Origin of the sequence: Kutzneria sp. NPDC051319, assembly GCF_040682195.1 — a bacterium.
Classification (GTDB): domain Bacteria; phylum Actinomycetota; class Actinomycetes; order Mycobacteriales; family Pseudonocardiaceae; genus Kutzneria.
In genome coordinates this window covers 56,429-168,870 of sequence record NZ_JBFBAM010000016.1, presented here as the reverse complement: position 1 = coordinate 168,870, position 112,442 = coordinate 56,429, and the positions used below count along the sequence as shown (strand labels likewise).

Below are 112,442 nucleotides of genomic sequence, written 5' to 3'. Positions count from 1 at the left end.
TACCAGTGCAGATCACCGTTGGGGCTGATGGCGTACAGCACGCCGTTGCCGCCGGAGACGATCTGGCTGAACTGGTCCCAGCCGTGGCTGACCACAACGCCGGAGTTGGCCGCCCATGTCACGGCGCCGTTGGCGAAGCCGGTGTGGTCGTACCAGTGCAGATCACCGTTGGGGCTGATGGCGTACAGCACGCCGTTGCCGCCGGAGACGATCTGGCTGAACTGGTCCCAGCCGTGGCTGACCACTGCGCCGGAGCCCGCGGCCCAGGTCACCGCGCCGTTGGCCGCGCCGGTGTGCTTGTACCACGCCAGATCACCGTCGGACTGCACGCTGTAGAGCACGCCGTCGCCGGCCGCGATCATGTTGGTGCGTTCCGCGCCGCCGGACGCGAAGGCCCGGCCACTGGCAACGATCGACAGCACGGTGATGAGGGCGGCCAGCAGGAAGGCGCCGGCCGTGGTGAGGCCACGTCTGGTCAAGGCATTGGTAGTCATGATCGTTTCCTCGTCAGTTGTTCCAGCCGTGGCTGACCAAGGCGCTGGAGTTGCCGGTCCAGGCGGGGGCGCCGGCGTGGTAGCCGGTGTGGTCGTACCAGTGCAGGTCGCCGTTCTGGCTGACCGCGTAGAGAATTCCGTTGCCGCCGGAGAAGATGTGCGCGAACGCGTCCCAGCCCTGGCTGACCTGCGTCGCCGAGTTCGCGGTCCAGTCGGGCGTGCCGGACTTGTAGCCGGTGTGGTCGTACCAGAGCAGGTGGCCGTCGGCGTCGACGCCGTAGATGATGCCGTCGCTGCCGCCGACGACATGGCTGAACTCGTCCCAGCCCTGGCTCACCTGGGCGCCGGAGTTGCTTGTCCAGTCAGCGGTTCCGGTCAGGTAGCCGGTGTGGTGGTACCAGATCATCCGACCGTCCTGGGTGATGCCGTACAGGATGCCGTCGCCCTCGGAGAACACCTCGCGGAACTCGTTCCAGCCGTGGCTGACCACCGTGCCGGAGTTGGCCGCCCAGTCGGTCGTGCCGGACAGGTAGCCGGTGTTCTTGTACCAGTGGAGATCACCGTTCGAGCTGATCCCGTACACCACCCCGTTGCCGCCGGAGAAGACCGTGCTGTACTCGTTCCAACCCTGGCTCACCTGAGCACCGGAGTTACCGGCCCAATCCTGAGTGCCACTCAGATAACCGTTGTGGTCGTACCACAGCAGACGACCGTCGCCCTGCGGGTAGTACAGGATGCCGCGGCCCTCGGAGAAGGCGGAGCGGGTGGAGCCGGTGCCGACGCCGGGCGGCGGGATGTAGCCCTCCACGTACATCTTCATCGTCGACGAGTACGAGCCGACGCCGCCGGCGAACGCCGGCGTGTTGTGGATGACGTGCGAGGTGCTGGCGAAGTGTGCCTCGGTGCCGGACTGACCGCCCCAGTCACCGCTGATCGTCTCGATGGTGCCGTCGCCGTTGACCTTGCTGACCACGGCGACGTGGTGGATGCCGCCACCGCCGGCGCTGGTGTCCCCACGGTTGTTGGAGAACACCACCGCCGCGCCGACCGTCGGCGTGCCGGACAGGATGCCGCGGTTCGCGCCGTACACGTAGAAGCTGCGGGCGGCGGCGGTCAGGCCGTTGAGGTCGGTGACGCCGCTGTTGGCCCACAACCACTTCACGAAGTCGGCGCACCAGTACTCGGGCTGGCCGCCGTTGCCGGTGCAGCTGCCGTAGAAGCCATGGCCGCCACGGCTGTTGGTGCCACAGGCCATGCCGCCCACGTTGGCCAGCGCCAGGTTGACCACGTCGGTGGTGGTCGCCGCCTGGGCCGGCAGCGCGGCGACACCGGTCGCGCCGAGGGCGACGGCCACGGCCACCGCGGCCGCCCGCACCCATCTCGACAGTCGTCTGGATCCGCTCATACTTCCTCTCCCACGCCGCCCTCGTCGTACTGCGGTGGCCATAGCCTCGGCAGTGACCGGCCCGCGACGCACACGATTTCGGCCGGTGCCGAAACCGGCAGGTGCGGCGGTCCCGGAACCGCCGTGAGAGCAGTCACGAGTCAGCGCTTCCCCCTCCGAGCGATGTTGTTCTATCCTTTTCGAGGTTTTGGGGAGCTGAACCGCGGCCCGATGCTGGGGAGCGATCGCCGTGGCCGTCATAGGGGGCTGAATTGACGCTGCGTGTGTTCTTCACCGGCGCGGACCTGGCGCGGACCAGAGTGGCGGCGGGGCCGCTGGCGATGTGGGAACTGGTGCTCAGCCTGCATCAACTGCGCAGCCGGCACGTGGACAGCGACCTGGCCGACTGGCAGGCGGCGACCAGACAGGCGCTGCGGGCGACCGGGCGACTGCCCCGGCCATTGGCCCGGCTGGTGCCACCGCTCGGTTATTTCCCCGATTTCATGACGCCCGATTCGACCGATGTCGACGACGGCATCGAAACGGTGCTCGGCACGCCACGCAAACGACGTCGCGCCGATCTGGAAGCGCTCACGAAATTGGCCACTCTGCCCCCGTGGGCAATCGACATCGCCGATGGCCGTGACGGCGAACTGGATATGCTCGGCGACACCCTGCGCCAGTATCACCGCATGGCCATCGCACCCCGGTGGACCGAGGTCGGCCGGCAGGTGGAGGCCGACCGCGGGCTGCGGGCCCGCACCGTGCTGGACGGCGGCACCGAGGCGATGCTGGCCGGCTTCCAACCGTTCATGCGTTGGGACGGCGACGCGCTCGTCGCGCCCTACCCGGTGGACCGGGACCTGCACCTGGATGGCCGCGGTGTGCTGCTGGTGCCGTCCTACTTCTGCCGGCGCACGCCGCTGGCGCTGGTCGATCCGAGCCTGCCGCCGGTGCTGGTCTATCCGGCACGGCAGCCGGAGGTGAGCCGGCCGGCCGCGCCCGGGCGAGTGGTGGCGCTGCTGGGCCGCACCCGGGCCGGCGTGCTGCACGCGGTGAGCGCACCCAGCACTACCGGCGAGATCGCCCGACGCCTGCTGGTCTCCGCGGCCACCGCCAGCGAGCACATGACCGTGTTGCGCGACGCCGGACTCGTGACCAGTCAGCGGTACGCGAACTCCGTGCTGCACGCCCTGACGCCGCTCGGCGCCGCGCTCCTTGACGGCGGGTGACGGGAATTTCCTTGGAGCACCGCACTTCTGGCGGTATTCACGCCTCGCACCCGTAGCACGTCCGAGTGGACTTCCCCGTGTGCGGGCACGGGTTGTGGCTTACTGGCAGCATGTCCCTGATGTCTCGGCTTCTTGCCCCGAGTGTGTCCGGAGACCCGGCCGAGCTGGCTGCGGCGGTGTTGGCCGACATGCGATCCGCGCCGTCCGGGGAGCTGGCGACGCTGCTCACCGCCGACCGGACGGAAGCGCCGCCACTGAGCCTGGTTTTCCCCACCGAACAACCGTCCACGCTGGGCATGTCGGCGGCGCGGCTGCCGCTGCTGCTGGCGGACCGGCCGCGTGAGCCGGCGCCGCTGCCGCCCGAGCCGGCCGTGGACGACGACTCCGACGAGGTGCCGGAGCTGTTCTGCCCCGGACCGGTGCGCGACAACCCGGCGCTCGGCGAGGAGGTCAACGAGCGCATGGTGGAGTGGGCCGGGGAGGTCGGCATCTACGAGGGCCGGCTGGACCACCTGCGCTCCTGCGGCTTCGGCCGGCTGATCATGCTCACCCATCCCGGCACCGACGACCCGGATCGGTTGCTGGCGGCGGCCAAAGTGGTGGTCGCGGAGTGGGCCTCGGACGACTACTACCTGGACGAGGAGGAGATGGGCGCGGATCCGGCCATGGCCGCGGCCCGTTTCGGCGTCCTGTACGGCGTGGTCGACCCGGTGTCGATGCCGCGGCGCTACCGGCACGAGCTGGAGCGCTTCATCAAGGAGGAGCCGATCGCGCTGGCCTTCCGTACCGGCATGGAGCACCTGTCCCAGTACACGTCGGTCGCGCAGATGGCCCGTTTCCAGCACCAGATGGCCATCCTGTTCCAGGCGCTGGACCAGAACGCCAGCTGGCGGCACACGGGGCGGCGGCCCGCGGTGTGGGAGTACTACATGCACCGCTACCACAACAGCTATCTGCCGCCGATGATCCTGGTCGACGCGGTCGCCGGCTACGAGCTGCCCGCGCAGGAGTTCTACCACCCGCGCCTGCGCCGCGCGTTCTGCATGGCCGGCATGGCCTCGGTGCTGCTCAACGACCTGCATTCGATGGACAAGGAAGCCGACGACGACATCAGCCTGCCGATCGCGCTGATGGAGGAGGAAGGCCTGTCCCGGCAGCAGGCGGTCAAGCGCACGGTCGAGATCCACAACGAGCTGATGCACGGCTTCGTGACCGAGTCGGCTGCCCTGTACCTGGAGGGAACCCCGATGCTGCAACGGTTCCTGGCCGACACGTGGGCCTGGTGCGGCGGCAGCCGTGAGTGGCACGCCACCAGCCGGCGCTACCACAGCGAAGAGTCCCCGTAGGAATGTCTCAGTAGGAGTGTCTCAGTAGGACGGACGAGGCCCGTGCCCCCCAGGGCACGGGCCTCGATTCCCTTTCGGGTCAGGCGATGCGGTCCGCGGCGATCAGCAGGTAGTGGAAGCTGCCCTCCCGGTACGCCTTCAGGAACGGGGCCTCGACGCCGGTGGCCACCGAGGACCGCTCGCGCAGCTCCCAGTACGGAATGGTGTCCGCGGTCAGGTCGATGACGGAAATCGGCACGAGCTTGTTGGCCGCCATGGCCTTGAAGTACTCGCTGCGCGGGTGGATGTTGCACGTGTAGTGCTGGTCGATCTGGCTGACGGCCTTGGAGCGCCCGCCGGTCACGTCGTTGTAGCATCCGGTGATCGTCACGTAGCGGCCGCCGATCTCCAGCTGCCGCGAGTGTTCCGCGAACAGCTGGTGCAGGTCGACGTACATGGTGCTCTCGTTGTTCCAGATGGCCTTGCGGCTGGCGTCGGGGAAGCCGGTGTCGAGCATGTTGCGGAAGTGGTAGCGCACCTTGTCGGAGACGCCGCGGCGGCGGGTCTGCTCGTTGGCGAACTCCATCTGGGTCTCGGAGATCGTCACCCCGTCGGCGTAGCAGCCGAAGCGCTGGTTGGCCATGATGCTGCTGCCGCCGCGCCCGCAGCCGGCGTCCAGCACCGCGTCGTCCGGGCCGACGTCGCCGAGGTGGTCGAGCAGCACGGTGGCCTGCGCGGTCTCTAGTCGGTGCATCTCCGCGATCACGGCCTCGTCGGGCCCGTCGAGCACGGCCGGGTCGTAGGCCCCGAGCCCGTAGTGGTGGTGGTAGAGGCCGTCGACGTCACCGAGCCGCAGGTTGACCGGGTCCTTCTCGTTGTTCCAGTAGTCAGCGACGGAACGCTGGTAGTCGCTGCGGAGAACCGGGCGTGCGCGGTGGATTGTCGTCATGCGAGCTCCTTCAACCGTGCGGACGTGCGCCATCGATGAATCGGTGGCAGGAGGGGACATCCCGGCGTCGGGTCTGTGGTCGACGTCTGCGGGGCAGTGCGGTGGCCGGCCGGCCCAGCCGAGGCTAGCACCGGGTTTCCGGGCCCCCACAGTCCTCAACAGGGTGGTGTGCCGCCGTTCCGGAGCGGGCACGCGCTGGGTAGAACCCGTTGCTCCGTGCGGGTGATGGCGCGTAACCCAGACGTGCCGGCTGCCATGGCCCTTGCCCCGAAAGGGAAAACCCACGTCCATCGAGGACTGGTCCGATCAGTGTGTTGCCGGGCAACGGAAATTGCTCTGTCGCACCAATGGAGCAAGGGGCGCGGCAGGAATCTCCGATCATCCGACCAACGGCGTCAGTCCCGATCCTCGACGAAGCCGAGCACGACGTCGTCGAGCAGGGTGAGCTCCCGGTCGTGCAGCGGATGATGGCCCAGCAGCAACGCTTGCACGTACAACAACTCCACCGCGCGCCGGACCCGCATGATCAGACCCTGCCGCGCCTGCCGGGCGAGCTCCCGCACGGCCGCGTTGGCGAAGTTCAGGCACAGCTGGGAGGGCGGGCCGGCGGCCACCGGACCGTCCACTGTGGAAGCCGGGCCCAGGAACCGCCGGCGACCCCGGCAGTCGTCGCCGGCGACGAACGTGGCGTGCATCTGGGTCGGCGCGAACGCCCGCACCTGCACGCCGACGTCGTGCTGCCGGAGAACGCTCTCCGCCAGCCGGACCAGGTCGGCCACCTCGGCCCGCTCGCCGTCGGTCAGGTCGGCGAACGAGTCGACGACCTCGGTCGGGTCCAGCTCCGCGATCTTCCGCTCCGGCCGCAGCGCGGCCAACCGGTCCAGCAATGCCGAGACGTTGGCCGGGCCGCCGTTGACCACGCAGCGGCCCTGGGCGGCGGCGATCGGCGCCACCTGGCGGAAATCGTCGCAGCGGCGCACGAAACGCAGCTCCCCGAACCGGCGGGCGTGCTCCCCCAGCGTCATCCGCCCCAGCGAGGTGTCGACCGGCAGCCAGTCCGCGAACAGCAGCAGGCACTGCTCGTCGTGCACGGCCAGGGCCGAGATGCCGGCGTGGTGCATGGCGACGATGCCGGCCAGCCGCGACGGCCACATCCGGGCCAGGTCGGTGAGGTGGTCCCGAATGCACCGGCCCAGCTGCTCGCGGATCTCGTCCAGGCGGGCGTCCTCGGCGAACCCGTCCCGCGCGGCGTTGGGGCGCAGGTTGTCGGCGTCGATCACGCAGCGGACGAAGAACGCCCAGTCCGGCAGCAGGCGGTCGGCCGAGTCGGACAGGAGCATCCGCCGCAGGTAGACGCGGTGGTCCTGACGCGCGGCGGGACTCGGCTCGTAGGGCAGCACGAAGGCGAGACCGCGGACGCCGTCGGCGTGCAGCGGGATCGCGTCCAGGGGATCGAGATCCAGCACTCGACGGGCGTACGAGAGAGCGTTCTCCCGCTGCTGGTCCATGGTCAGCGCCGGCAGTTCCCACGGCGGCGGCTCGTCGTTGACGACGGTCGAGCCGAGCCGGATCGGCAGCGGCAGCAGGCCTCCGTAGCGATGGGTCAGCCGCAGCACGTGGCCGCGGGTGAGGCGGTGTTCGGAGCCCGGCCGGGCGCGGATATGAACCCGCGTTCCTCCCGTTGGGAGAGCGCTCTCCACGGGCGTGATGTCGTACGAGCCGTCGGCCCGCCCCTGCCAGCGCAGCGCCCGGGCGTCGGGGTCCTTGGCCGACCGCGTCACCACGGTGATCTCGTCGGCGACCAGGAAGCAGGCCAGCAGGCCGATGCCGAACTGGCCGATGTAGTCCCGGTGGGACGACAGGTCGCCCCGCTTGGAGCTGCGGCCGATGGTGGCCAGCAGCTCCACCAGTTCGGTGCCGGTCAGGCCGATGCCGTTGTCGGTGACGATCACCTCCGGCGGCCCGCCGGCCGGCTCCACCACCTCGATCTCGACGGCGCCGGTGACTCCCGGCTCGAACCGCCGCCGGGCGGCGACCGCGTCCGTCGCGTTCTGGAGCAGCTCGCGGACGTAGACGTCCGGGCTGCGGTAGAGGTGCCGGGACAGCAGGTCGACCAGGCCGCGCAGGTCGACCTGGAAGGTTCCGGGCATGGTGGGGTACGGGGAACGCACGCGGCGATTCTGGGGTGGCGGGCCACCCCCTAACATCGGTGAAACCCCTAACCTTCGACGAGACCCGGCGCCTGTGCCAGCCAGTCGGCGAGCCCGCCCGGGTTGTCGCGCAGTTCCGGCGACGTCGTCGTGCGGACGATGCCGACGAGCTGGATCGCCCGCAGCCGCATGGCCGGGGTCGCCGGGCCGCCGCCCTCGGCCGCGAGCTGCTCGACGATCCGGTCCTCGAACTCCGCCCACATCCGCAGCAGGCCGGAGCGCAGCGCCGGCGACTCGCCGTAGGCGCGGTGATAGCTCTCCAGGCCTCCCCCGGTCTCGGCCGCGGCCTCGGCCAGCACGTCGGCGACGGCCCGGGCGGGCGAGACGCCCTCGGCCCGGGCGGCGAGGCCGGCGACCAGGCGGTCCAGCAGCTCGGTGTCCGCGAAGACCAGGTCCTCCTTGGACCGGTAGTAGACGAACAGCGTCTTGACCGAGACGTTGGCCGCGTCGGCGATCTCGGCGACGGTGACCTCGTCGTAGCCGCGCTCGGCGAACAGCCGCTCGGCGGCCTCCCGGATGGCGCGCCGGGTGATCGCCTTCTTGCGTTCGCGCAGCGACTCCATGACCGACATCATATCTCTTGACTCACTAAGGTAAGTCACTTACGTTTTATAGCGAGTCACCTAAGGAGGACATCATGAGCGACATCGCCATCCTCGGCGCCGGCCCGGCCGGCCTGGCCGCCGCGCGGCTGCTGCACCTGAGGGGTATCGACTGCGCCGTCTACGAGCGGGACGCCGACCGGCACGCCCGCACCCAGGGCGGATCGCTGGATCTGGGCACGGAGAGCGGTCTCCGAACGATCACCGCGTGCGGGCTGGCCGAGCAGTTCGAGCGCTATGCGCGGCCGCAGGGTCAGCACACCAACTACTTCGACCGGCACGGCACGTTGCTGCTGGCGACCGACGCCGAGGACGACGACGAGGCGCGGCCGGAGATCGACCGGCTCGAACTGCGATCCATGCTGCTGGACTCGTTGCCCGCCGGCACCGTGCGGTGGGGTTGCGAGGTCGCTGACGTGTCACGGATCGGGGATCGCTGGCGGATAGCGCTCTCCGACGGCGAGCACGTCGACGCCGACCTGGTGATCGGCGCGGACGGCATCAACTCGCGGACCCGCCGGCTGGTCACCGACGTGGTCCCGGCCTACACCGGCGTCACGTTGATCGCCGGCGTGATCGCCGAGCCGAGGCCCGACTCGTACGCCGCTTCGCTGGTCGGCGAGGGCGCCGGCCTGGCCTTCGCCGCCGATCAGGCGTTTCTGTTGCAGCGCAACGGGGATGGCTCGATCCAGGTGTACTACACCCAGCGCCGGGCCGAGGACCCGCGCCGGGCGGTCGGCACCGTGCTGCACGATCCCGCGTTCATCCGGGCCGAACTGGACCGGGAACTGGCCGACTGGTCGCCGCGGATGCGAGGAGTCCTCGACGAGGTCGAGGCGCCGTTCGTCTGGTGGCCGCTCTACGTCATGCCGGCCCGGCAGACCTGGCGTGAGCACTCCGGCGTCACGTTGGTCGGCGACGCCGCCCACGTGATGCCGCCGTACTCCGGGCAGGGCGTCAACATGGGGCTGCTGGACGCGTTGGAGCTCGATGGAGCGCTCTCCGAGCACCCCGATGTGGACGCCGCCGTTGCCGCGTATGAGAAGTCCATGCTGGCGCGGATGGAACCGATGATCGGCGCCACGACGGCGTACGAGAACCTCGTGCTGAACCCCGACGGCCCGCAGGCCCTGCTGGACCTCGCCCAGACGGGAGGTCGCTGACATGCTCGCCGGGAAGACAGCGGTGATCACCGGCGGCTCCAGCGGCATCGGGCTGGCCACAGCGCGGCTGTTCGCCACGGAGGGCGCCACGGTCGTGGTCGTCGGCCGCGACGAGGAACGCTTGCGCCGCACCGGTTTCGCCTACGTCGTCGCCGACCTCTCCCATGGCGCGGCCGCACTGGCCGCCGGACTGAGCGGCCGCACGATCGATGTGCTGTTCTGCAACGCGGGTGCGTCGAACGCGCCGGAAGTGTTCGACACCAACGAGAAATCCTTCGACGCCGTCATCGACGTGAACCTGAAGAGCGTGTTCTTCACCGTCACCGAATGCTTCGACCTGCTGGCCGACGGCGCGTCGGTGATCCTCACGTCGTCGGTCGGCTTCCACCGCGGCTTCAACAGCGATCCCCTCTACAGCGCGGCCAAGGCCGGGGTCCGGACGCTCGGCCGGGGTTTCGCCGCGCAGCCGGAGTTCCTGCGCCGCCGCATCCGCGTCAACACCATCAGCTACGGGGCGGTCGCCACGCCCATGACCGACCATCCCCTGCTGCACGAATGGGCCGCGTCGACCGTGCCGATGGGGCGGGTGGCCGATCCCGCCGAGGCCGCCGCGCCGGCGCTGTTCCTGGCCGGCGCCGGATCGACGTACATGACGGGCGCGGAGATCGCGGTGGACGGCGGCCTCACCCAACTCTGAGGGCTGTGGCAGCCTGGGGGCATGGGCAAGGGGGCGATTCTCGGTTCGGCGGCCTTGGCCGCGGTGTCCGCGGTCCGTGCCGCGCGCACGATCGCGACCTGGCGGACGGTCGAGCCGCTGCCGGACATGGCAGTCGACGGCGGCAAGGTCAGTGTGGTCATCCCGGTGCGGGACGAAGAAAAGACCATCGACGGCTGTCTGGCGTCGCTTCGCACGCAGCGGCACGCCGACCTGGAGATCGTGGTGGTCGACGACGCCTCGACCGACCGGACCGTGGAGATCGTCCGGGAGCACGTGGACGCCGATCCGCGGGTGAGCCTGATCCGCACCGACGGGCCGCCGGCCGGCTGGGCCGGCAAAGTGCACGCGATGTTCCAGGGCGTGGCCGAGACCAGCGGCGACTGGCTGCTCTTCGTCGACTCCGACACGGAATCCGCCCCCGACCTCGTCGGCAAGCTGCTGGCCGCCGCCGCCCGCGACGACGCCGACCTGATCACCACCCCCGGCCGGCCCACCCTCGCCAACAGCAGCTGGTGGCTGCTGTTGGCCCCGACCAACGTGCTGCTGTTCGAGGGCGCCAGCCCCGACGGCAGCCGGGGAAAGGCCGTCGGCATCGGGCACTGCATCCTGGTGCGGCGGACCGCGTACGACAAGGCCGGGGGCTGGAGAGCGCTCTCCAGCGAGCGGGCCGACGACGTCGCCTTCGCCACCGCCGTGCGCGACGCCGGCGGCCGCACCCGGCTCGTCGACGGCATGGACTCCCTCACCTCGTCCGGCCTCGACTCCTTCGCCGACGTCTGGCGCTCCCAGCGCAAGAGCACCGTCGCCGGCGGCGCCATGCTCGGCGGCCCCGCCGTCGGCGCCGCTGTCCTGGGCCTCGCCGGCCTCGCGCACATCGGCTACGGCCTCGCCCCCGTGCTAATGTCGTTGCGTGGCCAGGGTTTCACCCGCCTCGCCGGCCTCGTCGCCTGGGCCGCCCAGTCCGCCGCCCACCGGTCGTACATGCGGGCGTGCCACATGTCCGCCGCCACCTCGGTGTTCGCCCCCGCCGCCAACGCCACCTTCGGCGCCCTACTGCTCGACGCCGCCTGGCGGTCGCTGCGCGGCGGCGACCTGTGGAAGGGCCGCGACATCCGCTAAGGATCGGCCGGTCAGCGGTCGATCTTCGCCAGGGCCACCTTGATGCCCGTGCCCTTGATCGCGGTCCCGTGCGTCTTGAGCGCCGCTCGGGCGAAGAAGTACATGATCCTCTTCAGGTCCCCGGGTTTGCCGGTGGCCAGCGCGTACACCACCGTCCACTCGCTCGGACTGCCGAACTCGCCGCCCGGCACGATCTGCCGGTAGGCAGCCATCAGCTTGGCCCGGTAGTCGTCGTTCGCCATGATCAGCTGGGCCGACACCGAACCCTGCTGAAAGAGGTGGCTCAACTTGTCCGACCCGTCCATCCGCTTGACGCAGATCAGCTTCTTGTCCGGCGTGAGCAAATCACAGATCTCGACCTTCTCGCCCGCGTTGCCACGATAGAGATCGCGGTCGAGCAACACGTGACCCTGTTCTCGGCTGACGTGCCGGTTGTACCGCTCCTCGCCATAATTACCCTCGACGTTCGCCGTCAGGTAGTCGTCATCCCAAGCCGGCAACCGCAAGGAGGCCGTGAGATCGTCGACCTCGTCACGGAGATAGCGGTCGACGATCTCGACGTACTCCGGATGGACCCGGAACCATGCGCCGGCCGTGACGGCGTAGTGCCGGACCCCCTCAGCGCCGGGCATCGTGGCCGAGCCGACGACGTAAGAACGCAGCGGCTCTCGTTCGCGGATCACATTGCCGGCCAGGTCGTACGACGCGATCTTGACCTTCAGGAGCGGGTCGTCCCATGCGTTCAGGTCGTCGACGGCGCGGTAGACATCGTCGGTTCGCAACTCGACAAGCCTGGTGCTCTTGCGGCGCGCGGCCAGCAGGTACTCATCGGAATGGAGGTCGAAATCATCCGGCGAGGCGAATCCGATCTCCGGATCACGTTTTTTCATGGCCGAGGCGATCTCCGCGTCCAACGCCGTGATCATCTCCTTGTCCGCCACCCGCCGGAAGTAGTCGAGGAACGGGAAGATCGCCTGGTAGTCATCGGACCGGTAGAGGTCGAGCACCTGCTTCAGCTTGGCTGGTAGGGCGAAGAGTGTGAAGTCCTCGATGTTCAGCTGCAGGGCGTCCGCGCCGCTGGCGGTCTTGGCGAAGCCCGTCACGCTCACCTCGCCGCCGAACTTTCGGATCCACTCCTCGTCGGTGAGCAGCCCGAGCGCGAACACCTCCCCTGGCAACGGCAGGCGGCTGGAGGCATTGCGTTTCCCCTTGCCGAGACCACGGGCGTCCGCCATCGTCAGCCCGTCCGCGCCGACGCAGTTGGCCGTGACACGCAGCCCGAAATCGGGCTCGATGATCGACCGGCTCAGCGCGTGAAACCCAGTCCCGAAAGTGACCGCAAAGATCCGGCCGTGGGCACTGATCAACAGCACCGCGCCGGCCGTTTTCGTCAACACGCGGTCATTCTGCCCATCGGCCAACAACAGGCTCACTTGTTTGAACCAGACGGCCTCGACGTCGACACCGGTCCGCACGTAGAGACGCCACGCCGCCTCGGGATCATTCGGCTCACGCAGAGCACGAGCCTGGTACTGCTCATGTTTGCGCAGGATCTCCTTGACCAGTTTCGCGTCCTCACGAAGGAGGTACAGCGTGACTCTCACAACCCACCTACCACCAGACCCGGGGCAAAGATGCCGTGTCGAGTGTGCCGTCAACACCGGCGCACGATTCGGAGAAGCATACGTTGCCATCAACGAAATTCCACCGAATGCCGGCTTATTGTCCATTCTGACGTCCGGTTCGGAATGCCGGCGATCGCCATTGCTGCGCGGCCGTCCGGACCCGGGTAAGACCCGGCACCGGGCGTCGGAGGCCCGCCCCGAGGCTTACCGAAGTGTGAAAGGAGGCTCACCGGCGGGTTCTCGGCCGGGCGCAGTGGTAAGCCTGGGGTATGTCCGAAGAGCGTGACGGCCGGACGGCCGCCGATCTGATCGTGGAGTGCCTGCTGGCCGAGGGCGTCGAGGTGGTGTTCGGCATACCGGGCGAGGAGAACATGCGGCTGACCAACGCGCTGGACGCCTCGCCGATCCGGTACGTGCTGACGAGGCACGAGCAGGCGGCGTCGTTCATGGCGGAGATGTACGGCCGCGTGACGGGCAAGGCCGGGGTGGTGTCGGCGACGCTGGGCCCGGGGGCGATCAACCTGCAGCTGGGCGTGGCCGACGCAACGACGAACTCGACGCCGCTGGTGGCGCTGTCGGCGCAGGTGGGGCAGTACCGCGAGTACAAGGAGTCGCACCAGTTCGTGGATCTGGTGAGCCTGTTCGCGCCGATCACGCAGTTCTCGGGCAGCGTGCCGTCGGCGGGGGCGGTGCCGGAAATGCTGCGGCGGGCGTTCAAGACGGCGCAGAGCGAGCGGCCGGGGGCGGTGTACCTGGCGGTGCCGGAGGACGTGGAGATCGAGACGGCGCCGGCGGGGCTGAAGCCGTTGCCGCGCAACGTGGTGTACCCGGAGGCTCCGTCGGCGAGCCAGGTGGAGCGGGCGGCGGCGATCCTGCGCGAGGCGCGGAATCCGGTGCTGCTGGCCGGCCACGGCGCGGCGCGCAACCACGCCGGCGCGGCGCTGGCCCGGTTCGCGGAGCACACGGGCGTGGCCGTCGCGACGACGTTCCACGGCAAGGGGGTGCTGGCCGACGACCACCCGAACTCCATGGGCGCCATCGGTTTCATGCGCCGCGACTACGCCAACTTCGGCTTCGACCAGGCCGACGTGATCGTGGCCGTCGGCTACGAGCTCCAGGAGTTCGACCCGGTCAAGATCAACCCGGACGGCGACAAGCAGATCATCCACATCCACCGGTTCCCGGCCGAGGTGGACGCCCACTACTCGGTGGCGGTGGGCATCGAGGGCGACATCAGCGGCTCCCTCGACGCCCTGCGCGAGGCCGTTCCGGCCCGTCCGCCGCACACGGGGGCGGCCAAGATCCGCGAGCTGGTGGCGGACGAGCTGTTCCGCGGACAGCAGGACGACCGGTTTCCCCTGTCGCCGCAACGGATCGTGGCCGACACCCGGGCCGCGCTCGGCCGTGACGACATCGTGCTGGTCGACACCGGCGCGGTGAAGATGTGGATGGCCCGGCTGTACCCGACCTACGCCGCCAACACCTGCCTGGTCTCCAACGGCCTGTCCACCATGGGTTTCTCGCTGCCGGGCGCGCTGGGCGTGAGCCTGGCCCGTCCCGACCGGCGGGTGCTGGCGGTGACCGGCGACGGCTCGTTCCTCATGCACTCGCAGGAGATCGAGACCGCCGTGCGGGAGCGCATCCCGCTGACCGTGCTGGTGTGGGAGGACAGCGGGTACGGCCTGATCGAGTGGAAGATGCGGCTGGAGACCGGCACGGTGTCCAACGTGCGGTTCACCAACCCGGAGATCACCCAGTACGCGGCCAGCTTCGGCGCCACCGGCTACCACATCACCCAGGCCGACGACCTGCTGCCCACGCTGCGCAAGGCCCTCGACGACGACGGCGTGTCCATCATCGTCGCGCCCGTCGACTACGCGGAGAACATCAACCTCACCGATCACCTGGGCGCGCTCACCGACCCGCTCTAGACCACCAGCCGCAACGGCTCCTCCAAGGCCGTGACCAGCGCCGCCATCCACTGGGCCGCAAGGGCTCCGTCGATGGCGGCGGGTCCGGGCTTGCCCGCGCCGACGGCGAGGACGGCCGACTGCGGCGGCCCGAACGCCTTGGCCAGGAACTGGTGGTGGCCGCGGTGCGAGCCGTTGACGTAGTCGTCGCTGCGCAGCGGCGCCACCGAGCCGACCGCGCCGCCCTCCTGCCCGATGCTGGAGTGCGCCGGCCCGTGCACGAGCCCCTGGCCGGCCAGCTCCAGCACGTGTTCCTCGAAGGATCGGATCCACTGCGCGTGCCCGAGCAGGTCGCCGTCGGCCTCGTCCCAGTCGTGCCCGGTGGCGCGCAGCTCCACCCAGGCGCGCCGGCGGCCAGGTCCTCATGAATGGGCATTCTCGCCTACACTGGATCCAATCGCCCCCACTTGCCGTTACACGATGCGAGGTCGACACGAGCGCTGCCGGCGGGATTGGATCCAATAGAGGTCGGAGTGATCATCCGGGAGTGACCGGCGTCGATCACATCGGCGTCACCGTGCCGGACCTCGACCAGGCCCACGAGTTCTTCGTCGGCGTGCTGGGCTGCGAGTACATGTACCGGCTCGGCCCGTACCGCGACGACGGCAGCTGGATGAGCGAGCACATGGCCGTCGACGACCGGACCGTGATGCGCCGGCTGCGACCGTGCTCGGCGAACCGACCACCAGCAGGGGCCGAGCGAGGGCCAGCGGTGGGTGTACTTCCTGTCGCCGTGGGGGATGCGGTGTGAGCTAGTGTCCTATCCCAACGGAAAGGCCTTCGAGCACCACCCGGAGGCCTTCGACTGAAGGGATCCCCAGCCGTGGCCGTACCCGCCGGCGTGGCCAGCCAGCGCGTCGCCGACGAGCTGCGCGAGTGGATCCTGGCCGGGCGGTTGGCCCCCGGCGCCCGGATCATCCAGGACGAGCTGGCCGACGAGCTCAACACCAGCCGGCTGCCGGTCCGGGAGGCGCTGCGCATCCTGGAGTCGCGCGGCCTGGTCACGCTGCGGGCCAACCAGGGCGCCTGGGTGGCGTCGATGGACGGGCGCGAGTGCGAGCTCAGCTACAAGGTCCGCGAACGGCTGGAGCCGTTGCTGCTGGCCGAGTCCGCGCCGCGACTGTCCGATGAGGACATCGACGCGATGACGGCGGTGCAGGAGCGGATCGAGGCGACCGAGGACGTCGAGGAGTTCCTGGTGCTCGACCGCCGGCTGCACTGGGCGGTGTACCGGCACCACGACGCCGGGGACCTGGCGGCCATCGTGAATCGGCTGTGGGACACCACCCAGCACTACCGGCGGGCGTTCACCCGGCTGGCCGGGCAGCGCAGGCGCTGGATCATCAACGGCGAGCACCGGCTGCTCATCCAGGCTCTGCGGGACCGCGACCACACCTCGGCCGAGCGCATTCTGGAGCTGCACATTCGTCGGACGCGGGTGGAGCTGGTCAAACATCCAGAACTGTTCGCACCCTGATGCGGGCGATTGCTCCAGCGACCAGGACGGCAATAGGCTGTCATCGAGCCAGATCGATTGTTATGAGGTGCGATCGGTGCGGGAGCTCAGGCTGGGCACGTTCAGTCCGTCGGTGCTGGTCGAGGTCGCGGCCAGGACCGGCGCGCTGGCCAACGCCGGTCTGCGGGTGGTGGAGGTCCCGGCCAGCTCGTCGCGGGAGCAGTTCGCCGCGCTGATCGACGGCGAGCTCGACGCCGTCATGACAAATCCGGACAACGTCGTCGCCTATCGGTGCGTGCCCGACAATCCGCTCGGCCGGCAGGAGGACGTGCGCATTCTCGCCGCGCTCGATCGCGGCCTCGGCCTGTCGCTGTTCGCCGCGCCCGGCATCACCGAGCTCCAGGGCGGCACGCTCGGCGTCGACGTGCCCGGCTCGGGCTTCGCCTTCGTCGGCTACGAGCTGTTGCAGCGCCTCGGCATCAGCTACGGCATCACCGCGCTGGGCTCCACGCCGCGCCGGGCCACCGCTCTCCTGACCGGCGCCTGCACCATGACCGTGCTCAACGCCGGCAACGAGCTGCGGGCCGAGCACCGCGGCGCCCGCCGGCTGGCCACCGTGGCCGATATCGGGCCCTACGTCGGCGCCGTGCTGGCCTCCACCGGAGATTCCCTGCAACGCAACGGTTTCGACCTGCGCAGCCTGGTCGGTGTGCTGTTGCGGACGGCCCGGGACATCGTCACCGGACGCCGCCGGCCCGAACTGCTGATGGCGGCCGTGCAGGACCGCCTGGAGTTCGACGAGTACCTGGCCCGACGGCACATCGCCGTGCTCACCAGCCCCGGCACCGGCCTGACGCCGACCGGCCGGTTCCGCGACGCCGAGCTGAAGACCGTGCTGGAGCTACGGAACCGCCACACCAAGGCCGATCTCGACGGGCGAGCGGTGCTGGCCCACGGCCTGATCGACACCTCGCTGCTGCCCGGACAGTAGAAATGGGGCCCGGCAACGCCGGGCCCCATTTCTACTAGGAGATCAGGAGATCGTGAACTTCGCGGCCAGCAGGTCACGCGGCCGCGAGGAGTGGCCGACCAGCAGCTCGAAGTCGCCGGGCTCGACGATGCGGCGGCCGTCGGCGGTCACGAGCGTGCAGTCGGCGGCCGGCAGCTCGACGGTCACCCGCACGGACTCCCCCGCCGGCACGTCAACCTGCGTGTACGCCTTGAGTTCCCGGTCGGCCCAGGTCACCGAGGTGATCAGGTCGCGCAGGTACACCTGCACGGTCTCCCGTGCCGGCCGTGAGCCCGTGTTGGTGACGGTGACCTCGGCCCGCACGACATCGGCAGGGCCGACGGTCGGCGCGGCGATCGTCAGATCCGAGTACTCCAGCGTGGTGTAGCTCAGGCCCTCGCCGAAGGCGAACAGCGGGTCCTGGGTCAGGTCGGCGTAGCGGTGGCCGTGCTGGCCACGGATCTGGTTGTAGAACACGGGCTGCTGGCCGACGTGCCGCGGCACGGTGATCGGCAGCCGACCGCTGGGCTCGACCAGACCGAGCAGCAGCTCGGCGATGGCCCGGCCGCCCTTCATGCCCGGGTTGAACGCCTGCACGACGGCGGCGGCGTTCTCCGCCGACGGCGGCAGCACCAGCGGCTTCGAGCTGATGACCACCACGACGACCGGCTTTCCGGTCTGCGCCAACGCGTCCAGCAGCGCGATCTGACCGCCGACCAGATCCAGCGTGGCCGTGGAGCGGGCCTCGCCGACCAGGCCGATGGTGTCACCGACGACCGCGACGACCACATCGGAGGCCTCGGCCGCGGCGACCGCCTCGGCGATCAGCGCCGGATCGGCCGGCTCGGGGCGCACGACCTCGGGCGCGGGCTGGCCGTCCGGCAGCACCGGGCCGTCCGGATCCGGGCCGAAGGAGGCGATCCGGGCGCCGAGGGCGTAGTCGACCGTCCACTCGGGAGGGACGACCGCCCGCAGACCGTCCACGACGGTCTCGGTCAGGTGCCGGGGGTGGCCGTCCGGCAGCCAGTCGACCTGGCCGGAGGCGCCGGCCCAGTCGCCCAGCTGCGCGTCGACGTCGTCCGCGTTCGGGCCGACCACGGCGACCCGGACCTTGGCGCCGGCCAACGGAAGCGTGCCGTCGTTGGTCAGCAGCACCAGGCTGCGGCGCGCCATCTCCAGGTTGACGGCCGTGTGCTCGGCGCTGCCCACGAACAGCTTCTGCCGCTCCTGGTCGGGCACCCGCGGGTTCTCGAACAGGCCCAGCTCGAACTTCAGCGTCAGGATCCGGCGCACCGCCGCGTCGATGTCCTCTTCGGACAGAATGCCGCGCTCGACGGCTTCCCGCGCACCCTCGAAGAACTGCGGCGTGGTCAGCACCAGGTCGTTGCCGGAGCGCACCGCCAGCGCGGCCGCCTCGGCGTGGTCGGCGCAGATCTGCTGCTCCCACACCATGCGGCCGACGTTGTCCCAGTCGGTCACCAGCGTGCCGGAGTACTTCCACTCGTCGCGCAGGACTTCTTTGAGCAGCCACTGGTTCGCGGTGATCGGCACGCCGTCGATGGACTGGTAGCCGATCATGAACGTGCGGCAGCCCTCGCGGGCCACCCGCTCGAACGGCGGCAGGAACCACGAGCGCAGCTTGCGCCGCGAGATGTCGGCCTCGGTGGCGTCCCGGCCGCCCTGCGTCTCCGAGTAGCCGGCGAAGTGCTTGGCGCAGGCCAGGATCGCGGTCGGGTCGGAAAGCCCGTCGCCCTGGTAGCCCTTGACCATCGCCGACGCGTACTCGCCGATCAGGAACGGGTCCTCGCCGAAGGTCTCGTCGACCCGGCCCCACCGCAGGTCCCGCGCGATGCACAGCACCGGGGAGAAGGTCCAGTGCACGCCGGTGGTCGACACCTCGACCGCCGTCACCCGCGCGACCCGCTCCACCAGCTCCGGGTCCCAGGAGCAGGCCATGCCCAGCTGCGTCGGGAAGATCGTGGCGCCGGGCCAGAACGAGTGGCCGTGGATGCAGTCCTCGCCGGTCAGCAACGGGATGCCCAGCCGGGTTTTGCCGGCCAGGTCCATCGCCAGCACCAGGTTCTCCGGCGAGGTGTGCAGGATCGCGCCGACATGGAAGTCGTCGATCAGCTCGCGGACGCCGCCCCGGGCGTCGAGGTGGAGCATCTGACCGATCTTCTCGGGCAGCGTCATCCGGGCCAGCAGGTCGTCGATGCGCTCGGCGACGGGGAGGGCCGGATCACGGTAAGGCTGGTCGACCACCTGCGTTGCTCCTGTCTTCACTGGTTGTCGAGTGCCCGGTGGCGGCCCGGGGCTACGGACGTGAGCGGACGGGTGGCCTGCGCCAGGCACAGCGCGACCACCTGTAGTGCGGCCACCGCGAGCAGGGCCCGCAGGATCGACACGTGATCACCCAGCAGGCCGAGCAGCGGCGGCCCGGCGAAGCTGGCGATCTTCGCGACGGAGGACGCCACGGTGACCCGGCCGGCGGCGTGCGCCGGATCGTCCGCGGCCGCGCTCATGCCCACCGGATAGCCGAACGCCACGCCGACGCCCCACAAGGCGGCTCCGACGAAGGCTAGCGGAACGGCCGGGGCGAATATGAAGAACAGGAGACCGAGCACGGCGACCGCGCCCTGGATTCTCAGCACGATCACGCGGCCGAAGGCGTCCAGCAGCCGCGACCCGAACCACCGGGTGGCGGTCATCGCGGTCAGGAAGGTCGCATAGGCCAGCGTGCCGAGCGCGGGCGAGACGTGGTAGCCGTCGATGAGGCTGACACCGGTCCAGTCGTTGCCGGCGCCCTCGCTGAAGCCGGCGGCCAGCACGAACACGCCGATCATCAGGGTGCGGGGCTCGCGCCAGTAACGCAGGGTGCTGTGCGGCCCGCGCGCGACGCCGGCACTGTCCGTTGTGGACGGACGCTCGTCGGGCAGGAATCCGCACACCCCATAGGGCAGCGCCGCCGCCACCGCGACGGCGATGATGATCAGGTGCAGGGCCACCGGCACGGCCAGCAGGATCATCGCGGCGCCGAGCAGGGCGCCGAACACGGTGCCGATGCTGTAGCCGGCGTGGAACCGGGGCATGATCGACCGGCCGAGGCGGCGCTCCACCACCGTGCCCTGGATGTTCATCGCGACGTCCCAGGACGAGCTGAAGAGCCCGAACAGCAGCAGGCCGGTGATCAGGAACGCGACGCCGCCCACGTCGGACAGGCCGATCAGGGCCAGCGCGACGCTGGAGCCGATGGACATCCAGGCGACGGTGCGGCGCTGTCCGAGTCGGGTCACGACCCGTCCGGAGAACGGGCGGGAGACCAGGGCGCCGGCCGCGGCGGCCAGCAGGATCGCACCCAGTTGGCCGGTGTTCAGGTGCAGGTCGTCGCGGATCTGCGGGATGCGAGCCAGTCCGCTCGACAGCAGCGCCCCGCAGCCGGCGAAGGCGAGGTAGGTGGCCGTGGTGGCGGCGCGCACATCCACCGGCCGCCGCGCGGTCGGTTCGGCTTCGGTCATGGCGGCGCGTCGCCCGGGCACGGAGCAATTTCTACCATATGGTCAAGATTCGTGGAAGCGCTCTCAAACGATGGTCGCGGCGGCGGTCCGCACAGTCTCCGACACGCGGGCGGGTTTTGTGGCGAACAGTGGCCGGAAGTCACTCCTTCCGCCCAGTGATCGTCCAGGAGACGGGAAGCTCCCCCGCGCGGCAGACTGGGGTACCGGCCGCGGGAGGGAGCAGGTCTCGTGATCGCGCTCAGCGAATTCACCCCGACCGTAGAACGGCGCGGCCAAATCGGACAACACGCGCGGGCGAATCGAGCAATGACGCTGCCCGAACACGCGCACGTGTGCCCGACCGGCTCCGAAACACCCGGTTTTCCGGTCAACCGGGCCGGTTACGGTCAGGCCAGTTGTCCGCGAATGTCCCGCAAATGGTGCCGCACCTCGTGCACGGTGTGCACGGCCACCCATCGCAGCGACGCCCGATGCGGCTCCGGCCAGGAATAGACCATCTCGTTGTCCCAGTCCTCGCCCAAGCGGTCGAGCGCATTGGTGAACAGCATCGCGGCATCGACCAGTTGGCGGGCCACGTCGGCCGGTTTCTGATCGGCATAGCCCTCGTGCTCGACCCGAATGTCGCGGCCCATGCTCACGCAGGTGAAGCCGTTGTCCCGGCGGGCCTGCAACACCCGCTCACGCTGCACCAGCAACATGTCCCTGAGATGGCTGCCGTACTCCAGCGGCGACCAGAGCTCCGGTTCGCGTCGCCGGGCCAGCTCGAAGGCCGGCGTCCTGAGCACCGCCGCGACCTCGCCGGCCAACCGCCGGATGTCGGTCGCGGCGGTCGGCGCGTCGGCGAGGTCGTAGCGGAAGCCGCAGTCGGCGCAGAGATCGTCCACGCCCGAATGCTATTTCAGGCGAATGCGTTGACGCCGGTCAATTCCGCGGACAGGGTCCACAGCCGGTCGGCCTGCTCCGGGTCGAGCGCGTAGGCCTTGACGCCACCCCAGGTCGTCGCTGGGTCCGCGTCGGAGGGAACCGACTCGGCGACGTCGCAGTCCTCCAGGTAGACGCCGCCCATGCCGTCCAGCTGCGGCGACGTCGCGGCGAACACCGCGGTCGCGGCGCCCTGCTCCGGCGTCTTGAACTTGACCAGCTGATTGCCGGCCTCGTCGATCCAGCCGCGCTGGACCATCTCGTCCTTGGACAGGTGGCGCTGTAGCGGCGTCCAGATGCCGCCGGGGTGCACCGCGAAGGCGTGCACGTTCTTCGCGGCCCCCAGCTCGTCGAGCTTCACCGCGAACAACACGTTCGCCGATTTGGCCTGGCCGTAGGCCTGCCACTTGTCGTAGCCCCGCTCGAACTGGAGGTCGTCCCAGCGGACCGGCGAGAAGAAGTGGCCACGGGAGGACAGGGCGACCACCCGCGCCCCCTCGGCGATCGCCGGCCACAGCCGGTTGACCAGCGCGAAGTGGCCCAGGTGGTTGGTGGCGAACTGCGCCTCCCAGCCGTCGCCGATCCGCGTCTCCGGGCAGGCCATGATGCCGGCGTTGTTGATCACCAGGTCGAGCCGGCGGCCGCCGGCCACGAAGCGCTCGGCGAAGGCCCGCACGCTGTCCAGGTCGCCCAGGTCCAGCTCGTCGATCTCGACGTTGTCGATGCCGGCCAGGGCCTGTTCCGCGGTGGCGCGCCGGCGGGCCGGCACGATCACCCGCGCGCCGGCGTCGACCAGCGCCCGCGTGGTCTCGATGCCGATGCCGGAGTAGCCGCCGGTGACCAGCGCCAGCTTGCCGGTCAGGTCGATGCCGGCCAGGACCTCGGCCGCGGTGCTGGTGGCTCCGAAGCCCGTGCCGATCTTGTGCTGTGAGGTCGTCGTCATACCTCGACGCTAAAAGCTGGAGCGCGCTCCAGCGCAAATCTAGGCGTAGTCGATCAGGTCGAAGCCGTGGTCGACGATGCAGTCGAAGTCCTGCCCCGGGTGCGCGCTGACCAGCCGCATGGCCGTCTCCAGCACGCTCACGGTCAGGTCGGCCAGCAGCGGCACGGTCAGGTCCGCCTCGGCCCGGTCGGCCAGGCGGGTCCGCAGGTGGGTCTCCACCAGCCGAAGCCACTCGATCCGGATCTCGTAGGCCTGCCCGAGCAGGGTCCGCGACCCCATCATGATCAGCTTCGCGTACTCGACGGTCCTGGCCTTCGTCGCCTCGTCCATGCCGTTGACGTGCGCCTTCACCGCCGCCCGCAACGCCGCCAGCACCGGCTCTCCCCCGCGCCGGCTCAGCTCCGCCGCGAAGGCCTCTCGCCGCTGCGCGTCGTCGAAGGTGAGCACGTCCTCCTTGGCGTTGAAGTACCGGAAGAAGCTGGCCCTCGACACCTCGGCCCGGGCGGCGATGTCGTCCACCGAGGTCTGCTCGAAGCCCTGGCGGCCGAACAGCTCGAACGCCGCCTCCCGCAGCGCGGCCATCGCCGCCCGCTTCTTGCGCTCGCGCAGGCCTATCGCGTCCGTCATGCCGGCAGCCTAACTGAGCCTCCAGTCTCCGTTTCGGCGTGGCCATAGTCGGCGCCACGCCGGCTGGTGATCTTGTCACCCTTAGGCCGATCGAACCCGAGGACATCGCGACGCCGGCCCGTTTCCTCAACGACCTGGAGGTTTCCCTCCTGGTCGGCGGGTCCGCCCCGGTGCCCATGCCGGTGGCCTCGGTGACCGCGCTGCCCTTCCAGGGGCTCATCGGATTCGCCGTGATCGCTCCCGTCGCGCCGGAGAAGTCGCGCCACCCCCGGTCTGTCCACAGTGGAGGGATACGGCCGACTTCGGGTCGGCGAGGCGAAAAAACGGGCGAAATGGGCGAACGTGGCGGGGCTATTGACAGCCGTCGACGATTGCCGGGAGGCTGTGCGGCTATAGGAAGGAAACTTTCCTAATACTGGTCCAAGCAGCGGAACGCCGCCACCGCCGCTCGCCCGTGTCACGTCGTCCGCAAGGAGCTGACCATGAAGCGAGTCATCGGCGCGGTGCTCGGCGCCGCGCTAGTGCTCGTGGGTCCCGTACCCACGAGCGCGGCCGCCGCACCGCCCGGCCTGACCACACTGGGGACCGCGGGCTGGACGGTGCTCAGCAGCGCGACCGCGACGCAAGGCGGCGCCAAGATCTCGACGCCGGGCTTCGACACCTCCAGCTGGCTGAAGGTTCAGCCGGACGACGGGGGCGCGCCGGGCACGGAGATCACGGCGCTGCTGCAGAACAACAAGTGCCCGGACGTGTTCGTCGCGGACAACATGAAGAAGTGCTTCGGCACGCAGAAGAAGAACTCGGGCCCGGTGACGACGGCCCAGTTCGCCACGCCCTGGTGGTTCCGCACCGACTTCTCCGCCGCGCTGACCTCGGGCCAGTCGGCCTCGCTGATCGTCAACGGCGTGGTGGGCAAGGCGGACGTCTGGGTGAACGGCAAGGAGGTCGCCACCTCCACGACCGTCACCGGCGCGTACACCAAGTTCACGTTCGACGTGACGGGCACGCTCAAGTCCGGCAACAACTCGCTGGCCGTCGAGATGTACCCGAACGACCCGTCCAAGATGCTGACGATGGACGACGTCGACTGGAGCCAGCTGCCGCCGGACAACAACACCGGCATCCAGTTCCCGATCCAGCTGCTGGTGCAGAACGCCCTGTCGGTCGGCAACGCGCACGTGGTGCAGAACAACAACGCCGACCTGAGCAGCTCCAAGCTGACGGTGAAGGCGGATGTCACCAACGGCGGATCCTCCAGCCAGACCGGCACCGCGACGGCGACGATCACTCCCCCGTCCGGCGGAACGCCGATCACGGTGACCCAGAACGTGACCGTGGCCGCGCATTCCAAGGCCACGGTGACGTTCCCGGTGCAGACGATCTCGCACCCGCAGGTCTGGTGGCCGTACCAGATGGGCGCGCAGCCCATGTACACAGTGGACACCACGGTCACCGGCGGCAACACCACGCACGAGCAGTTCGGCATCCGCACCATCACCACGGCCCTGATCGGCAAGGCGCCGGCGGCGCCGGACGGTGTGCGGCAGTACTCGGTCAACGGCGTGCCGTTCGTGGTGCGCGGCGGCGGTTTCGCGCCGGACCTGTTCCTGCGTTACGACTCGTCCGACGTGTCGAGGCAGGTCGCGCTGCTGAAGAACATGGGGCTCAACGTGATCCGGCTGGAGGGCCACCTTCCTCCGGACGACTTCTTCCAGCAGATGGACCGGGCCGGCATGCTGATCGACTCCGGCCAGCAGTGCTGCGACTTCTGGGAGACGCCGGGCACGGCCGCGGCGACGCTGAGCCTGCTCACGCTGTCGGCCCAGACGATCGGCGAGAACGAGCGCGACCACCCCAGCGTGTTCACCTACAGCTGGAGCGACAACGAGCCCAGCGCCAAGGTGGAGACGGCCGAGCTGAACGGCTTCAAGGCCGCCGACTTCAGCCAGCCGGTCATCTCCTCGGCCGAGTACAAGAGCAGCCCGCAGCTGGGCGCGTCCGGTGAGAAGGAAGGCCCGTACGACTACGTGCCGCCGAACTACTGGTACGACACCAGCCACTACGACAGCGGCGACGACCGCACCAACGCGGGCGGCTCGTGGGGCTTCGACAGCGAGGAGAGCGCCGGCGACACCGTGCCGACGCTGGACTCGATCAACCGCTTCCTGTCGGCGTCCGACCAGTCCAACCTGTGGCAGAACCCGAGCTTCAACCAGTACCACGCCAACTACGAGACCGGGCACGGCGGCTACAAGTTCGGCACGCTGTTCACCTTCGACACGGCGCTGACCAACCGCTACGGCCAGTGGAGCGACCTCGCCTCGTACGTGCAGGAGGCGCAGGTGCAGAACTACGAGAACACCCGGGCCCAGTTCGAGGCGTTCCTGGACCACTCGACCAACGCGGCGGCGCCGTCGACCGGCACGATCTACTGGCAGGCCAACAAGGGCTGGCCGACGCTGCTGTGGGACCTGTACAACTACGACGGCGACCAGGCCGGCAGCTTCTTCGGCGCGAAGAAGGCCAACCAGTCGCTGCACGCGCTGTTCGCCATCGACAACAACACGGTGACGCTGGACAACCTGTCCGGTAGCACGCAGTCGAACGTCTCGGTCGAGGCGAAGGTCTACGACACCAACGGAAAGGTGCTCGACGACCAGGGCGTCAACGGTCTTTCGCTGACGCCGCAGCAGGTTCGCAACGCGGTGATCAAGCCCAAGGTGCCGACCAGCACCCCGGGCAACGTGTACTTCGTCGAGCTGCTGGTCAAGCAGAACAACGCCGTCGTGGACCGCAACGTGTACTGGCAGCCCACCAAGCAGGACGCGGTGAACTGGTCGTCCACGCTGGGCAACCCGCAGGCCACGATGACCACCTACGGCGACCTGACCGGCCTGAAGTCGTTGAAGGCGGCCACCGTCTCGGCCACCGCCAGCACGACCACGGCGGCCGGGCCGGACGGGGCGGACCGCGAGACCAAGGTGACGATCACCAACACCTCCACCACGCCGACGGTCGGCTTCTTCCTGCGGGCCGACGTGCGGCGCGGCACGGCGGCCGGCGGCGAGCAGCCGGGTGACAACCAGGTGACCTCGACCCTGTGGGACGACAACGACATCACGTTGTGGCCCGGCGAGTCGCAGACCCTGACCGTCAGCTGGAAGTCGGCCGACCTCAAGGGCGCGAGCCCCGTGGTCAGCCTGAGCGGCTGGAACGTCGGCAAGATCGACGTGAAGGGCTGAGTTTCGGGCCCGGCGGCCGGCAGCAGCCGCCGGGCCTCACTCGGCGACGAGCAGGAAGGCCGGCGAGGACCAGTAGTCGTGCAGTGTGGCGACGGAAACGGTCCGGTAGCCGGCCTTTTGCGCTTGTGCCCGCCAGGCGGCGGCCGGCTGCTCCCAGGTGACCCGTCTCGCGCCCGGGGCCAGCTGGCCGACCAGCACCGGCATCAGGAACCCGCCGGCGACGAGGTCGCGATCCTCGGTGTACTCGGACAATCCGCGCTCGTAGGTCTCGGCCAGGAACCTCAGGTGCGCGGGGCTGCCGTGCTCGACGTCCGGCACGTCGAAGTCGACGATCACCAGCCGGTCGGTGCGATCGCGCAGTCGAGTCAGGACTTCCGTGCGCTCGTGGTGCGGGATGGTGTGCATGGCGAAGGTGGATTCGACCAGGTCGAAGTCGGAGTCCACTTCGGACAGGAAGGACTGCACCGTGCCGGCGTAGGCACGCGTCGGCGTCAGATCCCGGACGGCCTGCGCGAGCAGCGCCGCCGACGGCTCGATCAACGTCAGCGAATCGGGCAGATGTCCGCCGGCGGCAAGGGCATTGCGGATCACGCGCCCGTCGCCGCAGCCGATGTCGGCCAGCCGCAACGGGTTCAGCGACCGGTACTGGTCGGCCAAGGCGCCCTCGACCGCCGCGTACAGGCCGACGTTGCCGCCGCCGCTGATGAACGCCGCGAATGCCGCCGGCTGGTCGTACACCGAACCGACGTCCTCGTGGTCCAGGTACGTCGTCAGGGCTCGGGCCAGCAGCGATGTGCCGGCGGCGGCCACATCCCGGGCCCGTCGGCGGTCGCCCTCGGTGAGCGCGGTCAACGCGTCGACATCCGTCATGCGGCGATGATGTCAGACCAGCTCCAGCACGTCCCGGAGCTCGGCCCGCAGCGATGAGGGGTCGTCGTACACCCGCACCGCGTCGGCCTCCCGCAGCTCGGCCTCGCCGAAGCCGCCGGTGCGCAGCGCCACGGTGGGAATGCCCAGCTTGCCGGCGGCCTGACAGTCCCAGACGGAGTCGCCAAGGGCGAGCGCGCGCTCGGCCGGGACCTTGTTCAGCGCGACGCCCAACAGGTCCGGGGCCGGCTTGGTGGCCTCCACGTCCTCCGAGCTCGTCCAGCCGTCGGCGATGTTCCGCGCGCCGAGCAGGTCCAGGTAGTGCTCGACGTGCTCCGGCTTGCCGGAACTGGCCAGCACCAGCCCGCAGCCCAGGCGCTTCACCTCGACCAGCAGGTCCCTCGCGCCGGACAGCGGCGTGATCTCGGCCAGGAACGGCTTGACCTGTTCCGCCCACGCCGCTCGCACGTCGTCACCGTGCAGCAACTCGACGCGCTCGCCGGCAACGGCTTCGACGAGTTGGTCGCCGCCCATGCCGATCGCGCGGTGGATCCGCCAGATCGGGACTGTGACGCCGCAATCGCGGAACGCGCGGAACCACGCCACCGCGTGGTGATAGTTGCTGTCGACGAGCGTGCCGTCGACGTCAGCCAGCACAACCGTGTCCACACCAGGGGATTACCACGTGCGGCGGCGGCCGAAACTCCTGATGTTGGTCCGAATGGCCGGTTTTCGCCCGCGCCCGCCGGGCATCCGGTGGTCGACATCGAACTAAGGAGGTCGAGCCGTGATCACCCTCGGGGTCATCCTGTTGATCGTCGGCTTCATTTTCGGCATTCCCACGCTGTGGACCATCGGCATCATCCTGGCCGTGGTCGGAGCGATCCTGGCCATCGTGGGCGGCACCGGCCGTCGCATCGGCGGCCGCGCCCACTGGTACTGACGGTTTCGAATGACACCCAGGGTGGCACCCGGCCACCATGGGCAAACTCGGTTACAAGGCACTAGGAATGTTGCTGAGCGTGCTCGCCGGGGCCGCCGCCGGGGCCGTGTCGAAACGGCTCTGGCGGGTGGCCACCGGCGAGCACGAAACTCCGACGGCAACGGATCGTCAACAGGCCTGGGCCCGCGTCCTCACGGCCGCGGCCATCGAAGGCGCGGTGTTCGGCCTGGTCAAGGCGGCCACCGACCGCGCGGGCGCCAAGGCGTACGAGCGGGTCACCGGCGAGTGGCCGGACTAGAACCCGCCCCCTCAGATGCCCAGCGTGGAGCCGAGCCAAGCGCGGGTCGCGTCCCGGTAGGCGCCGGCATTGCGATGCAGCGCAAGGGAATGGCCCGCGCTGGGCAGCACATACACCGACAACTTCGCGGCCGACGAGTAGAACGGGGCCTCCTGGGCCCGTAGCGACGAGGCCGACGAGCAGTCGCGCAGCGCGAGCAGGCCGCAGAACAACACGTCCTGCGAGCCGACAGCTTGCAACACCGGCACGTTGATGCCCAAGGTCACCGGCACGACGATGCCGAACACCGCCACGGTTCCCATACCCGGCGCCGAAACCTGGTCCTTCGTCGCCTCGTCGGCGGCGATCACCTGCGGGTCGGCGTCGGCCGTGTTGTAGAACAACGGGGCGCGAGCGCCGGGCTTTGTGGTGAAGTACAGGGGATCGCCGGGATTCTGCACCGACGACAGGAACGCCGGGATCAGCCCGAGCGCCGCACCCAGCCCCAGCGCGGGAATTGACGGGATGTGCGTGACCCCGGTGAGGATCACGCCGTCGACGTCCTTGTAGGTGGATGCCTCCGAGGCGACGATGCCGGAGCCTACCGAGTGCCCGACGATCACCACCTTGCCGAAGCGAATCCCGCCCACGGCACCGTTTCGCAGCTGCCCGATGACCTCGTGCAGCGCCTCGGCCTCGGCCCACACCGTCAGCGGCAGGCTCAGCGGATGGCTGCTCTGCCCGGCCCCTAACACGTCCACCGCGAACGTGGCGTAGCCGTGCTTGGCCATGTCTCGTTGGTACGAGTACTGATCCGGCTGATAGGGCAGATCCCAGTAGGCGCTGTTGTAGGTGCCGCCGTGCACCAGCAACTGCACCGCCGACGGCGAGGCGCCGTCCGGCACGCACAACTGGCCGTGCACCTTGGCCGGGGAGGTCAACAGCGGCAGCAGGGCCGGCGCGCTCACCGGGAGCTCGGCCTGCGAGCAGTTCGCCGCCGAGGCGACGGCCGTCGGCGGCGCCACCGCCCCGCTCAGTCCCGCGACACAGGCAAGCGCCAGCACGGCGAGCTTGCGGACAAGCTTCACAACATCTCCTCAGTGACGTGGCAGAACTGTCATCGGCAGTCGGTTGGGCTGCATGGTGGCGGCCAGCCGGGGCTTCACCTTCGCGCCGGGCACGGGCACGAGCCGCCAGCGGGCGGCGATGGTGGCGGCGACGGCCGCGATCTCGGTCTGGGCGAACAGGTGGCCCGGGCACAGCCGCATGCCCGCGCCGAACGGGATGAAGGCGCCGCGCGGCAGCTTCTCCGCCCGTGCCGGCAGCCAGCGGTCCGGGTCGAAACGGTCGGGATCGGGGAACCAGCGGGGATCCCGGTGCAGCGTGTGCTGGCTGACCGCGACCTCCGTGCCGGCGGGGATCTCGACGCCGCCGAGCGTGACGTCGGCCCGGGCCCGGCGCATGAGGATCAGCGGCGGGTTGCGGCGCAGGATCTCGTTGACCAGACGCTGCGTGTACTCCAGTCGGGGCAGATCGGCGAAGGTGACCGTGCGGCCGGCGAGGACCTGGTCGATCTCGGCGTGCAACCGGTGCTCGATGTCCGGATCCTGCGCGATCTCGTGGAAGAACCAGGCCAGGGCGACGGACGTGGTCTCCGCGCCGGTGGTGAGGATGGTGACGACCTCGTCGTGCACCTGCTCGTCGGTCATGCCTTCGGCGGTGTCCTCGTCACGGGCCATGAGCAGCATCGACACCAGGTCACCGTGATCGGTCCCGCCCTCGCGCGCGGCCAGCACCACCCGTGGGATCACCTCACGCAGCCGGGCCGCCGCCGCGTCGAACCGGCGGTTGCCGGGGATGGGCAGGCGTTCGACCAACCGCGGCGAAAACGCCCGTACCAGCACGTTGTCCAGAAGATCGGGGACGCTGCGCTGGATCTCGTCGAGCACGTCCTGGCCGAGTTCGGTGGCGAACAGCGTGCGGCCGGCGATGCTCATCACCAGGTTCTGCAGGTGCTCGTCGAGGGCCACGACCTGGCCGGCCTTCCAGTCGGCGATCGACTCCTGGGCCAGCCGGGTCATGGTCGTCTCGGCGTACGAGGCGATACGCGTGCGATGGAAGGCCGGCAGCACCAGGCGGCGCTGGCGTTTGTTGAAGTCGCCGTTGGAGGTGGCCAGGCCGTTGCCGAACAGCGGCCGCATCTTGTCGAAGACGATGCCCTTGTCGTAGCTGTCGGCCGTCAGCAGCTTCATGGCCAGCTCGGGGCCGGTCACCATGTAGACGGGCAGCGGGCCCAGGTAGATCTTGACGACCTCGCCGTAGGCCGGCAGCGAGGACAGGAAACGCAGCGGTCGTCGCAGCATGGCGGCGGTGTGACCGATCACGGGCCACCGCCCGGGGACGACCGGCGCGTCTTCGGTGACGTTCTGCTTGGCGGACAAGCCTTCCCACCCCACGATCGGTTCGCGGCCGGTTCACGATAGGGGGGCATGACCGCTACGGCGAGTGGCCGCGCCCAGGACCACCCGATCGGGTTGCCGGTAGCTGCGCCGCGGCCGTCCGTCTAGGCTCCCTCTTTCGGGCTCGGACGTGAGGTGGGTTATGAACGGGGACCTGAGCTGGGTGCCGCCGGAGATCGATCCCACCATTCCGCACCCGGCGCGGGTGTACGACTACTGGCTGGACGGGGCCTCCAACTTCGCCGCCGACCGGGAGCTGGCCGAGAAGATCAACAAGATCATGCCCGGGGTGCGCGAGGCCGCCCGGTTCAACCGGGCCTTCCTCCGCCGGGCCGCCATCTTCATGGTCCGGTCCGGGGTGCGGCAGTTCCTGGACATCGGCTCCGGCCTGCCCACTGCCGGCAACCTGCATGAGATCGTCCAGCAGCTCGACCCGTCCTGTCGTGTCGTGTACGTCGATCGGGACCCCATCGCCGTCGCGCACAGTGAGCTCCTGCTCAGCAAGAACGACCGCGCCGCGGTGGTCCATGCCGACGCTCGCGACCGGTCGACCATCCTGGAGTCCGACGAGGTCAAGCGCCTGCTCGACTTCTCCGAGCCGGTCGGCCTGTTCATGTTGCTGCTCCTGCACTTCATGCCCGACGCCTGGGATCCCGCCGCCGTCGTCGCCGGCTACCGCGACGCGTTGCCCTCCGGCAGCTACATCGCCGTCTCCCACGTCGCCGCCGACGGCGACGCCCGCAACCTCGGCGACGCCGTCAAGGTGTACGACCAGAACACCCACAACCAGCCCTTTCCCCGCACCCACGCCGAGGTCCTGCGTTTCTTCGACGGTTTCGACCTGGTCGAGCCGGGCCTGGTCGGCTGCCCCATGTGGCGGCCCGACGGCATGGGCGGCATCTCCGACGACCCGGCCATCAACTCCCTGCCGTACGCCGGGGTCGGGCACAAGGCCTAGCGGTCTGCTCGAAACCGTATTTCGGTGTGCCGGAGAGCGGGACTCGCCGGGGTCGGAGGTAACCGCGAGTCCCGCTCTCGGGCAGGCGTGAACTCAACACATGGTTGCCCGAGAGCGGGACTCGCGGGGGTCAGAGGCGGCGGATGCCCCAGAGGCCGGCGGCGTAGGGGCCGTCGTCGTCCAGCACCGAGCGGCCGCTGGAGTCGCCGAAGCTGGGGCCGTCGGGGGTGCCGCGGGAGGCGATGAAGCGCTGCTGACCGGCGTCGTCCACCCCGAGGTAGATCCCCACGTGGTCGACGGCGCCCTTGGAGCCGTCGGTGCTGAACAGGAGCAGGTCCCCCGGCTGGGCCAGGAATCGGGTCTGGGGGGAACCGACGGCGTTGTCGGCGATGGCGGCGCCGAGGGGGGCCTTGGGCATCTCCTGGGGTGTGCGGGGCAGCCCACCGTCGCCGATGGGAAAGCCCAGGCGGTAGCCGTACACCAGCCGCACATAGCCGGCCGAGTCGACGTCGCCGAAGTGGTCCTTGCGGGGTTTGACGCCGCGCACCGTGATGCCGAGGAAGTCGCTGTAGTCGGCGCCGTCGGCGAAGTGGGCGAAGGTGACGTACTGCGTGGCGACGGCCAGGACGTCGGGGCTGCGGTCGGTGAGCTCCTGGTCGAGCCAGGGCCGGAACCAGGCCTCCTTCTCGGCCCCCGCCTTCCACGGCTGGGGCGCCAGCCGGACCCAGTTGGACGTCGTGACCACGGCGCTGGTGCGCTGCGGATCGGCGAAGGTCCGGCTCTGTCCACTGAGGACGGCGGTGCGGGCGCCGTCGGTGAACATGGCCACCAGCCGGGCGTGCTCGTCCAACACCGCGGTCCGGGCGGGACCGTCCAGGCGGACGAAGCTGTACTTGGTGCTGGCCGGATGGGCCTGCGCGAAGGCGACGACCGCGCCGTTGTCCCGGGCCCTCGTCGGCACGTCCTGGGCCTGCGCCAGATGCACCACCGCGGCGCCGGAGGTGACCAGCGTGGTCAGCAACACTGCTGCCCTGATGTGTTTCACGGCAATGCTCCTACGAGGTGGGGATGAGGCCGACCAGCACACCGCTGGCCAGAACTCCGTACGAGGCAAGGGCAACGGACCCCGTGGCCAGCACGGTCACGGCGGGCGGCTGGCGAACGAGCTGATAGGCGATCAGACCCGGCACCACGAAGCCCAGGGTCTCGTGCACGTACAGCAGCGGATAATGGTCCTGTATCAGCACGAAAACGGTTGTCTGCAACAGAACGCCGAGCAGCACCACCGCCGCGAACTGGCGTTTGCCGTACAGGATCACGATTTTGCTCAGGCCTAAGGTCGCCAGGTAGGTCAGCACGGTGGTGAGCACCACCAGCGCGGCTCGGCGGTAGTCCTCGACCAGGGTCAGCGCCAGCCAGCCGGGAGTGATCATGCCGCCCGGGGACAGGTTCGTCGTCAGATAACACAGCAGGGAGAACAACAAACCGATGGCCAGCCCGAGGGTGGCCACCTCCGGCGACAGCTCCTGGCTGATCATAACCGCTCCAGTGTTTCCAGTTGGGCGAGCAGCACTTCGCCCTGGCCGTGGATGTTGCCGATGGCCGCGAGCGAGGCCTGCCCGTCGATGCCGGCGACGAGCGCGTGCAGCAGTTCGGGCGCGCTGCGCCGGCCGCCGAGGTCGACGACGCGGGGCCGCCACGAGGACGGGATGGCGTTGAGGGCGCTGCGGGTGGGCTCGCCGATCAGCAGCACACGATCGGGCTGCAGGCGGGGAATCAACGCTCCCATCTGGCCGTTGCGCTCGATGCGGTCCGGCCGGCAGTTGATCACGATGTGCAGCGGCCGGCCGATGGCGCCGTGGTCGAGCAGGTGCTCGATGTTCATCACCGTCGACTCGGGATCGTTGGCCGCGAACACGTTCGCGAAGTGCAGGCGCTTGCCGTCGGCGGTGTAGCGGTCCACGCGCAGCACGCCGGGATCGGGCGGCGCGGCCCACATGCCGGCCATGGCGTCGGCGCGGCCGATGTCCAACAGCTCGGCCACCTTCAGCGCGATGGCCACGTTCTCCTTGAACGTGATCCAGTCGAACGCGGCCAACTCCTGGTCGGTGATCTCCTCGGGATCCACGGCGATCAGTCGGCACTGACGCTTGTCGGCCTCCTCCTGCAGGATGTGCAGCCGGTCGCGCTCGGCCGTCACGCACACGCCGCCGACCGGCATCGACCGGCACAGCGAGCGGGCCACGTCGTCCAGCGTCGGCCCCATCTCCGCGAGGTGGTCCTCCCGGACGTTGCACAGCACGCCGATGTCCGAGCGGATCAGCTTGGTCTGGTTGATCTCCTGCAACGCCGGCGCCACCGCCATGCACTCCATCACCAGGGCGTCAGGGTCGTAGCCGGCGGCCCGGCGCACGATGGCGATCTGCTCCACCACGTTGGCGATGTTGAACTTCCGGTGCACCGGCTCCTCTCGCGCATCGGGGTGGATGAAGCGCGCGGCGGTGCCGGTGGTCTTGGCCACGGTGACCATTCCCCCACCCCGCAACGCGCCCGCGCACAGCCGCGTGATCGACGACTTGCCCCGGATCCCGTTGACCAACACCCGATGCCTGATACGGCCCAGGTTCTTGTCGTGTCTTCGCTGTTCCACGATCCCGCACACCAGCAACACCAGGCAGGACAAGGCATAGACGGTGAAGAGGAAACGCATCCGTGCTCCTAGACCAGCAGGGGGACTGGGGCGGTCGTGGCGGTCCGCTGTCTGCGCGCGTCGTCGAGACACTGGCTGAGCGTCCCGATCTCGTTGAGCCGCTCCGGGTAGATCACGGTTTTCAGGTCGCCCTGCTCCAGGTTGACCGCGGCGGCGGCTAGCCGGCGCAGCGGCCGCACGAAGCACAGGTGGTACCAGCCGAGCAGCAACAGCCCGGCCGCGCCAACGGCCAGCGCGGCGAACAGCGCGTAGCGGCGAACCACGTTGTCCGGCAAGGGAAGCGTGGTCAACGGCTGTTCCAGCACCACGGTCCAGCGCAGCGGATCGGTGCTGGGCGAGCCGGTGACCGTGGCCGCCGCGACGACGTACCACTGGCCGTCGATCTGGTCGGTGCCCGGCCGGCCGACGCCGCCGAGCGCGTCGGTGACGCTCTGCCGCAAGGCCTGGTCGGACAACACATCGAAGGCACGGTAACCATCGGCCGAGGCCAGCGTGCGCAGTCCGGAGTCGACGAGTTTGCCGTTGCCGGCGCTGCGCCGCAGGATCGACGACAGCCTCGTCACATCCAGTTCGCCGATCAGCACGTGCGAGCGGTCCGGCAACGGGGTGCTGGCATAGAGCACGGGAATCCGGCCTGCGGTGTTCTGTTGGTGCAGACCGGATCCGCCCGGCGGGCGTTCGATGGTGCGCAGCGGCGCACGGCCGGCGTCGACCTGGACCGCGCCGTTGGCGTCGGTGACGTAGACGCTGCGGTAACGCTTGTTCTGCGTCATCAGGTTGGCCAGCGCCGGTTTCAGCGAGGCGACGTCGCCGGTCGCGCGGGTGGCGAAGGTGCGAAGATCGCTCAGGCTCGCCGACATCTGGTCACGCAGCGCGCCGGCGGTCACCTCGGCCAGCCCGCGCTCGCCCTGGACGACCAGGTCCGGCACGTTCGGCACCGCTTCTCCGGCGATGACCCCGATTGCCGCCGAACAGAGCAACAGCGGGGCCACCGCCAGGACAACGAACAGCCGGGCGGAAATCCAGCCACGCTTGACCGGAAGGATCTCGTCGCGCAGCGTCGCCGACACCACCGCGGCCTCACGCAGGCGGTACTTGCGACGACGGTGACCGCCGAGCGCCTCGGCCCGCAGCCGTCGCAGCGGCACCACGAAGCCGAAGCCCAGCAGCGCCAGCGAGGCCAGCACGGCCGCGGCCAGCACCGCCGTCACCCAGGCCGTTTCCACCGGCGTCTGCGCCGTGCCCTGGGACGGGGCGGAGCCGACGAGCACCAGGTTGAGCCCAAGTGGCCGAGCGGGATCACCCGTCAGAATCGGGGCATAGACGGCAATGGGCGTGGTTCGGGCGCCATCCACCACCGGTCCCTTGCCGGCGTCGCCGACAATGCTGCCGACGGCCGTCGAATTCGTGCTGGCCGCGGTCACCATCGGTTGGTATTTCGGATCGAACGCGCCGCGGGATTTCACCACCTGTCCGTCGACCGTGGTCAGCAGCAATGCCTCGGCCGGTTGACCGGACAGCGTGTGGGCCGGGATTTTCAGGCCGGTGGTGACCAGAATCAGCCAATCGGTGCCGGTCAGCGGGGCCGCGGTCAGCACGACCGTCGCCCCCGACTGGTCACGCACCAGCGCGACGGTGATGCGGTCGATGTCCTTGTTCGGCAACGACTCCACCGGCACCGGCTCGCCCGTGCCGGCCAGCAGGGTGCCGACGCCCCGTTGGACCAGGGCCAGGCCCAGGGCCTGCGGGGTGCCCCGGGTGATCGCCGCGAGGGTGCCGGCCGGCGTCGGGTCGGGGTGCACGGTGTACAGGGCGCTGGCCGTGCTGAGGTCGCCCGCGACGTCGCCGATCGAGTCGGCGGTGGCGCGAGCGAGGTCGTTCACGAGTAATTCTTGGGATTGGGCGACGGCCAATGCCCCGCCGCTGCGGGCGGCCGCCGGTAATTGGATCACGCACCAGGCCACGAGCAGGCACAATGCGGCTCCGACAACCGCGAGCGGTGCTCGCAGTCCGCCCGGAAATCCACTCTCCACCGGCTCGAGGCCGGCCTTGTTCGCCACCACGCGCGCTCTCCATGTTCAGGGTCCACAGAGGACGGTCAAACGCGGCGGCGGGGTGCAGCGTTCCACTCGTACTGTCTACTTCATTGCCTATTAGAGTATGATTCGAGTCACAAGGCAAGCACTATTCGCCACCGAACGACCGCGAGCGCCACCGCCGGGCAGCCCGAAACCTCGGAGAATTTTTTGTGTCTGCACGGAACTTGCTGGTCACCGCGCTCGGACTGGTCTGCGTCGCGGTGCTGGCTGTGATCAACATCCCGGACCGGACCCCCAAGATCGATCTTGTCGAGCGCGCCTCACAGTTCGCGGCCGCGCTCCGTTCGGACGCGTCCTATCGGCCGCCCACCGTGCGTGAGGGAGAAAGCGCCCTGGCCGGCCTGATTCCCCTGCTCACGGGCGGAAAGGACACTCAGAGTGAGGTGAAAACGCTTACACCATTGGGATTTGCGTTGACCACGGGGAAGGATTCCGCCACCGGCCGGCAGTTCGTCATGGCGGCCACCGAACCCGGTGACGAGCGGGGCTGGGGCATGTACATCGCCGACTACGGCGCGCAAGCGCGGCAGGTCATCGAGGTGCCGCACCCCAATTTCGATCTGGACACCGAACAGGTCGGTGTCCAGTTGTACCGGGCGCTGCCCGGATCGGCGGTCCTGATCGCCGGCGCGCACCGCAGGGCGGCCAACGGTCTGGCGGACGTAGCCCACAACGCGAACTCGCTGTTCAACCTCGTCGCCACCGCGCTGGCCCGCAAGGGCCTGCCCCAGATTCAGCTGCACGGCTTCGACAGCAGCAGCCTGCCCGGCACCGGCGTGGTCGTCTCCGGCGGCTCCACCCCGCACACGCGTCTGCACGAGCGGATCGCCGACCGCATCGAGGCCGACGGCACCGTGGTCTGCCGGGCCTGGCAGGCCAGCTGCGGCCACCTCGAAGGCACCACCAATGTGCAGGGACAGGCCGCCGACTCGATGGGCACGGTGTTCGCGCACATCGAGTCGGACGGCTCCGTCCGCGAGGACCCTCAGCAGCGGGACCAGCTGGTCAAGGCGCTGGCCGAGGCGATCAGCGCTGGCCCATAGCGCCGACGACCTTGCTGGTCAGCGTGGAGCCGCCCAGCACGGTGCCGGCCTTGATGCCGTGCCAGTCGTTCACCAGCACGGTGCGGGCGCCCAGGTACTCGCCGGTGGCGGTGTCGATGATCATCTCGTGCAGCTGGGAGTCCACGACGAGGCCGAACGCCTCGCCCTGCCGGCCGTCCAGGTCCGTCGCCGTGCCGACCACCTTCAGGGTCGGCAGGTAGGCCAGGGCCTGGAACACGGCCTTGCGCAGGTCGGCCGAGATCAGGCCGGTCTCCAGGCCCGCGCCGATCTCACCGAGCAGGATGTCGCCCTCGTTGCCGGCGGCCTCCGCGCGCAGCTTCACGTACAGCTGCTTCGGGTCGCGGGGCAGCGCCGCCAGGTAGGCCGGGGTCGGGTGCCAGAAGTTGACCGCCTGGTCGCCGAAGAAGTTGCCGCCGCGGGCCTTCCAGTCGCCGAGCACCTCGATCTGGATGCCCTTCGGCAGGTCCGCGGCCGAGCCCTTGAGGAACTTCTTGACGCCCGAACTGGTCCGCTTGTGCTCCCACAACTGGCCCTGGTCGGCCGGGATCCAGGTCTCGTAGGTCTCGTCGGTGGTGTAGTACCACTTGACCGGGTCAAGCCCGCCGTCGCCGGACGCGCCCGTGATCGTGCGGCTGCGCACGTAGAGAAACTGGCCCGGCTGGAGCACCACGTCGCCGGTCTTGCTGGCCGCCTGGCTCAGCGCCTCGGCCGCCACCGCGCTGCCGATCTTCGGCTCGGGTCCGTCGCCGCCTGGCATGACGGACGGGCCGACCAGGGCGACCACCATCACGCCGACCACCACCGCGGCCGCCGCCAGCCAGGCGATGTGGCGCCCCCGACGACGCTGCATCGGCACGACAGCGGCTGCCGCGGCCGGCCCGCCGGCGGCCTGAACACCACCATCCGGCTCGGCAGCGGCCTGTTCGGCAGCGCCCGGCTCGGCACCGGGCGGCTCGAACGCCCGCTCGGCAGCGCCCGGCTCGAACGCCCGCTCGGCGGCGGCCGGTTCAGCGGCCGTTCGGCCCATCCGGGCCAGCAGCTTCGCCCGGCCGGCGTCGAACGCCTCATCGGACATCTCGGGCAGTTCCGACACCGCCCGCTTGACCACGCCGTCCTCCGCGGGCCGCAGTCCGTCACGCATCGTCCTCACCCTCCTGTCCCTTGATCCGCGCACGAAGTTTGGCCCGGGCCCGGAACAGCCGGGTCCGCACGGTGGCCACCGGGGTGTCGGTCACCTCGGCCACCTCGGCCGGCGCCAGGTCGGCCCAGGCCACCAGGAGCAGCACGTCCCGCTCCTCGGGCCGCAGCCCGGCCAGCGTCTCGGCCAAGCCCCCGACGAGGCTCTCGGCGTCGAGGACGGCGGCGGTCCGCTCGTCCAGACGATCGCCGACGACACGACGCCCGTGTTCGCGGGCCAGGGCCCGGAGTCGGCGGCCCTCGGCGCGCACGTGCTGGCGCAGCATGTTCGTCGCGATGCCGTACAGCCATGCCCGCAGGCTGGCCCGGCTCGGGTCGAAGTCGGCCCGCCGCTCCCACACGGTCAGGAACGCCTCCGACACCAGGTCGTCGGCGACCTGCGGATCGACCCTCATGGCCAGGTACCGGTGCAACGTGCGGGCATGGTTGTCGTACAGCTCGACCAGCTCGTCGGCGTCGCGCAGCCCCGTCACCCCCGGCCCTCCTGTTCGCGCCAGCGGCGCCGTCTCACTGCTCACCGAACATATTGGTCAGTGGGCCGCCGCGCGTTCCCGTACCTTCGGACGGGTGACTACCTGGCAGGAGTTCACCGAGGTCGCGCCGAAGATCGCCGCGATCTTCACGCGGCGGCACACCGCCACCGGCAACCTGTGTTTCCTGGCCACGCTGCGGGCCGACGGCTCACCGCGGATCAGTCCGATGGAGCCTCGGATGTTCGAGGGCCAGCTGTGGATCGGCGGCATGCCTGGCACCACCAAGTTCCGGGACCTGGCCCGCGATCCCCGGTTCTGCCTGCACACGGCCACAGTGGACACTCACGTGGCGGACGGCGACGCCAAGCTCTGGGGCACCGCGCACGACGTGCAGGACCTGGAGCTGCACGCCCGCTACGCCGAGAACCTGTACCGGCAGACCGGCTTCGACCTGCGCGGGCAGCGGTTCAGCCCGTTCTACGCGGCCGACATCACCAGCGCCTCGGCGCTGGAGGTCGGCGACGGCCACCTGGACGTGACGATCTGGCAGCCGGGTCAGGCGGAACGGGTCGTGCGCAAGCACTGATCAGAGCGTGAGCTTGAACCCGAGGTGGCTTGCGGTGAAGCCGAGCTGCTCGTAGAACCGGTGGGCGTCGGTGCGGGCGGCGTCGGACGTCAGCTGCACGAGGCTGCATCCCCGCTGCCGCGCCTGGTCGACGGCCCACGCCATCAGCTTCGATCCGAGACCGGTGCCGCGTTCGGTGCCCCGCACCCGGACGGCCTCGATCTGGGAACGGGTGCTGCCCTTGCGGGACAGGCCGGGCAGGTAGGTCAGCTGCATCGTGCCGACCACCTCGCCGTCCCGCTCGGCCACCGCGAGGAACTGGTTCGGGTCGGCGTCGATGGCCTTGAACGCCGGCCAGTACGGGGTCATGTCATCCGGGGACTCCCTGGTGGCGCCCAGCATGTCGTCGGCCAGCAGGGCCACGATCGCCGGCACGTCGGCCTCGGTTGCCCGCCTGATCTGAACCTCGCTCACGACTTCAAGGCTAGCCGCACGCGGGTGACGTCGGCGTCACGACCCTGGGCGCGGTAGAGGTCCAGGGCCTCGGCCCAGGCCTCGCGGGCCTGCGTCGACTCGCCGAGGGCGGCGTAGGCGTGGCCGATGTGGTCGAGGGTGTCGGCGACCTGGTAGGCGTGGCCGAGCTTCCGCCGGATCTCCAACGCCTCACGGTAGTGGCCGACGGCCTCGGCGTGACGGTCGCTGTGGTCGGCAACGTAGCCAAGACTGTCCAAAGTGGCCGCTTCGCCCAAGTCGTTGTGGTGACGGCGGAACAGCGCCAGCGCGGCCTCGCAGTGCTCGCGGGCTCCGTCGTGGTCGCCGACCTGGGCTGCGCACCAGCCGACGGCGTTGAGGGCCATGGCTTCTCGACCGGGGTTGGCCATTTCTCGATACACGACAAGGGATTGCTTGGCACACTCCAACGCGAGTTCGTGCTGGCCGAGGGCGGCGTGGCCGGACGTGAGCGAGCTGAGGGTGACCGCCTCCTGGTGGCGGTCCCCGCTGCTGCGGGCGAGGTCCAGCGCGGCCTCCAGGTGGCCGATGGCCTCTTCCGCGCGGTGCAGGCGAATCAGGGCGTTGGCGATGTTGCGGCGAGCCACGACCGTCGCGTTCGGATCGTCGAGGTGCTCGGTGGCGGCCAGCGCGGTCTGCCAGAGCGACCGCGTGTCCTCCAGATGCCCCTGAACGTATTGGTACGTCGACAAAGCGGCGGCCAGCTGCCAGGCCGTCCGGTACCAGCCCCGGTCGAACGCCTCCTGCTGGGCGGCGAGCAGGCACGGGTCCTCGGCCTCGAACCACGCCAGCGTCGTCCGGTTCTCGGTCAGCTCCAACGGCTGCGCGCCCGGCGCGGGCTCGTCCATCGCGATCGGCGTCGCATGCGGGTCGAGCACGGCGTGGCCGCTGTGCGCGGTGTGCAGGTAGAAGTCGATCACCCGGCGCAGGGCCGGCGCGGCGTCCTCGACGTGGTCACGGGCGTGCAGACGGACCAGGTCGTGCATGCGGTAGCGGCCGGCGGCGTCCCGTTCGACCAGGGACACCTGCTCCAGCGTGCGCAGGACGGCGCTGGTCTCGGCGCCGGACAGGCCGGCCAGGCTGGCCGCGGCGGCGTGGCTGATGTCCGGGCCGGGGGCGACGCCGAGCAGCCCGAACATGGCGGTCTCCGTCGCGCTGAGGCCTCGCAGCGACCACGACAGCACCGCCGGCAGGCTGGTCGCCGGGTCCTCGTCGTCCAGCGCACCGATGCCGGCGCGGAGGTCGGTCGCCAGCTCGGCCAGCGTCACCTCCGGGTCGCTGTGGGCGCGGCCGGCGACGATGCCCAGCGCCAGCGGGAAGCCGCCGCAGCAGGCCAGGAGCTCGGCCACGGCCGCCGGCTCGGCCGCGACGCGTTCCTCGCCCAGCCAGCTGACCAGCAGGCGGCGGGCCTCGTCGTCGGTGAGGACGCCCAGCCGCAGGTGGCCGGCGCCGTGGCGGGTGGTCAGGCGGGTCAGGTGCCGACGGCTCGTGACGACGACAACGCTGGAGGAGGTGCCGGGCAGCAGCGGCACGACCTGGTCGGGGTCGGCGGCGTTGTCCAGCACGAGCAGCAGCCGCTTGGCGGCGATGGTGCTGCGGAACAGGGCCGACTGGGCGGCCAGGTCGGCCGGGATCTTGCTCGCCGCCACGCCCAGCGCGCCGAGGAAGCCCCGGATCGCCACCGTCGGCGGCACGGGCTCCTCCGTCGGCGAGAAGCCCTGGAGGTCGACGAACAGCTGGCCGTCGGGGAACTCGTCGACGTGCCGGTGGGCCCATTCCAGCGCCAGCCACGTCTTGCCGATCCCACCCGCGCCGGCGATCGCCGAGATCACCACGGTGTTGTTGGCGCCGGCCGTGGTCGTGATCCGGTCCAGCTCGGGGCTGCGGCCGGTGAACCACACCGGGGCCGCCGGCAGCTGCCTCGGCACGAGGTTCGGCCCCGGCGTGTCCAGTTCCGGGTCGCCGCTGAGGATGCGCTGGTGCAGGCCGCGCAGCGCCGGACCGGGGTCGGCGCCGAGGCGTTCGGCCAGCTGTTCGCGCAGGTTTTCGTAGCGCTGCAACGCCTCCGCCTGCCGGCCCGCCCGGTAGAGGGCGGTCAGCAGCTGGGCGGCGACGCGCTCGTCCAGCGGCTCGGCGTCGGCCAGGGCCGTGAGCTCGTCGAGGACGTCCGTGCCGGCATTGAGGGCGGCGTCGATCCGATCCAGCTGGACGGCTCTTCGCTCGGCGTCCAGCGCGGTTCGGACGTCGGCCAGCCACTCGCTGTCCGTGCCGGTGAAGGCGTCGCCCCGCCACAGGGCCAGGGCTTCGTCGAACAGCGCGAGGGCGTTCTGCCGGGCCGCCCGCGCCTGCGCGGCGAGACGTCGGAAGCGGTGCAGGTCGATGCGGTTCTCGTCGACCGTGAGCACGTAGCCGGCCGGGCGCTTCACGATGGCGACGTCGTCCGGGAGCAGGCCGCGCAGCCTCGACAGGTAGCCGTACAGCGCGTCACGGCCGCGTTGAGGCTGTTGCTCGCCCCAGACCCGGTGCAGCAACTGGTCGGCCGTCACCGGCCGATTGGCTGCTACCAGTAACACCGCAAGCACGCTACGTTGTCTCGCGTGGCCTAGGTCGAGCGTCGTGCCCTCGCTGACCGCCTCGACCGCGCCGAGCACCCGGAACTCCACGTGCACGGGAGTATCAGAGGTCGGCCCACGCATTCAAGGTTTCCCGAAGGTCCGTGTGACACGGTGGTCCCGGTGCCGTTCCCGAGCTTCCTCGGGGGAGGTGGCGTTCGGGAACGGCACCAGCCTCAGTGCGGGGCCGCCCAGGGCGGCCGTTACCGTGGGCGGATGCCCAACGAGGACACCGCGCCCATTCCCGTTCATTCCGTCGCGGCGCGGCCCGGCACCCGTGCCGTCGCGTTCCTGGCCGTCTCCGGGGTGCTGCTGATCGTCAGCACCTTCGTGAACCTGGTCTCGCTGCCCGGGGTCGGCGGCGAGTCGCTGGCGTCCATCACCGGCTGGGGCCTCGACCTCGGCATCGGGCACACCATCCAGCAGTACGTCGGCGTGATCACGCTGGTCTGCGGGGCCGCCCTGATCGTGATCGCCGCCGCCAGCCTCCGGGCCGAGTTCCGGTGGACCCGCAACGCCTCCCTCGTCGCCGGCGGCCTCGGCGTCGCCGCCGGGCTGTTCCTGTCCGCCGCCGGCTACAGCACCGGCGTCTTCCTGGCCGAGATCGCCGGCGTGTCCGGTCAGGACGTCGCCCCCCGCCTGGGCATCGGCATCTGGCTCGCCCTGCTCGGCTCCGCCTGCGCCCTGGTCGCCATCGCCTCCCCCGTGCGCCGCGACCCCATCGTCGTGGAGCTGCCGCCCATGCCGGACGAGGACGTGGAGGCGCCCGTCGTGTACCGGCTGGACGAGCCGGAGGAGCCGACGGCGTCGGAGGCGTCGGAGGCGTCGGAGGGTGAGACTCCCCAGCGCTGAGTCACCGGCGTCAGCTCACCGCCGATGTGCCGGAAACCGTGTTTCGGTGTGACGCTGGGCGGGACTCGCGGGGGGTGTCGAAAAGGCGGGGGCGGCTTCGATACTGGGGCATGCTGACTGAATTCACCGCAACGCTGGTCAAGAGCCCGGCCAAGGGCGGCTGGACCTATGTCGTGTGGCCGCGGTCCGCCGAGTTCTTCGGCACCCACGGCCTGGTCAAGGTGCGCGGCACCGTTGACGGCGTGCCGTTCGAGAGCTCCTTCATGGCGCTGGGCGACGGCACGCACAAGCTTCCCGTGAAATCCGCGGTCCGCAAGGCCATCGGCAAGGACGTCGGCGACGAGGTCCGGATCCGCCTCGACGAGCGCCTCTAGCCGCTGCGCTCGGCCAGCACGAGCAGGCGAATGTGCGCAGCGTGCCAGGCGGCCGGGGTGTGGGCCTCGGCCAGCAGGTCGCCGGTCCGGGCCAGGCCGACCTGGCGGAGGGTGGCGGCGGCGTGGTCGAGCCGGCGGCGGACGCCGTCGGTGAGGTGGCCGAGGCCCCGGTGCGCGGCCTCGGCGGCGACCTCCAGCGCGGTGGCGACGGCATGGGACACCGGGTCCGGCTCCGCCCACGCCATGGCGGCGAGCGCGGCGGGCTCCCCGTCGACGAGGTCCGGCACGACGACGCCGTCGGGCGTCAGCACGGCGTAGGGGTCCAGCACCACGGCGCCGTTGACGCGTCGGACCGCGCCGCTGATCATCCGGGGGTCTGCGGCCAAGGCCTGGGCCAGGACGTCGAGGGCGGCCGGGCGGAAGCGGCTGTACCGGGCGGAGACGGTGGCGGTGGTGCCGTCGGCGTCGGCGATCACGGCGTCGAGCCGTTGCGCGCCGGGGTCGTAGCCGACGCCCAGGACCTCGGCGACCGGGAGTACCCGGACCAGCTCGGCCTCGACCCGGGCCCGCACGAAGGCCGGCGGCAGCGCGGCCAATTCCCTTTCCAGCGCGGCGAAGTCCGCGGCGAGGACGGTGTCCGGCAGCTCCGTCCAGGCCTCCCCCACCGCCGTCACCGAGGTCTTGGACACCCGGCTCGTCGTCAGCCGCACGACCCGGCTGGCACTGCGCACGGCCGACTCCGACACGACGTTGCCCACGGCCAGCCGCCCCAGGGTGCTGCCGGCGACGCGGCGGGCGGCGTCGATCTTCTCCGAACGGTGCCGGAGCACAAAAACCGTGGTCTGGCCGGCGAAGTAGACCTCCGCGGTGTGCTCGTCCACCACTCGGCAGCCCAGCGCGGTCAGCCGCACCCGCTTCAGCTGCGTCTCGGCCTTCTCGTCGCTGCCCAGGACCTGCGACTTCGGGCCGGTCGACCGGTTCCGGGCGTGCAGCTCGCTGATCAACGCCGCGAACCGTCGCGTCTCGTACTCCGCGCTTCGGCCGCGGTACGCCCCGAGCTGGTCCACCAGCTCCGCCATCGCGGCCGCCGGCCAGTGCAGATTCCGGTCCGCCAGCTCCCTTTGCGCACGCCGCAGGCCCGCCTCCTGCACCGGACTGGCGTTGACCGCCCCGTCCAGGAGCAGCTGATCCACGAGCGCCACCGCCTCGGCGAAGCCCTCGCGGTCTCCCCCACCCCCGGCCTCGAAGGCCAGCTCCCCGCGTTCGTCGGCCTCGCGGAACGCCCACACCGCCAGCACCACGAACTCGTCCCGCTTGGCCGCCGTGACGTCGGTGTGCACGTAGCCGAGCTCCCCCGGCACAAGGAACCGGACGGTGCACAGCGGCAGTTCCGCGCTGGCCACCGGATCCTCGGCGGTCGGCCGCCGCAGCCGCACCGGATACCCCGACCGATGGGTCTTCCTGGCCGCCGCCATCGTCCGTGCACCGAACTCGGCGGTCAGGAGCTCGTCGCTCAGCTCCCCCGGCGACCACGGTTCGAAAGCCGCGGCCGTTGCGCCGTGATCCCGTTGGTACGCCAGCACAACCGCGATCCGGTGCCGGCAGACACCGGGCGCGCCACAGGAACAGCTGGCCGCCTCCAACCCGACGCCGGGCGGCAGCACGGCCGAGAGGCCGTCGGCGAACTGCGCCCGCACAGTGCCGTCGGCATCGGTCTCGATGACCACGCCGGTTTCCCTGGCCGCCCGTTTGACCAGGCCGCGGTTGGCCAGGGCGATGAGGGATTCCTCAGTGAGGGCAAGGAGATCAGCGCGGCTCATCCGACCTTCTCCGCCACGAACTCGGCCAGCTCCCCCGGCGTCATCGCGCCGACATGGGCGCCGACGTCGGCGAGGCGCTGGGCCAGATCGCGGTCATAGCTGGGGTTGGCGTCCTCGTCCAGGGCCGCCAGGCCGAGGACGTGGGTGCCCTGCTCGACCAGGCCGCGCACGGTCTGGATCAGGTGGTACGGGCTGCCGCCCTCGTAGAAGTCGGTGATGACGGCGAGGATGGCGCGGCGGGGGTTGTCGATGAGGCCGGCCCCGTACGCGACGGCGCGGGCGATGTCGGTGCCGCCGCCGAGCTGCACCTTCATCAGCAGCTCGACCGGGTCGACGACGTCCGAGGTGAGGTCGACGACGTTGGTGTCGAAGGCGATGAGGTGCGTGCGCAGGCCGGGCAGGCCCCAGAGGCAGGCGGCGGTGACCGCGGAGTGGATCACCGAGTCGACCATCGAGCCGGACTGGTCGACGATGAGCACGAGCTGCCACTGGTCGACGTGCCGGCGGGTGCGGCTGACGAACCGGGGCCGCTCGATCAGCACGCGCCGGTGCTCGGGCTGGTAGTGCGCGAGGTTGGCCCGGATGGTGGCGCGGAAGTCGAAGTTGCGGGAGTTCTTGACGTTGCTGGGCCGCCGGTTGCGGGTGCCGGTGAAGGGCTGCTGGACCTCACGGGCCAGCCGGCGCATGAGGTCCTCGACCACGGCCGCGACGATCCGCCGGGCCATCAGCAGCACCTCGGGGTTCATCAGGTGCTTGGTCCGCAGCACCGCTCGCAGCAGCGCGGCGTTGGGCTCGATGCGGGCCAGCACAGCGGGATCGGTGACCACATCGGTGATCCCGTACCGCTCGACCGCGTCCCGCTCCAGCCGCTCGATGGTGTCCTTGGGGAACAGCCGGTGGATGTCGTCGAGCCAGTCCACTGTCCGCAGCACCGATTCGCCCTGGCCCCCGGTCCGCACGCCTTGGCGCTGGAGCTCGGGATCCCTGCCGTAGAGCCATTCCAGCGCCGCGTCACGGCCGGAGTTGCCGCCGCGACCACCGGCGCCGCCGGCGCCGTCGCCGGAGTTGCCGGACAGGCCGCCGCAGTGACGCTCGGCCGGCTCGCCGAGGATGAGCCGCCATCGCTCCAGATCAGTCACAGTCCCACCTCGCCAGCGCTCGACCGGTCTGCGACCAGGGTCTCTGCATAGAATGGCGCCCTCGCAAGCTCGGTCACAGCCCCACCTCGCCAGCGCTCGACCGGTCTGCGACCCGAGTCTCTGCATAGAATGGTGCCCTCGCAAGCTCGGTCACAGCAACCCCTGTCCGGCCAGAACACTGTCCACAGTGGTCTCCAGGGCCATCGCCCTGGCCACGATCAGCGGATCGACGTCGGCCCGCAGCAACGCGCGCGACCCGCCGAGCATGCGGGCGATGGTCTCGCGTTCGGACGGCGGGAAGAAGGAGAAACCCTGACGCAGGGCGGGAAGCGCGATCAGGAAGTCCTCCTCGGTCATGGTGCTGACGATGTCGTCGAGCACGGTGACGATCCGCTCCTCGGACAGCACGCGGTCGCGGGCGACGGCAAAGAGCCCGGCCAGCCAGTCGCCGAGGGTGCGAGGGGTGGAGACGCCGGCGACGGCCCGGGCGGCGTCGACGTCGTCGCCGAGGGACCAGCCGAAGCCGCAGGCGGCGCCGCGAAGATCGGGCGGCGCATCGGCGTTGGCGGCCACGCGGGCAGCGACGGCCAAGGCGGACGGGCGGTCGAGGCCGAGGGCGGAACCGGCGTGCAGCACGGCATCCCGGCACGCGGCGACGGCACGGAGCCGCCGTGGCTCGGCCGGGGCGGGGCCGCCGCGAATGCCCTCCATGATCCACAGTGACCGCTGGACGGCGGTGACGATCATCGGGGCGAAGACGGGACTGCCGGCCGTGCCGAAAAGCCGGTCGTGCCGCCACAAACCCAGCACGGTGGCCAACACCTGGCCGAGGGCGTCCAGCTCGCCGGCCCGGGCGATGCCGGCGGCCAGCGAGGACGCGATCTCCGGCGTCCACGAGTCGATCCCGCACAAGGCCCCGTCGAACAGCAGCGCGGCCAGGTCGGCGATACCGGCGCCGGGTATCCGCTCCCGCATGGCCGCGGCGGCGCTGTCCGGCAACGTCGCGCCGTAGGCACCGGCCTCGATCAACGCCGGCAGCCGGTGGTCGGACGGCGTGAGCTGCCACCGCTCGTCCAACACCGGATCGGCCCCGCCCGACGGCCCCGACAGCCGCTCGAACCCGGGCACCCCGAGCACCCGCAGCCGGTGCAGGGTCCGGCTCCGCTCCAGATCCAGCGGCACCGTCAGGTCCAGGCCGACGCTGCCCTCGTGATCCAGCTTCAGCCGCTCCAGATCGCCGGTCACGGCCACGACCAACGGCGGCAGCGGCGTCGCCTCGTGCAGCCGGCCGACGCGGTCGCCGCTGAACGCCGCCACCATCTCCACGACGGCGGGATGCGTGCCGACGGCGATCGGCCCGCGCCGGCTCCACGGCGGCGGCTGCGGCAGGTCGTCGTGTACCAACGCGCTGACCAGGCCGTCCAGAACGTCGGTGCGCGAAGGGAATTCGTGCCCACGGAGCCGGGCCAGGCCGGTCGTCAACGTGCGGGCGGCGATCAGGTCGGCGGTCGACACCGGCTGCTTGCGCCCCCGCAGCCGAGCCACCACCGCCTCCACCATGGCATCCGCTGCGCCGGCCACGCCGTCGGTCCACAGCCGCTGGTAGTACTCCGGCGACGGCATTCCCGACTGGTACCCGGTGAACGAATCCAGCCGTTTGTGCGAGTACGGCACGAGATAGCTGTCGCCGACCGCATCCGGCGGCGGCGCCGGCACCTCGGGCCAATCCCCCGTGCCGACGGCCAGCGCGCGGATCGCCGGCGTGTGAAATCCGCCCGTGACAACAACAACGTCACCCTCGGCGGCCGCCGCCCGCACCCACGAGGCCATGTACTCCTCGCGCGCCTGATCATCCTCCCCGGCCGGCGATTCCCCTCGCACCACGTCGAAGTACGTGGTCAACCGCTCGGCCAGGTCGTCGTCCGGCACCGCCTCGACCAGGTGATCCCACAGCGTGTCGGCGTTGTCGACGGCGAAGTCGCGGCACAGCCGCTCGGTCACGGCCTCGTACCGGTGATCGGCATCGGCGTACCGGTTGCTGCGCGAAGCGAAGGCCGGATGCCACGCCGGCAGGTCGATGAACCGCACCTGGGCGCCGTGCTCGCGGCCGACAGTCAGCGCCACCCACTCCGGCGAGTAGTCGCAGAACGGCGTCCACGAGCCGTGCACCCGCTGGTCGTCCCGGTAGTAGGTGTAGACGGCGATCGGCAGCTCGTGGCCGAGCAGCAGCTCGTCGAGGCGGGGATTCAGATCGGACGGCCCCTCGATCAGCACGTGCGCCGGCCGGACCGCCTCGATGGTGGCGGCGACCAGCCGGCTGCACGCCGGGCTGTGGTGGCGGACCCCGATGTAGGTGACGGTCATCAGCCGGGCAACAGGTGTCGGGCCGCGTGCAGGGCCTGCCACTGCTGACCGTGCCGGCGCGGGGCCTGCTGCTCCAGGTAGCGCCGCAGCCGGGCCAGGTCGTCGGCGTTGTCCTTGGCCGCCGTGCCGGCCAGGCACTCCACGATGTCCGCCGCCGTCCCCGCATCCCCGCGCAGGTACCAGCCGCGCAGCCCGACCGCGTGCGCCACCGACACCGCCTCGGCCGTGCTCATCACCGTGGACAGGCGGTCGACCTGGCCGCCGTCGCCGCGCAGCTCCCGGAACGCCGTGACCAGCACCTCCAGCACGTCCCGCCGCGGCGCGATCTCGACCCCGGACTGCTCCAGCAGCCGGGCCGCCTCCTGCTCAACCAGCCCCAGCTCGGTGTCGAAGTCGGGGATGGGGAACACCGTCTCGAAGTTGAACCGGCGTTTCAGGGCCGCGCTCATCTCGTTCACGCCGCGGTCCCGCGTGTTGGCGGTGGCGATCACGTTGAAACCGGCCTGGGCGAACACCATGCCGTCGGCACCGGTCAGCTCGGGAATGGCCAGCACCCGCTCGGACAGCAGCGACAGCATGCAGTCCTGGACCTCCAGCGGGCAGCGCGTGATCTCCTCGAACCGCACCAGCTTGCCCTCGGCCATGCCCCGCAACATCGGCGCCGGCACCAGCGACCGCGGCGTCGGCCCCTCGGCCACCAGCAGGGCGTAGTTCCAGGAGTACTTGATCTGGTCCTCGGTGGTCGCCGCCCCGCCCTGCACGGTCAGCGTCGACTCGCCGGACACCGCCGCCGCGATCAGCTCGGACAGCAGGGACTTGGCCGTGCCGGGCTCGCCGACCAGCATCAGGCCGCGGCTGGTGGCCAGCGTGACCAGGGCCCGGTCGACCAGGGACGGATCGCCGACGAACTTCCGGCTGATCCCGTTGTCCCCCACGATGAAGCGCCGGGCCGCGGCCAGGCTCAGCGCCCAGCCCGGCGGGCGGGGATCGGTGTCCGTGGCCCGGAGCGTGGCCAGCTCGTCGGCGTAGCGGATCTCGGCGGGAGGCCGTTGCAGGTTCATCGTCGCCTCAGCTCGTCAGCGCGGTCAGCTCGGCCAGCAGCTCGGAGGCCGTGATCGGGTCCAGCTCGCCGAACGGGCGCAGCGGCGCCTGGTGGTTCCACCAGCCGTCGCCGCCCTCGACGTCCAGCTTGATCGCGCCCAGGACCTGCTCCGGGTCCATGTCGATCATGCCGACGGTGATGCCGGGATCGAGTGGCAGCACCGCCGTGACCCCGGGCGAGGGTCGTACGATGGTCCACTCGCAGCCGTTGTCCTGTGGCGGCGTCCGCTGCCAGGACCGCTTGGTCAGCCCCAGCAGCTTGCCGACCGGCACCTTGACGCCCTCGAACCGGTGCAGCCAGGTCGCGGCCCGCTCCTCGTCGGTCAGCGTGAACACGGGCCGCCCGAGCTGCGGGAACGGCTGGAGGATCTCGTAGTCGGCCAGCACCTCGGACCAGGCGGTCACGGCGTCGCCGAGGGTCAGCGGGTGGGCGAGCCGGACCCGGGCGTCCGTGCGCAGCTCGAAGGTGTTGTCGTCGACGTCGGCCGGCGTGCGGTCCTCGGCCAGCCGGAACCCGGTGCCGGCGTCGTCGATCCACACCAGCCGCCGCACGATGTGCCACAGCAGCGGATGCCCGGCCAGCAGGGTGGTGAACTCCTCGGCCGACCAGTCGCGCTGGTGGACCATGGCGTTCTCCAGCCGCAGGATCTGGTCGGCCGCCACCGTGCGGACGTCCTTGCGCAGCGCGGCGAACCTCGCGTGCTCGGCCGGCGCCAGCTCGGCGTCGTCCTTGCCCGCCGGCTTGGGCAGGTCCTTGCGGCGCTTGCCGTCGCCGTCGATCACGTACGGCTTGAGCTGCTCGTCGAAGCCCACGGTGAAGGACCGCGAGCCGTAGTCGACGCGCAGCGTGGCCGCGTCGTCCAGGCCGAAGGTGGGCACGAGCCGGTCGGCCAGCTGGTCGGCGGTCAGCCCGATCCCCTCGGCGACGGCGGCGATCTTCTCCTGGGCCCGCTGCTTGAGCGCCTTGAACTTCACCTTCTGGGCGATGGAGCTGAGGTGCGTCAACGCCACGTCGGTGCCGATCGCGGCCAGCACGTCCAGCCCCGACACGGCCTTGGCGTGGCCGCCCTCGCCCGGCCAGGCCCGGATGATCGGGGCCAGCCGCCGCACGCAGTCGTCGTCGCCGAGCAGGCCGACCGCGGTCAGCGCCCAGTTGTCCTTGGTGACCTCCCCGCCCGCACGCCACTCCGCGAACAGCGCCCAGGCGAACTCGGCCAGCGACTTCGGGTCGCAGAGCTCCCGCACCACGGCCACGCCCGCGTACGGCTCGTCGACACGGGAGATGGCCAGCATGGTCAGCAGGTGCCGGGTGGCCTCGCGCGGCAGGCCGTCGCCGCCGCGCAGCCGGATCTGCGGCAGCAGGTCGACGTCGGCCCAGTCGCCGATCGCCGGCATCTTGGCCGGCAGCTGCTGGAACGGGTCGGTGCCGACCAACGCTTCCACCGCCGCGCGCGCCTCCGGCCCGAACCGCTCGACCTCGGCCAGCACAGCGTCGGGGGAGGTCTGCGTGGCCATCAGCCGCAGCGCCGCCTCCGCGATCTTGCGCTCCGCGGCGGTCCGGTAGAACACCGCCGGCAGCAGGTACGGGACGACGGCCGTGCCGTGGCGGGCAAACCAGCCGGCGGCCAGGTCCCGCATGCTCCTCAGCTTCGAGTAGGCGTTCGCCATGACCCACGCGATGTCCGCGTTGACGAACGGCAGCAGCAGATGGCCGTAGGCGGGCATGGACTGCTGCACCCAGGTCAGCGTCATCGGCACCGCGTCGGCCTCGAACCGGGCCAGGATGTGCTCCAGGTACAGGGCTTCCTGCCACGGCAGCTTGCACCGGCCGTCGAGCAACGGACGGGCGAGGTCCGCCGGCCCGAGCAGGAGCAGGCCGGCGGAGACCTCGGGCTTGGCCCGGCGGTCCCGCATCAGGTCGGCGGCGTGCTGCCAGTCCGGCTCCCCGCCCGGCAGCACCGGCATCTGCTTGAACAGATAGCCGCGCCGCTCCTCCGGCGTGGAGCCGTAACCGGCGCGGATCTCCGCCCACTGCTCGCGTTCGCCCGGCAGCCAGCTGACGACGGTCCCCGTCGGCGCTTCGATCCCGGCCGGCGGCGTCGACTTGCCCTTGGCCCGCTTCACCGTCCACGGTGGACTGACCAGCAACGGCGGCAGCTTGTCGTTCTCCGCCTCCGGCACGCGTTCCATGGCGGCGAGCACACCGTCCAGCCCGGCCCGCACGCTGTCCGACCACGACTCGTTCAAGAGGTCCGGATCCGCCTGCAGCAGGCCGAAAAGCAGCCGCTGGGCCGTCTTGTCCCGTCCGGCCGCGACGGCCAGCATGCGCACGGCGCGGTGCGGGAACCGCCGCATCGCGGCGATCAGGCCGCCTTGGACGTGCTTCTGCCCGGCCCGGGACAGCAGCATCCCGAACGCCTCATCGGTCGGCAGCAACGCCAACGCGGCGACCAGCAGCTTTCGGGTGTCGCCACCGGCCGCGTCACCGTCCAGTGTGGTCGCGAGCAACGGGGCGGCGTCGGGGCCGAGGGTGTGCACCAGCGTGTAGACGTGGGTCTCCAGGGCCCACAGCGACACGCCAAGGGCCCGCCACTGCTGAGGAGTGCCGGGCACGCCGATGGTCAGCTCGGACAGGGCACGCGCCGGCCCGTGCTGGTCCCGATGGGCGATCAGGTCGTCCACCCAGGCCGTTTCGTTCGGCACGAGGAACGCCGCGAGCAGCCGGCCGAGCTCGTCGTGCCGGTGCTGGGCCAGCAGCGCGACCGCCGCCGCGTACTCGGCGTCGTCGGCGCAGGCCAACGCGTCCCGCACGGCCTCGGCGGCCCCGACGGCCCGCCAGGTCCACTCCAGGTTGTCGCCCGGGAGCACCCGTTCCCGCAGGTAGTGCCGGGACTCGTACTGGCCCGCGACCATGTTGGACGCCACCAGGCGGCTGTAGGCCAGCAGCGCCTCGGCGGCGAACACCGGCCCGTGCTGCTCGATCCAGTCGTGCCCGTCGGCCCGCCACACGTTGCGGGCGGCCATCACGGCCCCCGCCCCCAGGGGATTCCGCTCGCCGGCCAGATAGGCGTGGCCGGCCTCGGCCAACGCCGGCGCGGTGAGCTCGTGGTCCAGCGTTGCGACGATCTCGGCCCGGTACGTGGCCAGGTCCGCCCGACCCCGCTCGACCTTCCCGTGGTCCACTTCGAACGTCCGCAGCAGCTCCCGGTCCCGCCGCAGCCGGACGTACCGCCGCGCGTTGTCCGGGATGACCAGCGTGTTTTCCAGCTCCACCCTTGTTTTCCCCTCCTGAGCCCGCACTGGGACGAACCCTACGGGAGGGGTCTGACAATCTCCGGTTTGCGCCGAACGGGCGAGTTGACGTCACGTCCTGGCGGCAGCCGCGATAAGCCAGCCCGTGGGACGAACCTCGAACCGGGCGCGGTTGGCGGCGGCGCTCGCCGGTGGCGTGCCCGCGGCAGTCGGGCTGGCGGAGGGCCGACCGGCGCTCGCGTTCTGGCTGCTCGTGCTGTGCGAGGGCGCCGTCGCGGTGCTGGTGTACATCGGGGACATCCTCGGCGACGTGGCCGCGAAGTGGCGTGAGCGCGCGGTCAAGGGGCTGGACCAGGCGGTGGTGCGGTGGCTGAGCGGCTTCGGCCGCAAGTACCGGGACTTCATGCTGCCGCTGCTGCGGGCCTCGGAGGCGCAGGGACCGGCCAACACCGGCTTCTACCAGCCGGATCTGGAGGAGATCTTCGTCGACGTCAGCCTGGAGCCGCGGTCGCCGGACAAGGCGCAGGTGGGGCTGGTCGGCGACGAGAACGTCGGTGGGGAGGAGCGGCGGCGGCTGTGGGAGTTCCTCGACCGGCCGCAGCCGCAGGTGCTGGCGGTGCTCGGCGCGCCGGGCAGCGGCAAGACGACGCTGTTGCGGCAGACCGGCCGTGAGATCCTCAAGCAGCCCCGTGGCCGTCGCCGCAAGGTGCCGGTGCTGCTCTACCTCCGTGACCACGTGGCGTCCATTATGGCCAGTCCGCGGATCAGCGTCGCCGCGCTGCTGCGCCGCGAACTGGAGCGGTACAACATCGAAGACCCCGGCAACTGGTTCGAGCGGCGGCTGATGGCCGGCAGTTGCGTGGTGTTGTTGGACGGCCTGGACGAGGTGGCCCGTCAGCAGGACCGGGAGACGGTCGCGGCGTGGGTGGAGCACCAGGTTCGACAGTACCCACGCAACGATTTCGTTGTCACGTCAAGGCCTCACGGCTACCGCACCGCCCGCGTCACCGGCACGATCGTGCTGCAGGTGTGCAACTTCAACGACGGTCAGGTCACGGAGTTCGTGCACCGCTGGTATTCCGCCCTGGAACGAAAGATCACCGGCGGGGCCGACACCGCGCGGCAGCGGGCCGACAAGGCCGCCCACGACCTGCTGGACCGCCTGGCCCAGGCGCCGTCCTTGCATCAGCTGACCGTGAATCCCTTGCTGCTCACCATGATGGCCAACGTCCACCGGTATCGGGGCGTGCTGCCGGGCAGCCGAGCCGATCTGTACGGGGAGATCTGCGAGGTCATGCTGTGGCGACGGCAGGAGACCAAGAAGCTGCCGGTGGAGCTGCGGGGCGACCGGAAAGAGGCGCTGCTGCGCGGGTTGGCGTACCGGATGATGGAGCAGCAGACCCGCGACGTGCCGAAAGATGTTGTCACGACGGCGATCCGCGCCGGGCTGCGACGGATGTCCCGTGAGGTCGGCGTCGAGGACTTCCTGAGCGACGTCAGCTCCAACGGGCTGCTGATCGAACGGGAGAGCGGCATCTTCTCCTTCGCCCACCACACTTTCCAGGAGTACCTGGCCGCCTGTCACGTGCGGGACAAGCGGCTGGCGCACATGCTGGCCGAGAAGGTGGACGACGTGTGGTGGCGGGAGACGACGTTGCTCTACGTCGCCGGCGCCGACGCGGACCAGATCGTCGCCGCCTGCCTTGAGTCGGCCAGCATGACGGCGCTGCTGCTGGCTTTCGACTGCGCCGAGGAGGCCAGCGAGCTGGCCCCCGAGCTGCGGGATCGGATCGACGGGCTGCTGGATTCCGCGTACGCCCCAGGGGCTCCGGCCGATCGTCGGCGGCTGATGGCCGGCGTGCTGGTCACCCGACAGCTGCGGCATGTCGTGCGGACGGCCGGCGGCGGCCGGATCTGCGCGCGGCCGGTGACCAACGGCCTGTATTGGCTGTACCGCCAGGAAACCGGGTGGCCCGGACCGGATCGGAAGGACGTCCGATACAGCCGCGACCAGCCGGTGCTGGGTGTTCGCGGCACCGACGCGGTGGCGTTCACCAACTGGGTCAACAAGATCTCCGCCAGCCAGGCCTATCGGCTGCCGGACGCCGAGCAGCTGGCGGAGCTGTCGCTGCCGCCGTGCGCGGTGTGGATCGGGTCCGGCCAGGAGCTGTGGAGTCGGCAGCGCAATCCCCACCTGGTCAGCGATTCCGCGCTGACCAGGGCCGTCACCGACGACGTCGAGCGCTGGAACATCACGTTGGCCCGGCTGCTGCTGGTGCAGGCGTTGGTCGAGGCGCGGCTGCTGACGCTGCGACTGGAGTGGGCGCTGGAGAACGTGCGCACCAAGGCACAACGCCGTCACGTGCGGGGCATGGACCTTGACGTGGCGTTGGCCCGGGTTCGCCAACGCAGCAAGGATCGGCCGCTGGCCATCGCGGCGGCATTGGAGCGGGCCAAGGGTGTGTTCGGGGACGGCCGGCTGGACGAGGCGATCGACCAGACCCGCGAGGTGGTGCGGGCGGTCGCCCTGGCCCCGAAGGCCGAGCGTCGGCGGGTGTTGGAGCGGGGCGCGGCGCTGGCCCGTGAGCTGGTCGCCGAGCTGCCGCCGGTGCTGGCCGCGGTGTTCGCGTTGCCCAAGGCCCTGGACAACACCGCGACCCCGGATCGTCCGATGGGACGGATGTTGTCCAACCTCTTCGACTGGCTGTTCTCCGATGCCACGCCCCACAACTGGTCGGCGCGGTTCGCCGAATGGCTGTGCGCGGCCAGCCGGCTGCCGGAGCCGATCATCCCGTCGCCGGACCTGCTCATTCCGATGGCGACGGCCGCACGCAAGGACATGATCGCGCTGTATCACGCCACCGACGGGGACGACGAGGACGAGGAGCAGGACTCGGACTCGGGGCCGTCGGCCTGGTCATGCCTGGCGGCGGTGGCGTTGGAGCGGGTGGCCGGGCCGGTGTTCGAGCGCCGCGAGCCGCTGGCCGACGACACCGTCTCCGCGATCCGGCTGGCCGCGCTGTGCCTGGCCGGCGAGGTGACCGATCCGCGGGAGGTGGAGCTGGGCCGGCGTTTCCGGGCCCTCGCGGCCGGTGTCACCCTGCTGCAACACCGGTCGACCGGGCACTGGAAACCGACGGAAATGATCATCCTGGCCACTGCGTGACAGTGCTGTCATCTTCTTGCAGTTCTCAGTACAACTCTTGCGGCCAAGTGTCGTAATTCGTATAGTCCGCTGCACGTGGTCTCGCACCCTGCCTCGCGGGACCAGGAAGCGAGCAGTCGATGAAGCCTGCCAACCCTGCCTTTGGCATGCCCGTATTGCTGGCCGCGACGCTGATCGCCTCGGGCGCCGCCCTGCTCACCGGGGCCGTGCCGGCCGCCGCGGCCACCTGTCCGACCACCGCCTCCGGCGGCGCGTCCGTGCCGTTCCGCACGGTGGAGGCCGAGTGCTCGGCCACCAACGGCGCCGCCGTCGGGCCCGACTACACCCAGGCCAGCCTGGCCTCCGAGGCCTCCGGCCGGCAGGCCGTGCGCATCGGCCAGGGCCAGTACGTCGAGTTCACGCTGCCCACCGCGGCCAACTCGATCAACGTCCACTACAACCTGCCCGACGGCAGCTCCGGCCGGCTTTCCGTGTACGTCAACGGCTCCAAGCTGGCCAGCGGCCTGTCCGTGACCTCCCGGTACATGTACATCGACACCGGCTGGATCCCCGGGGCCAAGAATCACCATTTCTACGACGACTCCCGGCTGCTGCTGGGCCAGAACCTGAGCGCCGGGGCCAAGGTCCGGGTGCAGGCCGACGGCGGCGACGTCGGCCAGGCCACCATCGACCTCGCCGACTTCGAGCAGGTCGGCGGCGCGGCTGCGCAGCCCGGCGGCTCCTTGTCGGTGACCGACTACGGGGCCACGGCCAACGACTCGTCCGACGACTCGCAGGCCTTCCGCAACGCCATCTCGGCCGCGAAGTCGCAGGGCAAGACGGTGTGGATCCCCTCCGGCCGGTTCGAGATCTCGTCGGCCCTCCAGGTCGACCAGGTGACCATCCGTGGCGCCGGGCCGTGGTACACCACCTTGCACGGCAACAACATCTTCAACAACGGCGGCGCGTCCGGCAACATCAAGCTCTCCGACTTCGCGATCTTCGGCGACGTCACCGAGCGCAACGACGGCAGCCCCGACAACGGCTTCCACGGCGTGCTGGGCAACGGATCCGTGGTGCAGAACCTGTGGATCCAGGACACCAAGTGCGGGCTGTGGCTGATGAACGGGGCGTCCAGCAACCTGACCATCAGCAACAACCGGATCATCGACACCATGGCCGACGGCGTCAACTTCGACGGCGCGGTCACCAATTCCACACTCAGCAACAACTATCTGCGCAACAACGGCGACGACGGCCTGGCGCTGTGGTCCAACGGGCAGGCCGACTCCGGCAACTCGCTGACCGACAACACCGTCGTGCAGCCGAATCTGGCCAACGGGATCGCGCTGTACGGCGGTTCCGACAACACCGTCGGCGGCAACCTGGTCCAGGACACCAACGCGCTGGGCGGCGGCATCCTCGTCGCCAACCGGTTCAGCAGCGTTCCCCTCGGCGGCACGATCACGTTGTCCAACAACACGACCCTGCGGGCCGGGGCGCTGGATCCCAACTGGCAGTTCGGGGTCGGGGCGCTGTGGTTCGACGCCCGTGACCAGGCGATCACCGGCGTGACCATCAACGTCACCGGGTTCAAGGCGATCGACAGCCCCTACGAGGCGATCCAGTTCATCGACGGCAACGGCGCCGGCAAGACCATCCAGGGCATCACCGTCAACGGCGCGACCGTGCAGGGCGTCGGCACCTTCGTCGTGCAGTCGCAGACCCAGGGCTCGGTGTCCATCAGCAACGTCAGTGCCAGCGGGGTCGGCGTGGTCGGCACGTACAACTGCCCGTATCCGACCTCGGCGCCGAAGATGACCTTCAACGGCTCCGGCAACAGCGGCTACAGCGGCACGTGGGGCGACTGCGCCTCCTGGCCGCCGCCCAACTCGGGCCCGCCCGCGCCGCCGTCGTCCGGCACGAACCTCGCGCGTGGCAAGGCAATCTCGGCCAGCGGCTCGCAGGGCGGGTTTCCGCCGGGCAACGCCAACGACGGCAACGCCAGCACCTACTGGGAGAGCACCAACAACGCCTTCCCCCAGACGTTGACCGTGGACCTCGGCCAGGGGTACTCGATCAACAAGGTCGTGCTGAAGCTGCCGCCGTCCTCCGCGTGGGGCGCCCGCACGCAGACAATTGCCGTGCAGGGCAGCAATGACGGCAACTCGTGGTCCACGCTCGTGGCGTCACGGGGTTATGTGTTCGATCCGGCGTCCGGCAACACCGCGTCGGCGTCGTTCGGCGCATCGAGCCAGCGGTACGTGCGGCTGACCATCACCGGCAACACCGGGTGGCCGGCCGGGCAGATAGCGGAGTTCGAGGTCGACATGGCGTGATGTCGTTGACGGGGGCCGCTTTCGGGCGGCCCCCGTTCGCCTTCAGTGCTCTTCGGTCGACGGCAGGAAGCCGTGGCCCGACAGGTCGAACCAGTTGCCCTCGGGATCGATGGCCCGGTACTCGGCGAACGGCCGGGTGGTGTGCCGCGACGCCGGCTTGGGCAGGCCGGCCTCGACGAGGCTGGTCATCGCGCCCTCGACGTCGTCGACGTGGAAGCCGAAGTGGTTGAAGCCGGTCGGCACGTCGCCGTCGAGGGCCTGCTGGATGATCGCCAGGTTGATGTAGCCGTCGGTGAGGAACTGGCTGCCGTCCGGGTCGGTGTGGAAGATCCGCATGCCGAACTGGTCCCGGTAGAAGTGGGCCAGCTCGACCGCGTCGCGGGCGGTGAAGGCGAGGTGGCGCAGCTTGGCGGTGGGCATCTTCTGTCTGCTCCTAGCGTGCCGGGATCATGTTGTGGAAAGCCGTGATCAGCCATTCGCCGTCGCGGCGCTCGACCACCGCCTGGGCGTGCGTGTCGGTGGTGCCGCCGTTCGGCGTGTGCACTGTGGACGCCACGTGCACCACGGCCACGTCGTCGGTGATGAACCGGATGTTGTGCACCTCGGCCGTGAGTTTCGTGTCGCGGTACCGGGTCTGGAACAGGGCTCCATGGTTGGCCGCAACCGTTTGCCGGCCGTGCTGCTGTTCGCCCCGCACGTTCACGAACTCCGCGTCCGGCGCGAAGACGCCGGCGAACCGCTCGCCGTCGCCCGCCGCCCAGCCTTCGGCCATTCGTTGCCACAGAGCCTTGATCTCGTCGCTCATGCCGCCTCCGCCTTCACACTCATGCGTATCGGCAGCAGTTCGCCGCTCGGGTTCCACGCCTCGACGTTGTAGCTGGTCAGGCCGTTGACCTGTTCCAGGTAGCAGATGATGTTGACCGGCCAGCCCGCCTCCGCGAACACGTGCTCGTCCATCGCCGTCGGCCGCGAGGACAGCGCGCAGGCCCGTTCCTCTTCCTTGCGCGTGATGCGGTGCCAGTCCGGGTGCATGTGGATCGAGCCGAGGATGTCCATTCCCGTCCGCTCCGCCTCGCGGTTGATGCGCAGCAGGTCGGCCGGGTCCAGCCAGTAACCGCGATCGGTGTTCTCGTACGCGCTGCCGAACCTCGGCACGATGGTCGTCGCGAACTCCTCGATCGCCGCTCCGGCCGTCGTCCTCGCGTTCGCGCCGAAGGCCAGTCGGCGCACGTGCATCGCCGCGGGCGTGGACTTCCCCAGCAGCACGGCAAAACACGGCAGTGGATGTTCGGGCGTGAGCCTCTCGTACACCGGCAGGGCGGTGTCCAGGAACTGCTCGACGACCCGCGGGCAGACCACCACGGCAGGGGTGTGATGACTGGGCATGCGGATGTTTCTCTTCCTCCGGATTCCTGGGTGCACCGAGGATGCCGCATGTTCCGGCCGTATTACTTCAGAGTTCGGTCAGAATCGTTCGCGATCAAACGACTGGGCTCAAACGGTTGACATTTAAACAAGCTGCGTGCGGCCTTGATCCCCCGATCGGCCCAGTCGATGCCGTCGATCCGGGCAGTCGCTCGGCAAGCGCCTTCCACCCGGGCCCTCGCGCTCTTCCCTCCCGGCCGTCCGCTCAATCCATCCGCCGCACCGCCACCGCCGCCCTCAGCATCGGCAGATCCGTCGGCCGCGTCGGGTCCAGTCCCGTGAGCCGGCCGATCCTCCGCAACCGGTTGTCCACGGTGTTCGCGTGCACCCCCAACGCCTTCGCCGTCGCGTTGCGCCGCAGTCCGGCATCCAGGTAGGCGTCGAGGGTGTGCAGGAGATCCTCGTCCACCGGGTCGAGGGTCGCCCTGAGCCGAGCCGTCGCCTCCGTCGGCCTGGTCAGCTGATACTCCAGCAGCACGTCGGTGAGCCGGTAGATGCCCGGCTCCTGGCGGGTTTTCGTCGCCACCTCAAGCACTTCCCGCGCCAGCCGCACCGCCCTCGGCACCTCCGCCGGCGTTGCCTCCTCCATCGCCACGGTGACCTTCGCGCCGGCCGCCTTGGTGATCCGCGCGTGCAGCCGTTCGTCCCCGGCCGTTGCCAGCAGGGCGATGCCGCCGGTCGGGCTCAGCGCCGTCAGCACGTCGTGCCCCTGCCGCTCCAGCTCCTGCCTGACCCGGAGGACCTTCCGGCGGCCGGCCATCACGTGGTCGACGCCTTCATGCAGCTCATCCGGGTGCGGGTCGATGGCCAGCGCCGCCACCACGTACCGCTCCGGCAGCCTGATCCCCGCCCTCAGGGCCGCGTCCGTCGCGTCGCCTCCGTCGGTCAGCGCCGCCAGCAGGGCACCCCTCGCCGCCTGCGTCTCCCCCGCCGTGCTCGCCCGATGCTCCAGGAAACCGGCCGCGATCGCCTGGTGCACCACGTGTTGAAAGGTCAGCACCGCCCCGAAGAAATCGATCACCTCCGGCATAGCGGCCTTCTCCAGCTCCGGCCGCAGATGCGTGACGCACTCCTGGAGCCCGAGCAGATACGCGTCGAGGATCGCCTCCATCGGGATGCCCTCCTCCCCGCGGGCGATCGCCGACTCCCTCGCCTGCGCCACCAGCTCGGCCGCCGGCATTCCCCCTTCGGGCAGCGCCTCGACAAAGCCCCGCAGCACGCGCTCCGTCATCGGCCGGACGTCGCTCGTCAGCGCCTCCGCCGGCATCGACCCATACGTCGGCAGCCGCTCCACCAGCCGCGCCAGCACCCGATCCACCAGCGCCGGCACGTGCACACCGTCGAGCATCGCGCCTCCACAGTTGTGACCCGTCACAAGCATCATGCCGGCGAACTGGGTGGATTCGCAGTACGCTGCCGCCCTGACCTGGCGGAGGATTGTGACAACTGCCAACCGGGAGGGACATCGTGGCCTTCGGCGACTTCCAGTACGAGATCTACTTCGGCGGGCTGCGCGGGGTGCAGCCGTCATTGCCGATGGTCTTCGAGGAGCTGGAGGCTCGGGCCGCGAAGGCCCTGTCGCCGTCGCTGCTGTCGTACGTCGCCGGCGGGGCGGGGGACGAGCACACGCAGCGTTCGAACGTGTCGGCCTTCGCCAAGTGGGGCCTGATGCCCCGGATGTTCGTCGGCGCCACGGAACGCGACCTGTCCGTGTCGATGTTCGGGCTGACGCTGCCGTCCCCCCTGTTCATGGCGCCGATCGGCGTTCTCGGGCTGTGCGCGCAGGACAGCCACGGCGACCTGGCCGGCGCCGAGGCCGCCGCCAGGACCGGCGTGCCGCTGATCGTGTCCACGTTGACCGAGGACCCGCTGGAGGACATCGCCCCGCGGCTCGGCGACACCCCCGGCTTCTTCCAGCTCTACACCCCCACCGACCGCGAGCTGGCCGAAAGCCTCGTGCACCGGGCCGAGACCGCCGGGTACAAGGCCATCGTCGTCACACTGGACACGTGGATCCCCGGCTGGCGACCCCGGGACCTCTCCACCGGCAACTTCCCCCAGCTGCGGGGACGGTGCCTGGCCAACTACACCTCCGACCCCGTCTTCCGGGCTCGGCTCGGCAAGGACCCCGCCGAGGACGTCGCGGCGACCGTCGGCCTGTGGGCCCAGCTCTTCGGCAACCCTCTGACCTGGGACGACCTGCCGTGGCTGCGCTCCATCACGTCGCTGCCGCTGATCGTCAAGGGCATCCAGCACCCCGACGACGCCCGCCGGGCCCGCGACGGTGGCGTCGACGGCATCTACTGCTCCAACCACGGCGGCCGCCAGGCCAACGGCGGCATCCCCGCCTTGGACTGCCTGCCCGCCGTTGTCGCCGCGGCCGACGGCATCCCCGTGCTCTTCGACTCCGGCGTCCGCTCCGGCACCGACGTCGTCAAGGCCCTCGCCCTCGGCGCCACCGCGGTAGGCGTCGGCCGGCCGTACGCGTACGGCATGGCCTTGGCCGGCGCCGACGGCGTCGTCCACGTCCTACGCTCCCTGCTGGCCGAGGCCGACCTCCTCATGGCCGTCGACGGCTACCCCACCCTGGCCGACCTCACCCCCGACTCGCTCCGCCGCACTGCCTGAACCCGCATTTCGGTATGACGGTAGGCGGGACTCGCGGGGGACTACGCCAAGCAGAAATCCGCCGGCACACGTCTGCGCCCCTGGACGAAACCCCAGGCGCGCGCCTCCAGCTTTGCCAAAGCCGTTGGCGCGCGTCTGCTCAGTCCTTGGCGGAACCGTTGGTGGGCGGCTCGTCGGTCTTGCCGGAGCCATTGGCCGGAGGCTCGCCGGCGGTGGACTCGCCGGCCCGCGAGGAGCCATTGGCCGGCGGCTCCCCGGCCTTGGCCGAACCACCGGCGGACGGCGCGTCCGTCGAACCACCAGCGGGCGGCGCGTCCGTCGAAGCGTCCGGGCCATCCGGGGCGTCCTCGGAAGTCGAGGGGTTGGGCCGCGCGAACCGCGACCAGACCTTGCCGGCGGCCTCGGAGATCACGCCGCCGACCTCGTTGAGCACCTTGGCCAGCGGATCGGTGGTCTCCACGAAGGCGTCGCGGTAGGAGCGGGCCGCCGACTTCACGTCCTCGGTCCACTGGTTCTGCGGGTCGTCGCCCCGGTCGGGATAGGTGCCGCCGAGAATGTCCCGGTACTCCTCGCCGGCGGCCCACTTCTGCAGCTCGGCGGCCCGCACGACGGCGAGGGGGTGGCTCAGGTCGATCACGTTCATCAGCTTGAGCACGCTGTCCCGCACGTCACCCTCGGCCTCGTACTCCCGGGCCTGGGCGAGGAAGGCCTCGGTGTCCACAGCGGACGGATCGACGGCGCCGGCCATCATGATGTGGGTGCGCAGGGCGACGGTCGGGTCCTGCACGCACAGCAGCCCGGCGCGGTCGGCGGACAGCTCGGCCTTGCGGTACCACTCCTTGAGCGCGGCGATGATGGCCCGCAGGCCCCAGTAGCCGACAGGCATCCACGCCAAGCTGGTGAGCAGGCGGAGCAGCCGCTCAAGCATGGTCCGGTACAGCGCGTGACCGGACAGGGCGTGCCCGACCTCGTGCCCGATGACGAACCGCAACCCGTCGGTGTCCAACGCCTCGACCAGGCCCGTGGTCATGACGATGAACGGCTGGTCGAGACCGATCGTCATGGCGTTCTGGACGGGGCTGCGCGTGATGTAGAGCTCCGGCGCCGGGTCGACGTCGAGGATCTCGGCGCACTCGTTGCGGATCGCGTCCAGCTCCGGGTACTGGCGGGGGCCGACGCGAATGGAGGAGGACAGGGACATGAGCCGCTCGCCCCGCTCGGCGAACGCGCCGCTGACGGCGCGCAGCACCTGGGCGAAGCCCGGCACGGATCGCAGCGTGGTCAACGCGCCACGGTCCGCCGGGTGTTCGTACGCCCGCGGGCTGATGCCCGGGAACCGCACCCGACCCTCGCTGAGGGCAACACCACCGGTCGAATCGTCCGCAGAAGTCACTCCTCCACAGTAACCACGCCCACGGGCGGCCGCGGCCGAATCGGGGTGATCGTTAGGATCGGGGCATGCGGATTTGCGTTTTCTGTGGTTCCTCCGACGGCGGCGAGACCTACCTGGAGGCGGCCAGGACGGTCGGTCGCACGTTGGCCGAGCGCGGCATCGGCGTGGTGTACGGCGGCGCCAAGGTTGGCACGATGGGCGCAGTGGCCGACGGCGCGCTGGCGGCCGGCGGCGAGGTCATCGGCGTGATCCCGGAGAGCCTGGTCAACTGGGAGGTCGCCCACCAGGGCCTCACCGAGCAGCACATCGTCGACGGCCTGCACGCCCGCAAGGCGCTCATGGCCGAGCTGTCCGACGGCTTCATCGCCCTGCCCGGCGGCGTCGGCACGATGGAGGAGCTGTTCGAGGTGTGGACGTGGGCCCAGCTCGGTCTGCACTCGAAGCCCGTCGGCCTGCTCGACGTGAACGGCTTCTACGACCACCTGCTGCGCTTCACCGACACCATGGTGGAGGAGGGTTTCCTGCGCAAGCCGTACCGGGACGTGCTGCTCGTGGACGCCGACCTGCCGGCGCTGCTCGACCAGTTCGCCGCGTACCGGCCGCCGACCTACAAGCGGTCGAAGGAAAGCTGAGCAACCGGGTGACATGAGGTAATTCGCCGCCCGGCGGCTGCGACAATCGGTGACGGGAGGTGCGTCACCATGAACACCCCTGAACCGAACGCCGCCGCGCCGAACAACTCCGCGTCAACCAACGCCGCGCCAATCGAGACCGGGCCGAACAACGCCTGGCCCCACGACGCTGCGCTCCCGTTGACCTCCGTCCGTCCCTACTTCTCCGTCGTGGTTCTCGAGGGCGAGGATTTCGCGGCCCTCACCGACTTCCTGCTCACGTCCGGCCGCGGCGATGTCGTGGCCCGGCACCAGGCCGAGGATCTGCTGGCCTTCGTGCGCCGCCGCGAGGACCCACCGACCTGGGCGGGACCCGATGCGGGCTATGTCGACGTCACCCATCAGCTCACGATTGTGTTGCGGCGTGGCGGTTTTCTCGTCGTCTGCACGGACCGGCCCACCCAGGAGCGGCTGCAGACCTGGCTGGACCGCCAGCGTTCACTGCGGCGCTACCCGTCCGAGGTGTTGGAGAGCGCGCTCATCCGTGGCGAGGTGAAAAACCTGTGGTTACGGGGAATTCACCGGCGCAGCAGCGTCAAGGCCGACGGCAAGGTCCTCAGCGGCAGCAGCGTCGAGCAGACGCTCAGCCCGCACGAGGACGGCTCCTACGTCGCCGGCTCCGCTCGCGCCGCGCTGCCGTCACGGCCGGATCTCCTGCTGCTCAAGGGAAACGCCGGGACAACTCCGCGTAACGCCTTGGTGTGGCTGAGCACAAGGGCCGACTTCGAGACCTTCACGGCGATGGCCACCGAGCTGCTCGACCTCCTCGAGGAGGCGAGGGCCGACGGCGCCGAACGCCCGGACTTCCTCACCATGCTGGCCAGCCCCGCCGACATCGCCGACGTGCGCGACGCCTTCGAGGTGATCATCGAGGACCCCGACACCCTGCCGCCGGGCTCGCTCAGCGACGAGCTGCGCGACCTGGCACTGTCCGTACGGGACACTCCTCCTTCCGTCACGGGTTTCCCCGACTCCGCCTCGTTCGTGCTCGACGGCACCGTCGAGGTCACCCCCGAACTCGCCGGCGACAAGGTCCGCCTGGACGGCGACTCCCCCATCCTCGACACCGACCTGCTCACCGTGTACTACCAGTCGGGGCACTCCTACAGCCGCGGCCGGTTCTGGCAGGCACGCGCCCCCGAGTACCCCTTTCGCAACTGGCGCTTCGAGGACTTCCACGGCTGGGACATCCGCCGCGAGAAGCCCCGCGCCGACTCGCCGCAGAAGATCCACGACAACATCGGCAGCGACAACTCGCTGTTCGACTGGGTCGCCCGGCACTACGGCCACGGCTGGCTGATCTGTGACGACGGCCCCGGCGAGGTGGCCGACTTCCTGCACATCGACGCCGCCCGCACCCTCAGCCTGATCCACGTCAAGTCGGCCAACAGCCACTCCCGCCTCCGCGACGTCTCGGCCGCCGCGTACGAGGTGGTGGTCAGCCAGGCCGTCAAGAACCTCATCTATGTCAGTCGCGGCCACCTCCGTCCCCAGCTCTCCCGGCCACCCGTCCGCCGGCCCGCGTCCTGGATCGACGGCCAGCGCGTCCGCGGCCGCCGTGACTTCCTGCGCCAGCTCGACGCCCGCGTCGCCACCGACGACATGCGGGTCGTCATCCTGCAACCGCACGTCAGCCAGCGCACCTACGACTGCCTCCGCGGCCCGGCCGGGCGCGGCTCCCCCGAGCTCATGCGGCTGTACCTGCTGGAGTCCATGCTCAACTCCGCACGCCAGTCCGCCACCGGGCTCAACGCCGACCTGGAGGTCATCGCCAGCAAGGAGTGACCGGCTGGACCGAGGCCCCGCGGACAGCCCTGGACCTTCGCCCGCCGCCGATCTCGGCCAGGACCCTCAGGTCGTCGCGCTGGAGTTCGGCGACGCCTGGACGCACTGACCGGCCAGTCGCCACGTGCGTAGCCGGTCGGCGGCGGAGCGCATGCCGGACTGGATGAGGACGACGTCGGTGGCGCCGGCGTCGAAGTAGCGGCGGATCCCGGCGGCGACCTCGGCCTCGGAGCCGATGAGGGCGAGGTCGGCGGGATGATCGACGCCCTCGGCGTCGAGGATCTGGCGGTAGGAAGGAATGTCGCCGTAGTAGCCGAGGTTCGCGGCGGCGACGGCGCGGACGGCATCGACGTCGTCGGTGACGACGGCGGGCACGGCGGCGACGATGCGCGGCTCGAAGGAGCCGTCGAAGGCGGGCACGATGAGGCGTTCGATGGCGCGCGGCCCGGCCAGGAACGGAATGGTGCCGTCGGCGAACTCGGCTGTGGCGCGCAGGGTCTGCGGAGCCATGGCGGCGACCAACAGCTGCACGCCATCGCCGCCGGCCACGGCGGTGGGCAGCGGCGGCCGGGCGATGAGGGAGGAGCCGGCGAAGGAGACCTGCTCGCCGTCGAGGGCCTGGTTGAGCACCTCCAACGACTCCCGCAGCAGCCGAATGGGCGGCGGATACTCCAGCCCGTACGCGGGTTCGAGCAGGCCCCGCACCCCGAGCCCGACGCCCAGGGTGAAGCGACCGTCGGTGGCGGCCTGCGCGGTCTGCGCCAGGGAGGCGATCACCAACGGGTGCCGCGAGTAGAGCGGCACGACGGCGGTGCCGACTTCGATGCCGGGCACTTCCCGCCCGGCCAGGGCGGCGAGGCTGATGGCGTCGTGGTCGAACAGCTGGGTGAACCACACGGATGTCAGCCCGGCGGTCGAGGCCTCCCGCGTCTGTGCGATCAGCTCGTCGACAATGTTCTTGGCGTGCAGGGCATCCCCGGCCGGCAGCACGGCTCCGATGGTCATGGTATCCTCCTCAGCCGGCGAGTTCGGCGTGGCGCAGGTGCGGGGTGGTGGCCCAGTCGACGACGGCCAGAGAGCGCTCGGCCAGCTCCTGCCAGCCGATCTCGCCGAGCCGGTCGAACATGCCCAGGGCCAGCCCGATCCGGGCGGAAGCCTCGGCGTAGCGGTGTTCCCGCAGGTCGAGCTCGCCGAGCAGGTACTGCATGGCGGCCTCGCCGAGCCGGTCGCCGATGCGCAGCGCCGCCCGCAAAGCGCATTCGTTGCTGTCGCGCCAATCACCGAACATCCGTTGGGCCCCGGCCAGGTCCGCGATGGCGACGGCGAGATTCCAGCAGTGCTCCACGGCGTCAACCGAAGCGGCGTGGCGCACGGTGTCGAGCAGGGCGGCGCGTTCCTGCCCGTACCAGCCGGTCGGGTCAGCCAGCGCGGCCGTCTCCACCGGCCACCGGGAGGCATCGCCGCGCGTGCCGAAGCCCTGCCGTAACCGGGCCTCGTCGGCCAGTGCGAGCCATGCGCCGAACAGGCGGGACAGGTAACCGTCATTGTCCTGCACGGCAAGGAGTTCACGGGCATGGATCCGCGCCAGCTTGTGCAGACGATAGCGGGTGCCGACGCCGGAGCCAGTGACATCCACCAGCCGGGCGTCGACGAGACCCTCCAGAGCGTCGGCGGCGGTCACGGTGTCCAGGTCGAGCAGCGGGGCTGCCACCCAGGACGCGAAGCTGGCGGTTTCCAGAGAGCCCAACCGGGCGAACAACTTCCGCGAAGCCTCGGACAAGGCCGGAAACCCCCGCTGGAAACTGGCCCGCACCTGCGGGTCGAGGTCGTCGCGAAGCCGGGCGACCAGATGCGCGAAGGTCCAATGTGGACGGGCCGCGAGCATCGACGCCGCACGGCTCAAGGCGAGTTGCAGACCGCCGCAGAGGTCGACGACCTGGCCGGCCTCGGCCATCTCGGCCCACACGCGATCCCGACCGACCATGGCCGACAGCAGCTCGATGCCGTCCTGCCCGCGCAGCACATCCAGCTCGAACACCGAGGAACCCGGCAGCTGGGCGATCCGCGCCCGAGTGGTCATGATCAGGCGACTCGACTCGGCACAAGGCACCAGGGAACGGATCTGGGCCAGATCATCCACGTCCTCGACGATGGTCAGCACACGCCGGTCGGCGATGGCGCTGCGGTACAGGGCCGCCCGGCCCTCGACGTCGGCCGGAATGGCGGTGAAGCCCAGGGCCAGCAGGAACCGTTCGAGCACGTCGGCCAGGTTCTCGGTCATGCGGGCGTACAGCTGCCCGTCCGGGAACTGCTTGGCCAACGAGTGCGCGGCCTCAACGGCCACAGTGGACTTTCCGACGCCGCCACGCCCGGTGATCACGGCCACCAACGGGCCCTGATCATCGGTCAGCTGCGCCCGGAGGGCCATCAGCACCGCGCCGTTGCCGGTGAAGTACGGCACCCGCGCCGGCAGCATCCGCGGCACCGAACCCGTCGAAGCGGTGGGCTTCGACGGCGGCTCGGCGTGGCCGTTGAGGATGTCCTGGTGCAGTCGGCGCAGCTCATCGCCCGGTTCGAGGCCCAGTTCGTCCACAAAGGTCTGCCGCACGGCGCGGTACGCGGCCAGCGCCTCCACGCGGCGGCCGCAGCGGTGCAGGGCGGTCATCAGCTGGCCGACGAAGCGCTCCCGCAGCGGGAACTCCTCGACCATGGTCGAGATTTCGCCGACGATCTCGTTGTGCAGGCCCAGTTGCAGCTCGGCGTCGAAGCAGTCCTCGAACGCCTCCACCCGCCGCTCGGCAATGCGCACCTGGTTGGCTCGCACGGTGCCGCTGTCGACGCCCGTCAGCGGCTCCCCGCGCCACAACGCCAACGCGGATCGGAACGCCTCCCGCGCGGCGTCGGGCTTGGCCGCGGCCAGCTCGGCCCGGCCCCGGCTGACCAGGTCCTCGAAGACGTGCAGATCGAGCTCGGCAGGGGCCAGTTCGATCGTGTATCCCAGGCCGCGCACCCGGATCCGCTCGCCGACGCCTGCGGTCACGAACAGCCGGCGCAGCGCGGAGATGCTGGTCTGGATCTGCGCCCGGGCGGTGGCCGGCGGTGTGCCGCCCCACAGCGCGTCGAGCAGGCTTTCCAGCGGCACCACCCGATTGGCGTTGAGCAGCAGCATGGCCAGCACCACCTGCTGGCGGCGCGCGGTGACTCGGGCGGACCGGACCTGGAGCAGCCCGAGCATCCGGAAACTTGGCGTCATCGTCTCCACTTGGACTCCCCCAGAACGTGTGCCGTGCCGCCGACGAGCACCTCGCGCGGCGGCGGATGGCCGAGGAACGCGGTCGGGCTGGCGGTCAGCCCGTACGCCCCGGCCTGGAAGATCGCGATCAGGTCGCCGACCTCGGCTCGGGCCAGCTCGACCTTGTCCCCCAACAGGTCGAGCGGGGTGCAGAGGCAGCCGACGACGGTGACGGTCTCCACAGTGGACTCCGAGGTGGCGACCGTGAGCGGATAGTTGCGCCGGATCTTCTGCCCGAAGTTGCCGGACGCGGCGAGCTGGTGGTGCAGACCGCCGTCCACGACCAGGAAAGTGGTGCCCCGCGAGTGCTTGCGGTCCACCACCCGGGTCACGTAGACGCCGGCCTCGCCGACCAGGTAGCGGCCGAGCTCAATCACCACGCGCGCGTCCAGCTGGCGCAACGAGGTGTCGACCAGCTTGGCCAGGTTCTCCCCGATCGGCGCGAGGTCGAGGTCGCTGTCGCGGGCCGAGTACGGGATCCCGAAGCCACCGCCCAGGTTGACGTACCGAACGGGCGAAGGCGCGAGAGAGGCCAGCCGCAACACGAGGTCGACCGTCGCCCGCTGGGCCTCGCAGATGCTGTCGGCGCGCAGGTTCTGCGAGCCGGCGAACACGTGGAAGCCGTAGAAGTCCAGGTCACCGAGCTGCGCCAGCACGGCCGGCACCTGCTCGGCGTCGATGCCGAACTGCTGCGCGCCGCCGCCGAGCGTCATGCCGGCGCCGCGCACCGAGAAGTCGGGGTTCACGCGCAGCGCCACCCGGGCCCGAATGCCCAGCCGTGAGCTGACGTCCTGCACCCGGCGCAGCTCGGTGATCGACTCCAGCTCGACGGTCACGCCGGCCGCGACGGCCTGGTGCAGCTCATCGGTGGTCTTGCCGGGGCCCGCGAAGCTGATCCGGTCGGCCGGCATGGTGGTGTCCAGGGCCCGTTGCAGCTCGCCGGCGGAGGCGACGTCGAAGCCGTCCACCTCGCCGCTCATGTGGTGCAGCACGGCGGGCATCGGGTTGGCCTTCACCGCGTAGCTCAGCGCGATCTCCGCCGGCAGCGCGGCCCGCAGCGCGGCGACCCGGCCGCTGAGCAGGTCACGGTCGTACGCGAAGAAGGGCGTGCCGCCGACGCGGGCCGCCAGCCGGTCCACCGGCATGCCGCCCACGGTCAGCACACCGTCCACCCGGGGGAACGTGTTCGACATGGCACCCCTCGATCGCTTGCCGACTCAACTTCCGATCGAGACTGTGTCAAGCGGGGGCCTCCACCCACATGGGTAGCCCCTACCCATATTCGCCGGGCGGGTAGGGGCGCCCCCAGGGGACCCACCGGTGTCCACTAGTTGCCGGCCTTTTCCGGCCTCCGCCGCCGCCTTGTCCCGGCCGTTGCGGGCAACGCACGATCGGCAGCGAATTTCCCCTCTCGTGACGGCGGTGAGCGAATGACTGGCATGGCTGCGAACGAGCCGATCGCCGTGGTCGGAATCGCGTGCCGGCTGCCGGGGGCGGCCGACCCCGAGCAGTTCTGGCGGCTGCTGGACGCCGGCGTCGACGCGATCACCGAGCCACCGAACGGCCGTTGGCCTGGTGCGACCGAATTCCGACGCGGCGGTTTCGTCGCGGATGTGGACCGTTTCGACGCCGCCTTCTTCGGCATTTCGCCGAACGAGGCCGCGGCCATGGATCCGCAGCAGCGGCTGGTGCTGGAACTGTCGTGGGAGGCGTTGGAAAACGCCCGGATCGCGCCGGATTCGCTGCGCGGCGAGGCCGCCGGCGTGGTCATCGGGGCCATCAACGGGGACTACGCGCTCGTGCACTCGAAACTGGGGGCCGGCCCCCATTCGCTCACCGGCACCCATCGCAGCCTCATCGCCAACCGGGTGTCCTACCTGCTCGGGCTGACCGGGCCGAGCCTGGCCGTGGACAGCGGGCAGTCGTCGTCGCTGGTCGCCGTGCAGAGCGCGTGTGAGCAGCTGCGCCGCGGGTCGTGCACGGTGGCCCTGGCCGGCGGCGTCAACCTGAATCTGCTGGCCGAGACCACGGAGGCGATCGCCGAGTTCGGCGCGCTGTCCCCCGACGGCCGCTGCCACACCTTCGACGCCCGCGCCAATGGGTACGTGCGTGGCGAGGGTGGCGCCGTCATCGTGCTGAAGCCCCTGTCCGCCGTGTCTGACGGCGATCGGGTGCACGCCGTGATCCTCGGCGGCGCCGTCAACAACGATGGCGGCGGGGAGGGGCTCACCGTCCCCCACGGTGCAGCCCAGCAGGAGGTCATTCGTCTCGCCCACGCCGCCGCCGGGGTTTCGCCGGCCGAGGTCGGGTATGTGGAGCTGCACGGCACCGGCACCCGCGTCGGCGACCCGATCGAGGCTCACGCCCTGGGCACCGCGCTGCACGCCGATCGCACGCTGCTGGTCGGCTCCGTGAAGACCAACATCGGACATCTTGAGGGCGCGTCCGGGATTGCCGGGCTGCTCAAGGTGATCCTCAGCGTGCGGCACGGCGTGTTGCCAGCCAGCCTGAACTTCGAGACGCCGAATCCGGACATCCCGTTCGGGGAGCTGAACCTGGATGTGGTGCGGGAGAAGCTGTCCTGGCCGGACGGCCGCCGGGTCGCGGGTGTGAGCTCGTTCGGGGTGGGCGGGACCAACTGCCACCTGGTGGTGGCGGAGGGGCCTCGCGAGGAGGCGCCGGCCTTCGAGCTCGGCGGTCCCCTCGTCATCACCGCGCGCTCCCCGCAAGCCCTTCAGGCCCAGGCGCAAACGCTTCCGTCGACGATGGACGCCAACGTCGCCTACTCGCTCCTGCACACGCGGACCCAGTTCGAGCACCGCACGGTCGTCCTCAATCGAGAAGATGCCGTGACGGGCAAGGTTTCGCCGGGCTCGACCGCGTTCGTCTTCCCGGGCCAGGGCGGCCAGTGGGCGGCGATGGCACAGGGGCTGCTGGATGAGCCGGTGTTCGCCGACAAGCTCGCGGAGTGCTCGGAAGCGCTGAAGCCGTTCGTGGACTTCGATGTGCTGGAGGTTCTGCGGAACGGCGGCGATCTCAGCCGGGTGGACGTGGTGCAGCCGGCACTGTGGGCAGTGATGGTGTCGCTGGCCGAGGTGTGGCGGGCCAACGGCGTCACCCCGGCTGTGGTGCTCGGGCACTCCCAGGGCGAAGTGGCTGCGGCCACGGCGATCGGGGCGTTGTCGCTGGCCGACGGGGCACGGGTGATCGCCCTGCGGAGCAAGATCGCGGGACGGCTGACCGGTGGCGGGCTGATGTCCGTCGGGGCGTCGGCCGAGTCGCTGACGCTCCCGCCCGGTGTGACGATCGCGGCGGTGAACGGGCCGAGGTCCGTCGTCCTGGCCGGGCCGGCCGAGGAATTGGCCGGGTTGCAGGAGCGGCTGGTCGACGTCCGGATGAAGATCGTGCCGGCCGCCTACGCCTCCCACTCCCCCGCGGTCGACGAGCTCCGCGAGGAGCTGCTGCCCCTGCTCGCGGACGTCCGTCCACAAGCGACGGATGTCACGTTCATCTCCACCGTCACAGGCGAGCCCCTGGACACCCGCGAGCTGGACGCCGACTACTGGTTCGCCAACTTGCGGCAGCCTGTTCGATTCATCGACGCGACCAGAAGGGCACTCAACGACGGCGTCGGCCGGTTCATCGAGTGCAGCCCGCATCCGTTGCTGCTCACCAGCATCGACGAGACGGCGGACGAGGCCGGCCGCGAGGTGGCGGTGATCGGCACGCTGCGCCGTGATGAAGGCAGCGCCGACCGAATCCGCCATGCGCTGGCCGAGGCCTACGTCGCCGGCGCGCCGGTGGACTGGAAGATCACCGGCCGCAAGGTGGACCTGCCGACGTACCGGTTCCAGCGGGAACGCCACTGGTACGGCGAGACGGCCGCGGCGCAAACGGTTGCGCCGACCGGTGACGTGCGGGAGATGGTCCTCGCCGCCACCGCACAGGTTTTGGGACACAAGGACGCGACGGCGATCGACGCCACGCGCCCGTTCAAGGAACTCGGGTTCGACTCGAACTCGCTGATGCGACTGCGCGCCCTGCTCTCGGCACAGAGCGGGCGCAAGCTGCCGACCTCGCTGCTCTACGACTATCCGTCCCCTCAGCGGCTGGTCGAGGCACTGCGCACGAGCGGCGAGCCGGCACAGGTCGCACCTCAGCGGGTTCCGGCGCCGGCACAAGCGCCAGGGTCGGACCCGGTCGCCGTGATCGCGATGGGCTGCCGCTACCCCGGCGGGGCCAATTCGCCGGAGGAGTTCTGGCGGCTCATCGCATCCGGTGCCGATGCCGTCACGCCGCTGCCGTCCAACCGCGGCTGGGATCTGGACGCGTTGTTCGACGGCGCGTGCGTGACGCGCAACGGCGGTTTCCTGCACGAAGCCGACACTTTCGACGCCGCCTTCTTCGGACTGAGCCCCCGCGAGGCCCTGGCCATGGAGCCGCAGCAGCGGCTCATGCTGGAGGTCTCCTGGGAGGCGATCGAACGAGGCGGTCTGGACCCGGCCGACCTGCGCGGCTCGTCGACCGGGGTCTTCGTCGGCGCGATGGCCATGGACTACGGCCCGCGCCTGCACCAACCGACCGGTGTCGTCGACGGTCACCTGATGACCGGCACCGCGCTGAGCGTCGCCTCCGGCCGCATCGCCTACACCTTCGGTCTCACCGGGCCGGCGCTGACGATCGACACCGCCTGCTCGTCCTCGCTGGTGGCGATCCAGCTGGCCGTGGAGTCGTTGCGGCGCGGGGAATGCTCGCTGGCGCTGGCCGGCGGCGCGACGCTGATGGCCAACCCCGGCAACCTCGTCGAGTTCACCCGCCAGAACGGCCTCTCGGTCGACGGCCGGGCCAAGGCCTTCGCCGACAACGCCGACGGAACGTCCTTTTCGGAGGGTGCCGGCGTCCTGCTGCTGGAGCGGCTGTCCGACGCCGAGCGCAACGGGCACCAGGTGCTGGCCGTGATCCGCGGCATCGCCGTCAACCAGGACGGCGCCAGCAACGGCCTCACCGCGCCCAACGGCCTGGCCCAGCAGCAGGTGATCGGCAAGGCGCTGGCCGACGCCGATCTGTCCGCTGCGGACATTGACGCGGTCGAGGCCCACGGCACCGGCACGGCCCTCGGCGACCCGATCGAGGCCAACGCCATTCTCGCCACCTACGGCCAGAACCGGCCCGCCGACCGGCCGGTGTGGCTCGGCTCGGTGAAGTCCAACATCGGTCACGCCCAGGCCGCCGCCGGTGTCGCCGGCGTGATCAAGATGGTGATGGCCATGCGGCACGGCGTGTTGCCGCGGACCCTGCACGTCGACCGGCCGACGTCCAAAGTGGAGTGGGAATCGGGCAACGGCCGCGTGCTGACCGAGTCCGTGCCGTGGCCGGCCGGTCCCCGCCGCGCGGCGGTGTCCAGTTTCGGCATCTCCGGCACGAACGCGCACATCATCGTGGAAGGCGTCGACACAACCGAGCCCACGCCCGGCGACGGTCCGCTGCTCTGGGTCTTCTCCGCCCGCAGTGAGAAGTCGCTGCGTCGGCAGGGTGGTCGGCTGGCGGCATTCGCCGAGGCCGGCGACCTCCACGCGGCGGCCAAAGTGCTGGCCCGCAAGCCGTCCTTCGCTCATCGGGCGGTGGTTGTCGCCTCCTCCCGTGACGAGCTGCGCGAGGCCCTCCAGGCTCTTGCCGACGGCGAACCGCATCCGGCGCTCGTCACCGGCGAGGCGACCCGTGAAGTGACACCGGTGTTCGTCTTCCCTGGTCAGGGCGCGCAGTGGGTCGGTATGGCAGTGGAACTGCTCCGCGAGAACGAGACCTTCGCCGAGGAGCTGCGCCGCTGCGATGAGGCCCTGCGACCGCACACGGGCTGGTCGGTGATCGACGTCCTGACGCAGGGCGAGCCGACCCTCGACGGCACCGACGTGGTGCAGCCGGTGCTGTGGGCACTGATGGTGTCGCTGGCCAAGCTGTGGCGGTCGATCGGTGTCGAGCCGGCGGCGGTCGTCGGCCACTCGCAGGGGGAAATCGCCGGCGCAGCCGTGGCGGGGGCGTTGACGCTCAACGACGCCGCCAAGATCAGCGCCCTCCGCGGGCAGATCGTCGGGGCCCTGGACGGCACGGGCGGCGTGCTGGCGGTGGGACTGCCGGCGGACGACGTCCGCGAACGGATCGCGCCGTGGCCAGGGAAGTTGTGGGTGGCGGTGGACAACGGCCCGTCGGCCACGGTGATCGCCGGCGACCTGGAGGCCATCGACGAGTTCGTTGCCGCACAGGGCGAAGACGTGCAGCTCCGGCGCACGCCCGTCGCCTATGCGGCCCACACTCCGCATGTCGAGGCGGTCAAGGACGAGTTGCTGCGGCAGATCGGGGCCATCGAGCCCGCCGAGGCGACGATCAAGATCTGCTCCACCTGTCGCGGGGACTTCATCCCGGGCACGGCGATGACCCCCGACTACTGGTACCGCAACCTGTCCGAGCCGGTCAGCTTCGACACGGCCGTGCGGAAGTTCCGCGAGCGGCCGCTGTTCATCGAGGTCAGCCCGCATCCGATCCTGGCCGGCGCGGTGCGGGAGATCCTGACCGACGAAGGCGTGGACGGCACGGCCGTAGGCACGTTGCGGCGCAACGAGGGCGGCCAGCACCAGTTCCTGATCGCCGCCGCGACCGCGTACACGCAGGGCGCGCCGGTGGACTGGCCGAAGATCGTCGGGCCGGTGACGTCGCACGTCGACGTGCCCACCTACGCCTTCGACCGGCAGCGATTCTGGCTGCACACCACCGAAGGCGGTGGCCACCCGCTGCTCGGCGACGCCGTGCCGGTGGCCGACACCGGCGGCCGTCTGTTGACCGGCAAGATCTCGCGTCATAGCGCGCCCTGGGTTGCCGATCACGCCGTCAACGGCACGGTCCTGTTGCCCGGCACGGCCTTCGTCGACCTGGCGCTGACCGCGGCTGACGGCGACCAGATCGAGGACCTGACCCTGCACGCCCCGCTCATCCTGCCAGCCACCGGCGCCGTGCAGCTCCAGGTCACGGTCGGCGGTGAGGACCACGGCCGGCGCTCACTGGCCATCCACTCCCGCACCGACGACGACTGGATCAAGCACGCCTCCGGCTTCCTGAGCGACGCCCCCCGCATCGCCGGCCGCCTCGACGCATGGCCCGTCGGCACGCCGATCGACCTCACCGACGCCTACGACCGGCTCGCGACCAGCGGTTACGAGTACGGGCCGGCGTTCCAGGGCCTGCGGAACGCCTGGCGCCACGGCGATGACTACCTGGTCGAGGTGGCGGTCCCGGACGCCGGCGACTTCACCGTGCACCCAGCGTTGCTGGATGCCGCCCTGCACATCCTGGTGCTCGATGCCGACGAGTTGCAGCTGCCGTTCTCCTGGTCCGGGGTCTGGTTCGAGGGCCGCGGCGTCGACCGGATCCGCGTGCGGCTGAGCAACGGATCCCTGGCCATCTATGACGAAACCGGCGCGCAGATCGGTGGCGTCGAGTTGTTGACCCTGGCCCCGGCTCCGAAGGGTGGCGTCACCACGGCCGAGCTGTACCGGATCGACTGGGTGGACGCCGAACCTGCCGGTCAGGCCTCGCTGACCATCGCCCAGCCGGGCGACCTGAAGGGCGTGCTGGCGCAGGTGCAGCAGTGGGTGGAGAAGGACACCGACGAGCGACTGGTGTTCCTGGCCAATCCGTCCACCTTGGACGGTGGCCAGATCTGGGGACTGGTCCGTTCGGCGCAGTCGGAGCACCCGAACAGGTTTGTGCTGGCCGACTGCGCCGAGGACGAGATCCCGACCACCGACGAGCCGCAGTTCGCGGTCCGCGACGGCAAGTTCCTGGTGCCACGGGTCGTTCGGCACGTCAACACCGAGCCCACAATGGACCTCGGTGACGGCACCATTCTGATCACCGGCGGCAACAGCGGTCTCGGCGCTCTGGTCGCCCAGCACCTGGTCTCGAAGGGCATAACGGACCTGTTACGAGTGTCCCGAAGCGGCGGCCCCGACGGGGTGGCCTGCGACGTCTCGGACCGCGTCCAACTGACGGAGCTGATCAAGGGCCGTCGCATCACGGCGGTGATCCACGCGGCCGGCGTCCTCGATGACGCCACCGTCGCGGAGCTGACGCCGGAGAAGCTGGACGCGGTGCTCCGGCCCAAGGCCGAGGCGGCCTGGCTGCTGCACGAGTTGCTGCCGGACCTCAAGGCGTTCGTGCTGTTCTCCTCGGTCGCCGGCGTGCTCGGCAACCCCGGCCAGGGCAACTACGCCGCCGCGAACGGATATCTCGACGCGCTGGCCATGCACCGGCGGCGTCTGGGACTGCCGGCGACGTCGATCGCCTGGGGCCTGTGGTCGCTGCCGACCGCGATGACCGCACACGTCAACAAGGTCGCGTGGGTGGCGTCGCTGAGCGTGCGGCAGGGCATGGACATGTTCGACGCGGCGATCGGCTCTCCGCACGCCCAGCTCATCGCCGCCCGCTGGAACCGTGAAGGTGACGAGGTTCCGCCCGTGCTGCGCGCTCTGTTCAAGCCGCGTCGGGTCGTCACGGTTGAGGCCTCGCCCACGCGGTTCGACACCGAGTCGATCTTCCGGCTGGTCCGGGACAACGTCGCGGTGGCGCTGGGACACCGGTCCGGCGCGACCGTAGACCCGGACAAGCCGCTCAAGGAGCAGGGGCTCGATTCGCTGACGTCGGTCGAGCTGCGCAACAAGCTCGGCGCGGCAACGGGTCTGCGGCTGCCGGCGTCGCTGGTGTTCAACCATCCGACGGTGACCAGGCTGGCCGCGTACCTGGCCGGCGAGCTGGCCCCGGCCGAGCCGGCGCCCGAGGACCTGCTGCGCGAGGCGCTCGGCCGGATCGATCCGTCCACTCTGGACGACGAGCACCGCGACCGGCTGGCCGCCGTGCTCCAGGAGACGCTGCGCATCCTGTCCCCCGACGCTCCCGGCCTTGATCTGTCCTCCGACGAGGAGATCTTCGCCTTCATCGACACTCAGCTGTGAAAGGGAAACCCATGGCCGGCGAGGACAGGCTCCGCGAGTATCTCAAGCGGGCGACGGTCGACCTGGCGAACGCGCGCCGCCGGCTGGCGGAGGCCGACGCGAGGGAGCACGAGCCCGTCGCCGTGATCGGCATGTCATGCCGTTTCCCGGACGCGCCGGACGTGGCGTCGTACTGGGACATGCTGCGCGAGGGCCGGGCGGCGGAGATCACCGACTTCCCGCGCGGGCGGTTCGACCACGACCCGGCCGCCGAGGACAACACCCTGTACCAGCCCAAAACCGGGGCCTTCCTGCCCGATGTCGCCGGCTGGGACGCCGAGTTCTTCGGCTTCCCGCCGCGTGAGGCGCTGCGCATGGATCCGCAGCAGCGGCTGCTGATGGAGCTGGCGTGGGAGGCGATGGAGGACGCCGGCACGCCCCCGAAAACGCTTGCGGGCAGCCGAACCGGTGTGCTGCTGGGGTTCTCCGACGCGTTCCAATATGGACAGTTGGAGCACGACCGCGAGGGCATCGACGTCTACACCGACCCGTACATGGGCCAGGGCAGCCTCGGCAGCGTCGTCGCCGGCCGCATCGCCTACCACTTCGACCTGCACGGGCCCACGTTCTCCCTCGACACCGCCTGCTCGTCCTCGCTGGTCGCCGTGCACCTGGCGGTGCAGGCCCTGCGCAACAACGAGTGCGACTACGTGCTGGTCGGCGGCGGATATCTGGCCCTGCACGAGTTCCTGTACATCTACAGCTGCTCCAACGCCCTGCTGGCCGACCGTTGCAACACCTTCGACGCCGGCGCCAACGGCTACATGATGGGCGAGGGCGGCGGCATGGTGCTGCTGACCCGCCTGTCCGACGCCGAGCGCAAGGGTCATCGTGTCCGGGCGGTCATCCGCGGCACCGCCGTGAACCAGGACGGCCGCAGCAACGGCCTCACGGCCCCGAACCGCAGCGCCCAGGTCGACGTGATCCGCCGGGCCCACGCGGCGGCCCAGGTGAAGGCCGAGGACGTGGCTTTCGTCGAGGCGCACGGCTCGGGAACCTCGCTCGGGGATGAGATCGAACTCGGGGCGCTGAACGACGTGTTCGGGCGGCGCGGAACGCCGCAGACGGCGGGAGCAAGTGGCGCGACCGGGCTCGATGGCCGGGCCGGGGGCGATGGCATGACCGGGGCGGTGAAGCCGCTGCTGGTCGGGGCGGTCAAGACCAACGTCGGCCACACGCACACCGCCGCCGGCATCGCCGGCCTGATCAAGACGGTCCTCGTGCTGGAGAACGGGGTCGTCCCGCCCAACCTCAACATGTCCGAGCCGGCCGAGGCCGTGGTGGCCAGCAACACCGTGCGACCTGCGACGGCGCTGACCGAGCTGCCGGACGGCGCGATCGCCGGGGTCAGCTCCTTCGGCTGGTCGGGCACCAACGCCCACGTCATCCTCGAAACCACCCCGAAACCGGCCCCGACCGCCGCCGTCGGACCGGAGCTGCTGCCGGTTTCCGGCGGCTCGGAGAACGCTCTCCGAGACCAGTTCAAGGCGCTGAGCAGCGCAAATACCGAGCTCGGCGACCTGGCCCACACCCTTCAGGTCGGCCGCACGCATCACGAGTACCGCCGGGCCGTTGTGGCCACCGACACCGCCGACGCCCGGGCCCGGTTCGGCACGGCCGAGCCGGCAGTCAAGGCGGGACACGAGAAGCCGAAGGTGGCCTTCCTGCTGCCCGGTGTCGGAGACCAGTACCGAGGGCTCGGGAAAGCGCTCTACCAGCACGAACCGGTGTTCGCGGCGGCGGTGGACGAATGCCTGCAGATCGCCGCCGACCGCTGCGGCGTGGACCTCCGCGAGATGTTCTTCGCCGAGCCGCCGGCCGAGGTGCAGGTGCCCTCGCTGTTCGGCGGCGGCCCCTCCGACGACGTGATGGACCACGCGGAGATCGCGCACCCGTTCCTGTTCACCGTCGAGTACGCGCTGGCCAAGCTCCTGGACCACCGCGGCATCAAGCCCGACCTGCTGGTCGGCTACAGCCTGGGCGAGTACGTGGCGGCCTGCATCGCGGGCGTCTTCACGCTGTCGGACGCGCTCTGGGTCGTCACCGAACGGGCACGGCTGATCGAGTCGGCGCCGGCCGGGCGGATGCTCGCGGCGGCGGCCGGCCCGGAGCAGCTCGGCGACCTGCCGGTGGACATCGCGGCGTTGAACGGCCCGCAGATGACCGTCCTCAGTGGATCCCCGAGCGACATCGAGAAGGTCTCGCAGCAGTTGCGGGCCAACGGGATCGCCAACCGGACGCTGCGCAGCGCGCACCCCTTCCACTCCACGCTGCTGCAGCCGATGCAGGACAAGCTGGCGGCGCTGATCGCCACCGTCGAGCGCAACGCCCCCAGCATCACGATCATCTCGAACGCCACCGGCGTCGAGTTGACCGCGGGGCAGGCCACGGATCCCCAGTACTGGGCCGATCACCTGTGCCGGCCGGTCCGCTTCGCCGAGAGCGTCCAGAACTTCGCCGCCGACGCGTACGTGGAGCTCGGCCCCGGCCAAACCCTCGGCGGCCTGGTGCGTCAGAACATCACCACCCGCCCGACGATCCTCGGCACGCTGCCGGCACCGTGGCCGGCGGTGGACCGGCCGGAGGAGAACGTCAGCGTCCTGGAGACGTGCGGCCGGCTATGGGAGATCGGCGTCGACCTGAACTGGGCGGCGTTCGACGGGGGCGGCCGACTCGCCGAGCTGCCGCCCTACCCGTTCCAGCGCACGCGCTTCTGGCCGCAGGCCAAGGAAAAGACATCGACAACATCGAACGGCCTGCTCTACAGCCCGATCTGGCGCACCGATCTCACCCGTCCCGAGCCGGCCGAGCTCGCCGGCACGCTGATCGTGTTCGCCGACGACGCCGGCATCGGCGGCCGGCTCGCGGACATCGCCGAGGCGGCCGGCATGCGGGTCGTCGAGGTCGCGCCGGGCACCGGCCGTCGACGGGACGGCCGGCGCGTGGTGATCGACCCGACGGTTCCCGAGCTGTACCGGGAAATCCTCGCCGCCGACGGCCCGGTGCAGGTCGTGCACCTGTGGAGTCTGCTCGCCGGCTCCCCCGACACCGCCATCGCCCACGGCTTCGACACCCTGCTGCTGGCCGTGCAGGCGCTCGCCGGCACCGCTAAGGAGCACGGCGTCCGCCTGCTGACGGTCAGCGCCGGGTCGTCGGAGATCATCGGCGGCGACACCCCCACCCCGTTTCGGTCGATCGTGCACGGCCTCGGCCGCGGCGTCCGCGCCGAGTACCCGGGCCTGAGCTGGCGCGGCATCGACCTCGCCCCGGACGCGGATCCCTTGGCGGCAGCGAAGAACCTGGCCGAGGAACTCCGCCGTGGGCCGTGGACGTACGAGGACGCGGCCGCCGAGCCGGCCCTGATCGGTTGGCGCAACGGTCGCCGCTGGCTCAAGGGATACACCGAGATCACCCCGTCGGGCGAGCCCGGCTGGGCCGGCGCCTACCTGATCACCGGCGGCACGAAGGGCCTGGGGCTCCGTCTGGCCCGGCACCTCGCGGCCAGCGGCGTCCGCAAGCTGGCCCTGGTCAGCCGGACCGGCGGTGACGTCGAAGGCATCGACGCCGAGGTACTGGTGATCAAGGCCGACGTCGGTGACCCGGACCAGTTCCGCAGTGCCCTGCGGGAAGCCCAGGAGCACTTCGGTCCGCTGGACGGAATCGTGCACGCCGCTGGCGTTCCCGGCAGTGGCCTGGCCCAGCGGCAGACCCTGGACGAGGCGCATGCCGTGCTGGCCCCGAAGATCCGGGCCCTGGAACCGCTCCACGAACTGATCACCTCGGCCACGCCGCCGAAGAAGGTCATCCTCTATTCCTCGGTGTCCACTGTGCTTGGTGGCCTTGGTGAAGGTGACTACTGCGCGGCCAACACCGTGCTCGACGCCTACGGCACGGCACTGGGGTCCACTTCGGACACGCAGGTGATCACGGTGGTCTGGGGGCACTGGCAGTACGACGCCTGGCAGGACGGCAGCGAAGCTGTCGCCGACCGCGCCGCCTACCGCCGGCGCAACGGCTTCAGCGACGCCGCCGGCCTCGCGATGCTGGACAAGATCGTCGGCGGCACCAGCGGCACGGTCGTGGCGATGCGCCAGCAACTGCCGGCGGCGCAACGGGAATGGACGGCGCTGAGCAACCTCGCCGACCTCGTCGAGACGGCGGCTGTGCCGGAGTCGACCCGGTTCCCGAGGCCGCCGCTGCGCACCGACTACGCCCCGCCGCGCACGGACCTGGAGACCACGGTCGCCGAGATCTGGGGTGAGTTCCTCGGCATCGACCGGATCGGCGTGCACGACCCGTTCTTCGACCTCGGCGGCACGTCACTGGTCGGTATGGCCATGGTGGCGGCCATCGAGAAGGTCGTGGGCAAGGCGATCGCGCCGGCCGTGCTGTTCGCACATCCCACGGTGGCCGCGTTCGCCACCGAGCTGACCGCCGATGACCAGGCCAAACCGGCGGTCGGGGTGTCCCGGGGCGAGCGCAGAAGGCGGGCGAGGCAGCGGTGAGAACGGACATGGCGACAGTGAGCAAGAGCCCGGCGAGGCGGCAGCGTACAACCCGGGAGGGGACGGCATCGTGAGCGACGAGATCCAGAGCACCGACATCGCGCTGGTCGGCATGGCCGGTCGGTTCCCCGGCGCGGCCGACGTCGACGAGCTGTGGGCGGCCATTCGCGCCGGCCGATCCGGCATCCGCCGGTTCACCGACGACGAGCTGCGGGCCAACGGCGTCTCCCCCGACCTCATCGACGATCCCGCCTACGTCAAGGCGGGCGCGGTGATCGACGGCATCGCCGAGTTCGACGCCGACTTCTTCGGGATCAACCCGAAGGAGGCGCAGATCCTCGATCCGCAGCACCGCCTGCTGCTGGAGCACTGCTGGCACGCGCTGGAGGACGCCGGCTGCGACCCGGCCCGTTTCGACGGCGCGGTCGGGGTTTTCGCCGGCACGGCCTGGAGCACGTACCTGATCAACAACCTGATGCCGGCCGGGGCCGCCCGCGAGATGGGCGACATGGCGTTGGCCCTGGCCAACGAGAAGGACACCCTCGCGACCCGCGTGGCCCACCTGCTCGGGCTGTCCGGGCCGGCCTTCGCGATCCAGAGCGCGTGTTCGACGTCGCTGGTGGCGGTGTGCGTGGCGGCAAGCAGCCTGGCCAACTTCGAGTGCGACCTCGCGCTGGCCGGCGGCGTCTCGCTGGCCGTGCCGCACGAAGTCGGCTACCTGTATCAGGAAGGCGGCATCGCCCCACCGGACGCCGAGTGCCGCGCGTTCGACGCCTCCGGCCTCGGCGCCCCACTGGGTGGCGGTGTCGGTGTGGTTGCCTTGCGGCGCCTGGAAGACGCCCTCGCCGACGGTGACCGGGTGTACGCGGTGCTGCGCGGCTGGGCCGTCAACAACGACGCCGGCCGCAAGGTCGGCTTCACCGCCCCCGGCGTCGAAGGCCAGGCCGCGGTGATCGCCGAGGCGCTGGCCGCGGCCGGCCTTGAGCCGTCGGACATCGACTACGTGGAGGCGCACGGCACCGGCACCGCGCTAGGTGACGCCTCGGAAATCGCGGCCCTGCAACGGGTGTTCCACGGCGAGAGCCTCCGGATCGGGTCAATCAAGACCAACGTGGGCCACCTCGACCGGGCCGCCGGCGTGACAGGGCTGATCAAGACGGCGCTTTCCCTGCACCGCGAGGAGATCCCGCCGACGCTCAACCTGGAGACCCCGAACCCCCAGCTCGCGGCCGGCCGGGCCGACCTCGACGTGGTGACGACGGCGCACCCGTGGCCCCGCCAGGAGCGGAAGCGCCGGGCCGGCGTGAGTGCCTTCGGCATCGGCGGCACCAACGCCCACGTGATCGTCGAGGAGGCGCCGGTGGTCGTCCGCGAGCCCTCGCCGCGGCCGGAGCTCCTCGTCTGGTCGGCCCGAAACGCCCAGGCGGCCGACGAGATGGGCACGCGGCTGGCTGATCACCTCGCCGTGACGGAAGACTCCCTGGCCGATGTGGCGAACACGTTGCAGGGCGGGCGGTCCGTGTTTCGGCACCGCCGGATCGTCGTCGCCAACGACGCGCGGGAGGCGGCCGAGAAGATCCGTGACGGCGAATTCCTGACCCGCCACGACGGCCGCACCGACCGTAGTGTTGCCTTCCTCCTGGCCGGGGCCGGCGAGCAGTACCCCGGCATGGCCCGGCACCTGTACGAGTCCGAGCCGGCGTTCGCGATGGCCATGGACGCCTGCATCGAGATCATCGGCCTCGCTCCCGTGCAGGACATGCTCCAGCCGCGCCGGGCCACCTCCAACGGCCTCGCCCAGCTCATGGGCCGCGCCACCACGGCCCCGCAGGACGCCACGAATCGCCTCCACCCGGCCCTGTTCGCCGTCGAATACGCGCTGGCGCAGCTGATCCGGTCCTGGGGTGCGGAGCCGTCCTTGCTGGTCGGCTACAGCCTCGGCGAGTACGTCGCCGCCTGCCTGGCCGGCGTGTTGTCACTGGTAGACGCCCTGAAGCTGGTCGTCCACCGGGCCAAGCTGATCAACGCCCTCCCCGGCGGCGAAATGGCGGCGGTCCTCCGCTCGGCCGAGGAACTCCGGCACCGGCTGGACGGCGTGGACATCGCCGCGATCAACGGCCCGGACCTGACGGTCGTGTCCGGCGCGTCCTTGACGGAGTTGCAGCGGAAGCTGGCCGAGGACTCGATCCCCTGCCGCCCGCTGTCCACGACCCACGCGTTCCACTCCCGCATGCTGGCCCCGATCCGGGACGAGCTGACCGAGTGGATCAAGGCGAACATCACGCTGCACGACCCGACCATCCCGTACGTCTCCAACGTCACCGGCGAGTTGATCACGACCGCTCCCGCTCCGGAGTACTGGGCAGAGCACATGTGCGCCCCGGTGCAGTTCGACCGGGCCATCGAGACCGTGCTGGCCCACGGTGATCTGGCCCTGGTAGAGATCGGCCCCGGCCAGTCGCTGGGCGCCATGGTCCGCGGCCACCGCGACTGCCAGCCCGAGCGCTGGCCCCTGATCGTCGCCACGCTGCCGGCTTCCGACGACCGGCGCGACTCGGTGCTGGCCGAGGCCGCCGGACGGCTGTGGCTGACCGGCGTCGCCATCGACTGGGCCGGCTACCAGGGCGACCGCGAACTGGGCCGGGTCGGGCTGCCGACGTATCCGTTCCAGCGCCAGCGGTACTGGATCGACGCGCCGAAGCCGGTGATCAGGGACAACGTCGAACTGCTCACTCAGAGCTGGCAGCCGGCACACCCCGGTGACGCGGCCGAGCCGGCGCAGTTCGTGATCATCCCGGATGCCGGCGGAGTGGGTGAGACGCTGACGGAACTGCTGTGCCAGGCCGGTTTCGACGCCGAACTCAGCGGCGGCGACCTGTATGGCACGGTCGTCGATCTGTCCGCTTTGGACGCTGTCGACGAGGTTGCCGCGGTGACGGCCACGGCCCGGACGTTGAGCACCGGCGCGGACCTGACCGTGCTCGTCGTGACGCGCGGCGGCCAGGCCGTCGGCGAACCGGTGTCGCCGATCCAGGCGGCCATCGCAGCGCTGCCCGTGGTCGCCAACCAGGAATACCTCAACCTGGACGCCCGCAGCATCGACCTCGATCCCGCCTACACGGTTTCCGAGGCGGCGCAAGCGCTTGCCGCCGAGCTGATCCGGCCCACCGAGTCCGTGCTGGTCGCGCACCGCGGCGACCGCCGCTACTCCCCCGCCTACGAGCCTGTGACCGTCCACGCTGGACAGTCGGTCAAGCGGGGCGGGACGTATCTCATCACCGGTGGCCTCGGGACGGTCGGACGTCAACTGGCGCAACACTTCGTGGACGCCGGGGCGCGGGTCATCGTGACCGGCCGCAGCGGCGGCGAGATCGAGAAGGCCGAGGTGCGGTCCATCGACGTCACGGACGTGGACGCCATGCGCGCCCTGTTCGAGGAGGGCCGGATCGACGGTGTCGTGCACGCCGCCGCCTCGGCCGGCGTCGACCAGCTGCTCCCGTTGGCACAAAGCGGCGAATCCGTTGTGGCACAGCACTTCAGTGCTAAGGTCGAGGGCGCACGGGTGCTGGCGACGGTGATCGCGACGCTGCCCGAGGTGGACCGCCCCGACTGGTGCGTCCTGTTCTCCTCGACCTCGTCCGTGCTGGGCGGCATGACGCTCGGCCCGTACGCAGCGGCCAACGCGGCGCTGACCGCCTTGGCCCGCAACGAGAACTGGACCTGCGCCGCCTGGGACACCTGGCCCGGCACCCTCGACCGGCTGGACGGCCGGATCGGCGCCACCATGGCCAAGCACGCCATGACCCGTACCGAGGCGCTCAGCGCCTTCGACCGGGTCGTCACGAACGGCGGCCAGCTGGTGGTCGCCGCCGGCGGTCTCCAGGACCGGCTGCCGGTCAGGACCGCCACGCAGACGCTGCCCCGGCAGCAGACCACGAGCAAGCGATACCCGCGACCCGAGCTGCCGCAACCGTTTGTGGCGCCCGGCGACGACAACGAGCGCGCCCTGGCCGACATCTGGTCGTCCGTGCTCGGCGTGGAGCCGGTCGGGTCGCGCGACAACTTCTTCGACCTCGGGGGCAACTCGCTGATCGCGCTGCACATGCTGGCGCTGGTCAGGGAACGCCTCGGCGTCTCGGTCCCCACCGCGACGCTGTTCGAGCGGCCCACCGTGCGGGCGCTCGCCGCACAGGTCATGGACACCAACACGGAAACGGAGCAGTCATGGCAGTGATCGGTGTGGTGGGCGCGGGTGTGATGGGCATCGGCGTCGCGCAGAACGTGGCCACCGGCGGGCACGACGTTGTCCTCGTGGACACCAGCGAGCAGGTCCTGGCCGACGCGCGGACCGCGATCCACCGCAACTGCCGCCTGTCCCGCATGATGGGCGGCCCCACCCTCGACCCGGACGAGGTGCTCTCCCGCATCACCACCGCCGTCGGCCTGGACGCGCTGACCAAGGCCGAGCTGGTGATCGAGAACGTGACCGAGAACTGGGAGATCAAGCGCGATGTGCACGCCGAGCTGGACCGCGTGCTGCCGGCCGACACCGTGGTGGTGGCCAACACCTCGGCCATCCCGATCACCCGGATCGCCTCCGTGGGAACACATCCGGAGCGGGTCGTGGGCGTGCACTTCATGAACCCGGTGCCGGCCAAGCCCGTCGTCGAGCTGATCCCCGGCTTCCACACCACGCCGGAGACCCTCCAGCGAACCCGGGACCTGTTGGCCAGCATGGGCAAGCGCTGGGTGGACGTGAAGGACGCGTCCGGCTTCGTGTCCAACCGGGTGCTGATGCTGACCATCAACGAGGCGGCCTACCTGGTGCACGAGGGCGTGGCCACGGCCGAGTCGGTGGACGACGTGTTCCGCGGCTGCTTCGGGCACCCGATGGGGCCGCTGGAGACCGCCGACCTGATCGGCGTGGACACCATTCTCTACAGCGTCGAGGTGCTCTACGAGCACTACGCGGACAGCAAGTACCGGCCGTGCCCGCTGCTCAAGCAGATGACCGACGCCGGACTGCACGGCCGCAAGAGCGGCCGCGGCTTCTACACCTACAACAACTGAGGGGCAGCGACATGGACACCACGGCACGGATTCTCGCTTTCATCACCAACCGCTTCCCGCAGGCGGAGATCACCGACACCGAGGACATCTTCTCCCTGGGCTACATCAACTCCCTGTTCGCCATGGAGCTGGTCATGCACATCGAGAAGGAGTTCACGGTCACCATCCCCAACGACGAGCTGCGCATCGACAACTTCCGCACCGCCAAGGCGATGACCGAGCTGGTGGACGGCCTGCGGTCCGCGGTCGTCCGTTAAGGAGCGTGACATGACCCAGCAACTGGCCCCCACGCTCGACCGGGCCTACGCGCGGTCCTTCGTGGACTCCGAGATCAGGCCGAACGCGGACGCCTGGGACCGGGCCGGCGCGATCCCGGAGGAGCTGCTGGACCGGATCGCCGACGCCGGCCTGTGGGCCCCGTTCCTGCCGGTCGAGATCGGCGGCTCGGGCATCGACATGGTGACGCTCGGCGAGATCCACGAGGAGGTGGGCCGCGGCTGCTCGTCGGTGCGCAGCCTGCTCACCGTGCACACCATGCTGTCCTGGGCGCTGCAACGCTTCGGCACCGACGCCCAGATCCAGCAGTGGGGGCCGGCGCTGGCCACCGGCCGCACGCTCGGGGCGTTCTGCCTGTCCGAGCCGGGCGCCGGCAGCGACACCGCGGCGATCATCACGACCGCCGTGCCGCACAAGGGCGGCTGGCTGCTCAACGGCCTGAAGAAGTGGACCACCAACGGACAGCGAGCCGATCTGTTCCTGGTGTTCGCCAAGGGGCCGGCCAGCACCGTCGCGCTGCTGGTGCCCAGCACCGCGCCCGGCGTGCTGGTGAACCCGATCGACGACATGCTCGGCACCCGGTCGTCGATGCTGGCCGAGATCGCCTTCTCCGATGTCGAGCTGGGACCCGAGGCCCTGTTGGGGCCCAGCGGTTTCGCTTCGGGCATGGTGCTCACCGGCACGTTGGACCTCGGCCGTTACAGCGTGGCCGCCGGCTCGGTCGGCATCATCCAGGCCTGCATCGACGCGTGTTCGGCCTACGCCGCCGAGCGCCGCGTGGGCGGCACCGCGCTGCGGGACCTGCCGTTGATCCAGGCCAAGCTGTCGGACATGGTCACCGATGTGCGGGCAGCGCGGCTGCTGCTGGCCGAGGCCGGCCGGCTCAAGGACCGCGGCGACGCCGCCACCATCATGGCCACGTGGATCGCCAAGTACTTCGCCTCCACCGCCGCCGCCCGGCACGCGTCCGAGGCGGTGCAGGTGCACGGGGCCAACGGATGCAGCCCGGAGTTCCCGGTCGGGCGCTTCTACCGTGACGCCAAGGTCATGGAGATCATCGAGGGCAGCACCGAGATCCAGCGGATGACCATCGCCGCCGAGGCCTACCGGAAGTGGGAGCCGTGACCGCCGAGCTACTCGCCAAGCCCGTACAGGGCAAGATCAAGTGTGTGGTGTGGGACCTGGACAACACGCTGTGGGACGGCGTGCTGCTGGAGGACTCCGCCGTCACGGTCCGACAGTCCGTTGTGGACCATATCCGCCGGCTGGACTCGATGGGCGTGCTGAACTCCGTGGCCAGCAAGAACGACCACGCGGCGGCCATGGCCAAGCTGGCCGAGCTGGGCCTGGCCGACGTGTTCCTGTGGCCGCAGATCTCGTGGAACGCCAAGTCCTCGTCGGTCGAGCGCATCGCGGCCAAGCTCAATCTCGGGCTGGACGCGTTCGCCTTCGTCGATGACCAGGAGTTCGAGCTGGCCGAGGTCGGCCACGCGCTGCCCCAGGTGACCTGTGTGGACAGTGCCGTGATGGACGAGGTGTTGTCACGCCCGGAGTTCCGGCCGCGGTTCGTGACCGACGAGTCGGCCCAGCGCCGCGGCATGTACCGGAGCCAGCTGGCGCGGGACGAGATCGAGTCCGACTTCGTCGGCACCAGCGAGGAGTTCCTGGCCAGCCTGGGCATGACCTTCACCATCGCTCCGGCCCGACGGGAGGACCTCCAGCGGGCCGAGGAGCTGACCGTGCGCACCAACCAGCTCAACTCCACCGGCCGCACGTACTCCTACGACGAGCTGGACGCGTTGCGGGAGTCACCGGACCACTTGCTGCTGGTGGCCTCGCTGACCGACCGCTTCGGCTCGTACGGGAAGATCGGCCTGGCCCTGGTGGAGAAGGACTCTCCGGACTGGCGGCTGAACATGATGCTGATGTCGTGCCGGGTGATGTCCCGCGGCGTCGGCACTGTCCTGCTTGGACACATCATGGGCCTGGCCCGTGCGGCCGGCGCCGGGCTGCGGGCCGACTTCGTGGAGACCGGGCGGAACCGGATGATGCAGATCACCTACGCCTTCAGCGGCTTCCGCGAGGCCTCCCGCGACGGCAAGCACGTCGTGTTGGCCGCCGACCTGAGCCAGATCCAGCCGCCGCCCGGCTACGTCGTCATGGAGGTCGTGGAGTGACCGCCACCGTCGGTCACAGCCGTTGGCTGCCCTTTCCGGACACGGAGGGTGGCCTTCGGCTGTACTGCCTGCCGCACGCCGGCGGCTCCGCCTCGGCCTTCCGCCCGTGGATCGGCCGGATTCCCGGTGTCAGCGTGCTTCCCGTGCAGTATCCCGGCCGGGAGACCCGACTCCGGGAGAACCCGCACGTGGACATCCCTTCCCTGGCCTCGGAACTGGCCGAGGCGCTGCTCGCCGACGCCCAGGACGCGCCCTATGCGGTGTACGGCCACAGCTTCGGGGCGTTGACCGCTTTCGAGGTGCTGCACGTCATCCGGGGCCTGGGCGGGCCCATGCCGTCCCACCTCATCGTGTCCGGCTTCTCCGCCCCGCAGTCCGAGGACTTCGCCGACGACGCCGTGACCGACGAAGAGATCGTCGCCCTGCTGCGGGACCTCGGCGGCACCCCCGAGCAGTACCTCACCGACCGGAGGATACTCAAGATGATCATGCCCCCGCTGCGGGCCGACCTCACCGCCAAGGTCGCCTACCGCTACATGCCCCGCCCCGAGCTCGACGTCCCCATCCTGGCGCTGGGCGGCGTCGAGGACCAGCAGGCCACCTACGACTCCATGCGTGGCTGGGCCGACCAGACCACCGCCGGCTTCCGCCTGCACCCGTTGAACGGCGGCCACTTCGCCGTGCTGGAGCAGCAGGAGGAGACGCTGCGGGTGATCGCCGGCGTCCTGTGCCGATCAGGTGACTGAGTCCGATTCGCCCTCGACGCCCGGGTCGGCGTTGGCACCATTCGCCCTCGGAATGAGTTCCACTCGTCACGAGGAGGGAATGTCATGACCACCTGGGGAAAACGAGTCATCCGCACCACCCTCGCCGCCGGCGCGGCCACCGCGCTGGCGGTTTCGCTTGCCGGCACGGCCACCGCTGCCACGCCGACCCGCAACGGCGTGTGCGAGACCGGCGAGTTCTGCCTGTACTACGGCCCCGGCCTCACCGGATCGGTTTCAGACTTCACCACGTCCATCCCGACCTACGGCGACCACCAGCCGACCTGTTACGAGTTCAAGGGCCCGGGCCTCGGCCAGGGGAAATGCGTCTGGCGCAACGCCGTTTCGGCCCTGAACCTGACGTCCGGCATCGTGCGGCTGTACACCCACACGAGCTGCACCGGTGCCGAGCGGTGGGTCATCCGGCCCAACGACAGCGTCGGGAACCTGTCGCCGCTCGCCAACCAGAACGAGTCGCAGAGCCTGGACCCGTCGGGGAACTGCTGACGAACGGGTGAACGCGCGCTTCCCCTCAATACGAGGGAAAGCGCGCGTTCCTTTGTGGACGGTTCACACCAGGTGGCTGCGGCCCCAGCCGTGCGCGAGGCGGAACGTGGCCACGGCGCCGCAGATCAACCCGATGACCAAGCAGATCAGCCCGGGTTGCAGGGTGCCGGCGACGTCGCCCTGGACGGCAGAGCGGAGCATGGACAGGCCGTAGGTGCCGGGCGAGAAGGTGGTGATGGCCTGGGCCCACGGCGGCATCAGGTCGACGGGCAGGATGGCGCCGCCGATGGAGCTGATCAGCAGCGCGCCGACGTCGCAGGCGACGAACAGGTCGCCGCGGCTGCGGACGATGGTGGACAGCATGGCCCCCATGCCCAGCAGGGCGAAACCCCACACGCACATGGCCAACGTGAGCAGCCCCAGGGACTTCGGGAACGGCATGCCGACCACGGCCCAGCCGAAGACGATCAGCACGGCCTGCTGGATGAGCAGCACGAAGAACACCGGCAGGGCCTTGCCGATGAGCAGCTCGGCCCGGGCGGCACGGCTGGCGCGCAACCGGTCCCAGGTGAGCCACTCGCGTTCGACGAAGATCGAGTTGGCCACGATGGACATGGCGAACACCGAGAACATCATCAGCTGCCCGGTGACGGCCTGGATCGAGCCGTAGTCCAGCGCCTTGGTGTACAGGGGTTGGAACATCACCATGAACACCATGGGCGCGACCAGGTAGCTGATCAGCTGGGACGGGTCGCGCAGCCGCAGCAGCGAGTTGTACTTGATCAGCGCGCCCGCCCGGATCAGCGGCTCGGGAACGCGCAGGGTGTCAGTGGACATCGGAGACCGCCAGGGAACGGTAGAGGTCGTCAAGGTCGGGGTTGCGCAGTTCGACGGACTCGACGGTGCCGCGGGCCTCGGCGAGGACTGCCATCAGCGCGGCGGTCGGATCCGTTGTGGCGCGGTGGTATTCGTGGTCGGTCGTGCGCACGCGGACCTCGCCGGGCAGGCCGTCGAGCAGCTCGGCGCTGCTGCCGCGGGCGATCACCTTGCCGTGCGAGGCAACTGCGAGGCTGGCCTTGAGATCGGCGAGTTCGTTGAGGTAGTGCGTGGTGTAGACGATCGCCGCGCCTTCGGCGGCCCGCTGCTTGACGACGTCCAGCAGCGCCTGCCGGGTCTCGGGGTCGGCGCCGGCGGTCGGCTCGTCCATCAGCAGCAGCTTGGGCCGGTGGATCAGCGCGGTCGCGGCCTGGGTGCGCCGCTGCTGGCCGCCGGACAGCAGACCGGCACGGCGCTCCAGGAAGCTGGTGAGCTGCATGGCCGTGGCCAGTTCCTCGATCTCGGCCTTGAGGGCCTTGCGCCGCAGGCCGGCCAGCCGGCCGTACAGCTCAAGGTGCTCGCGCACGCTCAGCGGCCGGTACAGGGCGATGTGCTGCGGCGAGATGCCGATCTCGCCCCGGGTCTCGTGCGGCGGCACGCCGTCCACGAGCACGGCGCCGCTGTCTGGCTTGAGCAGCCCGGACACCATATCCACGAAGGTGGTCTTGCCAGCGCCGTTGTGGCCGACCAGCCCGCAGATCTCGCCGGCGGCCACGGACAGGCTGAACCCGTCCAGCGCCTGCACCTCGTCGTACTTCTTGGTCAGGTCGGTGGCTTCTAACACGACAGCTCCTTGGCCAGTAGGTGCCGGTCGAACTTGCCGTTGACCGACCTGGGCAGCTGGTCCCGCACGTCGACGCGGTGCGGAAGCATGTACGCCGGCAGCGCCTCGGAAAGGGCCTTCCCGAGATCCCCGGCGCCGCCGAGCAACGTCACGACGAGCACGATGTGCTGGCCGAGCCGCTCGTCGTCGACGCCGAGCGCGACCGCCTCGCCGACGAGGCCGGTCGCGTAGGCGGCCTCCTCGATCTCCGTGGGGCTGACCCGGTAGCCGGAGGTCTTGATCATGTCGTCGCCGCGGCCGACGAAGTACAGGAAGCCGTCCTCGTCCTGGTACACGGTGTCCCCGGACCAGACGGCGATCTCGCTGCCGTAACTCGTCGGCAGGGGACGGAATCGCTCGGCGGTGCGCACCGGATCGCGCCAATAGCCTTGCGCCACCAGGGCTCCGCGGTGCACGAGCTCGCCGGACTCACCGGGTTCGCACGGCGTGCCGTCCGGGTGGACGACGAGGATCTCGGCGTTGGGAATGGCTTTGCCGATGGAGTCCGGCCGGCGGTCGGCCTCGGCCGGGTCGAGGTAGGTGGAACGGAACGCTTCGGTGAGCCCGTACATGAGGTACGGCTCGGCGGCCGGGAAGATCTCGCGCAGCCGGGCGAGGGTGGCGCGGGGCATGCGTCCGCCGGTGTTGGCGAAGTAACGCAGGCTCGTGGTGGACTCCGCCGGCCAGGTCTGCGTGACGAGTTGCAGCCACAGCGGCGGCACGCAGGTCAGGCCGGTCACGCCGTGTTTGGCGCACAGCTTCACGATCTCGCGGGGCAGCAGGTAGTTCACCAGCACGACGTGCGCGCCGACCAGGAACGACGTGGTCAGCTGGCTGAAGCCGGCGTCGAAGCTGAGGGGCAGCGCTGCGAGCACGACGTCGTCGGCGCGCTGCTTGAGGTAGCTGGCCACGCTCTCCGCACCGGCGAGGATGTTGCGGTGCGACAGCACAACGCCTTTGGGGCCGCCGGTGCTGCCGCTGGTGTACATGATCGCGGCGACGTCCTGGTCGATGACAACAGGTGTTGTCGACGGCTCGGACTCACTCAACGCCCGCCACTGCTCGGAGCCGAACACCACCACCGGGATCTCCGCCGACGCGTCACGGACCGTGTCCAGGCGCTCGGCGGTGGTGATCACGAGCCGCGGCGTGCAGTCCTCGATGACGTGGGCCAGGTGCCGGGCCTTGAACAGCGGGTTCACCGGCACGAAGGCGGCCCCCGCGGCGGAGATCGCCATCAGGGCGACCACCGTGTCGATGCGCTTCTCCGCGTACACCGCGACCCGGTCGCCCCGGCGCACCCCGAGCCCGGCCAGGCCGGCGGCCAGCCGCCCGACCCGGTCGGCCAGTTCCCGATAGCTCAGCGTGGCGTCCTTGAAGGTCAGCGCCGGGCGGTCCGGGTCCCCATGGCCGAGGAGTTGATCGACCCGAACCTCACGCATCGCTGAACTGCCCCGCGGGCACGAGTTCGGCCACCGTGGCCCACAGCGAGCCGGCGGTCGCGAAGGTCTCCTCCGTGATCAGCTCGTCCGGCAGCTCCAGGCCGAAGGTCTCCTCCAGGTCGGTCAGCAGCTGCACCAGGCCCATCGAGTTCAGGCCGAGCGCGGCCAGGTCGTCGGCGGCGGTGAAGTCCTCGTTGACCGCGTAGGGCAGGTGGGCCAGCAGGGTCTTGCGGAAGGAGCGCGGTATGTCCATGGATTCCTCACTCGGCTGCGGGGTCGGGCTGGACGCTTCGCCGAGTCGACCATGTGCCTCGCTCACGCCACCATCACCGCGCCATCACCGGGGCAGTGGCGCGGCAGTAGTGGCGCGAGAAGATCGTTTGACACCGTGGATGTCGCTGAGCACAAGGACTGGGAGGCGACATGTCCGTGGTTACCCTGGGGCCACTGCCCGTTGTCGACGGTGTGCCCGACGACCGCGAGGCGGAGGTCTACCGCTACGCCGTGCGCGTCGGCGAGATCATCTCGCCGGAGCGGGCCGCCGCCGACCTCGCGCTGCCCATCGCCGAGGTGTTCGCGGCCGTGACCCGCCTGGTGGAGCTGCACCTGCTGCGCACCGACGGGTCGACCGGCCGGTACCTGCCGATGGATCCCGAGGTCGCGGCGACGCTGCTGATCTCCCCCATCGAGCGGGCCATGTACCAGCGGCGGGAGCTGGCCGACCGGCTGCGCGACCGCATCGACTCCATCACCCGGCCGTCGGTCGACGTGAGCGAGCCCGTCGGCGCGATCGACAGCCTGGAGGGCGTGGCCGAGATCCGTGGGCTGTTCAAGCTGGCCGCCGAGGTCTGCCGGGACGAGATGGTCGTGCTGCGGCCCGGCCATGACGACGATGAGCTGCTCGACGAGCTCCTCGCGCCGTGCTACTCGGTGTTGGAGCGGTCGGTGTCGGTACGGGTGGTGTGCCCGCACCGCAGCCGCGCCGGCTTCGCGTCCCGGGCCAAGGCCAAGCGTCTCATCGCCGACGGCGCGGAAATCCGTACGCTGAGCCAGGTTCCGCAGGCGGCCGTGGTCTTCGACCGCTCTCTGGCCGTCATGTTCAGCTTCGACGACGGCATGCCCACCGCGCGCCGGGTCCGCGACCGCAACGTCGTGCGGTTCCTGCTGGACATGTTCGGGCAGCTCTGGGACAACGCCACCCCGTTCGCCTCCGAGGACACCGGCTACGCCGACGCCATCGACGACCTCCAGCAGAGCGTGGCCCGCCTGATGGCCCAGGGCCTCACCGACGAGGTCGTCGCCCGCCGGCTCGGCATGTCGGTGCGGACCTGCCGCCGCCACATCGCCGCGCTGCTGCAGAACCTCGACGCCGTCAGCCGTTTCCAGGCCGGCGTGCTGGCGGCGTCACGGCTGACGATGAGCGCTTAGGTCCTTCTGTCCCGATAGGAGGGCAACACGTCCGGTCCCGCGGTGCGGGTCGGTCCCACCGCCAGACATCGTGAACCGGGCCGCCCAGTCGGGTGACCCGCGACACATCGTTCGCAACTTGATTGTGCACGATGTAATCGCCTACTGTTCTCGATGTCAGCGAGAGACCGAAGGAGACACCGAGATGAGCACCCAGCCGACCGTGATCCTCGTGCACGGCGCGTTCGCCGACTCCGCCAGCTGGAACGGCGTGATCGCCGACCTGACCGGCCGCGGCTTCCCGGTCATCGCCGCCGCCAACCCGCTGCGCGGCCTCGCCGCCGACGCCGCCTCCGTCAAGGCCCTGGCCCAGAGCGTCGACGGGCCCGTCGTCCTGGTCGGCCACTCCTACGGCGGCGCCGTCATCAGCAACGCCGCCGTCGACCAAGCCAACGTCAAGGCGCTGGTCTACATCGCCGGCTTCCTGCCCGAGCAGGGCGAGAGCGCCCTGGAGCTGTCCAACAAGTTCCCCGGCAGCACCCTCGGCGACACCCTGCGCACCGTCGCCCAGCCCGACGGCAACACCGACTTCTACGTGCGGCAAGAGCTGTTCCGCAACCAGTTCGCCGCCGACGTGCCCGCCGACCAGGCCGCCCTCATGGCCGCCACCCAGCGCCCCGTCACCGAGGCCGCCCTCACCGAGGGCTCCGGCGCCCCCGCCTGGCACACCGTCCCCGCGTGGTCGCTCATCCCCACCGGCGACAAGAACATCCCGCCGGCCGCCCAGCACTTCATGGCCCAGCGCGCCAACGCCACCGTCGTCGAGGTCCCCGACGCCTCCCACGCCGTCCTCGTCTCCCAGCCCGCCACGGTCGCCACCCTCATCGCCACCGCCGCCGCCTGAACCCCCGCGAGTCCCGCTCAGGGTCACACCGAAATGCGGTTTCCGGCACACGACACGTCTGCCCGAAACCGCATTTCGGTGTGTCGGAGAGCGGGACTCGCGGGGGTAACTCCGCCCACTCTGGGCGCCCGCCGGGAGAGCTGGTCCCGGCCGGGGATGGGTGGGCGGAGCCGCCGGCTGGCTCGTGTTACGGGGTGGGTGGAAGCCACCGGCCAACGGCGACGAGCCTGAGCCGCCGGCAGCACCGACCGGCGAGTCCCGCTCTCCAGCAACACGAACTCAACACATGCTTGCCCGAGAGCGGGACTCGCGGGGGTTGGCCGTCAGTCCGGCAGCACTTCGATGATCATGGACTGGAAGTAGGCGCCCTGGCCGATGGCGATCATCGCGCAGCGGTCGCCGGGGCGCAGCCGGCCGATGCGGTCGGCGTGCTCCATGGCCATCAGGGCGTCGGCCCCGAAGCTGTGCCCGGTCTCGGGCATCAGGTCCAGGCAGATCTTGTCCCGTGGGATGCCGGACTGGATGCTGAACGTCCGCCAGAACATCTTGTTGTTCAGGTGCGGCAGCACCCAGTCCAGCTGGTCCAGGGTCATGCCGGCGGACGCCACCGCCCGCTCGACGGTCTCGACGACCTGGGCGGAACACACCTTGGCGAACAAGGCATTCTCCTCCTTGGTCATCCGGATGTTCCGATGGAACCGGGCATCCCGACCCCCGGCCCCACCGAGATAGCGGTAACGGGCCGACTGTCCGCTGTGGACGATGACTCCGGCGGCGCAGTCCCCGCTGACGGTGGTGCCGGCGATGACCCGGGCGTCGTCGCCGACGCTGCCCTGGTCGCCGCCGAGCACCAGCACCCGCTCGGAGCCCGAAGCCCCGGGCCGGGCCAGGTACATACGGGCGTACTCCACACCGCGCAGCACCGAGGCGCAGTTGATGTGCGAGAGACCGTAGAACCGCGCATCGCTGAGGCCCAGGCGAGCCCGCAGCCGGTCCGGGAACTCCGCGCACAGGTCGGTCTCGGCCATCAGCATCGTGTGTCCATACAGGACGAGATCGGCGGTGCCGCCGGCCAGCGCGGCCCGACCAGCCTCGACGAGGACGTCCTCGTACGACTGGTCGGGCGCCAGCGACGGGATGTCCCGCAGGCCGTAGACCTTGGTGAACATCTTGCGCTCGGTCACCGGCCGCCCTGCCCGCACCATGATGTCGTCGACCGGCTCCACCCAGCTCGGCAGCCGCACCGCCACCCGGGACAGCCCGACGCTCACAACCCGCTCCTGATCCGCGCGGTGAGCACCGGACGGTCGGTCTTCCGGTTGCTGTTCAACGGGAACTCGGCCAGATGCTGGTAGTGCAGCGGAATGAGGTACCGGGGGAAGAACGTGCCCATCTCCTCCATGAGGTCGGCGGCCGGCCGCTCCTCGCCCAGATAGAAGGCGTACAGCTCGCCGTCCAGGGCGATCGCCACGGCATCGGTGACGCCGGCCAGCCGCCGCAGGCCACTCTCCACTTCGGACAGCTCGACCCGCACGCCATGGATCTTCACCTGGTGGTCACGGCGACCGAGAAAGGCCAGCTCCCCGTTGGGTTGCAGCCGTGCGATGTCGCCGGTGCGGTACCAGCGCCGGCCGTCGTGCTCCAGGAACCGGCCGGAGTCGTCACGCGGATCCAGATAACCGGGGAACATCTGTGGCCCGGTCACGCACAACTCGCCGGAAGAGACCCCGACGACCCCATCCGGGTCGACCAGAACGTAGTCCAGGCCCGGGTGCATGGTGCCGATCAACACGATGTCGTTGACGCACAGCGAAGGCGACGTCACGGGGTCCCACGTGTGCACGCTGCACGAGATCGTCAGCTCGGTGGGCCCGTACAGGTTCTCCACCAGCCCACCGGTCGCGGCCTGCCACTCGGCGGCGTCGTCCCGCAGCAGCGGCTCGCCGCAGAACACGGCCAGCCGCATGGACGGCATGCATCCCGGCGTCAGCTTTCCCATGCGCCGCACCAAGGAGATCACGCTCGGCGACGAGCACCACACGGTGATCCCGTGCTTGCGCACGAACTGCGGCACGGCCACGAAGGCCTGCGGCGGCATGCACACCAGCGTCCCGCCGCACCCCCAGGCGCTGAAGATGTCGAACATCGCCAGGTCGAAGGTCAGCTCGCCGGTCTGCGAGAACACGTCCGACGGACCGAAGCCATAGCGGTCGTGCACGAACCGCAGGTAGAACTCGACGTTGCGGTGCCGCACCGGCACGCCCTTGGGCCGCCCCGTCGAGCCGGACGTGAACAGGATGTAGGCGATGTCGTCGGGCTCGGCCGAGTGCGGGTGCTCCAGCGGCGGCGCGGCGGTCTCCAAGATCACGGGCGCGCCGCCGAGCGCAGAACCCAACTCCCCCAACAAGGGTCGGCCGTTGTCGTCGACCAGCAGCGCGTCGAGGCCGGCGGCGGTGATCATGCCCTGGGTCCGCTCGGCCGGGAAGTCCGGGTTCAGCGGCACCACCGCGGCGCCCGCGTACCCGGCGGCCAGGATGCCGGCGTAGGCGAGCTCGCTGCGGCTGGCCAGCAGGCCGACACGGCGCGGCTGCGTGCCCAGGCGGGCGACCAGCTCGCCGGCCAGCGCCAGCGCGTGGTCGTGGATCTGCTGGTACGTATACGATTCTCCGGCCACCCGCAGCGCGACCGCCGTCGGGTTCCGGCGCAGACTGCGCAGGAACCAGCCGTGCAGCACGCCCTCGGTGGCGATGCTCCTGGTCATGACGTTCCCTTCCGCACGGCGGCGGCCACCGCGACGACAAGATCCACTTGATGGGTGATGGAGACGGCGATGTCACCGAGCCGCGCCGCGTCGGCCAGCCGCTCGGCCCCGCCGTGCAGAGTCACCGCGGGCGCTCCCCACTCGTCCGCGATCACCTCGATGTCCCGCCAGCGCAGGCCCTGCCCGAAGCCGCGGCCCAGCAGCTTGCAGACGGCCTCCTTGACGCAGAACCGGCCGGCCAGCCGCTCGGCGTGCCGCGCCGTGCCGGGCTCCCCCGCCTGCGCCAGCTCGCCCTCGGTGAACACGAGCCCGCGGTAGCGGCGGTGTTCGGCGACCCGGCTGAAGCGGGACACCGACAGCAGGTCGACGGCGATCTTCATGCCAGTTCCACCGCCGCGGCGTCCACGACCTGGGCCAGCAGCCAGCCCTCACGCAGCGGTCCCTTGGTGTGCAACAGGATCCGGTCGCCGTCGGCGATGTCGCCGGCGCTCAACGCCGCGTGCACGTCCAGCCAGCCGTCGCACGCGCCGGCCCCGGTGAACCGCCACTCGACGTCCGAAAAGGACCTCGGGGCGCCCTCGCCCGCGTTGAGAACCCGCAGCGGACCGGGGCCCTGCTGCACGCGCAGGCCCACGGTGGCGAAGCGGCCGGTGCCGACGCGGGCGTCGGCGAACACCGGCTCGTCGCAGATCAACACCGTTGCCACGGAGGGAACCGCCCAGTCCAGCAGCTCGAATCCCACGGTGCCACCGAGTTCGTCCAGGTGCGTGATGCCGATGTCGTCGCCGCGCCAGCCGAACTTCAGCACCATGCGCGCCAGCAGCGTGACCATCGGGTCGCGCAGCGGGCCGGACCGGATCAGGAACAGCGGCTGGTCGTCGTCCGGCACGCCGACCGCGGCCAGCGCCAAGTCGCTCAGCTCAGGAAGATCCGAGTCGGCCGGGTTGACGACGATCAGGTGCTCCTGCGGGATGCCCTCCTGGATCGCCGCCTCCACCCGCTGTTTGGGCAGCAGGTCGTCCGGAAACGCCCTCAACGGAAGGTAGTCCGTGTGCGTCCGAACGGCCGCGCACAACCGAGTGATGCTCAGATCAGCCATCTGCGTCTCCCGACTGGTAGCCGCGGGCCACGTGCAGGCGCTGGATGTTGCTGGTGCCGTCCATGAACTCGAAGGCCCGCACGTCCCGGGTCCACTTCTCCAGCAGCGGATGCTCGATCAGGCCGGCCGGGCCGATGGACGCGATGGCCCACTGCGCGGTCTGCTGGGCCATCCGCACGGCGCTGAGCTTGGACGCGCTGGCGAAGTAGCCCCGCTCCGGGTCGGCGTCGAGGCGGGCCGCGGCCTGGAAGATCAGCTGCTTGCCGGCCTCGGCCCGGGCCAGCGCCAGGTCCACGCCGGGGGCGTTCTTCCGGTGCTCGGCCACGTATTCCGTGATGGCCATCGCGGTGCCCACGGCCGAGGCCGAGATCTGGATCCGCATGTTGTTCAACGTCTTGACCGCGCCCCAGATCCCGCGCCGGGTGACCGGCAGGTGTTCGCCCAGCAGCATGTCCGCGGCCACCGGCACGCCGTCGAACTGAAGCTCGGACAGGTAGGCGCCGCGCAGGCCGACCGTGTTCAGGCGCTGCGCCGTGAATCCCGAGGCCGGCACCTCGACCATGGCGGCCCGAATCGACAGCGCGGAACGGCCCGTGCGGCCGAAAACCAGGCCGATGCCACCGCGCGCGCCGTGGCCGATGTACCGCTTGGCGCCGTACATCAGGTAGCCGCCGTTGCCGTCCTTCTCCAGCCTGGTGGTCATGTTGGTGGCGTCACTGCCGGCTCCCGGCTCGCTCATCGCGAAGAACGTCCAGGTCCGGCCGCCGTGCAGGCGTGTGTAGAACTTCTCCTGCTGCGCCGGGTTGCCCAGCAGGCTGACGTACACGCCGGCCAGCGCCGGGCACGGGCAGGCGAACATGGTGGACATGTCGCCGCGGGCCAGCTCGACCATGCCGACGATGTCCTCCAGCACCGACTTCGCCCGCATCAGACGGAATCCGCCGGGGACGGACTCGCGGTACTCCGGCGGCGTGTTGGACAGCCGGATCATGGTGTACACGGGCGAGTTGAAGTGCGACTCCATGTCGTCCGGGTCGGCGTCGATGGACAGGGCCCGGGAGCGCATGTCCTCGACGGCATCCCGGCAGTCGTCGCGCACGGCCCGCAGCTTCTCGTCGAGCTCGATCATCACGCCGCTCCCTTCCGGTCGATCCAGGTGTTGGCCACCAGCGCCGACACGTACAGCGCCCGCACCGGGTGGTCGGCGATGTAGCCGGCCGCGCCGAACAGCTGCGTCACCTGCCAGCCCAGGTCGTCGAGCTTGGTGTGCAGGTCGGCCAGCGCGTCCGGGGCCAGCGGCACGCAGGCGTAGGCCCGGGCCATCTCCAGCTCGGCGGCGACGTCCCCGATCGTGCCGGTGATCAGCTGCTTGCGGATCAGGGGCTCGTCGCCGACGGTCCGCTCGGTCAGGTAGGCGACGGCCTCGTCCAGCAGGCGGCGCACGGTGCCGATACGCACCGCGGCCAGCAGCCGTCCGATCTCGGCCAGCGTGTAGTCCGCGGCCGGCCGCTCGCCCGGGCAGGCCAGGAACACGATGTCCTCGCGGTCGGCCAGGCTGTGCGTGCGGATCTCCGCCCCCTCGGGCACATCCGACGCGCGCACGGCGGCGTAGGTTCCTGGTGCGGCGGCGGTGACCTCGGTGCCCGACAGCGCGGCGGCCAGGCCGGCGGCCAGACCCTCGTCCCGGGCGATCCGCTCGCACTGCTCGAGAACAGTGCTCATGAGTCCTCCTCGACTTCGACGATCGCGGTGTGGAAGTACGCGCCCTGGGCCACCGAGACCAGAGCGCAGCGGTCACCGGGGCGCAGCCGGCCGGTGCGGTCGGCGTGGTCAAGAGCCATCAGCGCGTCCGCGCCGAAGTTGTGCCCGCACAACGGGATCAGGTCCAGCAGGACCTTCTCCCTGGGGATGCCGGCGCGGCGGCTCACGCTGCCCCAGAACATCCGGTTGGACAGGTGCGGCAGCACCCAGTCCAGCTCGTCCACGGTCATGCCGACCGCGGCGGCGGCCTTGTGCAGCGTGTTCACGGTCTCGTCGCAGCAGACCCGGCTGAACTCCTCGGCCTCCCGCGGCGACATCCGCATGTTCCGGTGGAACCGCAGGTCACGGCTGGTCACGCCGCCGAGGTAGCGATAGCGGCCGTGAGCCGAGACCGTGAGGCCGACGACCCCGTCGCCGCCGATGGCGATGCCGGGGATCACCCGGGCCACGTCGTGCACGCTGCCGTGGTCGCCGCCCAGCACCAGCACCCGGTCCTCGGGGTGGCGGGCCAGGTAGCGCCGGGCGAAGTCCAGGCTGCGCAGCACCGACGTGCAGTTCACGTGCGAGAGACCGAAGAACCGGCTGCCGGACAGCCCCAGCCGGGCCCGGACCCGGTCCGGGAATCCGCCGCGCAGCCCGAACTCCTGCGTGAGCATGGTGTGCCCGTAGAGCACCAGCCCGGCCGTGCCGCCGTCGAGGGCGGCCCGGCCGGCCGCCACGAACAGGTCCTCCATCTGCTCGTGGTCGGCCAGCGTCGGGCTCTCGCGCAGGCCGTGGATCTTGGCGAACATCTTGCGCTCCATGGCGTCCCGCCCGGCGCGCAGCAGGATGTCCGGCACCGGCTCGGACCGTCCCGGCAGCTGGACGGCCACTTTGGACAGTCCGATCGGCATCGTCAGACCGCGGCCTTGGCGAAGCCGTGCTGGATGTAGTCGGTCAGGCTGCCCACGGTCTGGAACACCTCGGGGCCCAGCTCGTCCGGGTCGATCTCCAGGCCGATGGTGTCCTCCAGCGACATCAGCAGCTCGATCACGCTGGTGGAGTCCAGCGCCAGGTCCTCGAACAGGCGGGACTCCGGCGACAGCTCGCCGACCTCCTTGTTCAGCACGGCCGACAGGGCGACACGCAGGTGGGCGACGATCTCTTCGCGGTTCATCAGGACTCCTTCTTGGTGTTGACGAGGATCTGGTGGCGGAGCAGGTCTTCCGCCTCGTCGCGGCGGCGCACCAGGTGCGCCTGCCCGCCGGTGACAAGGACCTCGGCCGGGTAGCCGTGGCTGAGGAACAGGCCGGGCGAGGCCGTCGGCCCGTACGCGCCGGAGTTGAGGATGCCGATCAGGTCGCCCGGCTTGAGCGCGGGCAGGTCGGCGTGCTTGAGGACCGAGTCGTTGGGCGTGCACAGCGGTCCGGTGACGTTCCACGGCTCCGGCTCGCCGACGTCCTCACGGCGGGACAGCAGGGCCGCCGGGAAGTTGCGCTTGACGAAGGAGCCGATGCCGACCGCCGCCATGTGGTGGTGGGTGCCGCCGTCGGCGATGGCGAAGCGCTCCCCCATCGACTCCTTCACGTACCGCACGCCCATCACGTACACGCCGGCGCGGCCGGCCAGGAAACGCCCGGACTCCATGACCAGCCGGGTCTCCGGGTGCGCGCCGACGAACTTGTCCAGCAGCGGGTTGATCTCGGTGGCCACGTCCACGGCGTCGATGTCCTGCTCGCCGTCGAAGTAGGCCACGCCGAGGCCGCCACCGATGTCCACGGTGTCCAGTCGGATGTGGCACGCCTCGGCCACCCGCTCGGCCAGGTCCAAGATGTAGCGGGTGTTCTTGCCGACCACGTCCGCGTCCAGGATGCGGGTGCCCATGTACACCTGGATGCCGGCCACGTCGGCGTGCAGGTACTTGGCGGTGAGGTCGCCGGCCGCCAGCACCTGCGCCTCGTCGATGCCGAACTGGCGGGGCTTGCCGCCCATGGTCAGCCGCGAGCCGCTGATCGCCAGGGCCGGGTTGATGCGCAGCAGAACCCGTTGGTACACGCCCCATTGCGCGGCGATGCGCTCGATGTGGTCGAGCTCGTCGAAGGACTCGCAGACGATGGCGTACACGCCGGTCTCGACGCAGGCCCGCAGCTCGCACTCGCTCTTGCCGGGGCCGAGGAAGATGATGTCCTCCGGGGCGGTGCCGGCCTGCAGCACGGTGCGCAGCTCCACCAGGGAGGAGACCTCGGCGCGGGCGCCGCCGGCCTTCAGCGCGGCGTACACGCTGACGTTCGGGTTGGCCTTGAGCGAGTAGAAGATCTCCAGCTTGGGGTGCAAGGCCTTGCGCAGCCCGGTGATCGTGTCGGTGAGCACGTCGCCGTCGTAGACGTAGAGCGGGGTGCCGAACTGCTGCGCCAGCTCCTCGTACTCGATGCCCTGGATCTTCATGACCGGTTCCCCACCATTCTCTGCAGGCGTGCTTCGGCTTCCTGGCGCAGTTCCAGCGCCGCGTCGGCGCTCTCGGCGACGCAGATGGCGTACAGGCGGCCGTGGAAGCTGCCGTCGGTGGCGGCGGCGTTGAGCGTCGCGAAGTTGTTGACCAGCACGCCGGTGGTGCGACCCTCGTCCAGCAGCAGCTCGCCGAGCGCGGCGGTGACCTCGGCGAAGGTGTGCACCCGGGACGGGCGCAGGCCGAAGGTGGCGGCGATGGCGTGCGCGCCGTCGGGGATGAAGCGCTCGGCGATCCGGCTCTGGTACGTGGACATGTTGAACCGGGCGTTGATCTCCAGGCACGGGTAGAGGGTGCCGTCGGTGGCCAACATCGCGTCCACCCCGACGAGGCCGAAGAAGCCCTCCTCGTGCAGCGCCTTGCCGATCTTCCGCACGGCCTCCTGGAGCTCGGCCGCGGCGACCGGCGGCAGCTCGACCGGGAAGCGGTGACCCTGGTGCACGCCGTCCTTGAGCACGGCCGCCTTCACCGTCTCGAAGCGCACGTCTCCGGTGCGGGACACCACGAACTGGTAGTTGAGGTCCTGGGCGTGCTCGATCCACGACTCCACGACCAGGTTGGCCGGCGCGTCCAGGCCGCGGCGCTCGATCAGCCGCAGCAGCCGGCCGGCGGCCTTCTCGTCGGCCACGACGACCATGCCGCGTCCCGACACGCCAAGGGATTCCTTGACGACCACGCGGCCGCCGTCGGCCAGCAGCTCGGTCAGCGCGGGCCGAAGCTCGCCGACCGTGCGCACGATCCGGCCCGGCACCTCGCGGATGCCGATCTCCGAGACCAGCTGGCGGCTGAAGATCTTGCCGTTGACCGCCTTGCAGGTCTGGGCGGTGGTGCCGGCCAAGGGAAGCCCGGTCTCCTTGGACAGCTCCTCCTCGGCCGCGGAGATGCCCAGCGGCATCAGGTAGGTGCGGCCGTCGGCCAGTTTGCGCAGTTCCTCCAGCAGCAGCGGGGAGTTCAGCGCGTCCTCGGTGACCATCAGCTCGGGGTTGCTGTTCTCGGCGTTGACGGTGCGGCCGGCGGCGGCGCCGAGGCGGCCCAGGTAGGCGGCGAACTCGTCGTCCATGGCCGCCTTGAGCACGACCACGTCGCCGGCGTCGGCCAGCAGCGCGCCCATCTCCTCCATGCGGTTCACGGTCGCGCCGGCGAAGGCGATGCCGGCGCCGGGCAGCTTCGGCTCCCCGACCGCCCAGCTGCGCTCCACCTCGAAGTTGTTCACGAACACGAAGCGGGCGTGTTCGTCGCCGGTCAGGTCCTTCTTCAGTCGTTCGACGAAATTCATCGCTCTCCTCAGTTCGTCGGCGATCGTCCGCAGGGGGCGCGCGCTGGCGAGCCGTCCGAGCGACACGTCGTCCCATCCCTTGTCCCGCAAAGCCTGTGCGGTTCGCGGCAGCAGCAGCGCGCGGCCGCCGGCGGCCAGGTAGCTGGCCGCCGGGTCCACCCGGTCGAGGCCGTTGGCCTCGGTTACGGCCTCGACCAGCGCCCGTTGCGCCCCCGGGGCGGAACGGACGGCCACCTCGGCGACAACACTTGTTGTCGGCCGGTCCGAGAACGTCGGCGCCACGCCGGTCCGGAGCAGGTCGGCGTAGCCACGCAGGAAGCGCTCCACGTCCTCACGGCCCATCACGTCGGCCATGGCCTGCAACGCCAGCGTCGTGCCGTCGCACCACTCGTAGACCCGGAAGTAGGTGTCGGCCCCGGACTTGGCCCAGCTGACCGGTTCCGCGTTCCAGACGAAGCGATCACGCCTGGCGCGGCAGGATCTCGGCGCGTAGTTCAGGAAGTTCAGCTCCGACTCCACGCGAGGTTCGCCGGCCTGGGCCACCAGCTCGATGACCAGGTCGTACGGGACGTGCGCGTAGGCCATGGCCTCCTCGACCCGGGCGGCGGCGGCCTTGAGCACCTCGGCGAAGGACCCGGCGGTGTCGATCACCACCAGCGTCGGGTAGGAGGCGCAGCCCAGCACGTTCTCGTAGCCGCTGGATTCCCGCTGGCTGGTGTACATCCGGAAGGCGACCCGCGGCTCGCCCGTATAGGCGGCGACAGTGATCGCGTACGCGGCGAGGTGCACCGCCGACGGCCATACCTTGTGCTCGCTGGCGATCGTCCGGGCCGTGGCCAGCAGCGACGGCACCGTGAAGGAAGCGGCGAACGAGCCTTCGGCCCCGGTGCGGCGGCCGGCGTAGATGTCCTTCGGCAGGCTCGCGGCCGTGCGGCGCCAGTGGTCGAGCGACTTCCCCGGGTCCAAGGTGGCTTCGTGGCGGGCCAGGTCGGCCGGCTGGTGCACGACCGGCGGCAGCTGAATCGGGCGGCGCGCGATCCGCGCGGCCAGCACCACATCCAGTTCCGCGGTGAGCGTGCCCAGGCTGACGTCGTCCAGCGACAGGTGGTTGAAGACCAGGTGCAGCCGGCGCACGGTGTCGCCGTCGGCGATCACGCCGGCGCGGATCGGCCATTCCCTGGTGATGTCGAACGGTTCCTCGGTCAGGCGCTTGATCAGCTCCGCCGGCTTGTCCCCCGCCACGTGCACGGCCGGCGCGGCCGGCGGCTGCACAACCTGTTGCGGCCACGGCCGTGCGAGCAGGTCGTAGACCGTGCGCAGGATTTCGTGGCGGCGCACCAGATACGTCAGCGCGGACCGCACGTGGGCGACGGTCGTGCCCTCGGGCACGGGGTGGTTGATCGCGATGTGCATGTCGTGCCGGGCGTCGGCCGGCGTCTGGAGGTAGTGCAGCACGTGGTGCCGCTGCCCCCAACCCAGGTCCGCGCTCTTCGCGACCATCGTGACCTCCTCACGTCCGATAGCCAGATAGTGAGCCCAAAATTCGCGCCGCGGCAGTGTTCCGCGGTGTCATGTAGTTTCCGGGAAATAGCTGTCAGCACAATCCATTGACACCGACCGGTCCGACAGGCGAATCTTTTGGAGCCCCGCCGGAGCAGCACCGAGGCAAAGGCGGGGACATCACATAAAACACCAAGGAATGAGGCGTGTACACGATGCCGAACACCAAGGCCGCGGTCAAGCAGTCCGTCAAGCAGAGCGTGAAGCAGTCCGTCAAGCAGTCGGTGAAGCAGTCCGTCAAGCGGTCGGTCAAGCAGAGCGTGAAGCAGTCGGTCAAGCAGTCCGTGAAGCAGAGCGTGAAGCAGTCGTGATGTGCGGCGGTGCGGCGGGTTGAAAATCCCGCTCGTCGCACCGCCGATCTCGCCTCTCTTTCCGGGGGAATGCGCCGGTTCGTCTCCGGCGCATTCCCCCGAATACTCGCGTCCGGAGGTATTCGATGCGCCACACCATCGCGGAATGCGAACGGGCCGGCCACGACGACGGCCTTTCCACGGGCCTCGCACTCACCGGCGCGGGACTGGACAACGCACCCGGCCGGGTGGCCGCGGTGCCTTCTACTTCGGTGCCCGAGGGCGCCATTGTGCTGCGTTCCGAACAGGGCGTCAGCTTTGTGCGCACGGAGCCTCAGGCGAGCCCGGAACTGACTGCCGTCGCCGCACGGCTGGCCGGCGTCCGACTCGGGCTGACCCGCAGGCTGGCCGTGCGGGCCGTTACGCACCTGTCCGGGCGCACGGTTGGCGGTGAGCCGACCATCGGCAAGCAGCTCGTGCAGGGCGCCCTGGCCGACGCGCACGTGGCGACCGAGGCCGCCCGCCGCACGCTGGCGGTCGCCGGCGATTGCCCCGACGCCGTCCGGGACGTGCACGAGCGACTGACCACAGTGGACTGGGAGTTGGCGAAGCTGCTGGGGGCCAGCGGGTTCGTCGACGATGGCGCGATGTTCGGTGTGCACCTGTCCCGGCTCACCGCGAACTGCTGGGTCGGTGCCTCATGACTTCGTTCGACGAACTCCAGGGCCTTGCCGCCGAGCTGGCGGCCGAGCTGCGCCCGCACGCGATGGCCGTCGACGCCGGCGCGGTGCCGGACATCCCCGCGCTGGACGTCATCCGCGACATCGCCACGCCCCCGCAGTACCGGGACTCCGACCTGCCCAAATGCGCCGAGCTGTACACGGAGACCTGCCTCGCGCGCACGGCCGCCAACATCGAGCTCTCGCGTGGCGACGCCGGCGTGCTCAACATCTGCCGCGCCCCTTCGCTCGCCGGCTTGGCCGTCGACGCGCTGGGCAGCCCGTCGCAGCAGGAGGCGTTCTACCGTGTCCTGGCCGACGAGCGGCCATGGACGTTCTTCGGCATGACCGAGCCCGAGTGCGGCAGCGACGCCACTGCCATGAAGACCTTGCTGGACAAGGACTTTCGCCTGCACGGCGCGAAGAAGTACGTGGCCAACGCGGCGCGCGGCGGCATCGGCGTCGTTTTCGCCCGCACGGGCCCGACCCCGCTGTCGATCCGCGCGGTGGTCGTGCGCAACCCCAGCCCCGGCTACACCGGCCGCGCGCTGACGATGTTCGGCCTGCGTGGGGCCGCCCTGGGCGAGATGAACTTCGACGGTATCGAGGTCGGGCGCGAGGCGTTGCTGGGCGCGCACCTGCCGGCCTCGCGGCGCGGGCTGTGGGGCATCGCCCGTACGTTCAACGTGATGCGGTTGCAGATCGGCGCCCAGGCTCTCGGGGTCGCCCTGGCCATCAGCGACTACGTGCACGCGCTCCGTCCACAGTGGAAGACGCTGATGACGACCCGACTCGAAGCGGCCCGGGAACTGCTGCTCGACTGCGCGGACGACGTGGACAACGACCCCGACGACCGCCGCGCCCCGTCGATCGGCAAGCTGCACGCGACGAACCTGGCCGTGGAGACCGCGCGCTGGGCCTCCTCGGCGCTCGAACCCGGTGCGCTGCTTGAGCATCCGCTGCTGGAGAAGTGGTGCCGGGACGTGCACGCCTTCGAGTTCATGGACGGCACCAGCACCATCCAACGCCTCACCATCGGGACGGGCCATGACGACAACTGAGCTGCCGCGCTGGTCGAGCCGGCCCTACGCGGACGCCGACCGGGACGCCGTGCTGGCGCTGTTCACCGAACCGGACTTCTTCTTCCGCACCGGCGACCCGGACACCCGGCCGGAGTGGGAGATCCTGTCGCTGCTGGACGAGGACACCCACGTGCTGCTGGCCAACGGCGAGGTCGTCGGCCTGTACGCCGTCGAGTCCGAGGCGAACAACGCCTGCCACTACAGCATGCAGCTGCGGCTTCGGGCCTCGGCGACGCTGGAGTGGTGGCAGTCCGCCTTCGCGGAGCTGTCGCGGGCCAACCGATGGCGGCGCGAGGTCGTGCGCCTGGCCCTGCGTTTCGACGAGTTCGACTCCCGCGGCCTCGCCTTCGCCCGCGCCGCCGGCCTGCGCGAGGAGGGCACGCTCGGCGCCGTCAGCGTGCACGAGGGCCAGCGCTACGGGTACGTGTCCTTCGCCCAGATCTGGGAGCCCATCTCATGAGACTGCGTGGATACCGCTCCGGCGACGCCGACCTGCTGTCCGGCCCGTGGCTGCCCGGCGAGCTGCTCGGGCTGCCCGTCGCCGACTGGCCGCCGCTGGCCCCGCCGACCACCGTCGCCCCGCCGGCCGATCCCAGCCAGGAGCTGTGCGTCGCCCCCGGCATCGGCTTCGTGCGGTTCACCTCGTTGGACTGGGTCCACCGCCGCGCCCGGGTCGAGCTCGGCCTCAACAGCGTCGTCGGACTGGACGTAGTGTTGAAGACCGTTGTGCTGCACGGGTTTCTGACCCTGAACCTGAGCCGGATCTACGGCTGGGTGACGCCGGCCCTTGGCGCGCCGA

89 protein-coding genes (1 of these 89 cut by a window edge) are annotated in these 112,442 nt (G+C 70.4%); 38 read left to right on the top strand and 51 right to left on the bottom strand.

Annotated elements, in window-relative coordinates; all coding sequences use genetic code 11:
- Together AB0M73_RS19160 and AB0M73_RS19155 are read right to left on the bottom strand one after the other, a co-directional pair.
- Positions 1-494, bottom strand: a 494-nt coding sequence (locus AB0M73_RS19160; RefSeq protein WP_363892041.1) for a tachylectin-related carbohydrate-binding protein, incomplete at its 3' end; no start/stop codon positions are given.
- 13 nt (positions 495-507) lie between these two features.
- The gene (locus AB0M73_RS19155) at positions 508-1,899 is read right to left on the bottom strand and encodes a tachylectin-related carbohydrate-binding protein (protein WP_363892039.1); all 1,392 of its coding nucleotides are present in this window, start codon (positions 1,897-1,899) and stop codon (positions 508-510) included.
- 251 nt (positions 1,900-2,150) lie between these two features.
- On the opposite strand from AB0M73_RS19155, the gene AB0M73_RS19150 reads away from it, so the two are divergent.
- Positions 2,151-3,110 (top strand): winged helix-turn-helix domain-containing protein, encoded by a 960-nt coding sequence (locus AB0M73_RS19150; RefSeq protein ID WP_363892037.1) that lies wholly within the window; start codon positions 2,151-2,153, stop codon positions 3,108-3,110.
- A 119-nt stretch (positions 3,111-3,229) separates the two neighbouring features.
- Positions 3,230-4,456, top strand: a complete 1,227-nt coding sequence (locus tag AB0M73_RS19145) for a family 2 encapsulin nanocompartment cargo protein terpene cyclase (RefSeq protein WP_363892035.1) — start codon at positions 3,230-3,232, stop codon at positions 4,454-4,456.
- 79 nt (positions 4,457-4,535) lie between these two features.
- Here the strand turns inward: AB0M73_RS19145 and AB0M73_RS19140 are convergent, their stop codons facing one another.
- From AB0M73_RS19140 to AB0M73_RS19130, 3 genes are all read right to left on the bottom strand, one after another.
- On the bottom strand, positions 4,536-5,384 hold the full coding sequence (locus AB0M73_RS19140; protein WP_363892033.1) for a geranyl diphosphate 2-C-methyltransferase: 849 nt from the start codon (positions 5,382-5,384) through the stop codon (positions 4,536-4,538).
- Between the two features lie 395 nt (positions 5,385-5,779).
- Positions 5,780-7,555: an HSP90 family protein gene (locus tag AB0M73_RS19135; protein ID WP_363892031.1), complete on the bottom strand. Its 1,776-nt coding sequence runs from the start codon at positions 7,553-7,555 to the stop codon at positions 5,780-5,782.
- Positions 7,556-7,602: 47 nt separating this feature from the next.
- Entirely contained in the window at positions 7,603-8,157 is a 555-nt protein-coding gene (locus AB0M73_RS19130; RefSeq protein ID WP_363892029.1) for a helix-turn-helix domain-containing protein, read from the bottom strand.
- Positions 8,158-8,231: 74 nt separating this feature from the next.
- On the opposite strand from AB0M73_RS19130, the gene AB0M73_RS19125 reads away from it, so the two are divergent.
- The 3 genes from AB0M73_RS19125 to AB0M73_RS19115 are packed head-to-tail and all read left to right on the top strand — an operon-like array spanning position 8,232 to position 11,196.
- Positions 8,232-9,359: an NAD(P)/FAD-dependent oxidoreductase gene (locus AB0M73_RS19125; RefSeq protein ID WP_363892027.1), complete on the top strand. Its 1,128-nt coding sequence runs from the start codon at positions 8,232-8,234 to the stop codon at positions 9,357-9,359.
- A gap of 1 nt (position 9,360) precedes the next feature.
- Entirely contained in the window at positions 9,361-10,056 is a 696-nt protein-coding gene (locus tag AB0M73_RS19120) for an SDR family oxidoreductase (RefSeq protein ID WP_363892025.1), read from the top strand.
- 21 nt (positions 10,057-10,077) lie between these two features.
- Positions 10,078-11,196, top strand: coding sequence for a glycosyltransferase family 2 protein (locus AB0M73_RS19115; RefSeq protein WP_363892023.1), 1,119 nt, complete (start codon positions 10,078-10,080; stop codon positions 11,194-11,196).
- Between the two features lie 11 nt (positions 11,197-11,207).
- Here the strand turns inward: AB0M73_RS19115 and AB0M73_RS19110 are convergent, their stop codons facing one another.
- Complete coding sequence (locus AB0M73_RS19110; RefSeq protein ID WP_363892021.1) at positions 11,208-12,857, bottom strand: DUF6119 family protein; 1,650 nt, start codon at positions 12,855-12,857, stop codon at positions 11,208-11,210.
- A 233-nt stretch (positions 12,858-13,090) separates the two neighbouring features.
- Between AB0M73_RS19110 and AB0M73_RS19105 the strand changes: the two genes are divergently transcribed.
- Complete coding sequence (locus tag AB0M73_RS19105) at positions 13,091-14,752, top strand: acetolactate synthase large subunit (RefSeq protein WP_363892019.1); 1,662 nt, start codon at positions 13,091-13,093, stop codon at positions 14,750-14,752.
- Here the strand turns inward: AB0M73_RS19105 and AB0M73_RS19100 are convergent.
- On the bottom strand, positions 14,749-15,129 hold the full coding sequence (locus AB0M73_RS19100) for a hypothetical protein (protein ID WP_363892017.1): 381 nt from the start codon (positions 15,127-15,129) through the stop codon (positions 14,749-14,751). The two genes, AB0M73_RS19105 and AB0M73_RS19100, sit on opposite strands and share 4 nt — an antisense overlap.
- Before the next feature lie 149 nt (positions 15,130-15,278).
- On the opposite strand from AB0M73_RS19100, the gene AB0M73_RS19095 reads away from it, so the two are divergent.
- From AB0M73_RS19095 to AB0M73_RS19085, 3 genes are all read left to right on the top strand, one after another.
- Positions 15,279-15,542, top strand: coding sequence for a VOC family protein (locus tag AB0M73_RS19095; protein ID WP_363892015.1), 264 nt, complete (start codon positions 15,279-15,281; stop codon positions 15,540-15,542).
- A 72-nt stretch (positions 15,543-15,614) separates the two neighbouring features.
- Positions 15,615-16,268, top strand: a complete 654-nt coding sequence (locus AB0M73_RS19090) for a GntR family transcriptional regulator (protein ID WP_363892013.1) — start codon at positions 15,615-15,617, stop codon at positions 16,266-16,268.
- A 76-nt stretch (positions 16,269-16,344) separates the two neighbouring features.
- Positions 16,345-17,238: a hypothetical protein gene (locus AB0M73_RS19085; RefSeq protein ID WP_363892011.1), complete on the top strand. Its 894-nt coding sequence runs from the start codon at positions 16,345-16,347 to the stop codon at positions 17,236-17,238.
- 42 nt (positions 17,239-17,280) lie between these two features.
- On the opposite strand, the gene AB0M73_RS19080 is transcribed toward AB0M73_RS19085, so the two are convergent.
- The 5 genes from AB0M73_RS19080 to AB0M73_RS19060 all read right to left on the bottom strand — a co-directional run bounded on the left by AB0M73_RS19080 (position 17,281) and on the right by AB0M73_RS19060 (position 23,262).
- Positions 17,281-19,518: a glycoside hydrolase family 3 N-terminal domain-containing protein gene (locus AB0M73_RS19080; protein ID WP_363892009.1), complete on the bottom strand. Its 2,238-nt coding sequence runs from the start codon at positions 19,516-19,518 to the stop codon at positions 17,281-17,283.
- Positions 19,519-19,535: 17 nt separating this feature from the next.
- A complete protein-coding gene (locus tag AB0M73_RS19075; RefSeq protein WP_363892007.1) occupies positions 19,536-20,792 on the bottom strand; it encodes an MFS transporter in 1,257 nt (418 codons plus the stop codon).
- 365 nt (positions 20,793-21,157) lie between these two features.
- A complete protein-coding gene (locus AB0M73_RS19070; RefSeq protein ID WP_363892005.1) occupies positions 21,158-21,655 on the bottom strand; it encodes a DinB family protein in 498 nt (165 codons plus the stop codon).
- Between the two features lie 14 nt (positions 21,656-21,669).
- The gene (locus AB0M73_RS19065) at positions 21,670-22,635 is read right to left on the bottom strand and encodes an SDR family NAD(P)-dependent oxidoreductase (RefSeq protein WP_363892003.1); all 966 of its coding nucleotides are present in this window, start codon (positions 22,633-22,635) and stop codon (positions 21,670-21,672) included.
- Positions 22,636-22,674: 39 nt separating this feature from the next.
- Positions 22,675-23,262: a TetR family transcriptional regulator gene (locus AB0M73_RS19060; RefSeq protein WP_363892001.1), complete on the bottom strand. Its 588-nt coding sequence runs from the start codon at positions 23,260-23,262 to the stop codon at positions 22,675-22,677.
- A 482-nt stretch (positions 23,263-23,744) separates the two neighbouring features.
- On the opposite strand from AB0M73_RS19060, the gene AB0M73_RS19055 reads away from it, so the two are divergent.
- Positions 23,745-26,504: a beta-mannosidase gene (locus AB0M73_RS19055; RefSeq protein WP_363891999.1), complete on the top strand. Its 2,760-nt coding sequence runs from the start codon at positions 23,745-23,747 to the stop codon at positions 26,502-26,504.
- Between the two features lie 36 nt (positions 26,505-26,540).
- Here AB0M73_RS19055 and AB0M73_RS19050 read toward each other — a convergent pair whose 3' ends face one another.
- Both AB0M73_RS19050 and AB0M73_RS19045 read right to left on the bottom strand, forming a co-directional pair.
- Positions 26,541-27,374: a class I SAM-dependent methyltransferase gene (locus AB0M73_RS19050; RefSeq protein ID WP_363891997.1), complete on the bottom strand. Its 834-nt coding sequence runs from the start codon at positions 27,372-27,374 to the stop codon at positions 26,541-26,543.
- Between the two features lie 12 nt (positions 27,375-27,386).
- Entirely contained in the window at positions 27,387-28,040 is a 654-nt protein-coding gene (locus AB0M73_RS19045) for an HAD family hydrolase (RefSeq protein ID WP_363891995.1), read from the bottom strand.
- A 118-nt stretch (positions 28,041-28,158) separates the two neighbouring features.
- On the opposite strand from AB0M73_RS19045, the gene AB0M73_RS19040 reads away from it, so the two are divergent.
- A complete protein-coding gene (locus AB0M73_RS19040; protein WP_157495223.1) occupies positions 28,159-28,314 on the top strand; it encodes a hypothetical protein in 156 nt (51 codons plus the stop codon).
- A gap of 37 nt (positions 28,315-28,351) precedes the next feature.
- The gene (locus tag AB0M73_RS19035; RefSeq protein ID WP_363891993.1) at positions 28,352-28,612 is read left to right on the top strand and encodes a DUF4235 domain-containing protein; all 261 of its coding nucleotides are present in this window, start codon (positions 28,352-28,354) and stop codon (positions 28,610-28,612) included.
- 11 nt (positions 28,613-28,623) lie between these two features.
- On the opposite strand, the gene AB0M73_RS19030 is transcribed toward AB0M73_RS19035, so the two are convergent.
- Together AB0M73_RS19030 and AB0M73_RS19025 are read right to left on the bottom strand one after the other, a co-directional pair.
- Entirely contained in the window at positions 28,624-29,628 is a 1,005-nt protein-coding gene (locus tag AB0M73_RS19030) for an alpha/beta hydrolase (protein WP_363892099.1), read from the bottom strand.
- Positions 29,629-29,688: 60 nt separating this feature from the next.
- Positions 29,689-31,032 (bottom strand): cytochrome P450, encoded by a 1,344-nt coding sequence (locus AB0M73_RS19025; protein ID WP_363891991.1) that lies wholly within the window; start codon positions 31,030-31,032, stop codon positions 29,689-29,691.
- A 160-nt stretch (positions 31,033-31,192) separates the two neighbouring features.
- Here AB0M73_RS19025 and AB0M73_RS19020 point away from each other — a divergent pair, with 160 nt between their 5' ends.
- Complete coding sequence (locus AB0M73_RS19020; RefSeq protein ID WP_363891989.1) at positions 31,193-32,008, top strand: SAM-dependent methyltransferase; 816 nt, start codon at positions 31,193-31,195, stop codon at positions 32,006-32,008.
- Between the two features lie 130 nt (positions 32,009-32,138).
- On the opposite strand, the gene AB0M73_RS19015 is transcribed toward AB0M73_RS19020, so the two are convergent.
- Genes AB0M73_RS19015 through AB0M73_RS19000 form a run of 4 tightly spaced genes read right to left on the bottom strand, consistent with a single transcriptional unit; the run spans position 32,139 to position 36,601 of the window.
- Positions 32,139-33,053, bottom strand: coding sequence for an NlpC/P60 family protein (locus AB0M73_RS19015; RefSeq protein ID WP_363891987.1), 915 nt, complete (start codon positions 33,051-33,053; stop codon positions 32,139-32,141).
- Between the two features lie 10 nt (positions 33,054-33,063).
- Positions 33,064-33,546 (bottom strand): poly-gamma-glutamate biosynthesis protein PgsC/CapC, encoded by a 483-nt coding sequence (locus AB0M73_RS19010; protein ID WP_043725744.1) that lies wholly within the window; start codon positions 33,544-33,546, stop codon positions 33,064-33,066.
- On the bottom strand, positions 33,543-34,718 hold the full coding sequence (gene pgsB / locus AB0M73_RS19005; protein WP_363891984.1) for a poly-gamma-glutamate synthase PgsB: 1,176 nt from the start codon (positions 34,716-34,718) through the stop codon (positions 33,543-33,545). The genes AB0M73_RS19010 and pgsB overlap by 4 nt, the downstream gene beginning before the upstream one ends.
- A gap of 8 nt (positions 34,719-34,726) precedes the next feature.
- Positions 34,727-36,601, bottom strand: coding sequence for a cache and HAMP domain-containing protein (locus tag AB0M73_RS19000; protein WP_363891982.1), 1,875 nt, complete (start codon positions 36,599-36,601; stop codon positions 34,727-34,729).
- Positions 36,602-36,966: 365 nt separating this feature from the next.
- Here AB0M73_RS19000 and AB0M73_RS18995 point away from each other — a divergent pair, with 365 nt between their 5' ends.
- Positions 36,967-37,860, top strand: a complete 894-nt coding sequence (locus tag AB0M73_RS18995; RefSeq protein WP_363891980.1) for a hypothetical protein — start codon at positions 36,967-36,969, stop codon at positions 37,858-37,860.
- Here the strand turns inward: AB0M73_RS18995 and AB0M73_RS18990 are convergent.
- Both AB0M73_RS18990 and AB0M73_RS18985 read right to left on the bottom strand, forming a co-directional pair.
- Positions 37,844-39,022 carry a CU044_5270 family protein gene (locus AB0M73_RS18990; protein ID WP_363891978.1) on the bottom strand — a complete coding sequence of 393 codons (1,179 nt, stop codon included), beginning with the start codon at positions 39,020-39,022 and terminating at the stop codon, positions 37,844-37,846. The genes AB0M73_RS18995 and AB0M73_RS18990 overlap by 17 nt on opposite strands.
- Positions 39,015-39,551 (bottom strand): RNA polymerase sigma factor, encoded by a 537-nt coding sequence (locus AB0M73_RS18985; protein ID WP_363891976.1) that lies wholly within the window; start codon positions 39,549-39,551, stop codon positions 39,015-39,017. Before AB0M73_RS18985 ends, AB0M73_RS18990 begins: the two co-directional genes overlap by 8 nt.
- A 94-nt stretch (positions 39,552-39,645) precedes the next feature.
- Between AB0M73_RS18985 and AB0M73_RS18980 the strand changes: the two genes are divergently transcribed.
- The gene (locus AB0M73_RS18980) at positions 39,646-40,137 is read left to right on the top strand and encodes a pyridoxamine 5'-phosphate oxidase family protein (RefSeq protein WP_363891974.1); all 492 of its coding nucleotides are present in this window, start codon (positions 39,646-39,648) and stop codon (positions 40,135-40,137) included.
- On the opposite strand, the gene AB0M73_RS18975 is transcribed toward AB0M73_RS18980, so the two are convergent.
- The gene (locus AB0M73_RS18975; protein ID WP_363891972.1) at positions 40,138-40,590 is read right to left on the bottom strand and encodes a GNAT family N-acetyltransferase; all 453 of its coding nucleotides are present in this window, start codon (positions 40,588-40,590) and stop codon (positions 40,138-40,140) included. It abuts the gene before it with no gap.
- Positions 40,587-43,295 (bottom strand): BTAD domain-containing putative transcriptional regulator, encoded by a 2,709-nt coding sequence (locus AB0M73_RS18970; protein WP_363891970.1) that lies wholly within the window; start codon positions 43,293-43,295, stop codon positions 40,587-40,589. Before AB0M73_RS18970 ends, AB0M73_RS18975 begins: the two co-directional genes overlap by 4 nt.
- A gap of 159 nt (positions 43,296-43,454) precedes the next feature.
- On the opposite strand from AB0M73_RS18970, the gene AB0M73_RS18965 reads away from it, so the two are divergent.
- Together AB0M73_RS18965 and AB0M73_RS18960 are read left to right on the top strand one after the other, a co-directional pair.
- Complete coding sequence (locus AB0M73_RS18965; protein WP_363891968.1) at positions 43,455-44,090, top strand: hypothetical protein; 636 nt, start codon at positions 43,455-43,457, stop codon at positions 44,088-44,090.
- 110 nt (positions 44,091-44,200) lie between these two features.
- Entirely contained in the window at positions 44,201-44,464 is a 264-nt protein-coding gene (locus tag AB0M73_RS18960; RefSeq protein WP_043725723.1) for a DUF1905 domain-containing protein, read from the top strand.
- Here AB0M73_RS18960 and AB0M73_RS18955 read toward each other — a convergent pair.
- The 5 genes from AB0M73_RS18955 to AB0M73_RS18935 form a co-directional block, all read right to left on the bottom strand.
- Positions 44,461-46,284, bottom strand: a complete 1,824-nt coding sequence (locus AB0M73_RS18955; protein ID WP_363891965.1) for an SWIM zinc finger family protein — start codon at positions 46,282-46,284, stop codon at positions 44,461-44,463. The two genes, AB0M73_RS18960 and AB0M73_RS18955, sit on opposite strands and share 4 nt — an antisense overlap.
- Positions 46,281-47,423, bottom strand: coding sequence for a VWA domain-containing protein (locus AB0M73_RS18950; protein WP_363891963.1), 1,143 nt, complete (start codon positions 47,421-47,423; stop codon positions 46,281-46,283). Before AB0M73_RS18950 ends, AB0M73_RS18955 begins: the two co-directional genes overlap by 4 nt.
- A gap of 150 nt (positions 47,424-47,573) precedes the next feature.
- Entirely contained in the window at positions 47,574-49,787 is a 2,214-nt protein-coding gene (locus tag AB0M73_RS18945; protein ID WP_363891961.1) for a DUF5682 family protein, read from the bottom strand.
- Positions 49,787-50,848: an AAA family ATPase gene (locus tag AB0M73_RS18940; protein WP_363891959.1), complete on the bottom strand. Its 1,062-nt coding sequence runs from the start codon at positions 50,846-50,848 to the stop codon at positions 49,787-49,789. Before AB0M73_RS18940 ends, AB0M73_RS18945 begins: the two co-directional genes overlap by 1 nt.
- 7 nt (positions 50,849-50,855) lie before the next feature.
- A complete protein-coding gene (locus AB0M73_RS18935) occupies positions 50,856-54,161 on the bottom strand; it encodes a DUF4132 domain-containing protein (RefSeq protein WP_363891957.1) in 3,306 nt (1,101 codons plus the stop codon).
- Between the two features lie 124 nt (positions 54,162-54,285).
- On the opposite strand from AB0M73_RS18935, the gene AB0M73_RS18930 reads away from it, so the two are divergent.
- Together AB0M73_RS18930 and AB0M73_RS18925 are read left to right on the top strand one after the other, a co-directional pair.
- On the top strand, positions 54,286-57,306 hold the full coding sequence (locus tag AB0M73_RS18930) for an NACHT domain-containing protein (protein WP_363891955.1): 3,021 nt from the start codon (positions 54,286-54,288) through the stop codon (positions 57,304-57,306).
- A 146-nt stretch (positions 57,307-57,452) separates the two neighbouring features.
- Positions 57,453-59,624 (top strand): discoidin domain-containing protein, encoded by a 2,172-nt coding sequence (locus AB0M73_RS18925; protein ID WP_363891953.1) that lies wholly within the window; start codon positions 57,453-57,455, stop codon positions 59,622-59,624.
- Between the two features lie 42 nt (positions 59,625-59,666).
- Here the strand turns inward: AB0M73_RS18925 and AB0M73_RS18920 are convergent, their stop codons facing one another.
- The 4 genes from AB0M73_RS18920 to AB0M73_RS18905 all read right to left on the bottom strand — a co-directional run bounded on the left by AB0M73_RS18920 (position 59,667) and on the right by AB0M73_RS18905 (position 62,397).
- The gene (locus AB0M73_RS18920; RefSeq protein WP_363891951.1) at positions 59,667-60,044 is read right to left on the bottom strand and encodes a VOC family protein; all 378 of its coding nucleotides are present in this window, start codon (positions 60,042-60,044) and stop codon (positions 59,667-59,669) included.
- A gap of 13 nt (positions 60,045-60,057) precedes the next feature.
- Positions 60,058-60,429 carry an SgcJ/EcaC family oxidoreductase gene (locus AB0M73_RS18915; RefSeq protein WP_363891949.1) on the bottom strand — a complete coding sequence of 124 codons (372 nt, stop codon included), beginning with the start codon at positions 60,427-60,429 and terminating at the stop codon, positions 60,058-60,060.
- A complete protein-coding gene (locus AB0M73_RS18910; RefSeq protein WP_363891947.1) occupies positions 60,426-61,010 on the bottom strand; it encodes a hypothetical protein in 585 nt (194 codons plus the stop codon). The genes AB0M73_RS18915 and AB0M73_RS18910 overlap by 4 nt, the downstream gene beginning before the upstream one ends.
- Before the next feature lie 244 nt (positions 61,011-61,254).
- Positions 61,255-62,397, bottom strand: coding sequence for a helix-turn-helix domain-containing protein (locus AB0M73_RS18905; RefSeq protein WP_363891945.1), 1,143 nt, complete (start codon positions 62,395-62,397; stop codon positions 61,255-61,257).
- A gap of 116 nt (positions 62,398-62,513) precedes the next feature.
- Between AB0M73_RS18905 and AB0M73_RS18900 the strand changes: the two genes are divergently transcribed.
- The gene (locus tag AB0M73_RS18900; RefSeq protein WP_363892097.1) at positions 62,514-63,677 is read left to right on the top strand and encodes an alpha-hydroxy-acid oxidizing protein; all 1,164 of its coding nucleotides are present in this window, start codon (positions 62,514-62,516) and stop codon (positions 63,675-63,677) included.
- A 139-nt stretch (positions 63,678-63,816) separates the two neighbouring features.
- Here the strand turns inward: AB0M73_RS18900 and AB0M73_RS18895 are convergent, their stop codons facing one another.
- Entirely contained in the window at positions 63,817-65,070 is a 1,254-nt protein-coding gene (locus AB0M73_RS18895) for a M48 family metalloprotease (RefSeq protein WP_363891943.1), read from the bottom strand.
- Between the two features lie 65 nt (positions 65,071-65,135).
- Here AB0M73_RS18895 and AB0M73_RS18890 point away from each other — a divergent pair, with 65 nt between their 5' ends.
- Positions 65,136-65,702, top strand: coding sequence for a TIGR00730 family Rossman fold protein (locus AB0M73_RS18890; protein WP_363891941.1), 567 nt, complete (start codon positions 65,136-65,138; stop codon positions 65,700-65,702).
- Positions 65,703-65,771: 69 nt separating this feature from the next.
- A complete protein-coding gene (locus tag AB0M73_RS18885; RefSeq protein ID WP_363891939.1) occupies positions 65,772-67,526 on the top strand; it encodes a hypothetical protein in 1,755 nt (584 codons plus the stop codon).
- Positions 67,527-67,592: 66 nt separating this feature from the next.
- On the opposite strand, the gene AB0M73_RS18880 is transcribed toward AB0M73_RS18885, so the two are convergent.
- From AB0M73_RS18880 to AB0M73_RS18870, 3 genes are read right to left on the bottom strand one after another with little or no spacing between them, the layout of a single operon-like run.
- Positions 67,593-68,531: a TIGR03564 family F420-dependent LLM class oxidoreductase gene (locus AB0M73_RS18880; RefSeq protein WP_363891937.1), complete on the bottom strand. Its 939-nt coding sequence runs from the start codon at positions 68,529-68,531 to the stop codon at positions 67,593-67,595.
- A 10-nt stretch (positions 68,532-68,541) separates the two neighbouring features.
- Entirely contained in the window at positions 68,542-70,779 is a 2,238-nt protein-coding gene (locus AB0M73_RS18875; protein WP_363891935.1) for a BTAD domain-containing putative transcriptional regulator, read from the bottom strand.
- Positions 70,776-72,011 carry a pyridoxal-dependent decarboxylase, exosortase A system-associated gene (locus AB0M73_RS18870; protein WP_363891933.1) on the bottom strand — a complete coding sequence of 412 codons (1,236 nt, stop codon included), beginning with the start codon at positions 72,009-72,011 and terminating at the stop codon, positions 70,776-70,778. The genes AB0M73_RS18875 and AB0M73_RS18870 overlap by 4 nt, the downstream gene beginning before the upstream one ends.
- Before the next feature lie 246 nt (positions 72,012-72,257).
- Between AB0M73_RS18870 and AB0M73_RS18865 the strand changes: the two genes are divergently transcribed.
- From AB0M73_RS18865 to AB0M73_RS18825, 9 genes are all read left to right on the top strand, one after another.
- A complete protein-coding gene (locus AB0M73_RS18865) occupies positions 72,258-79,820 on the top strand; it encodes a type I polyketide synthase (protein WP_363891931.1) in 7,563 nt (2,520 codons plus the stop codon).
- An 11-nt stretch (positions 79,821-79,831) separates the two neighbouring features.
- Complete coding sequence (locus tag AB0M73_RS18860) at positions 79,832-84,364, top strand: SDR family NAD(P)-dependent oxidoreductase (RefSeq protein ID WP_363891928.1); 4,533 nt, start codon at positions 79,832-79,834, stop codon at positions 84,362-84,364.
- A 70-nt stretch (positions 84,365-84,434) separates the two neighbouring features.
- Positions 84,435-88,598, top strand: a complete 4,164-nt coding sequence (locus AB0M73_RS18855; protein WP_363891926.1) for an SDR family NAD(P)-dependent oxidoreductase — start codon at positions 84,435-84,437, stop codon at positions 88,596-88,598.
- The gene (locus AB0M73_RS18850) at positions 88,589-89,434 is read left to right on the top strand and encodes a 3-hydroxyacyl-CoA dehydrogenase NAD-binding domain-containing protein (RefSeq protein WP_363891924.1); all 846 of its coding nucleotides are present in this window, start codon (positions 88,589-88,591) and stop codon (positions 89,432-89,434) included. The genes AB0M73_RS18855 and AB0M73_RS18850 overlap by 10 nt, the downstream gene beginning before the upstream one ends.
- A gap of 11 nt (positions 89,435-89,445) precedes the next feature.
- Entirely contained in the window at positions 89,446-89,691 is a 246-nt protein-coding gene (locus AB0M73_RS18845; protein WP_043725680.1) for an acyl carrier protein, read from the top strand.
- Between the two features lie 10 nt (positions 89,692-89,701).
- On the top strand, positions 89,702-90,835 hold the full coding sequence (locus AB0M73_RS18840; protein WP_363891921.1) for an acyl-CoA dehydrogenase family protein: 1,134 nt from the start codon (positions 89,702-89,704) through the stop codon (positions 90,833-90,835).
- Entirely contained in the window at positions 90,832-91,887 is a 1,056-nt protein-coding gene (locus AB0M73_RS18835; protein WP_363891919.1) for an HAD-IIIC family phosphatase, read from the top strand. The genes AB0M73_RS18840 and AB0M73_RS18835 overlap by 4 nt, the downstream gene beginning before the upstream one ends.
- On the top strand, positions 91,884-92,633 hold the full coding sequence (locus tag AB0M73_RS18830; protein ID WP_363891917.1) for a thioesterase domain-containing protein: 750 nt from the start codon (positions 91,884-91,886) through the stop codon (positions 92,631-92,633). The genes AB0M73_RS18835 and AB0M73_RS18830 overlap by 4 nt, the downstream gene beginning before the upstream one ends.
- Before the next feature lie 84 nt (positions 92,634-92,717).
- On the top strand, positions 92,718-93,158 hold the full coding sequence (locus tag AB0M73_RS18825; protein WP_363891915.1) for a peptidase inhibitor family I36 protein: 441 nt from the start codon (positions 92,718-92,720) through the stop codon (positions 93,156-93,158).
- Positions 93,159-93,221: 63 nt separating this feature from the next.
- On the opposite strand, the gene AB0M73_RS18820 is transcribed toward AB0M73_RS18825, so the two are convergent.
- Genes AB0M73_RS18820 through AB0M73_RS18805 form a run of 4 tightly spaced genes read right to left on the bottom strand, consistent with a single transcriptional unit; the run spans position 93,222 to position 96,552 of the window.
- The gene (locus tag AB0M73_RS18820) at positions 93,222-93,995 is read right to left on the bottom strand and encodes an ABC transporter permease (RefSeq protein WP_363891912.1); all 774 of its coding nucleotides are present in this window, start codon (positions 93,993-93,995) and stop codon (positions 93,222-93,224) included.
- Positions 93,985-94,818 carry an ABC transporter ATP-binding protein gene (locus AB0M73_RS18815; protein WP_363891910.1) on the bottom strand — a complete coding sequence of 278 codons (834 nt, stop codon included), beginning with the start codon at positions 94,816-94,818 and terminating at the stop codon, positions 93,985-93,987. The genes AB0M73_RS18820 and AB0M73_RS18815 overlap by 11 nt, the downstream gene beginning before the upstream one ends.
- Positions 94,812-96,299: an acyl-CoA ligase (AMP-forming), exosortase A system-associated gene (locus AB0M73_RS18810; protein WP_363891908.1), complete on the bottom strand. Its 1,488-nt coding sequence runs from the start codon at positions 96,297-96,299 to the stop codon at positions 94,812-94,814. The genes AB0M73_RS18815 and AB0M73_RS18810 overlap by 7 nt, the downstream gene beginning before the upstream one ends.
- The gene (locus AB0M73_RS18805; protein ID WP_052396112.1) at positions 96,292-96,552 is read right to left on the bottom strand and encodes a phosphopantetheine-binding protein; all 261 of its coding nucleotides are present in this window, start codon (positions 96,550-96,552) and stop codon (positions 96,292-96,294) included. The genes AB0M73_RS18810 and AB0M73_RS18805 overlap by 8 nt, the downstream gene beginning before the upstream one ends.
- Before the next feature lie 170 nt (positions 96,553-96,722).
- On the opposite strand from AB0M73_RS18805, the gene AB0M73_RS18800 reads away from it, so the two are divergent.
- Positions 96,723-97,727 carry a helix-turn-helix transcriptional regulator gene (locus tag AB0M73_RS18800; protein ID WP_363891905.1) on the top strand — a complete coding sequence of 335 codons (1,005 nt, stop codon included), beginning with the start codon at positions 96,723-96,725 and terminating at the stop codon, positions 97,725-97,727.
- Between the two features lie 184 nt (positions 97,728-97,911).
- On the top strand, positions 97,912-98,610 hold the full coding sequence (locus AB0M73_RS18795) for an alpha/beta hydrolase (protein WP_363891903.1): 699 nt from the start codon (positions 97,912-97,914) through the stop codon (positions 98,608-98,610).
- A 323-nt stretch (positions 98,611-98,933) separates the two neighbouring features.
- Here the strand turns inward: AB0M73_RS18795 and AB0M73_RS18790 are convergent, their stop codons facing one another.
- Genes AB0M73_RS18790 through AB0M73_RS18745 form a run of 10 tightly spaced genes read right to left on the bottom strand, consistent with a single transcriptional unit; the run spans position 98,934 to position 109,492 of the window.
- On the bottom strand, positions 98,934-99,881 hold the full coding sequence (locus tag AB0M73_RS18790) for a 3-oxoacyl-[acyl-carrier-protein] synthase III C-terminal domain-containing protein (protein WP_363891900.1): 948 nt from the start codon (positions 99,879-99,881) through the stop codon (positions 98,934-98,936).
- Positions 99,878-101,371 (bottom strand): AMP-binding protein, encoded by a 1,494-nt coding sequence (locus AB0M73_RS18785; protein ID WP_363891898.1) that lies wholly within the window; start codon positions 101,369-101,371, stop codon positions 99,878-99,880. Before AB0M73_RS18785 ends, AB0M73_RS18790 begins: the two co-directional genes overlap by 4 nt.
- Positions 101,368-101,751, bottom strand: a complete 384-nt coding sequence (locus tag AB0M73_RS18780) for a holo-ACP synthase (RefSeq protein WP_363891896.1) — start codon at positions 101,749-101,751, stop codon at positions 101,368-101,370. Before AB0M73_RS18780 ends, AB0M73_RS18785 begins: the two co-directional genes overlap by 4 nt.
- The gene (locus AB0M73_RS18775) at positions 101,748-102,470 is read right to left on the bottom strand and encodes a hypothetical protein (RefSeq protein ID WP_363891894.1); all 723 of its coding nucleotides are present in this window, start codon (positions 102,468-102,470) and stop codon (positions 101,748-101,750) included. The genes AB0M73_RS18780 and AB0M73_RS18775 overlap by 4 nt, the downstream gene beginning before the upstream one ends.
- Positions 102,463-103,599, bottom strand: a complete 1,137-nt coding sequence (locus AB0M73_RS18770; protein WP_363891892.1) for an acyl-CoA dehydrogenase — start codon at positions 103,597-103,599, stop codon at positions 102,463-102,465. The genes AB0M73_RS18775 and AB0M73_RS18770 overlap by 8 nt, the downstream gene beginning before the upstream one ends.
- Positions 103,599-104,192: an acyl-CoA dehydrogenase family protein gene (locus AB0M73_RS18765; RefSeq protein WP_363891890.1), complete on the bottom strand. Its 594-nt coding sequence runs from the start codon at positions 104,190-104,192 to the stop codon at positions 103,599-103,601. Before AB0M73_RS18765 ends, AB0M73_RS18770 begins: the two co-directional genes overlap by 1 nt.
- Positions 104,189-105,124, bottom strand: a complete 936-nt coding sequence (locus tag AB0M73_RS18760) for a 3-oxoacyl-[acyl-carrier-protein] synthase III C-terminal domain-containing protein (RefSeq protein ID WP_363891888.1) — start codon at positions 105,122-105,124, stop codon at positions 104,189-104,191. Before AB0M73_RS18760 ends, AB0M73_RS18765 begins: the two co-directional genes overlap by 4 nt.
- A 2-nt stretch (positions 105,125-105,126) precedes the next feature.
- Positions 105,127-105,387 carry an acyl carrier protein gene (locus tag AB0M73_RS18755; RefSeq protein WP_043725638.1) on the bottom strand — a complete coding sequence of 87 codons (261 nt, stop codon included), beginning with the start codon at positions 105,385-105,387 and terminating at the stop codon, positions 105,127-105,129.
- The gene (locus tag AB0M73_RS18750) at positions 105,387-106,655 is read right to left on the bottom strand and encodes a type III PLP-dependent enzyme (protein ID WP_043725634.1); all 1,269 of its coding nucleotides are present in this window, start codon (positions 106,653-106,655) and stop codon (positions 105,387-105,389) included. The genes AB0M73_RS18755 and AB0M73_RS18750 overlap by 1 nt, the downstream gene beginning before the upstream one ends.
- On the bottom strand, positions 106,652-109,492 hold the full coding sequence (locus AB0M73_RS18745; RefSeq protein ID WP_363891885.1) for a condensation domain-containing protein: 2,841 nt from the start codon (positions 109,490-109,492) through the stop codon (positions 106,652-106,654). The genes AB0M73_RS18750 and AB0M73_RS18745 overlap by 4 nt, the downstream gene beginning before the upstream one ends.
- A 206-nt stretch (positions 109,493-109,698) precedes the next feature.
- Here AB0M73_RS18745 and AB0M73_RS18740 point away from each other — a divergent pair, with 206 nt between their 5' ends.
- The 5 genes from AB0M73_RS18740 to AB0M73_RS18720 form a co-directional block, all read left to right on the top strand.
- Positions 109,699-109,863, top strand: a complete 165-nt coding sequence (locus AB0M73_RS18740; protein ID WP_363891883.1) for a hypothetical protein — start codon at positions 109,699-109,701, stop codon at positions 109,861-109,863.
- A gap of 125 nt (positions 109,864-109,988) precedes the next feature.
- Positions 109,989-110,546, top strand: a complete 558-nt coding sequence (locus AB0M73_RS18735) for an acyl-CoA dehydrogenase family protein (protein ID WP_363891881.1) — start codon at positions 109,989-109,991, stop codon at positions 110,544-110,546.
- The gene (locus AB0M73_RS18730; RefSeq protein ID WP_363891879.1) at positions 110,543-111,622 is read left to right on the top strand and encodes an acyl-CoA dehydrogenase family protein; all 1,080 of its coding nucleotides are present in this window, start codon (positions 110,543-110,545) and stop codon (positions 111,620-111,622) included. Before AB0M73_RS18735 ends, AB0M73_RS18730 begins: the two co-directional genes overlap by 4 nt.
- The gene (locus tag AB0M73_RS18725; RefSeq protein WP_363891877.1) at positions 111,609-112,103 is read left to right on the top strand and encodes a hypothetical protein; all 495 of its coding nucleotides are present in this window, start codon (positions 111,609-111,611) and stop codon (positions 112,101-112,103) included. The genes AB0M73_RS18730 and AB0M73_RS18725 overlap by 14 nt, the downstream gene beginning before the upstream one ends.
- Positions 112,100-112,442 carry the 5' portion of a hypothetical protein gene (locus tag AB0M73_RS18720; RefSeq protein WP_363891875.1) on the top strand. It continues 113 nt past the right edge of the window, so 343 of the gene's 456 nt are visible here — the first part of the coding sequence; its start codon is at positions 112,100-112,102; its stop codon lies beyond the right edge, outside the window. The genes AB0M73_RS18725 and AB0M73_RS18720 overlap by 4 nt, the downstream gene beginning before the upstream one ends.

Coding starts and splice junctions, on each gene's coding strand:
- AB0M73_RS18965 (WP_363891968.1), top strand. CDS start 43,455: ATGCCCAACGAGGACACCGCGCCCATTCCCGTTCATTCCGTCGCGGCG.
- AB0M73_RS18725 (WP_363891877.1), top strand. CDS start 111,609: ATGACGACAACTGAGCTGCCGCGCTGGTCGAGCCGGCCCTACGCGGAC.
- AB0M73_RS18890 (WP_363891941.1), top strand. CDS start 65,136: ATGCGGATTTGCGTTTTCTGTGGTTCCTCCGACGGCGGCGAGACCTAC.
- AB0M73_RS18735 (WP_363891881.1), top strand. CDS start 109,989: ATGCGCCACACCATCGCGGAATGCGAACGGGCCGGCCACGACGACGGC.
- AB0M73_RS19055 (WP_363891999.1), top strand. CDS start 23,745: ATGAAGCGAGTCATCGGCGCGGTGCTCGGCGCCGCGCTAGTGCTCGTG.
- AB0M73_RS19065 (WP_363892003.1), bottom strand. CDS start 22,635: ATGACGACGACCTCACAGCACAAGATCGGCACGGGCTTCGGAGCCACC.
- AB0M73_RS19105 (WP_363892019.1), top strand. CDS start 13,091: ATGTCCGAAGAGCGTGACGGCCGGACGGCCGCCGATCTGATCGTGGAG.
- pgsB (WP_363891984.1), bottom strand. CDS start 34,718: ATGCGTTTCCTCTTCACCGTCTATGCCTTGTCCTGCCTGGTGTTGCTG.
- AB0M73_RS19060 (WP_363892001.1), bottom strand. CDS start 23,262: ATGACGGACGCGATAGGCCTGCGCGAGCGCAAGAAGCGGGCGGCGATG.
- AB0M73_RS18870 (WP_363891933.1), bottom strand. CDS start 72,011: ATGTCGAACACGTTCCCCCGGGTGGACGGTGTGCTGACCGTGGGCGGC.
- AB0M73_RS19020 (WP_363891989.1), top strand. CDS start 31,193: ATGAACGGGGACCTGAGCTGGGTGCCGCCGGAGATCGATCCCACCATT.
- AB0M73_RS19125 (WP_363892027.1), top strand. CDS start 8,232: ATGAGCGACATCGCCATCCTCGGCGCCGGCCCGGCCGGCCTGGCCGCC.
- AB0M73_RS18845 (WP_043725680.1), top strand. CDS start 89,446: ATGGACACCACGGCACGGATTCTCGCTTTCATCACCAACCGCTTCCCG.
- AB0M73_RS18825 (WP_363891915.1), top strand. CDS start 92,718: ATGACCACCTGGGGAAAACGAGTCATCCGCACCACCCTCGCCGCCGGC.
- AB0M73_RS18840 (WP_363891921.1), top strand. CDS start 89,702: ATGACCCAGCAACTGGCCCCCACGCTCGACCGGGCCTACGCGCGGTCC.
- AB0M73_RS18770 (WP_363891892.1), bottom strand. CDS start 103,599: ATGATCGAGCTCGACGAGAAGCTGCGGGCCGTGCGCGACGACTGCCGG.
- AB0M73_RS18940 (WP_363891959.1), bottom strand. CDS start 50,848: ATGAACCTGCAACGGCCTCCCGCCGAGATCCGCTACGCCGACGAGCTG.
- AB0M73_RS18990 (WP_363891978.1), bottom strand. CDS start 39,022: ATGCGTGACGGACTGCGGCCCGCGGAGGACGGCGTGGTCAAGCGGGCG.
- AB0M73_RS18795 (WP_363891903.1), top strand. CDS start 97,912: ATGAGCACCCAGCCGACCGTGATCCTCGTGCACGGCGCGTTCGCCGAC.
- AB0M73_RS18775 (WP_363891894.1), bottom strand. CDS start 102,470: ATGGCTGATCTGAGCATCACTCGGTTGTGCGCGGCCGTTCGGACGCAC.
- AB0M73_RS19050 (WP_363891997.1), bottom strand. CDS start 27,374: ATGACGGATGTCGACGCGTTGACCGCGCTCACCGAGGGCGACCGCCGA.
- AB0M73_RS18905 (WP_363891945.1), bottom strand. CDS start 62,397: ATGCTCGACGGTGTGCACGTGCCGGCGCTGGTGGATCGGGTGCTGGCG.
- AB0M73_RS18755 (WP_043725638.1), bottom strand. CDS start 105,387: ATGAACCGCGAAGAGATCGTCGCCCACCTGCGTGTCGCCCTGTCGGCC.
- AB0M73_RS18760 (WP_363891888.1), bottom strand. CDS start 105,124: ATGCCGATCGGACTGTCCAAAGTGGCCGTCCAGCTGCCGGGACGGTCC.
- AB0M73_RS19155 (WP_363892039.1), bottom strand. CDS start 1,899: ATGAGCGGATCCAGACGACTGTCGAGATGGGTGCGGGCGGCCGCGGTG.
- AB0M73_RS18920 (WP_363891951.1), bottom strand. CDS start 60,044: ATGCCCACCGCCAAGCTGCGCCACCTCGCCTTCACCGCCCGCGACGCG.
- AB0M73_RS18785 (WP_363891898.1), bottom strand. CDS start 101,371: ATGACCAGGAGCATCGCCACCGAGGGCGTGCTGCACGGCTGGTTCCTG.
- AB0M73_RS18960 (WP_043725723.1), top strand. CDS start 44,201: ATGCTGACTGAATTCACCGCAACGCTGGTCAAGAGCCCGGCCAAGGGC.
- AB0M73_RS18865 (WP_363891931.1), top strand. CDS start 72,258: ATGGCTGCGAACGAGCCGATCGCCGTGGTCGGAATCGCGTGCCGGCTG.
- AB0M73_RS18745 (WP_363891885.1), bottom strand. CDS start 109,492: ATGGTCGCGAAGAGCGCGGACCTGGGTTGGGGGCAGCGGCACCACGTG.
- AB0M73_RS18955 (WP_363891965.1), bottom strand. CDS start 46,284: ATGAGCCGCGCTGATCTCCTTGCCCTCACTGAGGAATCCCTCATCGCC.
- AB0M73_RS18880 (WP_363891937.1), bottom strand. CDS start 68,531: ATGACCATCGGAGCCGTGCTGCCGGCCGGGGATGCCCTGCACGCCAAG.
- AB0M73_RS18925 (WP_363891953.1), top strand. CDS start 57,453: ATGCCCGTATTGCTGGCCGCGACGCTGATCGCCTCGGGCGCCGCCCTG.
- AB0M73_RS19010 (WP_043725744.1), bottom strand. CDS start 33,546: ATGATCAGCCAGGAGCTGTCGCCGGAGGTGGCCACCCTCGGGCTGGCC.
- AB0M73_RS19140 (WP_363892033.1), bottom strand. CDS start 5,384: ATGACGACAATCCACCGCGCACGCCCGGTTCTCCGCAGCGACTACCAG.
- AB0M73_RS18860 (WP_363891928.1), top strand. CDS start 79,832: ATGGCCGGCGAGGACAGGCTCCGCGAGTATCTCAAGCGGGCGACGGTC.
- AB0M73_RS19035 (WP_363891993.1), top strand. CDS start 28,352: ATGGGCAAACTCGGTTACAAGGCACTAGGAATGTTGCTGAGCGTGCTC.
- AB0M73_RS19120 (WP_363892025.1), top strand. CDS start 9,361: ATGCTCGCCGGGAAGACAGCGGTGATCACCGGCGGCTCCAGCGGCATC.
- AB0M73_RS18850 (WP_363891924.1), top strand. CDS start 88,589: ATGGCAGTGATCGGTGTGGTGGGCGCGGGTGTGATGGGCATCGGCGTC.
- AB0M73_RS18875 (WP_363891935.1), bottom strand. CDS start 70,779: ATGACGCCAAGTTTCCGGATGCTCGGGCTGCTCCAGGTCCGGTCCGCC.
- AB0M73_RS18805 (WP_052396112.1), bottom strand. CDS start 96,552: ATGGACATACCGCGCTCCTTCCGCAAGACCCTGCTGGCCCACCTGCCC.
- AB0M73_RS18885 (WP_363891939.1), top strand. CDS start 65,772: ATGAACACCCCTGAACCGAACGCCGCCGCGCCGAACAACTCCGCGTCA.
- AB0M73_RS18750 (WP_043725634.1), bottom strand. CDS start 106,655: ATGAAGATCCAGGGCATCGAGTACGAGGAGCTGGCGCAGCAGTTCGGC.
- AB0M73_RS19115 (WP_363892023.1), top strand. CDS start 10,078: ATGGGCAAGGGGGCGATTCTCGGTTCGGCGGCCTTGGCCGCGGTGTCC.
- AB0M73_RS18810 (WP_363891908.1), bottom strand. CDS start 96,299: ATGCGTGAGGTTCGGGTCGATCAACTCCTCGGCCATGGGGACCCGGAC.
- AB0M73_RS18780 (WP_363891896.1), bottom strand. CDS start 101,751: ATGAAGATCGCCGTCGACCTGCTGTCGGTGTCCCGCTTCAGCCGGGTC.
- AB0M73_RS18820 (WP_363891912.1), bottom strand. CDS start 93,995: ATGTCCACTGACACCCTGCGCGTTCCCGAGCCGCTGATCCGGGCGGGC.
- AB0M73_RS18730 (WP_363891879.1), top strand. CDS start 110,543: ATGACTTCGTTCGACGAACTCCAGGGCCTTGCCGCCGAGCTGGCGGCC.
- AB0M73_RS18800 (WP_363891905.1), top strand. CDS start 96,723: ATGTCCGTGGTTACCCTGGGGCCACTGCCCGTTGTCGACGGTGTGCCC.
- AB0M73_RS18915 (WP_363891949.1), bottom strand. CDS start 60,429: ATGAGCGACGAGATCAAGGCTCTGTGGCAACGAATGGCCGAAGGCTGG.
- AB0M73_RS18765 (WP_363891890.1), bottom strand. CDS start 104,192: ATGAGCACTGTTCTCGAGCAGTGCGAGCGGATCGCCCGGGACGAGGGT.
- AB0M73_RS19145 (WP_363892035.1), top strand. CDS start 3,230: ATGTCTCGGCTTCTTGCCCCGAGTGTGTCCGGAGACCCGGCCGAGCTG.
- AB0M73_RS19130 (WP_363892029.1), bottom strand. CDS start 8,157: ATGGAGTCGCTGCGCGAACGCAAGAAGGCGATCACCCGGCGCGCCATC.
- AB0M73_RS18945 (WP_363891961.1), bottom strand. CDS start 49,787: ATGACCGTCACCTACATCGGGGTCCGCCACCACAGCCCGGCGTGCAGC.
- AB0M73_RS18910 (WP_363891947.1), bottom strand. CDS start 61,010: ATGCCCAGTCATCACACCCCTGCCGTGGTGGTCTGCCCGCGGGTCGTC.